Annotated in this window: 91 protein-coding genes and 1 riboswitch (1 of these 92 running past the window's edge); of the genes, 29 read left to right on the top strand and 62 right to left on the bottom strand. The window is 53.3% G+C overall.

Translation table 11 applies throughout. The annotated features are described in order from the left end of the window. Positions 1-153 precede the first annotated feature (153 nt). From AC58P5_RS26085 to AC58P5_RS26075, 3 genes are read right to left on the bottom strand one after another with little or no spacing between them, the layout of a single operon-like run. The gene (locus AC58P5_RS26085; protein WP_497391818.1) at positions 154-1,188 is read right to left on the bottom strand and encodes an S-layer homology domain-containing protein; all 1,035 of its coding nucleotides are present in this window, start codon (positions 1,186-1,188) and stop codon (positions 154-156) included. A gap of 21 nt (positions 1,189-1,209) precedes the next feature. Then, positions 1,210-1,410, bottom strand: a complete 201-nt coding sequence (locus AC58P5_RS26080) for a hypothetical protein (protein ID WP_497391816.1) — start codon at positions 1,408-1,410, stop codon at positions 1,210-1,212. Positions 1,411-1,420: 10 nt separating this feature from the next. Then, positions 1,421-1,630, bottom strand: coding sequence for a hypothetical protein (locus AC58P5_RS26075; protein WP_497391814.1), 210 nt, complete (start codon positions 1,628-1,630; stop codon positions 1,421-1,423). Positions 1,631-1,819: 189 nt separating this feature from the next. Here AC58P5_RS26075 and AC58P5_RS26070 point away from each other — a divergent pair, with 189 nt between their 5' ends. After that, positions 1,820-2,419: a general stress protein gene (locus AC58P5_RS26070; protein WP_497391812.1), complete on the top strand. Its 600-nt coding sequence runs from the start codon at positions 1,820-1,822 to the stop codon at positions 2,417-2,419. A gap of 161 nt (positions 2,420-2,580) precedes the next feature. On the opposite strand, the gene AC58P5_RS26065 is transcribed toward AC58P5_RS26070, so the two are convergent. The 5 genes from AC58P5_RS26065 to AC58P5_RS26045 form a co-directional block, all read right to left on the bottom strand. Next, complete coding sequence (locus AC58P5_RS26065) at positions 2,581-4,356, bottom strand: leucyl aminopeptidase (RefSeq protein WP_497391810.1); 1,776 nt, start codon at positions 4,354-4,356, stop codon at positions 2,581-2,583. 170 nt (positions 4,357-4,526) lie between these two features. Next, entirely contained in the window at positions 4,527-5,885 is a 1,359-nt protein-coding gene (locus AC58P5_RS26060) for an ATP-binding protein (protein WP_497391808.1), read from the bottom strand. A 352-nt stretch (positions 5,886-6,237) separates the two neighbouring features. Further along, positions 6,238-7,548 (bottom strand): anti-sigma factor domain-containing protein, encoded by a 1,311-nt coding sequence (locus AC58P5_RS26055; protein WP_497391806.1) that lies wholly within the window; start codon positions 7,546-7,548, stop codon positions 6,238-6,240. Beyond that, positions 7,541-8,362, bottom strand: coding sequence for an RNA polymerase sigma factor SigI (gene sigI, locus AC58P5_RS26050; RefSeq protein WP_497391804.1), 822 nt, complete (start codon positions 8,360-8,362; stop codon positions 7,541-7,543). Before sigI ends, AC58P5_RS26055 begins: the two co-directional genes overlap by 8 nt. Before the next feature lie 376 nt (positions 8,363-8,738). Next, the gene (locus tag AC58P5_RS26045; RefSeq protein WP_497391802.1) at positions 8,739-9,164 is read right to left on the bottom strand and encodes a hypothetical protein; all 426 of its coding nucleotides are present in this window, start codon (positions 9,162-9,164) and stop codon (positions 8,739-8,741) included. Between the two features lie 318 nt (positions 9,165-9,482). Here AC58P5_RS26045 and AC58P5_RS26040 point away from each other — a divergent pair, with 318 nt between their 5' ends. The 4 genes from AC58P5_RS26040 to AC58P5_RS26025 all read left to right on the top strand — a co-directional run bounded on the left by AC58P5_RS26040 (position 9,483) and on the right by AC58P5_RS26025 (position 16,131). Beyond that, positions 9,483-9,698 carry a hypothetical protein gene (locus AC58P5_RS26040; RefSeq protein ID WP_497391800.1) on the top strand — a complete coding sequence of 72 codons (216 nt, stop codon included), beginning with the start codon at positions 9,483-9,485 and terminating at the stop codon, positions 9,696-9,698. A 247-nt stretch (positions 9,699-9,945) separates the two neighbouring features. After that, on the top strand, positions 9,946-10,401 hold the full coding sequence (locus AC58P5_RS26035; protein ID WP_497391798.1) for a DUF4912 domain-containing protein: 456 nt from the start codon (positions 9,946-9,948) through the stop codon (positions 10,399-10,401). 2 nt (positions 10,402-10,403) lie between these two features. Continuing rightward, positions 10,404-14,093, top strand: coding sequence for a 1,4-alpha-glucan branching protein domain-containing protein (locus tag AC58P5_RS26030; RefSeq protein WP_497391824.1), 3,690 nt, complete (start codon positions 10,404-10,406; stop codon positions 14,091-14,093). Positions 14,094-14,166: 73 nt separating this feature from the next. Beyond that, positions 14,167-16,131 carry a glycoside hydrolase family 15 protein gene (locus AC58P5_RS26025; RefSeq protein WP_497391796.1) on the top strand — a complete coding sequence of 655 codons (1,965 nt, stop codon included), beginning with the start codon at positions 14,167-14,169 and terminating at the stop codon, positions 16,129-16,131. Between the two features lie 293 nt (positions 16,132-16,424). Here the strand turns inward: AC58P5_RS26025 and gcvH are convergent, their stop codons facing one another. From gcvH to AC58P5_RS25960, 13 genes are all read right to left on the bottom strand, one after another. Further along, on the bottom strand, positions 16,425-16,811 hold the full coding sequence (gcvH, locus tag AC58P5_RS26020) for a glycine cleavage system protein GcvH (protein ID WP_497391794.1): 387 nt from the start codon (positions 16,809-16,811) through the stop codon (positions 16,425-16,427). Between the two features lie 236 nt (positions 16,812-17,047). After that, positions 17,048-17,596, bottom strand: a complete 549-nt coding sequence (locus tag AC58P5_RS26015; protein ID WP_497391792.1) for a peroxiredoxin — start codon at positions 17,594-17,596, stop codon at positions 17,048-17,050. A gap of 305 nt (positions 17,597-17,901) precedes the next feature. After that, on the bottom strand, positions 17,902-18,981 hold the full coding sequence (leuB, locus tag AC58P5_RS26010) for a 3-isopropylmalate dehydrogenase (protein ID WP_103994369.1): 1,080 nt from the start codon (positions 18,979-18,981) through the stop codon (positions 17,902-17,904). Between the two features lie 299 nt (positions 18,982-19,280). Then, a complete protein-coding gene (locus AC58P5_RS26005; RefSeq protein ID WP_497391791.1) occupies positions 19,281-20,486 on the bottom strand; it encodes an aminotransferase-like domain-containing protein in 1,206 nt (401 codons plus the stop codon). 67 nt (positions 20,487-20,553) lie between these two features. Beyond that, a complete protein-coding gene (locus tag AC58P5_RS26000) occupies positions 20,554-22,101 on the bottom strand; it encodes a 2-isopropylmalate synthase (protein ID WP_497391790.1) in 1,548 nt (515 codons plus the stop codon). A 48-nt stretch (positions 22,102-22,149) separates the two neighbouring features. Next, complete coding sequence (gene ilvC / locus AC58P5_RS25995; protein WP_413000720.1) at positions 22,150-23,142, bottom strand: ketol-acid reductoisomerase; 993 nt, start codon at positions 23,140-23,142, stop codon at positions 22,150-22,152. Between the two features lie 218 nt (positions 23,143-23,360). Further along, on the bottom strand, positions 23,361-23,849 hold the full coding sequence (gene ilvN, locus AC58P5_RS25990) for an acetolactate synthase small subunit (RefSeq protein WP_009672217.1): 489 nt from the start codon (positions 23,847-23,849) through the stop codon (positions 23,361-23,363). Between the two features lies 1 nt (position 23,850). After that, positions 23,851-25,593, bottom strand: a complete 1,743-nt coding sequence (ilvB, locus tag AC58P5_RS25985; protein WP_497391789.1) for a biosynthetic-type acetolactate synthase large subunit — start codon at positions 25,591-25,593, stop codon at positions 23,851-23,853. A gap of 564 nt (positions 25,594-26,157) precedes the next feature. Continuing rightward, on the bottom strand, positions 26,158-26,517 hold the full coding sequence (gene rplT / locus AC58P5_RS25980) for a 50S ribosomal protein L20 (RefSeq protein ID WP_103994365.1): 360 nt from the start codon (positions 26,515-26,517) through the stop codon (positions 26,158-26,160). Between the two features lie 44 nt (positions 26,518-26,561). After that, entirely contained in the window at positions 26,562-26,762 is a 201-nt protein-coding gene (rpmI, locus tag AC58P5_RS25975; protein WP_009672104.1) for a 50S ribosomal protein L35, read from the bottom strand. Between the two features lie 60 nt (positions 26,763-26,822). Then, positions 26,823-27,323 carry a translation initiation factor IF-3 gene (gene infC / locus AC58P5_RS25970; RefSeq protein WP_497391822.1) on the bottom strand — a complete coding sequence of 167 codons (501 nt, stop codon included), beginning with the start codon at positions 27,321-27,323 and terminating at the stop codon, positions 26,823-26,825. Between the two features lie 279 nt (positions 27,324-27,602). Continuing rightward, the gene (locus AC58P5_RS25965) at positions 27,603-28,832 is read right to left on the bottom strand and encodes a glycosyltransferase family 2 protein (protein ID WP_497391786.1); all 1,230 of its coding nucleotides are present in this window, start codon (positions 28,830-28,832) and stop codon (positions 27,603-27,605) included. A gap of 412 nt (positions 28,833-29,244) precedes the next feature. Further along, on the bottom strand, positions 29,245-30,417 hold the full coding sequence (locus AC58P5_RS25960) for a glycosyltransferase family 4 protein (RefSeq protein ID WP_497391784.1): 1,173 nt from the start codon (positions 30,415-30,417) through the stop codon (positions 29,245-29,247). A 349-nt stretch (positions 30,418-30,766) separates the two neighbouring features. Between AC58P5_RS25960 and AC58P5_RS25955 the strand changes: the two genes are divergently transcribed. Together AC58P5_RS25955 and AC58P5_RS25950 are read left to right on the top strand one after the other, a co-directional pair. Next, a complete protein-coding gene (locus AC58P5_RS25955; RefSeq protein ID WP_497391782.1) occupies positions 30,767-31,294 on the top strand; it encodes a phosphatase PAP2 family protein in 528 nt (175 codons plus the stop codon). A gap of 55 nt (positions 31,295-31,349) precedes the next feature. Next, the gene (locus AC58P5_RS25950) at positions 31,350-32,486 is read left to right on the top strand and encodes an MGDG synthase family glycosyltransferase (RefSeq protein ID WP_497391781.1); all 1,137 of its coding nucleotides are present in this window, start codon (positions 31,350-31,352) and stop codon (positions 32,484-32,486) included. Here AC58P5_RS25950 and trmB read toward each other — a convergent pair. From trmB to AC58P5_RS25935, 3 genes are all read right to left on the bottom strand, one after another. Next, a complete protein-coding gene (trmB, locus tag AC58P5_RS25945; RefSeq protein ID WP_497391780.1) occupies positions 32,483-33,214 on the bottom strand; it encodes a tRNA (guanosine(46)-N7)-methyltransferase TrmB in 732 nt (243 codons plus the stop codon). The genes AC58P5_RS25950 and trmB overlap by 4 nt on opposite strands. Positions 33,215-33,378: 164 nt before the next feature. Further along, positions 33,379-33,564 (bottom strand): hypothetical protein, encoded by a 186-nt coding sequence (locus AC58P5_RS25940; protein ID WP_497391779.1) that lies wholly within the window; start codon positions 33,562-33,564, stop codon positions 33,379-33,381. 116 nt (positions 33,565-33,680) lie between these two features. Next, the gene (locus tag AC58P5_RS25935; protein WP_497391778.1) at positions 33,681-34,241 is read right to left on the bottom strand and encodes a WGxxGxxG family protein; all 561 of its coding nucleotides are present in this window, start codon (positions 34,239-34,241) and stop codon (positions 33,681-33,683) included. 159 nt (positions 34,242-34,400) lie between these two features. Here AC58P5_RS25935 and mnmL point away from each other — a divergent pair, with 159 nt between their 5' ends. Genes mnmL through AC58P5_RS25920 form a run of 3 tightly spaced genes read left to right on the top strand, consistent with a single transcriptional unit; the run spans position 34,401 to position 36,949 of the window. Continuing rightward, positions 34,401-35,369 (top strand): tRNA modification radical SAM protein MnmL/YtqA, encoded by a 969-nt coding sequence (gene mnmL, locus AC58P5_RS25930; protein WP_497391777.1) that lies wholly within the window; start codon positions 34,401-34,403, stop codon positions 35,367-35,369. A gap of 12 nt (positions 35,370-35,381) precedes the next feature. Then, entirely contained in the window at positions 35,382-35,987 is a 606-nt protein-coding gene (mnmM, locus tag AC58P5_RS25925) for a tRNA 5-(aminomethyl)-2-thiouridylate-methyltransferase MnmM (protein WP_497391776.1), read from the top strand. Next, positions 35,984-36,949, top strand: coding sequence for a type I phosphomannose isomerase catalytic subunit (locus AC58P5_RS25920; RefSeq protein WP_497391775.1), 966 nt, complete (start codon positions 35,984-35,986; stop codon positions 36,947-36,949). The genes mnmM and AC58P5_RS25920 overlap by 4 nt, the downstream gene beginning before the upstream one ends. A 129-nt stretch (positions 36,950-37,078) precedes the next feature. On the opposite strand, the gene AC58P5_RS25915 is transcribed toward AC58P5_RS25920, so the two are convergent. After that, positions 37,079-37,888 (bottom strand): Cof-type HAD-IIB family hydrolase, encoded by an 810-nt coding sequence (locus AC58P5_RS25915; RefSeq protein WP_497391774.1) that lies wholly within the window; start codon positions 37,886-37,888, stop codon positions 37,079-37,081. Between the two features lie 237 nt (positions 37,889-38,125). Between AC58P5_RS25915 and AC58P5_RS25910 the strand changes: the two genes are divergently transcribed. Then, positions 38,126-39,103, top strand: a complete 978-nt coding sequence (locus AC58P5_RS25910) for a LacI family DNA-binding transcriptional regulator (protein WP_497391773.1) — start codon at positions 38,126-38,128, stop codon at positions 39,101-39,103. A 352-nt stretch (positions 39,104-39,455) separates the two neighbouring features. Here AC58P5_RS25910 and AC58P5_RS25905 read toward each other — a convergent pair whose 3' ends face one another. After that, entirely contained in the window at positions 39,456-41,237 is a 1,782-nt protein-coding gene (locus AC58P5_RS25905; RefSeq protein ID WP_497391772.1) for a B12-binding domain-containing radical SAM protein, read from the bottom strand. 103 nt (positions 41,238-41,340) lie between these two features. Further along, positions 41,341-41,601, bottom strand: a complete 261-nt coding sequence (locus AC58P5_RS25900; protein ID WP_497391771.1) for a hypothetical protein — start codon at positions 41,599-41,601, stop codon at positions 41,341-41,343. A gap of 214 nt (positions 41,602-41,815) precedes the next feature. Here AC58P5_RS25900 and AC58P5_RS25895 point away from each other — a divergent pair, with 214 nt between their 5' ends. Next, complete coding sequence (locus AC58P5_RS25895; RefSeq protein WP_497391770.1) at positions 41,816-42,529, top strand: stalk domain-containing protein; 714 nt, start codon at positions 41,816-41,818, stop codon at positions 42,527-42,529. 98 nt (positions 42,530-42,627) lie between these two features. Here the strand turns inward: AC58P5_RS25895 and AC58P5_RS25890 are convergent, their stop codons facing one another. Both AC58P5_RS25890 and AC58P5_RS25885 read right to left on the bottom strand, forming a co-directional pair. Next, positions 42,628-43,728: an ABC transporter permease gene (locus AC58P5_RS25890; RefSeq protein WP_497391769.1), complete on the bottom strand. Its 1,101-nt coding sequence runs from the start codon at positions 43,726-43,728 to the stop codon at positions 42,628-42,630. Then, entirely contained in the window at positions 43,725-44,696 is a 972-nt protein-coding gene (locus tag AC58P5_RS25885) for an ABC transporter ATP-binding protein (RefSeq protein WP_497391767.1), read from the bottom strand. The genes AC58P5_RS25890 and AC58P5_RS25885 overlap by 4 nt, the downstream gene beginning before the upstream one ends. Positions 44,697-44,903: 207 nt before the next feature. Here AC58P5_RS25885 and AC58P5_RS25880 point away from each other — a divergent pair, with 207 nt between their 5' ends. From AC58P5_RS25880 to AC58P5_RS25855, 6 genes are all read left to right on the top strand, one after another. Then, positions 44,904-45,857, top strand: a complete 954-nt coding sequence (locus tag AC58P5_RS25880) for an RluA family pseudouridine synthase (RefSeq protein ID WP_497391765.1) — start codon at positions 44,904-44,906, stop codon at positions 45,855-45,857. A 12-nt stretch (positions 45,858-45,869) separates the two neighbouring features. After that, a complete protein-coding gene (locus tag AC58P5_RS25875) occupies positions 45,870-46,070 on the top strand; it encodes a YwbE family protein (RefSeq protein WP_497391763.1) in 201 nt (66 codons plus the stop codon). 66 nt (positions 46,071-46,136) lie between these two features. Next, entirely contained in the window at positions 46,137-46,364 is a 228-nt protein-coding gene (locus tag AC58P5_RS25870) for a hypothetical protein (RefSeq protein ID WP_009672142.1), read from the top strand. Positions 46,365-46,492: 128 nt separating this feature from the next. Further along, the gene (locus AC58P5_RS25865; RefSeq protein ID WP_497391760.1) at positions 46,493-46,813 is read left to right on the top strand and encodes a YnfA family protein; all 321 of its coding nucleotides are present in this window, start codon (positions 46,493-46,495) and stop codon (positions 46,811-46,813) included. 28 nt (positions 46,814-46,841) lie between these two features. Further along, positions 46,842-47,237 (top strand): DnaJ family domain-containing protein, encoded by a 396-nt coding sequence (locus AC58P5_RS25860; protein ID WP_497391758.1) that lies wholly within the window; start codon positions 46,842-46,844, stop codon positions 47,235-47,237. 24 nt (positions 47,238-47,261) lie between these two features. Further along, entirely contained in the window at positions 47,262-47,615 is a 354-nt protein-coding gene (locus AC58P5_RS25855; RefSeq protein WP_497391756.1) for a cupin domain-containing protein, read from the top strand. A gap of 563 nt (positions 47,616-48,178) precedes the next feature. Here AC58P5_RS25855 and AC58P5_RS25850 read toward each other — a convergent pair. Next, entirely contained in the window at positions 48,179-49,000 is an 822-nt protein-coding gene (locus AC58P5_RS25850; RefSeq protein ID WP_497391754.1) for an SDR family oxidoreductase, read from the bottom strand. A gap of 246 nt (positions 49,001-49,246) precedes the next feature. After that, a riboswitch (PreQ1 riboswitch) is annotated at positions 49,247-49,290 on the top strand. A 199-nt stretch (positions 49,291-49,489) separates the two neighbouring features. Between AC58P5_RS25850 and queC the strand changes: the two genes are divergently transcribed. The 5 genes from queC to AC58P5_RS25825 all read left to right on the top strand — a co-directional run bounded on the left by queC (position 49,490) and on the right by AC58P5_RS25825 (position 54,470). After that, on the top strand, positions 49,490-50,155 hold the full coding sequence (queC, locus tag AC58P5_RS25845; protein ID WP_497391752.1) for a 7-cyano-7-deazaguanine synthase QueC: 666 nt from the start codon (positions 49,490-49,492) through the stop codon (positions 50,153-50,155). Continuing rightward, on the top strand, positions 50,152-50,640 hold the full coding sequence (gene queD, locus AC58P5_RS25840) for a 6-carboxytetrahydropterin synthase QueD (RefSeq protein WP_497391750.1): 489 nt from the start codon (positions 50,152-50,154) through the stop codon (positions 50,638-50,640). Before queC ends, queD begins: the two co-directional genes overlap by 4 nt. Further along, positions 50,637-51,464, top strand: coding sequence for a 7-carboxy-7-deazaguanine synthase QueE (gene queE / locus AC58P5_RS25835; RefSeq protein WP_497391748.1), 828 nt, complete (start codon positions 50,637-50,639; stop codon positions 51,462-51,464). Before queD ends, queE begins: the two co-directional genes overlap by 4 nt. A gap of 254 nt (positions 51,465-51,718) precedes the next feature. Further along, positions 51,719-52,213, top strand: coding sequence for a preQ(1) synthase (queF, locus tag AC58P5_RS25830; protein ID WP_042229820.1), 495 nt, complete (start codon positions 51,719-51,721; stop codon positions 52,211-52,213). Positions 52,214-52,433: 220 nt separating this feature from the next. Then, complete coding sequence (locus AC58P5_RS25825; RefSeq protein WP_497391746.1) at positions 52,434-54,470, top strand: ATP-binding response regulator; 2,037 nt, start codon at positions 52,434-52,436, stop codon at positions 54,468-54,470. A gap of 289 nt (positions 54,471-54,759) precedes the next feature. On the opposite strand, the gene AC58P5_RS25820 is transcribed toward AC58P5_RS25825, so the two are convergent. Further along, on the bottom strand, positions 54,760-56,259 hold the full coding sequence (locus tag AC58P5_RS25820; RefSeq protein ID WP_497391744.1) for a catalase: 1,500 nt from the start codon (positions 56,257-56,259) through the stop codon (positions 54,760-54,762). Positions 56,260-56,515: 256 nt separating this feature from the next. Here AC58P5_RS25820 and AC58P5_RS25815 point away from each other — a divergent pair, with 256 nt between their 5' ends. Continuing rightward, positions 56,516-57,532, top strand: a complete 1,017-nt coding sequence (locus AC58P5_RS25815) for a glycosyltransferase family 2 protein (protein WP_497391742.1) — start codon at positions 56,516-56,518, stop codon at positions 57,530-57,532. Positions 57,533-57,833: 301 nt separating this feature from the next. Next, positions 57,834-58,124 carry an alpha/beta-type small acid-soluble spore protein gene (locus tag AC58P5_RS25810; protein WP_497391740.1) on the top strand — a complete coding sequence of 97 codons (291 nt, stop codon included), beginning with the start codon at positions 57,834-57,836 and terminating at the stop codon, positions 58,122-58,124. 134 nt (positions 58,125-58,258) lie between these two features. Here AC58P5_RS25810 and AC58P5_RS25805 read toward each other — a convergent pair whose 3' ends face one another. The 3 genes from AC58P5_RS25805 to AC58P5_RS25795 form a co-directional block, all read right to left on the bottom strand. Then, positions 58,259-58,975 (bottom strand): hypothetical protein, encoded by a 717-nt coding sequence (locus tag AC58P5_RS25805; protein ID WP_497391738.1) that lies wholly within the window; start codon positions 58,973-58,975, stop codon positions 58,259-58,261. Positions 58,976-59,134: 159 nt separating this feature from the next. Next, positions 59,135-59,416 (bottom strand): hypothetical protein, encoded by a 282-nt coding sequence (locus tag AC58P5_RS25800; protein ID WP_497391736.1) that lies wholly within the window; start codon positions 59,414-59,416, stop codon positions 59,135-59,137. Positions 59,417-59,652: 236 nt separating this feature from the next. Further along, on the bottom strand, positions 59,653-59,877 hold the full coding sequence (locus AC58P5_RS25795; protein WP_497391734.1) for a DUF1128 domain-containing protein: 225 nt from the start codon (positions 59,875-59,877) through the stop codon (positions 59,653-59,655). Positions 59,878-60,082: 205 nt separating this feature from the next. Between AC58P5_RS25795 and AC58P5_RS25790 the strand changes: the two genes are divergently transcribed. Beyond that, on the top strand, positions 60,083-60,484 hold the full coding sequence (locus AC58P5_RS25790) for a secondary thiamine-phosphate synthase enzyme YjbQ (RefSeq protein ID WP_497391732.1): 402 nt from the start codon (positions 60,083-60,085) through the stop codon (positions 60,482-60,484). Here the strand turns inward: AC58P5_RS25790 and AC58P5_RS25785 are convergent. From AC58P5_RS25785 to AC58P5_RS25775, 3 genes are all read right to left on the bottom strand, one after another. Continuing rightward, entirely contained in the window at positions 60,465-61,106 is a 642-nt protein-coding gene (locus tag AC58P5_RS25785; RefSeq protein ID WP_497391730.1) for a TetR/AcrR family transcriptional regulator, read from the bottom strand. The genes AC58P5_RS25790 and AC58P5_RS25785 overlap by 20 nt on opposite strands. A 34-nt stretch (positions 61,107-61,140) precedes the next feature. Then, positions 61,141-61,779 carry a YigZ family protein gene (locus AC58P5_RS25780; protein WP_217562308.1) on the bottom strand — a complete coding sequence of 213 codons (639 nt, stop codon included), beginning with the start codon at positions 61,777-61,779 and terminating at the stop codon, positions 61,141-61,143. A 195-nt stretch (positions 61,780-61,974) separates the two neighbouring features. Next, entirely contained in the window at positions 61,975-63,330 is a 1,356-nt protein-coding gene (locus tag AC58P5_RS25775; protein ID WP_497391728.1) for a glucose-6-phosphate isomerase, read from the bottom strand. 361 nt (positions 63,331-63,691) lie between these two features. On the opposite strand from AC58P5_RS25775, the gene AC58P5_RS25770 reads away from it, so the two are divergent. Next, positions 63,692-64,591 carry an NAD(P)-dependent oxidoreductase gene (locus tag AC58P5_RS25770; protein ID WP_497391726.1) on the top strand — a complete coding sequence of 300 codons (900 nt, stop codon included), beginning with the start codon at positions 63,692-63,694 and terminating at the stop codon, positions 64,589-64,591. 527 nt (positions 64,592-65,118) lie between these two features. Here the strand turns inward: AC58P5_RS25770 and ppnP are convergent. Together ppnP and tkt are read right to left on the bottom strand one after the other, a co-directional pair. Beyond that, positions 65,119-65,436 (bottom strand): pyrimidine/purine nucleoside phosphorylase, encoded by a 318-nt coding sequence (gene ppnP / locus AC58P5_RS25765; RefSeq protein WP_497391724.1) that lies wholly within the window; start codon positions 65,434-65,436, stop codon positions 65,119-65,121. 79 nt (positions 65,437-65,515) lie between these two features. Beyond that, positions 65,516-67,537, bottom strand: a complete 2,022-nt coding sequence (gene tkt / locus AC58P5_RS25760; RefSeq protein WP_497391722.1) for a transketolase — start codon at positions 67,535-67,537, stop codon at positions 65,516-65,518. A 151-nt stretch (positions 67,538-67,688) separates the two neighbouring features. Between tkt and AC58P5_RS25755 the strand changes: the two genes are divergently transcribed. Further along, positions 67,689-68,150 (top strand): hypothetical protein, encoded by a 462-nt coding sequence (locus tag AC58P5_RS25755; RefSeq protein WP_497391720.1) that lies wholly within the window; start codon positions 67,689-67,691, stop codon positions 68,148-68,150. 122 nt (positions 68,151-68,272) lie between these two features. Here the strand turns inward: AC58P5_RS25755 and purU are convergent, their stop codons facing one another. Further along, complete coding sequence (gene purU / locus AC58P5_RS25750) at positions 68,273-69,160, bottom strand: formyltetrahydrofolate deformylase (protein WP_497391718.1); 888 nt, start codon at positions 69,158-69,160, stop codon at positions 68,273-68,275. 79 nt (positions 69,161-69,239) lie between these two features. Then, positions 69,240-70,367 (bottom strand): deoxyribonuclease IV, encoded by a 1,128-nt coding sequence (locus AC58P5_RS25745; RefSeq protein WP_497391716.1) that lies wholly within the window; start codon positions 70,365-70,367, stop codon positions 69,240-69,242. A gap of 166 nt (positions 70,368-70,533) precedes the next feature. On the opposite strand from AC58P5_RS25745, the gene AC58P5_RS25740 reads away from it, so the two are divergent. Beyond that, a complete protein-coding gene (locus tag AC58P5_RS25740) occupies positions 70,534-70,947 on the top strand; it encodes a DUF2621 domain-containing protein (RefSeq protein ID WP_042229966.1) in 414 nt (137 codons plus the stop codon). A 302-nt stretch (positions 70,948-71,249) separates the two neighbouring features. Here AC58P5_RS25740 and AC58P5_RS25735 read toward each other — a convergent pair whose 3' ends face one another. The 21 genes from AC58P5_RS25735 to AC58P5_RS25635 form a co-directional block, all read right to left on the bottom strand. Next, entirely contained in the window at positions 71,250-71,468 is a 219-nt protein-coding gene (locus tag AC58P5_RS25735; protein ID WP_497391714.1) for a hypothetical protein, read from the bottom strand. 89 nt (positions 71,469-71,557) lie between these two features. Beyond that, positions 71,558-71,752: a VanZ family protein gene (locus tag AC58P5_RS25730; protein WP_497391820.1), complete on the bottom strand. Its 195-nt coding sequence runs from the start codon at positions 71,750-71,752 to the stop codon at positions 71,558-71,560. A 187-nt stretch (positions 71,753-71,939) separates the two neighbouring features. After that, on the bottom strand, positions 71,940-72,113 hold the full coding sequence (locus AC58P5_RS25725) for a hypothetical protein (protein WP_497391712.1): 174 nt from the start codon (positions 72,111-72,113) through the stop codon (positions 71,940-71,942). A 19-nt stretch (positions 72,114-72,132) separates the two neighbouring features. Next, positions 72,133-73,296 (bottom strand): DegT/DnrJ/EryC1/StrS family aminotransferase, encoded by a 1,164-nt coding sequence (locus AC58P5_RS25720; protein ID WP_497391710.1) that lies wholly within the window; start codon positions 73,294-73,296, stop codon positions 72,133-72,135. A gap of 5 nt (positions 73,297-73,301) precedes the next feature. Continuing rightward, the gene (locus AC58P5_RS25715) at positions 73,302-73,973 is read right to left on the bottom strand and encodes an acetyltransferase (protein WP_497391708.1); all 672 of its coding nucleotides are present in this window, start codon (positions 73,971-73,973) and stop codon (positions 73,302-73,304) included. Then, on the bottom strand, positions 73,970-74,581 hold the full coding sequence (locus AC58P5_RS25710) for a sugar transferase (RefSeq protein WP_497391706.1): 612 nt from the start codon (positions 74,579-74,581) through the stop codon (positions 73,970-73,972). The genes AC58P5_RS25715 and AC58P5_RS25710 overlap by 4 nt, the downstream gene beginning before the upstream one ends. A gap of 15 nt (positions 74,582-74,596) precedes the next feature. Continuing rightward, complete coding sequence (locus AC58P5_RS25705) at positions 74,597-75,907, bottom strand: nucleotide sugar dehydrogenase (RefSeq protein WP_497391704.1); 1,311 nt, start codon at positions 75,905-75,907, stop codon at positions 74,597-74,599. Between the two features lie 60 nt (positions 75,908-75,967). After that, complete coding sequence (locus AC58P5_RS25700; RefSeq protein ID WP_497391702.1) at positions 75,968-77,197, bottom strand: glycosyltransferase family 4 protein; 1,230 nt, start codon at positions 77,195-77,197, stop codon at positions 75,968-75,970. Further along, positions 77,194-79,317: an alginate lyase family protein gene (locus AC58P5_RS25695; protein WP_497391700.1), complete on the bottom strand. Its 2,124-nt coding sequence runs from the start codon at positions 79,315-79,317 to the stop codon at positions 77,194-77,196. The genes AC58P5_RS25700 and AC58P5_RS25695 overlap by 4 nt, the downstream gene beginning before the upstream one ends. After that, positions 79,310-81,481 carry a bi-domain-containing oxidoreductase gene (locus AC58P5_RS25690; protein ID WP_497391698.1) on the bottom strand — a complete coding sequence of 724 codons (2,172 nt, stop codon included), beginning with the start codon at positions 81,479-81,481 and terminating at the stop codon, positions 79,310-79,312. Before AC58P5_RS25690 ends, AC58P5_RS25695 begins: the two co-directional genes overlap by 8 nt. Positions 81,482-81,533: 52 nt before the next feature. Continuing rightward, positions 81,534-82,688 (bottom strand): glycosyltransferase family 4 protein, encoded by a 1,155-nt coding sequence (locus AC58P5_RS25685; RefSeq protein ID WP_497391696.1) that lies wholly within the window; start codon positions 82,686-82,688, stop codon positions 81,534-81,536. A 22-nt stretch (positions 82,689-82,710) separates the two neighbouring features. Then, positions 82,711-83,904, bottom strand: a complete 1,194-nt coding sequence (locus AC58P5_RS25680) for a glycosyltransferase (RefSeq protein ID WP_497391695.1) — start codon at positions 83,902-83,904, stop codon at positions 82,711-82,713. Next, positions 83,894-85,279: an O-antigen ligase family protein gene (locus AC58P5_RS25675; RefSeq protein WP_497391693.1), complete on the bottom strand. Its 1,386-nt coding sequence runs from the start codon at positions 85,277-85,279 to the stop codon at positions 83,894-83,896. The genes AC58P5_RS25680 and AC58P5_RS25675 overlap by 11 nt, the downstream gene beginning before the upstream one ends. After that, a complete protein-coding gene (locus tag AC58P5_RS25670; RefSeq protein WP_497391691.1) occupies positions 85,266-86,456 on the bottom strand; it encodes a glycosyltransferase in 1,191 nt (396 codons plus the stop codon). The genes AC58P5_RS25675 and AC58P5_RS25670 overlap by 14 nt, the downstream gene beginning before the upstream one ends. Before the next feature lie 3 nt (positions 86,457-86,459). Then, positions 86,460-87,926, bottom strand: a complete 1,467-nt coding sequence (locus AC58P5_RS25665; protein ID WP_497391689.1) for an MOP flippase family protein — start codon at positions 87,924-87,926, stop codon at positions 86,460-86,462. A 26-nt stretch (positions 87,927-87,952) separates the two neighbouring features. Continuing rightward, positions 87,953-89,803 (bottom strand): polysaccharide biosynthesis protein, encoded by a 1,851-nt coding sequence (locus AC58P5_RS25660; RefSeq protein WP_497391687.1) that lies wholly within the window; start codon positions 89,801-89,803, stop codon positions 87,953-87,955. A gap of 38 nt (positions 89,804-89,841) precedes the next feature. Continuing rightward, positions 89,842-90,729: a UTP--glucose-1-phosphate uridylyltransferase GalU gene (galU, locus tag AC58P5_RS25655; RefSeq protein ID WP_497391685.1), complete on the bottom strand. Its 888-nt coding sequence runs from the start codon at positions 90,727-90,729 to the stop codon at positions 89,842-89,844. Positions 90,730-90,979: 250 nt separating this feature from the next. After that, positions 90,980-91,672, bottom strand: coding sequence for a CpsD/CapB family tyrosine-protein kinase (locus AC58P5_RS25650; protein ID WP_497391683.1), 693 nt, complete (start codon positions 91,670-91,672; stop codon positions 90,980-90,982). Next, positions 91,653-92,411 carry a YveK family protein gene (locus AC58P5_RS25645; RefSeq protein ID WP_497391681.1) on the bottom strand — a complete coding sequence of 253 codons (759 nt, stop codon included), beginning with the start codon at positions 92,409-92,411 and terminating at the stop codon, positions 91,653-91,655. Before AC58P5_RS25645 ends, AC58P5_RS25650 begins: the two co-directional genes overlap by 20 nt. Before the next feature lie 55 nt (positions 92,412-92,466). After that, complete coding sequence (locus AC58P5_RS25640; RefSeq protein WP_497391679.1) at positions 92,467-92,760, bottom strand: PqqD family protein; 294 nt, start codon at positions 92,758-92,760, stop codon at positions 92,467-92,469. A gap of 15 nt (positions 92,761-92,775) precedes the next feature. After that, a protein-coding gene (locus AC58P5_RS25635) for a nucleotidyltransferase domain-containing protein (RefSeq protein WP_497391678.1) crosses the window boundary here: on the bottom strand, positions 92,776-93,193 show its end. The gene runs 695 nt beyond the window's last position; the window shows 418 of its 1,113 coding nt (coding positions 696-1,113); the start codon falls outside the window, past its right edge; its stop codon occupies positions 92,776-92,778.

The raw sequence follows: 93,193 nt of genomic DNA, 5'->3' as shown, positions 1-93,193 counted from the left end.
ACCAACACCGTCCGTTCTAAAAAGAGATACCTATATTATACAACATTAACGCGGTGTCGCATTAAATGTATTCCATATAAAAATAGCTGTCGAGACTTTCTCGACAGCCTGAAGAGATTCATAAAATGAATCTCTTCGGGTAACGTTTCGCTACTATTTGTTCCCGTACTTTTCGAACAAATCGTTCAACTTGCGCGCCGCCTCGTTATACGGCTGGATGCCGCCGTTATCGACGTGAAAATAGAAATTGCCGTCCGCGAAACCCAGGTAAATGTTCTGATCCTTCACCATCAAGATTTGCTCCGATTGCTCCAAATAATAGTAAGTGGAACCGAAGCCTTTGAAAACGGCCGCACCCGGCAGCTCGACATCGCCGGATTGAAGCTTGTCGTCTATCGCTTTATACATAATTCTCGATGTCTTGCCTTCATAGTAAGCGATGTAGAAGTTTTTATATTCTTCGGAAGCATCCCCGTCCAGCTCATCGGGTCCTTGCAGGAACGGAGTTCCGAGAATGGCGGATACATCCTCCGCCTTCTGCCCGAGACGCAGTCCGTTTAGTACGAATGCACCCGCCTCCACTCCGACAACCGGTTTGTCGAACCGCTTGCCGTACTTGCCCGTTTTCTCCATGACACGGTCGATCAGGACAGCCGCTTCCGCACGGGTAACCGGGGCCTCCAAGGCCAGATTGCCTTCGGCACGGCCCTGCAGGATGCCTTCTTTTACGCAGAGCGCCACGGCGTCTTCATCCGGAACCGATTTAAACCTCCATTCCGGCTGAATGAGCTTGCTCACCACGCGCACGATTTCGAGGCGGGAAGCGGGATCGAGCATCGTTTTCTGGAAAGCTTCGTCCACAAGACCTATCTCCGCTTTCGCTTGGTTCAAGTAAGCTCCGTACCAGGCTGCGTAGCCGCCGAGATCGGGTTCGTAAGACGGATCGCTCGCCATCACTGCCATCTTGACGAACTGGATGCCCGTTACCTTCGCATCGGGATCGAAAATTTTCTCGGATACCCCGTCGATCACGTGCATCTGGGACGTGCTGATTAAACTGTCCTGCGCCCAGGGAACGCCGTCAATATCCTCGTAAAGCCAGTGAGCGCTTGCCGGCAACGCAGCCGTAACAAGCATGAAGGCCGTTCCGGCGGACAGTGCGCCTTTTTTCCAAAAAGACCGTTTCATTCCTTATCTTCCTCCTCCTGATTACGGATATGCAGCATTCACACATGGTATGCAGTACTTTTCGCGATAGAAGAGAAAGAATCCTCCCTTGAACGAGAACACAAAAAAGAAACCGCCGCCAGCCTGCATCTCAACCGGGGTTATAACCCGGCCGCCTCGGCGCGGCAAGTTATCGCGATTTTTTAAGAAATGCGGCGACAACAGGCTGATGATCCATCCCATCTATAATCCCTTACTGCATTTTCCGCCGGTACACCACGCGGGACCACAGAAAAACCGCATTGCCTACAAGCAGAATCGTAAACTCCCAGCCCGTCTTCCCCGTGCTGAAAAAATTATAAAGCCCCCAGGCAAGCAGGGCCGCCGTATAAAAGATAAACGCAGTCTTCGCCGACTTGTCCGTCTGATATCGTTCCGTTTCATCCGCAGAAATCAAAAACACCCCTCCTTAACGGAAAACGTTGTTCGTGCTTTATCCTTTGTTACTCACAAGATGAGTTAATATCTGGTAACGCGTAAGTTGTCCCAAATCCGTTTACCGATGGCGCCTGAGGGGTAAGGATATGCTGTAACCGGAAGAAAGCTAAACGAAATGAAAGAACAGGCACTAAACTTGAGGAGGTAGTTCAAAATGGATAAAAAAATTGTTGGTGTTTTCGATACAGAAAGAGAAGCTATTCAAGCGATCGATGGTCTTAAACAGCAAGGTTTTCATGCCGATGATATCTCCGTTATTGCCAAGGATAAACAAGATTCAGCCGATATTTTAAACGAAACCGGAACGAAAGCGCCGGAAGGCGTAGCCACGGGCGCAGCTACAGGCGGTGTTCTCGGCGGCGTGACCGGCCTGTTGGCCGGAATCGGCGCGCTGGCCATTCCGGGCGTCGGCCCCTTCATCGCGGCGGGTCCGATCGCCGCTACCTTGACGGGCGCCGCTGTCGGAGCGGGCGCAGGCGGTATCGTGGGCGGCCTGGTAGGCATGGGCATCCCGGAGGATGAAGCCCAGCAGTACGACAACTATGTCAAGGACGGCAAAATTCTCGTCCTCGTCGATTCCGATGCCGAACGCGACGCTCACGTTTACGACACGTTCCGCACGAACCGTTCCCTGAACGCATCCACTTACGACGATCAGGTGTTCCGCGATACGGATACCCCGGCATACGACGTTAATTCGGGTCTGCCCTACAACGGCACGACTGGTGACATCGACCGCTCCCGCCGTCTGTAAGAACACATTAAGTTGATTCGAATATAGCCTTACCTTATGAAAACGGAAAGACCCGGTCCTTGTTGTAAGGATCGGGTCTTTTCGTATGATAAACATCCTGACCGTGTTGTTGCCATGCGGACCACACGGCACGCCGCGCGATGCGGGATGCTGCACGATGCCTACACGACATCACCGGCGCTGCAAATATATTCGGCCAACGTACGCACCATGGCGCCCGTGCCGCCCTTCGGATCGATTCCGCGATCCGCCCAAAGCCACGCCGTACCGCCCGTATCCAGATGAATCCACGGTTTGTCTTCGATGAACGCCTCGATAAACGAGCCGCCCATAATCGCTCCCGCCCACTTATGGGCGGCGGCGTTTTTGATATCGGCGACCGAGCTGCGCAGCATTTCCCGGTATTCGGGAAAATTGGGGAGCTGCCACACCTTTTCACCCGCTTGTATCGAAGCTTGGAGAACGGAAGCGAGGAAAGCATCGTCGTTCGTCTGGGCGCTTGTGGCGACATCGGCGAAAGAGACGAGAACCGCGCCCGTCAGCGTCGCGATGTCGATCAGCCGGGTCGCCCCTTTCTCTATCGCATACGTGACGCCGTCCGCAAGAATGAGCCGCCCTTCGGCATCCGTATTCAGCACTTCGACCGTCCGTCCGCTTAAGGTCGTAATAATATCTCCGGGGCGCATCGCCGTTCCGGACGGCATATTCTCGGCGGCCGGTATGACAATCCGCAGGTTAATGCGCGGCTTCAGGCGGCCCACCACAATCAGCAGCCCGAGCAGCACCGCGGCTCCGCCCATGTCGCTGATCATCTCTTCCATGCCGCCCGCGGGCTTGATGGAAATGCCGCCGGTGTCAAAGGTGACGCCTTTGCCGACAAGACCCAACACCTCGCCCGACGACGGATCTCCGTCGTAGCTCAGCGTAATCATGCGTGGCGGATTCGCGCTGCCGAGGCCCACGGCCGCGAGCGCTCCCATGCCGCGCTCCACAATCGCCTGCTCATCCAGCACCTCGCAGGCGATTCCGAACTGCCCGGCCAGCTTCTCCGCTTCCTCCGCAAGGGCGGAAGGAAGCAGCATATTGCCGGGCAGGTTCGTCAGGTCGCGCGCATAGTTCGTCGCGACCGCATACGCTTCGGCGGCGTCGACCGCCGCCTGCAGCGCTTCCCCGTTCAGCGCGTCCCGCTGAACGAACAGCTCCGCCGCGGCCAGTTCCTGCCGCGGCTTCGCCTCCCGCGCGTACGTCGCGATGCGGTACGTGCCGAGCAGCAGCCCTTCCGCCACGGTGAACACCGTCGTGGCGGAAGGAGCAGCGCCCGCAGGCCGGGCGCCTGCCGCGCTCGCGCTCTGCGGGGCAGCCGATGTCTGTACATCCGCTCCGCTCAAGCTTTGGAGCTCCGCTTGCGCACCTGCCGCTGTCCGTGCATCCGCTCCGCTCACGCCCTGCGGCTCCGCTTGCACACCGCCGTCAGCGCTTACGGCCTTCGCCGAAGCGCCTCCCGCCGCACCGGCTCCTCCAGCGGCCTGCGGAGCCGCGTACGTCCCCCCGCGCGGAGGCTCGGCCGGGAAGGCCCCCTCCGGCAGCAGCACGGCCAGGCGGCCCAGCCCGAGCCGCTGAGCCTCGCGGACCGCTTGCACCGCGGCAAGCCGCAGCGTGCCGCGTTCCGCCGGCGCCGCGCCGAGACCGGCTGTGATCACGTACGGCGCGGCCAGGCGCCCGTATGCCGGAAGCACGGTCACTTCGCCGGCGCTTCCTTTGAAACGTCCGGCCTGTTTCAGCCGGTCCAGCTCAGCCAGGAGCTCTGCCGGCAGATCCGGCAGGTTTCCCTGCCCCCCCTCATTCGTGAAGAACAACAGAGCATCGGCCTCCGCCGAAGCCCATCCGCCGCTTTCCGCAAGGGAAAATTTCGTATTCGTTGCATAGTCCACTCTCATCTAAGAATTCAGCCCCTCTCGTGCCTCTGGCAGCAAGTCTTTCCCATCGGTCCGCGTTTGCAGTATTCCCGTACTATATAGGCAAAACTCCCTCAGGCCGGCGAGTTCATCAGCAACGTCGTCAGCGGGGAGCACATTGGTATTCTTTTCTATTGTAATACACGGGGACGTCAGTTTAAAGGGAGCTGGATCCGGAAGCTTGTCCCCTCTCCCACCTCGCTTTCCACATGAACGACCCCGCCATGGTTTTTGATGATGCGGTAGCAGACGGATAGCCCCAGGCCGGTCCCGTCTTCTTTCGTCGTAAAAAACGGGTCGAACAATTTTGAAAGCGTTTTCTGATCCATGCCTCTGCCGTTGTCTTCTATGTAAATCCATACCTGATGATCCACTTTAATCGTCCGGATACGAATAAGCCCATGCTCTTTCTTCCCGTCGGACAGCACTTCTATGGCATTTTTAACAATGTTGAGCAGCACCTGTTTAATCTGTTTCACATCCACCCATACGTATAAATTCGGGTCGGATTCGCTTAACTGGATATCGCAGCCTTTTAACAAGGCCTCGCTCTCGAACAGCAGCACGACTTCCTTAATAAGCGAAGCGATCTGGGTCTTCTGCTTCACCGGAGCCGTTGGCTTGGACGAATTTAAAAATTCAAAAATGATATCGTTGGCACGGTCGATTTCGCTTAAAATAATATCGGCGTAATCCTGTTTGCCCAGGCGAAGCAGTTCAGGCTGCAAAAGCTGAATAAACCCGCGGATCGAGGTAAGCGGATTACGGATTTCGTGAGCGATGGAAGCCGCGATTTTCCCCAGCATGGCCAGCTTGTCGTTATAATAGACGGATTGCTCGATCCGCTTGAAGTCGGTCACGTCCTTGACGGAAATGAGAATGTCCCCGTCCAGCTCCTCATCGTACTTAGCCGTCACCAGAAAGTGCTGGCCCTTCTCGTCAAGAACTTCCTGAAAGGGCAGCCGGTACACGAACATCTCGCGGTGGAGCTTGATCAGAAGTTTACGCATTCCTCTCGAAAGCTTCCGCAGCCTGACCAGCTCGTAGAACGTGCGTCCGATCATGCTTTTGCGGGGCAGTCCCAGGAACTGGCCGAGCTTTACGTTGGCAAACGAAAGAAAGCCTTCCTGGTCGAACAACGCTATTCCGCTGTCCATATGCTGGAGCACATTCTCATACTTGCTGTGGGCCGACTGGTAGGAAGAGTCCTGCATCAATCTGCCGGTAAAGTGTCTTGTCGGTTCTTTAACGGCCTGATCAGATTGAGACGTACAAAAGGATATCGCTTCGTTAAGAATTTGGAACGACTGCTGATAATACAGCACAGCATCCTCAGAACTGGCAGGGCGGATTAACTCCCGCATGCACTTATCATGCAGAAGAGTCACCTCTTCCGGCAGCATAGAGGAGATAAACGGCTTGAGGGTGCTGGAATATGAGCGGGCTTCCTCCGGTCCGCTTTGCATCAATACTTGCAAAACTTGCAGATACATCGTTCGGATGTCCGGCATGTGACTCCTCCTAGATTATGCGTGGGGTTGTGTACCCGGCACGACGACACTTTTCGTCAAAAATCAAGGTTTTTTCGTCATTATCTTACATTTTCTCGCGTTTTTGCTAATTATCGGAATCTCACTCATTGTAACATAGGAAGTTTAAAATTACGATACGATTTGGAGCGTAGAAAGAGGAAAATGTAAGATCACGCCTTAAAAACGGCAACCCATGCCTGCGGCCGAATTTCACTGCCCTGTCCGGGTGACGTGCTAAAATAACCCCGCGGTCAGCGGGGTTATCTTTTTGCTATTCGGGCCTGTCTGCAGAAGGCCTGCTTATGCGTTCAAGCACGGAACGGGCACCCGTTCAGCCGAGGTTATAATAAACCGAACCATCCTTGAATGGGAACCGGAAAGAATGTCCGCCCTTCCAGGAATCGCGGTCATCCCTGTCGTCGTCTTTCTCATGATCCTTGTTTTTCTTCTCTTTTTCTTTCTGCTTCTCGCGTTCTTTCTCCCGTGCATTTCTTTCTTTTTCTTCTTTTTCCTTCTGTTCTTCCTGTTTCCTCTTCATCTCATCCTGAGCCCGCTTGTATTCACGCTCCACCTTTTTACGAAGCCATTCTTCCCGTGCGTTGTCCGCGTTGCCGCTGCCGGTGTAGGTATTCTCTTTCTTCGGGGTAGGTGTAGGAACCGGCGTCGTTTTGGTTCCGGAGGTATTGCCGGCCGTATTCGAGGTGTTTCCTGCCGAATTATTCGAAGGTGTCGGCGTCGGTGTAGGGACCGGCGAATTAGAGGGATCCGGCTGATTCTTTTCTTCTTCACCTGGAAGAGCCACGTTGTCCTTGTTCCAGGAACCTTCTTTTTCCATCGCCAGCCAGTTTGTTAGGTTGTCTTTGTTGATAGGCTGCGTGCGGTTATACAGCTTACCCATTCCGCCCATCTGCTTGGCCAGTGTGTAAATGGACATGTCGCGCAGCTGATCGAGGCTGATCTCGGTTCCCATACTCTTGGCGTTCAAATAAATCGCGTACTTGCCCGTAGACAGCTGATGCGTACCCGCTTCCTGCCGCAGTTCCGGCGGCGCCGCGAAAGCCGCGACCGCATATTTACTCATGTCGGCGTGGCTCGCGAGCAGATGGTCCGTTACCTGCTTCTCCATTTTGTCGGCCAGCAGAATGTCGCTCACCTTGCGCTCGTTGCCTACAACCGTACTCGAAATGATAATATCCCCTTCGCCTTTAGCGAGCGGACCCTGATCGAGCCAATCCAGAATAACGGATGCGGCCTGGGTCAGAGGCTTACCCTCCACATGGAGCGCCTTGGCCATCTGAACGCCGTCCTGATTGAGCCCCCTGACCTCCCGTACAATCTCCGCATCGTCGAGCGCAAGCTCAATGCTCGGGTTAACGTCCATCGTCACATAAGCCGCCACTTTTACCTGGCTGCCCATGTTTAACAAACCGCCGATGAAGACAAAACAAATAATCGCGGCAGCGGTAAGCCCGGATGTCAGAACCAAAACCTGAGAACGCCCGAATCCCCATGTCGATTTGTAATGAATTTCTTGTCCGACTTGGCAGCTGCGCCCTTTCTTGGAAATGCGCTCGAAACGCCCCTCCTCCGTCATGACGATAATGCTGTTTCCCTTCAGCTCCATGACGATGCCTTTACTCATATGCCTCTCTTCTTTCCTGGAAAGTTTGCTTTGATTGCTCTTTAATATGCAGATATTCTTTGAGATATGGATAGGAGCCGGTGTGTATGAGCGCTATGGCAATCAAATACTTTCGGTTTCGTTCCAGCGTTTTGCGGGAGACGGTAACCTTACCCAGAAGTTCCTTAATAGGAAGCTGCTTTTTGCTAAGCAGAAGACGCATCAGTTCAGGGTCTTCGGAGAGGAGCTTGCCGATCCCGAATAGCATGATACGAGAGTCTTCGTGCTTGGGAGAGGCATCGACCAAATCGGTAAATTGAATGGAGAAAGCGGCAAGGTTGCGGTTAAATTCCACAATTTCTCCGCGGCGTTCTTCTATTCCCTTCTGTTTCTCATACTGTTCCAGCGCTTGATGAATCTCGATGGGATTCACGTAATGATCTTCTTCGTCCTCCTGGTCAAACGCACTGTACGGAATCTGTCCCTTGAACCGCTGCTCCTTTCTCAAATAGTCGATCAGTCTGCGGCGCATCACCGTCTCGGCAAAACCGAGAAACGAACGCCCCATTTCATGGGAGAACTGATTAATGGCTTCGTTAAACGCGGCTAAAGCAATGCTAAATTCGTCGTCTCTGGCAGGATCAATATATCTTTTGCAAAAGCGGCTTGCCACCTTGATGACAAACGGCTGGTAATCCGAGATAAACTGATTGCGCAGACGCAGGTCTCCCTGCTGTATTTTCTTCACAACCTCTTCAGGCTGCGGTGCGTTTTTTTGGTGGTGGCTGGACTGACGTTTGCTGCCGAATAACTTCTTAAACAGTACCAGAATCACTGTTCCACCTCACTTATACAATTCGATTTCCAACAATTTCTTCGGGGGGTCAATCTTTGCTATTATATCACAAGCTTTAATATCGGCGAAAAAGTTAAGTAATTTCACAGAGTTTTCTCAGAAAAAAGAGCGGAATACCCCTCATCTTCTCAAAAAACGCGGAAGAAAGACAATTACATTCCAGAATAAGGGTATTAGTGGTATTATCAGTATTTTTTATGTTCCATAATCCCAGCCTGTACCTATTAAAATAAGCTCAACAAATTTGATTTCTTCAAACCGATTTGCACCAAACAAAAAAACGGCCAGAGCACCCTCTGACCGTTTTTTTCATATGAGAATACCTTCTATAATAAGTGCGGTGTTTTGCAGCGGTTTACGGACTTTGAGGCGTACGGCCTTTAACAAGCTTGCTCCGGCGGCGGCTGAGCACCTGGAGACGTTTTTTGAGCTGGTCCTCCCACGCGCTGTCCCCGAGAGACTTGGCGACCGAAAGCAAATCGAGTCCCATATCGATCTGATTCTGGACAATTTCCATCGGTTCCTCATCCTCGTGGTTCACGCAGTTCTCGTAAATAGCCGATCCCTGCTTGCCTTCCACATAATCGATGAAATCAACCTCGGCGGCACCGTCTCCGTGCGCATATTCGGCCAGTAACTCGTACTCGTTTTCTATCAGATGATGAACCTCGATCCGGTGACAAACCGGACAGAAAAGAATCGGGACATTGTGAATGCTTGTTCGTATATGTTTAAGGGTCCCCTTCGACCCGATCATACTTGCACCGCAGCAAAAACTCATAATACTTCCCTCCCAAGGATCGTCCTACAGACCTTCCCGGCCTGCGGAAGTGAATTTACGCATGTCGTTTGCATGTGATGCTTTATTTTACAACATTCCTATTCACCGGCACAAAGGAAAATTCCTCTTTTTCTAGCAAAATAGGCCTCGCTCCACTCGGATTTTTTAGGCGGAACCACGAGCTTATCCTTTACAGGACCAAGCTTTGCCGTGCTTCTAACTCTAACAAAGCCCACATAAAATCAAAGGAACGGGACTTTCCGGAAACTGCGTAACCAAGCCGGAATCCTTTTTACCACCAGATCGGAGGGACGTGCAATGACGATTATTCCCATCATTTCTCGGCAGATTGCTTTTGTCAAATTCGAGGGGCAGACCGGTGAGTTTTCGGTCTATTACCACACGGGAAAGGTGGAGAATTACACCGGTTTCAACCTGGAAGACATTCAAGCCCTTTGGGACTCCGCGAACCGTTACGATACGCTGATGCGCTTGACGGAATCGCGACGGCTCCCCCAGACCACCCCTACATGAAGAAGGCGGACCGGAGGTAAAATAAGCGGCAGTCACCGGGCAACGGGAACCGGGAGCAACCTGACATCCCCTGTATTCCCCGGCTTCCTCTCCTCAAAGATTGGGGAGCTTCTTTCCGCTGTGCTACAATAGAACTATTCAAAACGATACGGCGTACGCCCGGCAAGGAAGAGAGGAATTTACTCTGAACGGTACCCGCCCATCCCATTCCCCAGTGCCGCAGCCCAAGCTCGGCAATGTTCATCTTATGATTCAGCGGCAGACGGTTCTGTTTGTTTACTGGTCGGTTTCATCCCGGCTGGCTTCCATAATCGCCGAGTACGGAACCGAAGCCGACAAAGAAGGTCTGCTATCCGTCCGCATAAGCGGATATTGTGAAGGCTCTGGCGAGTCTGTCGTTTATGAGGTCCGAACCATGCCGCCCGCGGAAAATGCCGGTTCCGCCTATATCGGCACGCAAGGCCGGAAGGGCCTGTGGCAGGCGGAAGTGGGAATGCTGAACGCCAATCGCAGCTTTCTTCCTTTATTGAGGTCCGCTCCCGTTCGGACGGGCGACAGTTCCGGGGAAAGTCCGTCCCCGGAAGAAGAAGAGCGGCACAGTGGGAATAAGCAGCCCCTTTTTCCTCTTCTGCCGGTTGATTTTGGCTTCTATTCTACTTACACGATCTATCCGCCGCCCAAACAGGAAGGAGAAAAGCCGTGAGCATGTCCCCGCCCATTCCCTCTCTGCTCGTTCTTCACGCGCATCTGCCTTACGTGTACCGGCCCGAAGACGGTCTCACTTTAGAAGAATATTGGTTCCATGAAGCGATGTGCGATGTCTATCTGCCCTTCGTCGATTGTATGGACCGTCTGCTAAGCGGCCAGGTCCACTCCCCGGTGACCTTGTCCGTAAGCCCCGTGCTCTTGTCTATGTGGGAGAACCCCGAGCTGCAGAAACGTACACGGGAAATATTGAAACGGCGTATAGAGCTGGGCCGCAAAGAAAAAGAACGGCTTGCAGACAAGCCCGGGCCGGTCTCCCTTGCCTCCCGTTATGCCGGAAGGTATGCGGACATGCTTGCTTTATTCGACGAGATGGACGGCAAAATGATCCCGCGGCTGCGTTTTTACGCCGACCGGGGCTTGATACAGCTAATTCCCACGGCCGCTACCCACCCTTTCCTCCCTTTAATCAAAACGGAGGAAGCCGCATTCGCGCAAGTGTATACCGCCGTGACGGAGTTCCGGCGGCATTTCGGCTTCGCCCCATCCGGGATCTGGCTGCCGGAATGCGGGTACACGGCCCGGCTGGAGCCTATCCTGCGTAAGCTGGGGCTTCGCTTTACGATCCTGGAGGCCCCGGACGACAAAACCGGGGGCCCGGGACAGGGACCGGCCGCTCCGTACGTCACACCGGGCGGCCTTCAGGTTTTCACCCGGGATGCGGCCGCCTCGGCTCTGGTGTGGAGCCGGGAAAGCGGCTATCCCGGCCACCCCGATTATCGCGAATATTACCGCGATATCGGGTACGAGCTCGGCCGCGGCGCTCCGGCCGAGCAGGCTTACATCCGGCCGTACGTCCTGCCGGATGGCACTCCCGCTGCGACAGGCTACAAGTACTGTCGCATAACGGGCGCCGCCCGCGGCGGAGACGGAGCCTGCGGCAAAGCCCCGTACGACGCCGACCGCGCCGCGGAGCTGGCCGCCGGGCATGCGAGGCATTTCCTCGCATCCCTCGGCGCCGCGGAACTGCAAGGCCGCGCCCCGCAAACGCGCGGGGCGGCGGCCGGACTTACAGCGGCCGATCCGGCGGTCGGCTCCTCTGCCGTTGCAGACGCTTCTAAAGCCCTTGCAGCTGCGCCCAGGCCTGCATCCGCCTCTGCAGTCAACCGCGAGCCTGCCGCTGCCGTTCCGGCTTCGAACCGTGCGGCCGATGCGGCGGTTGATTCCGCTGCCGTTGCGGATGCCTCCGCGCTGACCGACCATGCGGGGACCGGGCCAGACCCTTTCGCCTGCGCAGCTGCCGTCCGCGGCCTTGCCGAATCCGTCTCGGCTTCGGACCCGGCGGCCGACCCTGCGCGGCAAAAGCCAGCTTCCTGCACAGCGCCGCCGGAAGCCGAGCATACCCGCTCCTCCGGTTATTATGCTGGAGAGGGCGGGACCACCCGACCGGCTGCTTCCGCTTCGGAGGCTCGTTTGCTGCCGCCTCGGCCGGTTTCCGTCTGCGCCTTCGATCTCGAGCTGTTCGGACACTGGTGGCATGAAGGCCCTGTCTGGCTGGAAACCCTGCTGCGCGAAGGGGATCGCGAACAGCGGCGGCGCTATTCCGCCAACGGTTCGAGCAGCGACTCTTCACTCCGCGATTCGGAGCTGAATCCTGTGTTTCTTACGCCCTCTCTATATGAGGAGCGCTGCGCTTTCGAGGAAGGCACAGCCCCCGTTCTATCCAGTTGGGGACTGGGAAGCGATGCGAGCGTCTGGCTGAATCCGTCTACAGACTGGATGTATCCGCTTCTGCATGCCGCAGAAGAAGCCATGGCGCTGGCCGCCGCAAGAACCGCCCGGTCAGACTCCGCAGCGAGGAAAGCTCGCCAAGCCCATGTTGTGGCACATGACATGATCTCGGATACGATCTCGAACACGACCTCGGAGTCTTGTTCCTGCGAGCCCCCCGCCCCCTGTCGGGGCCCGCAACAAAACGAAAACCTTTCGCACAACACAATCGCCGGCAGAATACTGCGCCAAGCTGCGCGGGAGCTTCTGCTCGCACAAAGCAGCGATTGGGCGTTTATGATCGAATCGGGGGAAATGGCGGGCTTTGCCGCCGAAAGATTTCACGAACATCTGAATAACTTCTATCAATTGGTACCGATAATGGATGATATAGATGCGAGACAACCCGCAATTCTCTCGCCCAGGGAGCTAGAATTGCTTCATAGAATGGAAAGAAACGCTTCTCTCTTTCCCGATGTGGATTGGAGAGCTTACCTTCCGGGGTATCTTACCGAAGCTCTACCGGACAAAAAACGTTCCGAAGCATCGGCCTCGATTCCAAAGGGCCCACCGTCTGAAGGACAAACGGCCGCCGAAAAGCGTACAAACGGTAAGCAACCGGCAGGAAGTCCGCAGGAAAAGCCGCTTGCCCTAAACCGCCGCACCTCTGCTCCGGATTCCGGAAAAAAAGCCCGCCTCCGCGTTCTTGTGCTGGCCTGGGAATTCCCGCCTCATCTTATAGGAGGGCTGGGGCGTGCGGTGGGAGATCTGACGGCACAACTGGCCCGTGACGGGCATACTGTGCATGTGATAACATGCCGCCGGGAGGGTGAAGCCTCCGACAGTCTTTGGAACGGAGTGTACGTTCATCGCGTGGAAGTGCTGCAAAGCTCCGAATCCCCGGATTTTTTGGACTGGGTGTTCAGGTTGAACATCGCCATGATTTTACGGATCGAACACCTAATGGAGGAAAATCAGAAGTTTCGGTTCGATGTCATCCACGCGCATGACTGGCTGGTTTATTACGCCGCCCGCGACAGCAAGCAGGCTCTCGGCCTGCCGCTTGTCGCTACCCTGCACGCAACCGAACACGGCCGGAAGCTGGGTCGGCTGAACGATCCCCTCTCTCGTAAAATTCACGATACAGAAAGCAGCCTGGCGGAGCTAGCCGATGAACTTATCGTTTGCAGCGATTCCATGGCGGAAGAAGTGACGTCGCTTTTCAACCGGAAAAAATCCGCCGTAGCGGTCATTCCAAACGGCCTTCCCTCCCCTTCCGAGGATGAGAAGCACGGGAATCCGCATGCGGCTGCGGCACGTGCCGAAGATTCCGGACATCCGAAGCACTCGCCGGTGTCAAAACGCCGGATTCTATATCTCGGACGCCTCGTGCCCGAGAAGAACGTTTCGCTGCTTCTGGCAGCGCTCCCTCATGTCCTGGAGCTGTTCCCGGAGACGGAACTGGTCATTGCCGGAACGGGACCGGAGGATGCTTCCATCCGCGAGCTGGCCCTTCCCTTCGGCGACCGCGTACGGTTTACGGGCTTCGCCGACGAAGCCGCCAAAGCCGGGCTTTTTGCAGAAGCTGATGTCTGCGCCATTCCAAGCCTATACGAGCCCTTCGGGATCGTCGCGCTTGAAGCGATGAGAGCGGGCGTCCCTCTCGTAGCTGCGGATATAGGCGGGCTTGCCGGGCTTATTGAAGACGGCGTAGACGGCTTCCGTATTCCTCCGGCGGATCCCCGGGCGTGGGCCGAGAAGATTTGCCTTCTGCTGGGCGATCCGGAGCTTGCGGCTCTTTTTACGAAACGCGCCTCTACTAAATTACACACGTGCTTTAATATGAAGGAAATCGGAGCCGCCACCACGAACGTTTACCAAAGCGCCATAAATTGCCAAAGATCGACAAAAACTTGTTGACCTCTTCTTCTGAAAACGGTAACCTTATGGCGAATAACCTGGATTTACCAGTAACCAGTAAGGAAGTGATTTTTTGCCCAGACATTTCGTTGTCGGTAACGGGAAGTTTCTCATCAATCTGGATGAACACTCTTACATGCGGGATTTGTACTATCCCTATGTAGGGCAGCTGAATCATATCGGCGGGTATCATTGTCGTGTCGGAATTTGGGTGGACGGTGCTTTTTCGTGGTTGGACGCGCCTGAATGGCAGTTTCAGCGTGCTTATGTGGAAGACTCCTTAGTGACCGACGTGAAGGCGACGCACCCCGGCCTCGGGATTACGCTTCGCATTCAAGACGGCGTGCATCAGCGGGAGGATATTTTTCTGAAGCGGATTCAGATCACCAACCATCACTCGGCGGTGAAGGAAGTCCGGGTATTTTTTAACCAGGATCTCGTGATCAACGAGACGGAGGTCGGCGACACTGCCGCCTATTACCCGGCCAATCATACCGTTTTTCATTATAAAAAAGATAAATACTTCATGTTCAACGGAAGTACGGGTACGGACGGCATTTTTCAGTATACGACCGGGGTCAAGCGCTTTTACAATGCCGAAGGCACGTGGCGGGACGCCGAGGACGGCCATTTGATGGGCAATCCTATCTCGCAGGGCTCGGTCGACAGCACCATTTCGTTCCGGATGTATGTGCCGCCTTCCGGCGATCATACCCTATACTACTGGCTGAGTGCGGGCCACACGCTAGAAGACGTGAAAAAGCTCGACAAGTATGTCAAGGAAAGCCATCCCGGCAAGCTGCTCGACCGCGTTCAGATATACTGGCAGCGCTGGGTCAACAAGACGGAGCGGTCGTTCGGCGATTTGAGCGGGGAAGTGATCCGCCTGTTCAAGCAGAGCCTGCTCATCGTGCGCACCCAGACCGACGTGAACGGCGCGATTATCGCGGCCAACGATTCGGACATCATGCAGAGCAACCGCGACCATTACAGCTACATGTGGCCGCGCGACGGCGCTCTTGTCGCCTACTCCATGTCCATGGCCGGCCATCAGGCGATGATGGAGCCGTTCTACCGCTTCTGCGCCAACGTGATTTCTCCCGAGGGGTATTTGCATCACAAATACAACCCGGACGGAACCGTCGGATCGAGCTGGCATCCGTATGTACACAACGGCGGCGAGCAGCTGCCGATTCAGGAAGACGAGACGGCGCTCGTGCTGTTCGCTCTCTGGCAGGACTATAAGAAACACGGCAATCTGGAGCTGGTACAGTCCCTTTACCGCGATCTGATCCGTAAGGCCGCACGTTTCATGTCCACCTATATCGACCAGGAGCTGAGCCTGCCGAAGCCGAGCTACGACCTGTGGGAAGAACGGTACGGCATCTATACGTTCACCGCTTCCGCGGTTTACGGAGGACTGATCGCCGCGGCCAACTTCTGCAACCTGTTCGGCGATGAGGAACGCAGCAGCCGCTACCGCCATACGGCCGAGAAAATCAAAAACGGCATCCTCACTCATCTCTGGGATGAGAAAGAAGGCCGTTTCGCCCGCGGTTTGTACCAAAAAGACGGAGCCTGGGTGCGCGATATGACGCTTGAAAGCTCGGTGTACGGAATTTTCGAGTTCGGCGTCCTGCCGGCGGACGACGACCGCGTGGTACGCACCATGCAGGCCAACAAGAACGGCCTGTCCATCAAGACCCCTGTCGGCGGCGTGGCCCGCTATCATCATGATTATTATTTCCAGCGGTCGCAGGATGTGGACCAGGTCCCGGGCAATCCCTGGATCATCTGTACGCTGTGGATCGCCGAATGGGAAATCGAATGCGCCAAAACGCTGGCCGATCTGGAGACACCGCGGCAGACGCTGGAATGGGTCGTGAACCATCAGATGGAGAGCGGGATTCTTCCCGAGCAGCTCGATCCGTATAACGGCGATCCGGTGTCCGTGGCCCCTCTCACCTGGTCGCACGCCACCTTTGTTCTCGCCGTCGTCAAATACTTGAGCAAATATGAGCAGCTTGCAGGAAAATAACCCTGCCTGCTCCTGAAAAGACCGCAAGCCGTTCGAATCGGCCTGCGGTTTTTTCAGCGCTCTTCGCCTTTAACAGGCGGTCATCCCGGTCCCTTGCTGCACAGCAAGGCCACTCTCCACCTAAAAGAGCTTCCCAGCCGCTTTACGGCCGCTTATAAGAGCTTTTACGGCCCTTACGGGCTGGCATCATCGCTGTTTCCCCCACCACCGCTATACGCTTTGGACGCCGAGCCGCAGCATTAGAATCGCGAAAGGTCCTAAGACCATAAACAGCCCCTCATGACCAGCGGCGTTTAAAACCGCTCTCCAAACACTTCGGCATATTTCTCTGCGCTCCACAAAGCTTCAAGCTCTTCCGGCTTGTGCATCTCAATCTGAACAAGCCATCCTGAGCCATAGGGAAAACGGTTGATATAATGGGAGTTCTTGCGCAGCTCCCGGTTTATGGATACAACCGTCCCGGACAACGGCATAAACACATCCGCTTCCGCCGTGACGGACTCCATCGTTCCCAGAAGATCGCCGGCCTGCAGCTCCTCTCCTTCCTCCGGAAGCTCTGCAAACACAACCATTCCGATTTCCATTTGGGCATAATCCGTCAATCCGATCGTAGCCCGGCTTCCGTCTATCCGGACCCACTCGTGATTCGGGGTATACAACAATTCCTGCTGGATATCCATCCTGTTCCTCCTTTCTTGCCTGAAAGGTCAAGACTTTCTCACTAGCATACACCAATCCGGGCGTGAATCGTACTGCTTCAAATCGGCAGCCGGCCTTCCATGCATACCTGTCCCGCAAAACGGCTTCCTCCGCTCACTTCATACGCCCGCCTTTTACAGTGCCTCTACATAACAAAAGCTCCCCGCCCGCCGCCGTTAAGCGGAAAGTGAGGAGCTCCTATAATCAGTCCGTCAACTTACTTTACGGACAGGTTTTTGTCGCCAGGCTTCCAGTTCATCGGGCACAGGCCACCGGACTGAAGAGCTTGCAGTACGCGGAGAGTTTCTTCTACGCTGCGTCCTACATCGTTGTGGTTAACAACTTGGTATTTCAGTTCGCCTTCCGGATCGATGATGAACAGGCCGCGCAGAGCTACGCCTTCTTCTTCGATCAGGACGCCGTAGTCGCGAGCTACGGATTTCGTCAGGTCAGCCGCAAGCGGGAAGTTCAACTTGCCCAGGCCGTTATCCTCACGAGCGGTATTGATCCATGCACGGTGAGAGTGCTTGCTGTCCACGGAAACACCGAGGATTTCGGTTTTCAGATCCTTGAAAGTGGAAGCAGCCTCACTAAGTGCCGTAATTTCAGTCGGGCATACAAAAGTGAAATCAAGAGGATAGAAGAAAAGTACCAACCATTTGCCCTTGTAATCGGAAAGAGCAGCTGTTCCAAAATCCGTTCCGTCTCCAAGTGCAGTTTCCATCGTGAAATCCGGAGCCGGTCTGCCTACCAAACGTTCTGCCATGTCAAAAATTCCTCCTTTGATCTTTTCCTTATCGAATAATAAAATGGTATCATCCGCCCAAAAGAAAGTCAAGATTATAGAGTCTATTAAATAATAATTATTATAAAAATATGACCAATGTGCGAACGTTTGCTGCCATTACGGCCTTCGGCTTTACATTTTTGTTCGCTGACGCGAAGCTTCTGAACGGATCTCTACCTATTATAATAGTGCTCATTTTGTATCCCTCGGACTTCATCTTTTCTTTACAAAAGAAAACACGCAGAAAGCGAATTCTCTTCTGCGTGTCGGTGTCAGGCATTCTTTTATTTACGAATGGCCGCGACGATCAGGTCGCCCATTTCTTTCGTACCGATCGCTTTCGATTTATCGACCGCGATATCGCCCGTGCGGTGGCCCGCATCGAGCACTTCCTTCACGGCCCGCTCGATCGCGTCCGCGGCTTCGTGGTAGCCGAACGTCAGGCGGAACATCAGCGCCACCGAAAGGATCGTCGCGATCGGGTTGGAGATCCCTTGACCGGCGATATCCGGGGCGGAGCCGTGTACAGGCTCGTACAGGCCGAAGCTTCCTTCGCCCAGCGAAGCGGACGACAGCATACCGATCGATCCGGTCAGCATGGCCGCTTCGTCGCTCAGGATGTCTCCGAACATGTTCTCGGTGACGATAACGTCGAAGCTGGAAGGGCGGCGCAGAAGCTGCATCGCGCAGTTGTCGACGAGCACGTGCTCAAGTTCGACATCCGGGTAATCCGCGGAAATGCGGATGACCGTCTCTCTCCACAAGCGGGAAGTCTCCAGCACGTTCGCCTTATCGACCGAAGCCAGCTTCTTGCTGCGCGTGCGGGCGATTTCGAACGCCTGGCGTGCGATGCGTTCCACTTCGCTTACGTTGTAAGCGCAGGTATCGACCGCTTCTTGTCCGTTCTCTGTCTCGCGGCGGAATTTCTCGCCGAAGTAAATGCCTCCTGTCAGCTCGCGGACCACGATAAGATCCGTTCCGTCAAGCACTTCCGGCTTGAGAGTGGACGCGTCCTTCAGGCAGTCGAACACGACAGCCGGGCGGATGTTCGAGAACAAGCCGAGCGCTTTGCGGATACCGAGGAGGCCCGTTTCCGGACGAAGCTCCTTCGGATTGTTGTCCCACTTCGGACCGCCTACGGCTCCGAGCAGTACCGCATCCGCGCGCTGGCACAGCTCCAGCGTTTCCTGCGGCAGCGGCGTGCCTTTCTCGTCGATGGCAATGCCGCCGAACAAACCGTGCTCCGTCTCAAAGCGATGACCGAAGAGCTCCTCGGTTTTCTTGAGTACTTTCTCCGCTTCCGCAACGACTTCCGGGCCGATTCCATCCCCCGCGATGACGGCGATTTTTTTCACGTCTGACATGTTCGTTCACTCCTTTGGATTGTCCGTAGCTGACAGGGCCGTGCTAATCCGATCCCTACTGCATCTCTACTTTCAGTTTTAACACATTTGGAAACGGATGACTAAGATATAAAAGCTATCAGTTTCATAGGAAAAACCTATAAACGACTTTTTAAGATGCCCACTATCTCTTTTTCACATCAAAATGCCGCGCCCCATTCAACTTTCTCCGTAAGCAAAAAGACCCTGCCGGTCTTATCCGAGTTTTGAGCGTTCTCAGACAAAACCATGCAGGATCTTTTACAAAACGTTAAAAAACGTCACACCCTCGGCGCAGCCGCCAGCAAAGGCTGCAGAACAGCGTCCAGGCGGTCGAGGCCCACCCTGATATCCGCTTCTCCGGCATGCGTGTAATTGAGGCGCATGGTGTTGCGCTCAGGCTCGTCGGCGAAGAAAGAAACGCCGGGCACGAAGGCCACTCCCTGCTGGACGGCGGCGGCCAGCAGCACCTGCGTGTCAATGTGCGCAGGAAGCTCCAGCCACAGGAACATGCCGCCCTGCGGATCGTTCCAGTGGACGCCCGGCCAGTTCTTCTCCTGAAGCACTTGTACCATGGTGCGCATCCGCTTTTCGTACTCGACCGAGATCAGCCCGATATGAGCATCCATGTCGAACTGCTCCATCAGTTGATACAGCGTCATCTGGTCGAGGGTGCTCGAGTGCAGATCCGCCGCCTGCTTGGCTTGAGCCATGCTGCGGATAACGGCGCGGTCGCCCATTACCCAACCGGTGCGCAGTGCGGGCGCCACGATTTTGGAGAACGTGCTCGTGTACACGACGCAGCTTCCTTCGGGATGCTGATCGAGCGAGAAGATGGACGGCATGATTTCGGTCGTGCCGAATTTCAGTTCGCCGTAGGGATCATCCTCAAGGATAAGCACATCGTTCTGACGGCAGGCCGCCAGGAGGCCTTTGCGGCGCTCCAGACTCCACACGCGGCCGGCCGGGTTGGAGAAGCTCGGATTCACATACACCATCTTCGGACGGTGCTGCTTGATTTGGACCTCGAGATCCTCCAGGTCCATTCCGTGGCGGTCGCTCCGGACCGACACGATTTTGGCGCCGCGCGCCTGGAACACCTGAATGGCCGCGAGGTAGGTCGGACGCTCTACGAGAATGACGTCGCCCTCGTCGATATAGATGCGGGTCAGCAGGTCAATCGACTGCTGGGAGCCCGTCGTCAGCAGCATGTCGTCCGGCGTAACCTGCATGCCCTTCGTTGCCATGCGGTTGCAGATGCTCTGGCGCAGCGGAGTGTAGCCTTCCGTCAGCCCGTACTGCAGGGCAGACTTGCCGCCCTCCATGACTCTTCCGATCGCTTCTTTGACGGCTTCTACCGGGAAAAATTCCTCAGCCGGAAGGCCCCCGGCAAATGAAATGATGGACTTGCCCTGCGTAAGCTTGAGAATTTCACGTACAGCGGAGGAGGAAAAAGCCTCCAAAGTTTTTGAGAACCGATAATTCATGATGCCGCCCCTTTCGTGTTAACAAAACACCTCACTTCCGCGCCCGGCGGGAGTGAGGTGCTGCGTATTAAATCAACGTGACATTGCTGCGCTTGGCAGTCGGTGTTTTGCGCTTTTCGATCAAACGGTTCAAGGCATCGATATAGGCTTTGGCACTTGCCTCCAGAATATCCGTGGAAATTCCGCGGCCCTGTACGGAAACGCCTTTTTGGCCCAAAATGACATGAACTTCGCCGAGCGCGTCCTTGCCGTAGGAAACCGATTTGATCGTGTAATCCTCCAGCTCGACTTCCTCGCCGGTCGTTTTATCGATTGCGTTGTAGATGGCATCTACGGAACCGTTGCCGTCTGCCGATTCTTCCAGCACTTTGCCGTCCTCGGCATGGATACGCACCGTAGCGTTGGGAACGGCTTGGTTGCTGTAGGATACCTGCAGGGAATCCAGCACATATACTTCCGGCGTGCTGACAAGCTTCTCTTCGAGAAGAGCGCGGATGTCATCATCCAGCACGTTCTTCTTCTTATCGGCCAGATCCTTGAATTTAGCGAACGCCGCGTTTACCTGTTCGTCGCTGAGGTCGTACCCCATATCGACAAGCTTTTCGCGGAACGCGTGGCGGCCGGAATGCTTACCGAGTACGAGCTTGCTCTCCTTGAGACCGATCGTCTCCGGGGACATGATCTCGTACGTCGTCTTCTCTTTCAGCATGCCATCCTGGTGGATACCCGATTCATGCGCGAAGGCATTAGCGCCGACGATCGCTTTGTTGCCCGGCACATCCATTCCTGTCAATTTGCTGACCAGGCGGCTTGTGCGGTAAATTTCGGAGAGCACCAGGGATGTCTTCGCCTGGAAAAACTCCTGGCGGGTTTCCAGCGCCATGGCGACTTCCTCGATCGACGTATTGCCGGCACGCTCGCCGATTCCGTTGAGGGTACCCTCGATTTGATCGGCACCGTTCAGAATCGCCGCCAGCGCATTGGCCGTAGCCATCCCGAGATCATCGTGGCAGTGGGCGCTGAGCTGGATTTTCTCGATGCCCGGTACGTTTTCTTTCAGCGTTTTGAAAATGTTCCCGAATTCGCTCGGATACAGAAATCCGACCGTATCCGGAATATTCACCACGGTAGCGCCTGCGCGGATCGCCATCTCGGTTACTTCGCAGAGGAAGTCGAGTTCGGTCCGTCCGGCGTCTTCCGGCGAAAATTCGATTTTATCGAAATATTTCTTCGCATAGCGGATAGCGGCTTCGGCCGTCTCCAGCACCTGCTGCTTCTCCATCCGCAGCTTGTGCTTGCGGTGAATCGGCGAAGTGGCCAGGAACAAATGCAGGCAAGGATCCTGAGCATGCCTCAGCGCTTCGCGCGCCGCATCGATATCCTGTTCCCGCGAGCGGGAAAGACCGATAATCGTTGCATTTCTCACAGCGCGGGCTACGGAAGCGACTCCTTCCAGATCTCCCGGAGAAGCGGCCGGGAACCCGGCCTCGATCCGGTCAACGCCCAGCTTCTCAAGCTGAAGCGCAATTTCGACCTTCTCCTGCATGTTGAGATTGACCCCCGGTGACTGCTCTCCGTCCCGGAGCGTCGTATCAAACACATAGATTTTTCTCACTTGCGTTCACCTCCCGAAGCTTGGTTTTGGCTATCTATTCGGCTTTGCTTACTTCTTGATCCAGTGCATCAGTTCACGAAGCTGGGAACCTACTTGCTCCAGCGGGTGCTCGGCTTCGTTTCTGCGTGTCGCGTTCATGAACGCGTTGTTGGATTGGTTCTCAAGGATGAAGTCGCGTGCGAATTTACCTTGTTGAATATCCGTCAGCACATCTTTCATCGCTTTTTTCGTTTCAGCCGTGATGATGCGAGGGCCCGTTACATAGTCGCCGTACTCCGCCGTGTTGGAGATGGAGCTGCGCATGGAAGACAGACCGCCTTCATACATCATGTCAACGATCAGCTTCAGTTCGTGCAGACACTCGAAGTAAGCCATTTCAGGCGCATAGCCCGCTTCAACCAGTGTTTCGAAACCGGCTTTAACGAGCTCGCTTGCACCGCCGCAAAGAACGGCTTGCTCACCGAACAGATCCGTTTCGGTTTCTTCTTTGAAGGTTGTTTCGATAACTCCCGCGCGTGTACAGCCGATACCTTTGGCATAAGCGAGACCGATTTGCTTCGCGTTGCCGGTTGCGTCCTGCTCGATCGCGATCAGGCCGGGAACGCCGAAACCTTCCACATACGTACGGCGAACCATGTGGCCCGGGGATTTTGGCGCTACGAGGAATACGTCTGCATCGGCAGGCGCTTTAATTTGGCCGAAGTGAATGTTGAAGCCGTGGGAGAACATGAGCGCTACGCCTTTTTTCATGTTCGGCTCGATCGCTTCTTTGTATACGCGTGCTTGCGTTTCGTCCGGCATAAGGATTTGGATCACGTCTGCGCGTGCAGCCGCTTCTTCAACCGTGAACACTTCAAATCCGTCGTTTTGTGCGGTGTTCCAGGATTTACCCGGGCGAAGACCGATGATTACATTCAGTCCGCTGTCGCGAAGGTTTTGCGCTTGAGCGTGACCTTGGGAACCGTAACCTACGATTGCGATCGTTTTACCTTGAAGGGATGCGAAGTCTGCGTCTTTTTCATAGTACATAGTAGCTGCCATTGGATAATATCCTCCTTAAAATAAATAACCGTGTATGATTTCCCCATTGAATGGGCCTTTCAGCTTTCAACCGTCAATGAATTACTGATTTGCAGCAGCAAAGAGTTAAGAGCTGAAAGTCCCATTCAAGGGGACTTAGCTGACGAATCGACCTATCTGATTTCTGCAAAGAACGAATGAATATATAAGGTTAAAAAGTCCGGCAAAATCCGACCGCTTTACTTGATAGCGCCCCGGATCATCGCCGTAACGCCCGTTCTGGAAAGCTCGCGGATTCCGTAAGGACGGAGCAGTTCAATCATCGCGTCGATTTTCTCGGAATCGCCGATTGTCTGGACAATCAGGGAGCTTGGACCGATATCGACTACAGCGGCCCGGAACGTGTCCACGATGCCGAGAATCTCAGGGCGCTGGGCGGGCTCCGAATTGACCTTGATCAAAGCGAGCTCCCGGGCGACCATCGGATTTTTACTGAGATCGATCACTTTGATCACATCGATCAATTTGTACAACTGCTTCGAAATCTGTTCCAGCGTGTTGTCGTCGCCTTCGGTGACGATCACCATCCGGGAGAGTCCGGCTTCTTCGGACTCTCCCACGGTGATACTTTCGATGTTGTACCCTCTGCGGCCGAACAAGCCGGATACCCGCTGGAGGACGCCGGGCTGATTGTTAACCAGAATGGAAATGGTATGTTTCGTGATCATATTAGTCGTCCTCCCCCATCAGCATCTCGCTAATCGTGCTGCCTTGCGTTACCATCGGGAACACATTCTCGTGCTTGGCAACCACAAAATCGATTAGAACCGGCCCCGGAGTATCCAAAGCCTCCTGCCAAGCCCGCTGAGCTTCCTCTTTGTTCGTGGCCCGAAGACCCTTAACGCCGTAAGCTTCCGCCAGTTTGACAAAATCCGGGCTTCCCGCCAGGTCAATATGGCTGTACCGGTTGTCGTAAATAATTTCCTGCCACTGCCGGACCATACCAAGCACCTGGTTGTTGATGACAACGATTTTTACCGGGATGTTGTTGATAGCGCAAATGGCAAGTTCCTGGGAACACATCTGCATGCCGCCGTCCCCGTTGATCGAAACGACCAGCTTATCCGGGTTGCCCATCTGCGCCCCGATGGCGGAAGGGAAACCGAAGCCCATCGTACCCAGACCGCCCGAGGAGATCCAGGAGCGCGGATGCTGGAATTTATAATACTGGGCTACCCACATCTGGTGCTGGCCGACATCCGTCGTCACGATTGCTTCGCCTTTGGTCGTTTCGTTGATCATCTCGATCACGTACTGCGGCTTCAAAACCGTATCGGAGTCTTTATACTTCAGCGGGAAGTTCCGCTTGTTCTCCTGAAGCCGTGCGATCCAGTTTTCCGATTTGGCCGGCTTCGCTTTCGTGTTGGCGTATTCCAGCACGGAGCGGATATCGCCGACAACCGGAATGTCCGTCTTCACGTTCTTGCCGATCTCGGCGGGGTCGATGTCGATGTGGGCGATTTTCTTCGCTTTCGGCGCGAAGCCGTCCAGCTTCATCGTCACCCGGTCATCGAAGCGGGAGCCGATCGAGATCAGCAGATCCGCATTCTGGATCGCCTGGTTCGCCGTGTACGTGCCGTGCATGCCCGGCATCCCTACCCACAATTCGTGAGCGCTCGGGAATCCGCCAAGACCGAGAAGCGTCGTCGTGACCGGAATCCGTGTCTTGTTGATAAACTCCAGCAGTTCTTTGGATGCGTTGGAGTAGACGACTCCGCCGCCGGCGATGATAAGCGGCTGCTCCGCTTCTTCGATCGCCTTGATCAGCTTCTCCACCTGCAGCTTGTTCGGATGAACCGTCGGGTTGTATCCGCGGATGTTAACCTCGCTTACCGGGTGGAACATGGCCGTCTGTGCCGATACGTCCTTCGGAATATCGATCAGTACCGGGCCTTTGCGTCCCGTATTTGCAATGAAGAAGGCCTCGTGAATGATCCGCGGCAGGTCGTTCACATCGCGTACCAGGTAGCTGTGCTTCGTAATCGGCATCGTGATTCCCGTGATATCCGCTTCCTGGAAAGCATCCGTACCAATCGCCGTCGTCGCTACGTTCCCGGTGATGACGACCAGCGGTACGGAGTCCATGAACGCCGTTGCGATTCCGGTTACCAGGTTCGTCGCCCCCGGACCCGACGTCGCGATGCAAACCCCCACGTTGCCAGTCGATCTCGCATAACCGTCCGCCGCGTGAATCGCGCCTTGCTCGTGCCGCGTCAGCAGGTGGTTAAAATCGGAGAATCCATGCATGGCGTCGTAAATATAAAGTACCGAGCCTCCGGGATAACCGAAGACGCATTCCACACCTTCGAGCACCAGGCTTCGCAGCAAGATTTCCGAACCGTTAATCAGTTCCGGCTTGCGCATCGCTTCCATCAATTCCTCTTTAGACCTTTTGGCTGTCCCCACATTCATGAGAATCCTCCTCTCGTTTCGTTTCCATTTTTTTAAAATCAACGCATGGCAGCATGCAAAAAACCCCAATCCTCCCGGCGCCGGATTTCCGGCGTCATCGGGACGAAAGGGGTTTGAATTCTTCCGTGGTACCACCCTAGTTTGTCGTGCGCCTCGCGGCACAGGACCTTAACAGGTTACATTATGTCAGACATAATGCACACTTGGCACGGTAACGTGTGCCGTTCCGATTCTCCCTAATCACCAAGCGTTAAGGCTTAACCAGCCCGCTTGCTTTTCAGGAAAACAGCTCCGAGGTGAGCTCGTACAAAGGGATTATGGCGATGGTTTCAGCGTTTCCGATCGCTCTCTGAGCATAAGGGCCCTTATAACTTCGTCCTCTTCATAGCCGATTTCTGATGAGTCTTACAATTTAGAATATTGATTTAGAGATAATTATATGCACGCCGCTCTCTATAGTCAACAACTTTTCTTTAAAATAATTGTAAGCCCGCTTTACAAGCTCTGACAAAAAAAGAATCGCCATGCGCAGTTATCACGCATGACGATTCGGAAAACGCCGGTTTAGGCATTCACTTTTTGCTTTGCAGCTGTTGCCAGATCAGCGAAGCCTTTAGCATCGTTGACAGCCAGTTCAGCCAGGATTTTACGGTTAACTTCGATGCCGGCCAGTTTCAGACCATGCATCAGTTTGCTGTAGCTAAGACCGTTTACGCGTGCAGCCGCGTTAATACGCACGATCCACAGTCTGCGGAAATCGCGTTTTTTCGTACGACGGTCACGGTATGCGTAAAGCAGGGATTTCATTACCTGCTCATTGGCTGTTTTAAACAGACGGTGTTTGGAACCGAAATAACCTTTTGCGAGTTTCAGAACTTTTTTATGACGACGACGGGATGTGAATCCGCCCTTGACTCTTGCCATAATGATGACCTCCTAAACGATTTTGGGTAATGGAAACGAAGTGATTACTTAATTTGTGCAAGGCCTTGCTTCAGGCGTCTAACGTCGCCAGGAGCCATAACCGGGTTTGTAGCGAGTACGCGCTTTTGACGGCCGGATTTGCCGCTGAGCAGGTGGTTTCTGTAAGCTTTGTATCTTTTCACTTTACCGGTACCGGTAATTTTAAAACGGCCTTTCAAGCTGCTGTGGGTTTTCATCTTAGGCATCTGGAAGTCCTCCTCAAATAAAATTCATAGGCAGGGCGCGTATACACGCGCCCGTAAATGTTAGACTGTTGCTTTCGGTGTCAAGATCATGATCATGCTGCGGCCTTCAAGCTTAGGAGCGCGCTCCATGCTGGAGATCTCCTCGGTTTCGGCAGCCAGACGCTGCAGCACTTTTCTTCCGTTCTCGGCGTGAGCGATCTCACGACCGCGGAAACGAACGGAAGCTTTCACTTTGTCACCGTCACTCAAAAATTTAACCGCATTGCGCAGCTTAGTTTGGAAATCATGTTCGTCGATCGTAGCGCTCAGGCGAATTTCTTTGATGTCCACGATTTTCTGGTTCTTGCGGGCTTCTTTTTCTTTCTTCTGCATCTCGTAACGGTATTTCCCATAGTCCATGATGCGGCATACCGGCGGTTTAGCCGTTGGCGCTACGTTCACCAGATCCAAGTTGGCGTCAACCGCCATTTGGAGCGCTTCACGAATCGGTTTAATGCCGAGCTGTTCGCTCTCGGGCCCGATCAAACGGACTTCTTTCGCGCGAATCTCATCGTTAACCATGTGATCTTTACTAATATTCTCCACCTCCAACCATTGTTTCCAAGCTTGTTGCAAGGATATAAAAAAGGGATGCGGGCTAACAGCCCACATCCCCACGGTTCGTTTGTTCACACAAAAACAAATCGTTGACGTTATTTCATCGTAACCAGCCGACGGAATCGGTCAGGTGAGAAGCGGGCGCCTCTTCTTTCAAAATATGCAGTTATGCAATCACTCGTACTACTATACCACTCCGGAGAAGACAAGTCAACTTTATTCTGCTCGAATTTCCGGTAAACGTTAACTGACCTGTTTGCTCTGCACTTCTTCTAGGCGGATAACACGGGTATGCTTCGTATGGCTCCACTGCTTGTTGTTCTGCGTGAAGAACGCGTATACGGTAATCGGCCACCAGGACAGCATGAAGATCGGATAAAGGATCAGATACTTGTACGTTTTGCCGGACGCCTTCTCGATGAACAGCGAGATCGGAAGCATCACATAAAGCGAGATGGCCAGGACATTGACAATCGGAGCTAATTCGTACAGATTCATGTCCGTTCCGCCCGGAACGATGGCTTTGATCCAGATCGCCACGCTCAAGATGGAACCGAAGAAATAGTTATATACGTTAGCCGAATAGAAAGCGGCGTCGATTTTGGTCCAGCTGCGCTCTTTAAGTCCCTGCCACAAGAGCGGGAACAGGTAGCGGCGGCAGACGTCGAAGTGTCCCTGCATCCAGCGCAGGCGCTGTTTGACGGACGCTCTGAACGTCAGCGGCTTCTCGTCGTATACTTTCGCATAGTAGTTCATCGTCGGCTTGACGCCGAGCTTGACGCAGCGCATCGAAAACTCAAGGTCTTCGACGAGGCTCGTCGCGCCCCAGCCGATCTGCTTCAGCAGGTTCGACTCAAAGCACATGCCTGTACCGCCAAGATAGTTGGCGAGGCCCAGATTCGTACGCGGAACCTGCCAGAAGCGGTTCGCGAAATAATACGAGATGGCGTAGGAAGCCGTAACCCAGGAATCGTTCGGATTCTTGGTGTCCAGATAAGCCTGGATGACTTGGGAGCCGCTGCACAGGTCGTCGTTCATGTGACGCAGATAATCATGGCCGACGAGGTTGTCGGCGTCGAACATCACGACGGCGTCATACTGGCGCGGACGCTTCCACAGCTCTTTGAGCATCCATTCGATGGCGTACCCTTTGCCGCGCAGATTCGGGTTGTTGCGCTCGCACGCATACAGTCCGTGGCTGCGGACAATATCCGCCGTGCTGTCCGTACAGTTGTCGCAAATGACGAAAACATCGTACAGCTCTTTCGGATAATCAAGCTGCTTCAGGTTTTCGAGCAAGGCCCCTACTACTTCTTCTTCGTTATGCGCCGCTACCAGAACTGCGAATGATTTCTGCGGCGGATGCTGCGTTTTCTTTTTCGGACGCTTCCAGCCAAAGAATGTTAGAAACAACTGATAAGCCCCGAATAACACCAATACAATTTGCAAGACCAGCAAAATTGTATCCAGCATCGTAAACCCCCCTTTTAATGTTCACAACAAAGTCTGTTTTTATATTTATCGCTTTGTATGTAACCCATTTTGTTCCATTTGAAGCCATTGTAATCATTTTTTGTAGAAGCCAATGCAATCGTTCTTGATTGTGACGGGTTTCCATGCTTTTGTCAAAACCCTATTAATGGACTATTTGGTCGGTTCGAACATTTTAGCGCGAAAAGACCCCAGTAAAGTAATCGGCGCTCGTTCTAGTGTGCGATTGCGGCTTCTTCCCCCGGTTTTCTACTCTTTTGTGACTTTGGCCTCTGTAAAACTTCATATTTGCGGGCCCGTTTTTGTATTTATTTTTCGGCGGGCAGGCCGTCTGCTCCATTATAATCGAGCCGCAGGGCCAAAACAACTTGGACGGATTGTCCCGGCGCGGCGCTTATTTCACGATGCCTGCCACTCTTCGGGCTCCGCCGCCGGCGTCTCCCGCAACCTCTCTATAACTTTCGTAGAGAGTTCCGAAAATTGAGTCCCAACTCCTGGTAAGCGCGTGCGACCGGCCCTCGAGCGCCAGTTTTCGACGCAGTTCGGGGGCTTCGTAAAGCCTTTGCACCGCCGCGGACAAAGCGGACGCATCGTCAGGCGGACAAAGCAGGCCCGTATACCCATGCCTGACGTTATCCGCCACTCCACCGGCGTTCACACCGACGACGGCCGTTCCGGACGCCATCGCCTCCAGCACCACGTTGCCGAACGTTTCCGAGGCGGACGGGAACAGGAATACGTCGGCGGCCCCGTAAAGCTCCGCCAGCTCTTTGCCCTCCACGAAGCCGCAAAAACGGACATCCGGGTACGGGGCCAATCGCTTCTCCAGCTCCGCCCGCATGGGACCGTCTCCCGCAAGGATCAGCGCGCACTTCGCGCGGAAAGCTTCGGGCAGATTTGCGAAGGCGCGTACCAGCGCATCCAAACCTTTTTCGGGCGCGAGGCGTCCTACATAAAGTAATACGAATTTGCCTGGCAAAAGGTTGTGCTTATGCAAAACTTTCCTTCTGTCCGTATGAGGGCGGAATTCGTCCGTATCGATGCCCCGCCCCCATAGTTCGGTACCCGTCAGCCCTTTTGTATGGAGTATTTTACCGGTCGAGGGCGAAGGTACATATACTTTTACACAGTTTTGGTGAAACCAAAGCAGATATTTCCAAAGCATCGGTTCCATCCATTGGAGCCGGTAATGCGCCAAATACTGGTCGAAATGCGTGTGGTAGGAGGCGACCAGGGGGATCCGGTGCTTTTTCCCGTAGTGAAGGCCCGTCAGGCCGAGGTTAAACGGCGTAGCCAGATGGATGAGGGTCGGACGGAATTCCTTAAGCATCCTCCCGATTAGCAGGGGATTGGGTATCGCCATTCTGCAATCCGGATACAATGAGAAAGGAATGCTGTAAAATCGTTCCACACTCCGGATGCCCGAGACTCCGGCCTCCCCGGCCGCAGGCGCAAATACCCGGCACACCGCCCCGCGGGATTCCAGATACCGGACCCAGCGTCCCAGCGTTTTGGCGACACCGTTGACATCGGGAAGAAACGTATCCGTAAACAACGCGACTCTCATAAAAACAGCCCTCCGTTTCCACAGCTCGGATGAACCCACCCGGAGCCGCAGACCGATACGCTCCGAGAAGTTTCTCTTCTCGATTGTATAGGGCGTTTGTTAACGAGAGAGCTTTGAAAAGTCATAACCCGGTTAATAACTTGTAAATATCTCGCGGCCGCCTCCGTTGATACTGCGCTAACAAAATGATTTTATACTGAAGGTGCCCGAGGGAATCCCTCGTCAAAATAAGAAACGAAGAAACTCCATGTAAAAATTAAACCTTTCTTAAGAATTAGCACTCGTTCTCGTTAAGAATTAACAGGTACACTAGCACTACCGTTAGCTATCAGGGGAAGGAGGCATCATCATGAGCAAAGTCGTTCATTGGATGCACCGGCACGAAACACGCATGTTTCTCTATGTCAACCAGCGTTTCCGGCACACCATACTGGACGGAATCCTCGGGACGCTTACTCATCTCGGCGGAGCTACGGCGACCATTGCGGTCACACTGCTCCTGTCCCTATTCGGAAAAGGAATCTGGCAGATTGCCGGCATTCAGGCGCTCGCCGCCCTTGCGGTCAGCCATATTCCGGTAGCCGTCGTCAAGAAGCTGTATCCTCGCAGACGCCCGTATCTGGTTGTGCCCAATACGAGAACCGGCCGAAATCCGCTGCAGGACCACAGCTTTCCGTCCGGCCATACGACCGCCATCTTCTCTGTGATCGTCCCGTTCGTGGCCCACATGCCCGCTCTCGGTTTCGTCCTTATTCCGCTCGCCCTGCTGATCGCCCTGTCGCGCATGTACCTCGGACTTCATTATCCCAGCGACTGCCTGGCCGGAGCGGTAATCGGCTCGGGAGCGGCTGCTGCCTCCGTTGCGCTGTGGCCTTAAATTGAGTATGGTAAGAGGATGGAAATTCATGGATACGAAGGAAAGGTGAATAGACTTGCGCAAAAAAAGAGTACTGCTGTTATCCGAAGGCTTCGGTGCCGGACATACCCAGGCCGCTTACGCCCTTTCCGAAAATATGCGGCAGCTGTATCCAGGCATCCAGACGCGCGTTCTGGAACTCGGCGCTTTCCTTCACCCCACGTTAGCCAGATGGATTTTTTCCGCCTATCGCAAAACACTTCACTCCCAGCCGAAATTATACGGAAAGCTTTATCGCTTCCAATACAAAAAATCATTGAATCCCCTCACGCAAATGGCGCTTCACCGGATCTTCTACGCCCAGACGGCCCAGATCATTACCCAGCTGCGTCCCGACGCTATCGTCTGCACGCACCCGTTCCCGAGCATCGTCGTGTCCCGTCTGAAACGGGCGGGGCTGTCTGTGCCTTTATGCACGGTCATAACGGACTATGACGTGCACGGCACCTGGATTTCGCCGGAAGTCAACAAATATCTCGTGTCTTCCGACAAAGTCAAAACAAAACTGCTCCACCGCGGAGTGACCGGCGACAAGATCGAAATCACCGGCATTCCGGTGCATCCAGGTTTCCGTCAGCCTCACGACAAGGCGGAAATCCGCCGCCGGTTCGGGCTGGCCTCCATTCCTACGGTGCTCGTCATGGGAGGCGGCTGGGGACTCATCGGGGGCGACACCATTCTTGACGAAATGCTCCGCTGGCGCGACCGGGTGCAGCTTATTTTCTGCTTCGGAAGCAATCAGAAGGCATTGGCGAAATGCCAGGAGGACCCCCGCTTCCTTCATCCTCACGTCAAGCTGCTCGGCTTTACGAACGAAGTCGACAAGCTGATGGAAGTCTCGGATCTGCTGGTGACCAAACCCGGCGGAATGACCTGTACGGAAGGACTGGCCAAAGGCATTCCGATGCTTTTCCACAAGCCTATACCGGGGCAGGAAGAAGAAAACCTGCTTTTCTTTACGGAAAACGGCTTCGGGGAATCCATCTTGTCGGAAGAAACCATCCGCTTGTGGTTCAAAGGTTTATCGGAACGCGGAAACGAAATGCGGCGGATGCGGGAAGACATCCGGGAAAGCTGCCGCAGTATGTTCCAAACGGACTATTCCCAGGTCATCATGACGCTTATACACAAAGAAGAACAGCAGTCCGTCTAGGACTGCTGTTCTTCTTTAAGGCGTTCCACATGCTCGGCAAGCGCCCGGGACCCGAGCACCACCTCAACGCGGTGGATGTTCATGCCCTGTTTGGCGAATTTTGTTTCGTACTCCGTCATCACGTGATCCGGATTGAATCCTTCCTCGAAGCCGCCGTGCAGATCGAGGGAGATGTTCCGCATTCTCAAATCCATGTCCGCAAAAGAATTCAGCGAGAATTCGAACAAGGATCTGGAATCGGTTTTGAAATGAATTTCGCCGCGCTCGTTCAGCGCGTGTTTGTATTTATGCACAAAGCCCGCATGAGTCAGGCGGCGTCTGGCGTGTTTCTTCTTAGGCCAAGGATCGCTGAAGTTCAAATAAATCCGCTCCAGTTCGTTCTCGTCGAACACTTCCTCCAGCCTTTCGATGTTGAACAGCGCCAGCCGGATATTGTCCAGCGACACATCCACGGCCGATTCTTCAATGCCGTGAGCGATCCGGACTTTCTCGCTGGCTCTGCGAATCAGTTCATCGTACATATCTACCCCGATAAAGTTGATCCCGGGATTGCGCCGGCTCATTTCGCTGATGAACTGGCCCTTGCCCATTCCGAGCTCCACATGAACCGGATTGCCGTTCCCGAACACTTCCGCCCACTTTCCTTTATATAAAGCCGGTTCCAAAACAATGAGATCGCGCTGCTTCTCGATTGCTTCCCGGATGCCTTTTCTTCCTCTTAAACGCATTTCTTACCTCCCCTAATCCTTATCCGGTCACCTGCAGCCATTCCCTGTGGGACACGGAAACATGCTTCAAATAATAGACGATTCCCCTGGAAAATGCAAAGGAAAATAAGCATCCGGCAAGCACCGGAAACGTTAAAATTCAACGCTCTATCCGGCCGAAAGCGTCAGCGGTTAAACAAAACCGCCTCCAATTCCCGGCGTACTTTGCGGCGCGCTTCGGCCGCGGACCGGGCATCGTAAGCAAAATTTGCGGTTCCGGCCAGGATCATGGCTTCTTTCGGCGTAAGCTCCATCGTGATTCCTGTGGTTTCCTGTCTCTGAAGGTCTCCGCTGCGAGTCAGAGTCAGCATTTCTTTTCACCTCCGGTCTATGAATGACGAATCCATCACTAAAGCATCGGGTTGCCTGAATACCCGAAGACGGGAAAGGACATCTCCGAAAGAGATGTCCTTCTGCTTCCCGTGGATTAACGGTTGTGAATTTCGTTCTCTCTTTTGTTGCGTCCGCCAAGACCGGCCAGACCGACCAGGCCGAGAAGACCGAGCCAGCCCCAGTCCATATCGTTGCGGGTCGTTCCGTACGTACGGTAAGTGGACGTGTCGTAAGCACCGCGGTTGTTAGTACCGGTTGTGCTCATGCGGTCCATCATGCGGTTGCCGTTAGTACCGGTAGTGCCCGTAGTACCGTACGTGCCCGTGTTGCCGTTGGTGCCTGTGCCGTAGGCGTTCACGCCGTTAGCCGCACCGTTGGCCGCACCGCTGACAGCTCCGCCCACACCGCCGGTTACGGCGCCGGCTGCACCGGATACAACACCGCGGCCGGTGTTGTACGCCTGGTTAAGCTGGTTGCCGATCGTACCGTTCGGGTTGGTACCGTTCATGGTTGTCCCCGGAGTCGTCGTGCCGGTCGCCGTCGTGTTGGTCGTTCCTGTTGTAGAACCTGTTCCCATCGTGTTGGCGTGCGCGGCACCCACCGCAAGCATAGAAGTCAGGGCAACAGCAAGCGTAGCATAGCGAAGCTTTTTCATGGACAGTCCCCTTTCAAAGCAGTTGTTTTATTGCTCCCTTAGGATGTCCGGGCCGGGATGCTTTAAACGGGGTACATACTGGCAGAGGAAGGGATGCATTCCCTTTTGTTTTGGGCTACAATAGGAAAAGTCAGATTGAAAAAGGAGTACTGAAAACTCATGAACGCAATTACAACCGAGCCTCTCTTGTGGGGGGATAAACGGTTTCATACATGGAATTACGAGATGCGCAGGCAGTTCGGCGAGAAAGTATTTAAAGTCATGCTGGACGCGGGTTTCACATGCCCGAACAGGGACGGCAAAATCGCTACCGGAGGCTGCACGTTCTGCAGCGCAAGGGGGTCCGGCGACTTTGCGGGGAGACGCCGCGACGACCTGGTGACGCAGTTTAACACGATCCGGGACCGCCAACACCAGAAATGGCCGGATGCGAAATACATTGGCTATTTTCAAGCCTACACCAACACTTACGCGCCCGTGGACGAGCTGCGGGAGTATTATGAAGTCATTCTTCAGCAGCCCGGCGTTGTAGGGCTCTCCATCGCCACGCGGCCGGACTGTCTGCCCGACGATGTCGTGGAATATCTGGCCGAGCTTAATGAGCGCACCTACCTGTGGGTCGAAATGGGCCTTCAGACCATTCACGAAAGCACGTCTACCCTCATTAACCGGGCCCATGATACGGAGTGCTACACGGAAGCGGTCGCGAAGCTGAGAAAACACAACATCCGGACGTGTGCGCATATTATTTACGGACTGCCGCAGGAAACGGATGATATGATGATCGAGACCGGAAAAGCCGTCGCCGCCATGGATGTGCAGGGCATCAAAATCCATCTGCTCCACCTGATGCGCAAAACGCCGATGGTGAAGCAGTACGAAGCGGGCCTGCTGCGCTTCCTGGAGCAGGACGAATACATCAAGCTCATCGTCGATACGCTCGAACTTCTTCCGCCGGAAATGATCGTACACCGGCTGACCGGCGATGCGCCGCGCGATCTGCTCATAGGGCCTATGTGGAGCCTGAAGAAGTGGGAAGTGCTCAACGCGATCGACGCCGAGCTGAAGCGCCGGGATACTTGGCAGGGGAAGCTCTGGACGCCCGTGTCCCCCGCCGGACAGATTTAAGCGGAGGCCGCCATGGGATTTCTCTCCATTCTGAGCTGTGCGCATAAATGGATCGAGGAACGTGTCCGTCCCGGAGATACGGTGATAGACGCCACCGTAGGCAACGGAGTGGACACCCTCTTCCTCGCCAGGCTCGTCGGCAGCCGCGGACGCGTGTACGGCTTCGACGTCCAGCCGCAGGCGCTGGAAACGGCCCGGACGCGGCTGGAACGCGAGCCGGCCAATGCAGGCGGCGCGCAGCGGGTCTCGCTTCTGCTGCGTAGCCACGCCGAAATGGCGGACGCCGTCCCGGACGACTGCCTGGGACGGACGGCCGCCGTCATGTTCAACCTCGGGTATCTGCCCGGCGCAGACCCCGGGGTTATTACCGTGCCGGCTTCCACGCTGCCCGCGCTGGAAGCCGCGCTCCTTCTCCTGCGCGAAGGGGGCATCCTCACTATCGCCCTGTATCCGGGACACGATGGCGGGGCTTCCGAGGCGCAGGCGGTCGAAAGCTGGGCCGCCGGGCTTCCGCAGGAGAAATGGAGCGTGCTCTGCTACCGGTTTATCAACAGTGCGGCACGGTCGCCTTACCTGATTGGTATAGAGAAAAAGAAACCGAGAGGAGTACTGAAATGAAACCTTACCCGATTCATTTTCAACCCGATTTTAAACACCGTGTATGGGGCGGCCGCGCCCTGGAGGAATTCGGCTACGAGATTCCCGAAGGCCATGTCGGCGAAGGCTGGATGATCGCGGATCACGCGAACGGCACCTCTACCGTTACAAATGGAGAACTGAAAGGGCTCGGACTGGACGAAGTCCGGGAAAAGCTGGGTGCCGAATGGTTCGGTACGAAAGGCGCTTCCGCCGGAAACGGACGATTTCCTCTGCTCGTCAAGCTGCTTGACTGCAACGACGATCTGTCCGTTCAGGTACACCCCGGCAATGACTATGAGAACCTCGCACAGGGCGAGCTTGGTAAAACCGAAATGTGGTATGTGCTGGACGCCAAACCGGGAGCCAAGATCATCTACGGGCTGAAGGACGGAATCACGCGTTCCGAATTCGAAGCGGCCGTTCAAGAGGACCGCATTCTGGACACCATGTTGTCCGTAGAAGCCGAGAAGGGCGACAGCTTCTATATTCCTTCGGGTACGGTCCATGCGCTGGGCTCCGGCGTGCTGGTAGCGGAAATCCAGCAAAACTCGGACACGACTTACCGCCTGTACGATTATAACCGCCCCGGACTCGACGGCAAGCCGCGGGAGCTTCATATCGAAGACTCTTTGAACGTCATCGCCTTCGGGAAGGCCGGCGCTACTTTCATGAAAACGATGGACGCTGCGCCGAACGAATGGCTGGAATTGGCCGCTTCGCCTTATTTCGTAGTGGAAAAAGGCGTCGTAAACGCTCCGTGGAACCTGTCCACGACACCGGAAAGCTTTACGCTGCTGATTGCCTGCGAAGGCAGCGGCTCCCTGGAATGGGCGGACGGCTCCCTGGCGATGAAGCCGGGCGACTGCTTCCTGCTGCCGGCCACGCTGGGCAGCTACACGCTCAGCGGCAGCCAGACGGTGCTGCGTTCCTACCTGCCTTAAGCTAAGCCGGGCGTTAAGCTCCCAGCCTACAAGCAAGCCTCTCCGGCTTTGCATAAAAAAGCCTTCTTCCCTCCGTGCCGGTGCACGTGAAGGAAGAAGGCTTTTTAACGTTGTACGAGACAGACGGTCTCAACGGGCATGCTCGCCCAGTCCTTCAAGGACCTCTTCGGGAAGCAGACCAACCCGGACGAGCCCCTTCAGGATGCCGTCTTCGGAGCACGAGTCCGTGACCAGGTCAGCCGCGGCTTTCGCTTCCGGAGCCGCGTTGCCCATCGCGATTCCCGTTCCTACGCTGGTCAGCATCTGAATATCGTTCAGCCCGTCGCCGAAAGCGTAACAATTCTCGTTCGGAATTCCGACGGCTTTGAGCATTTCCTGAATGCCGATCGCTTTGGAGCTTCCGGCAGGCAGAACGTCGAGAGCATGCTCGTGCCAGCGGATGAACTGAAAATGCGGATACCGCTCCGCGTATATTTTCTCGGCTTCGGCGTCGCAGAATAAATGTCCCTGAAATACCGCAGAATGTTTGTAAAACTCCGGATCGGCTTCCGGACACGGCAGCTTCAAGTTATCGTAGCTTTCCTTCACATGCGGATGCGAGCTGCTTACGCGGGTCTCGGGGTGGCCGCAGTAAGCCAGGGGATGGCCCTGCTCGTCCGCCGCTCGGACCAGTTCCGCAAGCTTCGCGGGGTCCATCGGATTCGTATAAATTTCACGGCCTTCGAACAGGACGTACTGTCCGTTAATGGATACGTAGGACGAAATGCCGAGCTCTTCCCTCACGTCTTTGAACATGGACGGTACGCGGCCTGTCGCTATGGCCGTATATACGCCCCGTTCCTGCAGCAGTCTGACGGCTTTGCGGGTGGATGCGGGAATCTCTTTATTTTCATCCAGCAATGTTCCGTCGATATCAAAAAATACGATAGCTCTCTCCATCTCTCTGTACCCCTTCCGGTATAAGTGTGTTCTAAAAATCTGCCGAGGTATCAAGGTCTTGATCGGAAGCCCTCCGCCTCGTCCGTAACGCCCCGGAGGTTACGCCGGACGGGGACATGAAGGCTTGCGAATTAAGCGTAAAGTATGAAATGCTTTTCACGTCAAGTCTCTTGCCCGAAATTTTTGACGCGGATGATCGGGCTGCTTTAAACTGAGGACAGAAAGGAGGCCGGACCAATGCCCAACATCAAGGACATTGCCAGACTGGCCGGAGTCTCCGTAGCGACCGTTTCCCGCGTGCTCAACGACCATCCTTACGTCAGCGAAGCCAAACGCGCGGCTGTACAGGAAGTCGTACACCGCCTTAACTATTCCCGCAATGTAAATGCGGTTCATCTCATCACCGGCAAAACGAACATGGTCGGGGTAGTCATCCCCTACCTTAATCTGCCCTACTTCAACAGCATTATGGAAGGAATCGCGCAGGAGGCGCTTGAAGCCAACGTGCATCTGCTCGTCAGCCAGACGAACTATGCGGCGGATAAAGAGACCGAGCTGCTGAACATGCTGAAAATTAAACAGATCGACGGACTGCTGATCTGTTCCCGGTCCCTGGAGTGGGAAGTCATCGAGGCTTACTCGCAGTTCGGACCGATCATTGCCTGCGAATATATCGAAAGCGACCGGATCTCGTCCGTACATATCGACCATTACGGCAGCTTCCGGCTGGCTATGCAGCTTCTTCTGGAAAAAGGGCATACCCGCATCGGCTACTGCCTGGGGCGGGGACACAGCTTTAACAGCCGGAACCGCAGACGCGCTTTTGCCGACGCCCTCTCTTCGGCGGGTGTTCCCGTCCGGGAGGAGTGGATGTTCTACCAGATCTACTCCATCGAAGACGGAGCGGAGGTAGTCCACAGCATCCTGGACATGGAGGAGCGTCCGACCGCTCTGCTCGTGGCGGGGGACCAGGTTGCCGCCGGCATCATCAGCGAGGCGGTCAAAAACGGCCTCCGCATACCGGAGGATCTGGCGATCGTCTCTTTCGACAACCACCCGATTTCGCAGTTGTTCGATATCACCACCATCGATAACCGGCTCGTTGAAATCGGGCGGACGGCCTTCTCCCTGCTGCTGAAGCGGCTGCAGGACCCCTCCGGCCCCGTGGAACACCGGGAGCTGCCCTTCCGACTCATCGAACGCGCGACCGTGTAGCGGCTTTAAGGAGTCGGTGTTTGGCACGGAGGGGCGGGGGCGTGTCGCTGGCAGCCGTCTTGCGGCGCTTCCGCGCGGCGGGCGTCCCGGCAGCGCCGCAGGTTGCGCAGGCTGCCGCAGGCCGCCCGAGGGCGAAGTTGCCGCGCATCGTGCGGCTTCGTCCCCGGCGGCTGGTCGCGGCCCTGAACCGGCCTCTATCGCCCGGCCGCGTAAGGTCCTCTAACATCGGAGGCACGATGAATCCGGTAAAAGGAACCGAGCGCATCGCCGTCACTGTGAGCACATGCGCAAACAAAAAAAGGCTCCCGCCCCCCTATAACGAGGGGCGGGAGCCTTTCTGCCGTGCGCCTGCTCAGCTCCGGGCAGACGCGGACGCCGCCGATGCGCGGCCGAGCGGCATCGAATACACGGACGGACGGCCGCCCGCTTCCGGCCGGTACACGGCCAGCAGCAGCGATTCCGCCGACGTGTCGAGCGAGCCGTCCTGCATGTAGCGCTGCAGGTCGAACGGAAGCACTTCGATGACGGCATGCTTGTGCAGTTCCTTTTCGCCCATACGCAGCTCGCTGAAATTGCCGGAAACTTCATCCGGACGATCCGCGGCTCTTTTTAAATAATCGCTTTGTCCGGCTTTGTCCAACTTGAAATCCCACCAGATTTTACGCGGCTTGTATTTGTGATTCAGGAAATAATCGAGCTTCATCAGCCCTTCGATGACGTCCATCCGCTTCGTGCCCCGCCAGGTGAGGAAAGCATGCAGCCGGGTGAACAAATCTTCCAGCTGGTGGCCGATTTTCTGCCAGCCTCTTTCCTCCCAGTAATCGCCGAACTCCTGGAAGAAATCGAAAGCCGACGGAAATTCCGAGGCAATCAAGTAGTTCACGGTATGATCGGTACGGTGGGCGTTCCAGTATTTCTCCAGCACGTCTTCCACGCGCTTGATCCGGATCAGATCGGTAAAAGGCAAAATATCATTGCCCAGGATCTCATAAGGCGCCTGATCCATAAAAATGTAGCCGTACTTGGCGGCATCGATACGCAGACCGGTTCCCCGGAGCATTTTCAGGAATCCGAGCTGAAGCTCTTCGGGACCCAGCGCGAACACGTCGTTGAACGTTTTGCGGAAGGAGTCGTAGTTCTCCTCGGGAAGGCCGGCGATCAAATCCAGATGCTGATCGATTTTGCCGCTTTCCTTCACCTTCGTCACCGTGCGGGTAAGCTTGGCGAAATTTTGGCGCCGCTTCACCAGATTGTTCGTCTCGTCATTGGTAGACTGGACGCCGATTTCGAAGCGGAAAATTCCCGGAGGGGCATTTTCGGCTAGGAAATCCAGCACTTCGGGCCTCATAATATCGGCCGTGATCTCGAACTGGAACACGCAACCCTGATGATTGTCAATCAAGAACCGGAAAATTTCCAGGGCATAATCCCGCTTAATGTTAAAAGTCCGGTCGACAAACTTAATGAGTTTGGCTCCGTTCGCAATGAGATACAGGATTTCGGATTTCGTCCGCTCCATATCAAAATACCGAACCCCCACTTCGATAGAGGACAGGCAGAACTGGCACGAAAACGGGCAGCCCCGGCTCGTTTCGAAATAAACGACCCGGTTCCCGAGGTCCTTAAGATCTTCTTCGAAACGGTGCGGAGAAGGAATTTCATTCAAGTCCAGCTTCGGACGGCCGGGGGTCAAAATAATTTCCTCCCCTTTGCGGTAAGCAATGCCGTACACGAAATGAAACTTCCGCGTGGTCGAAAGCTCCTGGAGGAAATGCTTGAACGTCTCCTCCCCTTCGCCCATCACGATGAAATCCACTTCAGGGACGGTTCGCATCCATTCCTCCGTATCGTAGGACACTTCCGGTCCACCGAGTACGATCGTCAGATCGGGACGGATTTTTTTGATCATGCGGATGACGCGGAGCGTTTCTTCAATGTTCCAGATGTAGCAGGAAAACCCGAGCACGTCGGGATTTTTGCCGTATAGGTCCGAAACGATGTTCATCGCCGGATCTTTGATCGTGTATTCCACGATATCAATCGGAAATTCGGGCTCGCTGAATGCCTTCAGGTACCGCAGAGCCAGCGAAGTATGAATGTATTTGGCGTTCAATGTGGCAAGAACGATATTCATGGTCGTTAACAACCTCTTTTATCAATAAAATCAAGGATCGTTCTTATTCTACACGAACCCCGCCGAGTTGACAAAGCGGACGGAAGCGCAAGCGGGCTCCTCCTCAGCGCAGCGTGTCGAATTCCGGCTCTGCGTCCTCCCATTCGGTCCCTGCCCCGGAAGACCAGGAAGGAAACTGATCGGCCGCGGGCAGGGCGGGCACATCGCCATACACGTTTCTCCACCGCTCGGCCTGTTCCATCAACTGCCGCTCCACCTGTTCCTTGCGCTGCATAAGTTCGACGGGGTCCCCCGCCTCCTGCTGAATCGCCTTGCGGATGCTGGTATGCTCCTGCAGCCATTGAGTAAGCTGATACAAAATCACGGGTTTTTCCTCCTTTTAAAGCGCTATCATTTACGTATCAGGTTGCCCTTTTAGGCGTCGGCTCATACCGTTTGGAGAAACTGCAAATCGAGAAGATTACATATTTTTCTTTTATTGAAACATTTCCCCTGTTCATGCAGTCTAAAGTTTCATAGCGGCCGGACCGAGTTCACGGATAAACCAGACGGACCGAAAATTCAGGAGGGATTCGTTTATGAAAAGCAAAAAGCCGGTTCTTTATTTAACGGGAGGCATTCTGATCGGAACGCTCGTCTCCCAGACAGATGTGTGGGCCAAGCCTGTAACCGACTACTTTCTACAAGCGGCGACCTATCCGGTAGTAGTTGACGGGGAGACTTACCAATCTCCCGATCTGCCCCTGCTTAACTACGAGGGAAGCACCTATATCCCCCTCAAAGCACTAGGGGATTTGCTCGGGTCTTCCGTAATCTGGAACGATTCGCTCAAACAGGCGGAGATTATCAAAACCAAGCCATCCTCTACAAAAGGAGATCTCTCCGTCGCGACCAAAGATTATTACGGCGCCGTGGAACGTTGGACGTTTGACACCCTTTATCAGCCGGGTAAAGGAACCTTGGATGAGAAGGGCCGCGGAGAACTGTTGAAACAGCTCGAAACCGTCTACGGACCGAATCTGGCCGCCCGCTTTTTCGACTACGGCTATATGAAAGAAAGCGACGGCAGCTATCTCTCGCGTCCGGGGGACCACCTCCCCCTGTGGAAGCTGGACCGCAACATTACCGCCACCCATGAGATCGCAGGCGGGAAAACCATCGTTACCATTAAGGGGGAAATCGAATATAACCTGGACGGAAAGACATTCACCGACCGGTACAAACAGCAGTATACAATCGATCCCCTTACGTTAAAGATTATCGATATCGCTTATCTGGCTCTTCCGATCTGAATGTTATGATCCCTTTATCAAAACAATAAAAGAACCGTTTCCTGTTACAGAAACGGTTCTTTGCTCTATGTTCAGGCGGTTCCGTTATGACGTCCGCCTTACTCCCATTTGAAGGTAAAGCTCGCAATCGCGAAGGCGACGACCATCCAGCCGCCGAGGATAAGGGCCTGCGGCCACAGCACGGTTAAATCCGCCCCCACGTTCATGACCTGCCGCATAGCCGTCGACAGATGCGTGATCGGGATCAGGTTCACGACCGGCTGTAGGAAGGACGGGATACTGTCCGCCGAGAAGAAGACGCCCCCCAGAAAGAGCATCGGGAACGAGATAAATCCCGCGATCGGTCCGGCGCTCTCCGGTGTCTTCGCCAGCGACGCGACGATAAAGCCGATCGACATAAAAGCCAGCGTGCCGAGAATAACGAATAACAGAAGCACCCCCCACGAGCCGCTCACTTTCGTTCCGAAGATGACGGACGCGATAAGCAGAACGATCACCGCCTGCAGGCCGTTCAGCAAGAGTCTCGCCGTGATTTGCGAGGCGATGAATGTGGACGATTTCAGCGTGGTGCTCTGCATCCGGCGCAGGATGCCCCTCTCCCTCCAGGAGGCGATCTGCCCCGCCACACCGTTGAGGTTGTTGGACATGATCATCATCGACACGATGCCGGGGACGAGAAAGTCGATATAGGACAGCTTCAGCGCCTGAACGCCTTCCGCCTTGACCATGATCGCCGGCTTGTAGGCCGTCTTCTCTTTGGAGATGCCGTCCGCCACCTGGGCCACGACGGTTTTGCCCAGCTCGGCCGTCATCATGTTCGTCTGGTCATAATAAACGTTGACGGAAGAGGCCTCTCCCCCCTTAACGGCGGCATCGAGTTTGTTGCCGTATCCGGCGGGGATGACGACCACCATCTGAAGATCGCCGTCCTTGAGCTTTTGAAGCCCCGGAGCCGTGTGCTCCTCCTGCTTGAGCTTCATGGCAGGCGTCTTCATCAGAGCGCTGGCCAATTGAGCCGACTGGGTCGACCGGTCCTGGTCGATGATGACTCCGTTAATGGACATGCTGCCGCCCCCTCCGAAGAACGTGCCGAACATGACCATGAAGAAAACCGGGAACAGGAATGACCAGAGAAGCACCTGCTTGTTCCGGATAAAAATCCGGAGCTGTGCGAGCGTCAATTGTAGGTACGCTTTCATTCTTCCCTCAGGCTCCTTCCTGTCATGTGAATGAACACATCCTCCAGCGTAGCCGTCCGTGTCAGCAGATCCGTCAGCTTCCAGCCCCGCAGCTCCGCCTCCCGGATCAGGCCGGTGAGCGACTGCTGGAGATGGTCGGTGTACAGCACGAGGGTGTCGCGGGCCAGCTCCACCTGCTTCACGCCCTGGAGCTTGCGCAGCGTGTCCGTCAGCTCCGTCCGCTCCCGCGGGGAAGCCGACTCCACCTGGGGCAGCCGGAATTCAATCGCGTTCTCCGATTGAAGGCTGCGCACCAGGTTGGCCGGCGTATCCAGCGCGACGACCTGCCCCTTGTCGATCAGGCAGATCCGGTCGCACAGCACGTGCGCCTCGTCCATGTAATGCGTGGACAGGACGATGGTCTTGCCCTTCTCCTTCAGGCGCAGGATAATGTCCCAGAGCGTGCGCCGCGCCTGCGGGTCGAGACCCGTGGTAGGCTCGTCCAGGAACAGCACCTGCGGGTCGTTGACCAGCGCGATCGCGATGGCGAGCCGCTGCTTCTGTCCGCCGGACAGGTGCTTCACGCGGTCGCCCGCCTTCTCTTCCAGCGTCATATCCGCGAGCAGAGGGCCGACAGGCACCGACTTCGGATAGAAGCTGGCGTACATCTCCACGATCTCGCGCACCTTCAGCAGATCGAACAGGGAGGTCGATTGCAGCTGGACGCCGATCACTTCTTTGACCTTGCGGAGCTCCCGGATGGTGTCGTAACCCGCAATACGCGCCGTTCCCCCGTCGGGCTTGCGCAGCCCTTCCATCATTTCGATGGTCGTGGTCTTGCCCGCGCCGTTGGGACCGAGCAGCCCGAATACCTCTCCCTTGCGCACCTGGAAGCGCACGCCGTTTACGGCCGTGAAGCTTCCGTACGTTTTGACCAGCCCGTCCACATCAATGAGAATTTCGTCTGATAATCCGTCCGTCTGCGGCATTCCCAGCCTCCTTTTTTCCATTTTTATGTACGTTTTGTTCCGGCGGATGCCGAACCAAGTACGAGTTTCGCGTTCAGTTTCCTCAAAAGGAATTCCAGCTTTTCCATTATATCACTCGATCAGGCACTTATCACGAGCCCGGGCGGGATGAAATTAATTCCCCAATGCGCTATAGTAAATGGATAGAAGATCCGAAGGAGCCTACCTATGCGAAAACAGCGTCCCCCTTATAACCCCAAAACAAAAACGGCCAGGCCGGCCGCCCCGAAAACGGACAAAGAACCGACTCAATTCGAAATCGAGCAGCCGGCCGAGCTGATGAAATTTTTGCTTGAAAAGCTTGCGAATAAAGGAAGAAACACCGTTAAGGGCATTTTATCCAGAGGCCAAGTGTCGGTGAACGGCAAAAAAACGACCCGCCACGACCATCCTCTCCGGCCCGGCGACCGCGTTACGGTTCAGTGGAGTGTCGTTACCGAGGAGGAGAAGCCGATCGGACTGCATATCCTGCATGAAGACGAGGACCTTCTGGTTATCAATAAAGAGGCCGGCCTTCTTTCGATCTCCGGCGGAGACGAGAAGGAATTGACCGCCTATTGGCAGCTGACCGAGCATGTCCGCAGAAAAGACCCGAAAGCCCGTATTTTCGTCGTCCACCGTCTGGACCGGGATACATCGGGCGTCATGCTGTTCGCCAAGAACGAGAAAACCCAGCAGGCGCTTCAAAACGCCTGGCAGGAGGCCGTACAGGAGCGTTCCTATGTGGCGCTCGTCGAACGAAAGGTCAAGAAGCCCGAAGGCACGATCGTCTCCTGGCTGAAAGAAAGCAAAACGCTGCTGATGTATTCCAGCCCCGTGGATAACGGCGGTCAGAAGGCGGTCACGCATTATAAAGTGCTGCAGGCTTCCTCCGACTACTCCCTGCTTGAAGTTCAGCTCGAAACGGGCCGTAAAAACCAGATCCGCGTCCACATGCAGGACATCGGCCATCCGGTTGTCGGCGACAAGAAGTACGGCTCCGTGAAGAATACGATCGGCCGGCTCGGTTTACACGCCCGGGTCATCGCGTTCGAACATCCTTCCACGGGACAGCCGATGCGGTTCGAGACTCAAATTCCCGGCAAGTTTCTGCGGGTTTTCGCCACCAAGCCCACTTCATAAAAGGAGAATCCCATGAACGGACAATCGAGAAAAAATATCCGTGCCGGACTGACCGTCGATATTGTGCTCAAGCAGGATCAGCGTACAGGCAAACGGACGCGCGGAGTCGTGAAAGATATTTTGACGAATTCGCCCAATCATCCCCACGGCATTAAGGTCAGGCTGACGGACGGCCAGGTCGGCCGGGTCCAGGAAATTGTACAAGAGGCCTGAAACCCTATTGTAAAGCGTCCTGAAAACCAATAAACTAAAAGTAATGAACGCAGTGAGGTGATACGAATGTCAGAGAATCAACAGACACCGCAATCCGCAGAAACACAACCGGCCGAAGGGGCCGAGCCGCGCAAAGTTTCGCTCGCGGAAGCCATGAAACAGAAAATGGCCCAGAAGAAAGCGGCGCAAGCCCAGGCCAACTCCCAGCAGAAGCACCAGGTAACCGGCAATCAGATGATGAAAAGCCAGCAGACCAAGAAGCAAAACAATCAAAGAAGACGTATGGGTGTCTAAACTTTGAACGTCATAAGCAGTAGGCAAAAGACATGAGGGATCCGCTTCATGTCTTTATTTTTTGCAGAAACCGGCGGTAAATCCGCCTAAACTCCTGCTTCAACATACTTCCGCCGGAGGTTCCAGAGATGTCCATGCTTTTATTTGTGATCGCCGGGCTCGCGGAAATCGGAGGCGGCTACCTCGTCTGGCTGTGGCTCCGCGAGGGCAAGCCTGTCTGGTACGGAATCACGGGCAGCCTTGTGCTCGTCCTGTACGGAATTATCCCGACTCTCCAGGCCTTTCCTTCTTTCGGACGGGTCTATGCCGCATACGGGGGCGTTTTTGTCGTATTGGCCGTTTTGTGGGGCTGGCTCGTGGACAAAAAAACGCCGGATTTCTACGATTGGCTCGGCGCGGCCGTTTGCATCATCGGCGTGTCCATTATTTTGTGGGCGCCCAGAACCTGATCAAATGTCTTGAAGGAGGAGTCAACCTATGAGTTTTCTCGACAGTCTGGTAGAGCAGCGCATCCAGGAAGCGATTCGCAACGGCGATTTCGACAATTTGCCCGGCAAAGGCAAGCCGCTCGTTCTCGAAGATTGGTCCGCCGTTCCGGAAGACCTTCGCTTGTCGTATAAAATCATGAAAAATTCAGGATTCCTTCCCGAAGAAATGCAGCTCCGCAAAGACATGGTCACGCTGGAGGAGCTCCTTGCATGCTGTCATGACGAAGCGGAACGCGGCAAGCTGAAGAAAACCCTCAACGCCAAGAAGCTCCGCTTCAATATGTTAATGGAAGAGCGGAGCATGAATCTCTCGCCCGCGCTTGCCCAGTACCGGGACCGCATCGAAACGAAGCTTTCCGCGGAGCACGATAAGAAATCCGAATAGAACGCCAGAACAGGAGAAGCCGAGATGAACCTGATTCCTCAAAATTTGCTGGAGCTTACCCGGAACATTCAAGAGCGGCACATCAACTTTGCCGTTTCGGACGTAAACTCGCATGTGCTCCGCATCGCGGTCATGACCGGCAATTACCGCTGGCATTTTCATCCCGATTCGGATGAATTGTTTATGGTGCTGGAAGGAGAACTCTTCATAGACTTCGAGGACGGAACGACCGTCTCGCTGAAGGCGAATGACACGCTCCTGATTCCGGCGGGCACGGTCCACCGGACGAGAGCGGACGTGCGCACCGTCAATCTCTGCTTCGAAGGCAAAGAAGCGGAAACGGTATTCGTGGACGAGCCTGCGGGGCAGGCCAAATAAAACGAGCTCTGCAGAACAGGCTGCAGAGCTCGTTTTATTTCTTCATCCAGCTTGGCCTTGGGCGAGTCGGGGGTTGTGCGGTTCAGGTGAGCCCAGTAAAGAACCAGAACGTTCTGCTGTTCGTAAGGCAGCGGAGTGAGGAACTCCTCCCCCTTTAAGCTTTGTTTGAGCTTGTTAAATTCAGTCATCGCCTTTTGGCGTTCAAGTCCTGATTCATACACGTAAATCGAGATGAACTCCTTGTATACGGCTTTCTCAGTCGGACGGCCGACGGAATAACGGACGGGTCTCCTCCCGTTAAGCGTCCAATCGTGAGGATCCGTTTCTTCGAACAGCTCTATGCCTTCAGCCGCTAATGCTTCTTTTACCTGTTCCAGCGTTACTGGCGTCTCGATTGTACGCTCCTTAGCACATCCTGTAAGCGCGAGAAGAACAGCCAGCAGCAAGCCGCCTAAAAATACCCGTTTCATCGAAATCCCCTCTCGTCCTATCCGTTAGGATTTTAACTTCCTTGACGGGACATCCAAGGGGAATGTTGCACGCCCACAAAAAGCGGGAAATGGTTACCGGAGACGGAAGCCGCCCTCCGAATGAAGGATCTGGCCCGTAATCCACTCCGCTTCTTTGCCCGCAAGAAATGCGATCAGTCTGGCGGCGTCTTCCGGTTTGCCGATCCGGCCGAACGGGAACTGGCCTGCGAGTCCGTTCCAGAGCTCTTCCGTCATCCACCCGGTGTCGGTCGGACCGGGATTGACCGCGTTGACGGTAATCCCTTTGGGAGCCAGCTCGGCTGCCAAGGTGACCGTCATCGCTTCTATGGCGGCTTTCGTAGCCGCGTAGGCGATCTCTCCCCGCATCGGGCCCAAAGACTGGCCGGATGTCAGGTTGATAATCCGGCCGCCCGATCCCCGGGTGAACCGGCGGCCGAATTCCACGCTGAGGAGGGCGGTTCCCCTCATGTTCACGGCATAATGGGCATCGAGCGTCGCCGCATCGAGCTTCTCGTACCCGTCGTTTACCGAATAGGCCGCATTATTGACGAGGACCGACGGAAACCCGAGCCGCTTCTCCGTTTCGTCCACAATGCGTTTTGCCGCTTCCGGATCGGATTGGTCGATCTCCAGTCTTTCGCTGCGTATTCCCGACTCCGCCAACTCCCGCAGAATCGCGTCAGGCCCCTCTTCATCGGCGCCCCACGGCATGGCCTTATCGAATGCGGTCCAGGATGTGAACATCACATCCATGCCTTTGGCCGCGAGCGCCCGGCAGATGGCGGCGCCGATGCCGATCCGGCGGGAAACGCCCGTAACGATGGCAACAGGAGCATGGCCTTCCTTGGTTCGTATAACAGCCTCGTTAGCCGAAGCCGACGTATTTTCGTGCATGAGTATCCTCCGTCCGCCTCCTACTACCGTTGATTAGGGGAGGCTTTTTGTTACCTCCAGTATAGAACGGCATCGCGATTCTCTGCACAGATTGTTCAATTATAAAGGAAATTTCCTCCGCTCCCTTACATCGACGGATCAAATACGTTATAATGAGACGGTTCTGACGCGCGGCACGGCTCGGAACGGAACAATGGAAGTGCCGGACTCAAAACCCTAATAAGAAAATCCATATGCTCCTCGCATATGGGAGAGGTTCGCGAACTCCCTCTATAAAAAACTAAGGAAAAACAATATCCCTGGATATTCGGGCACAGCTGCTTTAAAAAAGCGGGCGTTAGGTGTACGTTTTTTTTGACGTTCACTTCCGGCTCGCTTTATGGATTGCGCTGCGTCCTTCCTTGAGGCATTGTTTTTGTTTTGTTTAAAATGACGGATCAAGAACTCTCTCCATCACCTATTTTTTATTTAAAAGGAGACGGAAGAGCGATGAAACAAGAAAAAGCGGTTGTCGTATTCAGCGGGGGACAAGACAGCACGACGTGCCTGTTCTGGGCCCTGAAGCATTTTGGCGAGGTGGAGACGCTCACGTTCGATTACGGACAGCGCCATAAACTCGAAATCGAATGCGCCGCGCAAATTGCGCGCGAGCTTGGCGTAAAGAACACCGTACTGGACATGAGCCTGCTGAACCAGCTCGCCCCCAATGCGCTGACGCGCAGCGATATCGATATTGAAGAAAAAGAAGGCGAGCTTCCTTCCACGTTCGTGGACGGGCGCAACCTGCTGTTCCTTTCGTTTGCAGGCGTATACGCCAAAGGAGCCGGGGCCAGACACCTCATTACCGGCGTATGCGAAACGGATTTCAGCGGCTACCCGGACTGCCGGGACGCTTTCGTAAAATCCCTTAACGTGACTCTGAACTTATCCATGGATTATCCATTCGTCATCCATACGCCGCTAATGTGGCTGAATAAAGCGGAAACGTGGAAGCTTTCCGACGAGCTGGGAGCTTTTGATTTTGTGCGCGCCAAGACGCTTACATGCTATAACGGCATCGTCGGGGACGGCTGCGGCGAGTGCCCGGCGTGCAAGCTCCGTTCGGCCGGTCTGCAGAACTATCTTCTGGAGCGCGAAGGAGCCGAAGCCCGATGAAGACGCCCGGCGAATTCCGCATCGTAGAGAAACTTCAGCAGTACGGCCAGGACATCCGGCACGAGCAGCTCCGGTACCATACCAAACGCGTCCTCGTTTCCAAAGAATTCACGTTCGATGCGGCGCATCATCTGCACGCTTACGAGGGCAAGTGCAAAAACCTGCACGGCCATACGTACAAAGCCGTTTACGGAATCAGCGGCTATGTCAATGAGATTGGCCTTACGCTTGATTTCGGTGAGATCAAAGACATCTGGAAAATGCGGATCGAGCCTTATCTCGATCACCGCTATTTGAACGAAACGCTCCCGCTCATGAACACCACCGCCGAGAACATGGTCGTCTGGTTGTACGAGCAGATGGAGATGGCTTTGCAGTCGGATGAAATGCAGGCGAAAGCGCAGGGCGGACGGGTCGAATTTGTCCGCTTGTACGAGACCCCGACCAGCTACGCCGAAGCGAGACGGGAGTGGATGTCCAAATGAGCGCAAGTCAAACAAATGCCGCGGTCCCATCCCCTCCCCGGACCTTCCCCGCAGCGGGCAAACCGGCGGATGCTGCCGTGTCCCCTCCGGGCAAAGCAGCCGCGGGTGAAGCGACCATTCCCGTGCTAGAAATCTTCGGCCCGACTGTCCAAGGCGAGGGCATGGTGATCGGGCGCAAGACGATGTTCGTGCGCACCGCGGGCTGCGATTACCGCTGCTCCTGGTGCGATTCCGCGTTTACGTGGGACGGATCGGGCGCAGGCGATATCCGTCCGCTCACCGCGGAAGCGGTCTGGGAGGAGCTCGTCCGCACCGGCGGCAGCCGCTTCTCCCACGTGACCTTGTCGGGCGGAAATCCCGCCCTCCTGCGCAGCCTGGGCCCTCTCGTGAAGCTGCTGCGGGCCAAAGGCATCCGCACCGCCGTCGAGACGCAGGGCTCCCGCTGGCAGGACTGGCTGACCGAGATCGACGAGGTCACGCTCTCTCCCAAGCCGCCAAGCTCCGGCATGGAGACGGACTTCGCCAAGCTGGACGACATCGCCCGGCGGTTGAACCCGGACGGCATCAGCCTTAAGGTGGTCGTATTCGACGAACGCGATTTCGCGTTCGCCCGGGAGATCCACCGCCGCTACCCTGCCGTCCCTTTCTACCTGCAGGCAGGCAACGAGGACGTCCGTCTCGCGGACGACGACCTGCTTCGCGGGCAGCTGCTGCGCAAATACGAGTGGCTCGTCGACCTGACGATGGCGTCCGAGGATCTTAACGACGTGCGCGTGCTGCCTCAGCTTCACGCCCTGCTGTGGGGAAACAAGCGGGGCGTATGATCTTCCGCGTATGACAGCGGACCGCAGCGGACTGCAGAGCCGGACCCCGCATCTGTCTAAGGCGGTCTGACCGTCCGAAAAACAGATGCTGCGACATGCTGCCCGGCAGCCTTGCTTTTTCCGTACCGCGCGAAGCTCCAGCGCGCGGTGCTGGGCACATCCTGCTTCTAGACAGCATAGCAGCATGCTTTCTTGCAGCCTGACTACCATGCGGCCCCCGCAACTTTTACAAAATTAAAACCGGAGGTGCCTTTATGGCCGGAAGAAACCAGGAAGAACTCGATCTCACCCTGCTGGGCAACCAGCAGACTCAATATCCGTTTAATTACGCGCCGCAGGTGCTTGAATCCTTTGACAATAAACACCCTTACCGCGATTATTTCGTCAAATTCAACTGTCCGGAGTTTACAAGCCTGTGCCCGATCACGGGACAGCCCGATTTTGCCACCATCTATATCAGCTATATGCCGGACGCCAAAATGGTCGAAAGCAAATCCCTCAAACTATATCTGTTCAGCTTCCGCAATCACGGCGATTTCCATGAGGACTGCATGAACATTATTATGAACGATCTGATCAAGCTCATGGACCCGAAATATATCGAGGTCTGGGGCAAATTCACTCCGCGGGGCGGGATCTCCATCGATCCTTACTGCAATTACGGACGTCCCGGCACCAAATACGAGCAAATGGCGGAGCACCGCCTGATGAACCACGACCTTTACCCGGAAAAAGTCGATAACCGCTGAGCCGCTGACCGTCTAACCGGCCATAAGCGTATTCGCCCGTATAGTACCTGTCCGGACAAAATCAGTTCCGTCATTTTCGACGTATCGTGCGTCGGTAATGCCTTAAGACCCCCCCGGGGTCTTTTTTTCTGCCAATGGGATGCCGGTAACTTTGGTATACTAGGAAAGAACATCTAATTGAGCTGGGTTGAAGGGCTTTTGGAATGGGAAAGGAAAAGAAATGGATAATTTCGCGGATTATTTCAAGTCGTTTTTTGCCAATATAAGCACCTTGCTCACCTTTACCTATTTAGGCAGCCTGGCTTATAAATATATTTTGTACCGGGTCCCCGTCAATTGGATGAAAATGCTGTACATTCTGCTCTCGATAGCGGCGGGCTGGCTCTCCATGATGTACGGAGCCCGGCTGACCCCTACTGTCATCTTTGATTTAAGATTCGTGCCCATTCTGGTAGCTCCCCTGTTCTTGTCTCGTCCCTCCCACATTATGCTCATCGGGCTCGGGATCGGGCTGGCCCGCTTATCGTTCGGCCTGAATCATGCCGCCTGGGCAGGCTTCGGCAATATGGTCATTCTCGGCGTTGTGACTGCGCTGACCAGCGAACTGCTTAAACGCACTTCTTTGCGTCAGACCACTCGCATATTGCTGCTTATTCTAATCGTGAATCTTTTCAACGTCGCGGATATCGCTATTCTTGGGGTTTATCCGGCCGCAACGTATCTGATCGAGTTGGCTCCGCTGTCCGGCACGGCCGGCCTGTTTTTCAGCTTTTTCTTTACGTTTATTCTGCACGATTTCAAAGCGGATTTTCTCCGTCGGGCAGCACTGAATACGAGCAACAAGGAATTGGCCGAGCAGTTCCGGCTGGCGGAAGAAAGAGCCATGGAGCTCCAGCAGATTCACGACGAACTGGAAGTGAAAAACGAAGAGCTGGTGGCCGCTTCCCGTTACAAATCCGAATTTCTGGCGAACATGTCTCACGAGCTCCGAACCCCGCTGAACAGCATGCTGATTCTGTCTCAGTTTCTGGCCGAAAATCAGAACGGGACGCTCTCGGAAGAAGAGATTGAATTTGCCGGAATTATTCACAGCTCCGGTCAGGATCTGCTAACGCTGATTAACGATATTCTGGATTTGTCCAAAATCGAAGCGGGACATATGTCCATCACGCTGGGGGAAGTGAACGTCAGCGAAGTCGTCGAAGCGATGACCCGCATGTTCGAACCCGTTGCCGCCCAGAAGGGCCTGTACTTCCACATTCGTTCAACCGGCGTTCCCGATATCATTCATACGGATGAACAGCGGCTTCAGCAGATTTTGAAAAACCTGTTGTCCAACGCGTTCAAATTTACCCAGCGGGGCGGCGTAACGCTTACCTTTTACGTCGAAATGGACGCCAAAGGCATTCAGCATCCCGCCGCCGCCATACGGGATACCGGCATCGGAATCCGTGCGGACAAGCGGGAACAGATCTTCGAGGCCTTCTATCAGGCGGACGGCACAACCAGCCGCAAATTCGGCGGAACCGGCCTCGGCCTTTCTATTTCACGCCAGTTTGCCCGGCTGCTGGGCGGAGAAATCCGGCTTACAAGTGAAGAGGGAACGGGGAGCACGTTTACCTTCCTTCTTCCTTCCAGCAGCTTGAGCGGGCAGGAGCAGGAGCTTCAGAAGCTGGCGGACGACGCCAAGCTTCCCCGGCTTACGCCGCTCTCCTCCCCGCTTCCGGAGGAAAGCGCGGACCGTTCCGGCGGCACCTTCGCCGAAACCCGCAGCGCCCCCGCAGGCCGGGAATCCGCGGCTGGCGGCGCAGACACGCCTGCGGTCACCGCTTCGCCGGCGGTCACGGACACGCCTGCGGACGCGGTCCAGCAGCTTTTGCGGGAGGTCACGGTGCTCGTCGTGGACGACGACGACGCCAACGTGCGCAGCCTGACCGCGCTGCTCAAATCCCGCGGGGCCGAAGTGCTGGGAGCGAGCAGCGGCCGGGAAAGCCTGCGCCTGCTCTCCCTCCATCCCGGCATCAGCCTGGTCCTGATGGACATGATGATGCCGGAGATGGACGGCAAAACCGCGATCCGGCAAATCCGCATGAACGTTACCTTCCGGGATTTGCCGATCATCGCTCTGACCGCCCGGGCCCTTCCGAGCGACCGGGAAGCCTGCATCGAAGCCGGCGCATCGGACTATATCACGAAGCCGGTCGATAACCAGGCGCTCATGATGCTTGTGAAGCAATGGAGCGTTAAGCTCGGCTGAGCTCAGCGAAAAAAGACTTCTTTCCTTGTCGGAAAGAAGTCTTTTTGGGTTCCGGCCCTTGAAGAGCACGGCCTACGGCAACTTTGCCGAGCCGATGGACTACAGGGCCATTTATTTTGAAAGCCTCGCGCCGGAAACATTAGGGCAGCCGGTGCCCTTCAACCATCCGTGAAAGCGGGCACCATGCGGGAAGGGGGGAATTCCTCCAGCATGGCGGCGGGCCGCTTAACCTGATGGCGAAGAAAACAGCCTTGCAGCGTTTCCCGTGCTCTTGCCCGTGACAAACGAATTAACGCGGTGGCATTTGTCCCGTTCCGGAACCCGCTCCCTGCGGGATAAAACCGCTGAGATCGATTCCGAGCCCTTCCGCAAGTCGTGAACCGAATTCCACATCGGCACGGAAGAAATTGCAGACGGCGCGAAGCTGGATTTTCAGGTCCGTTTGTTTGAGATCATTCACGAGGTTATCGATCAGATTGGCGCGTTCTTCCGGCGTAATCCGGCGGTAACGCTCCCCTGCCTGCGTGAAATCGTCCGTTTTCTCGATTGTGCGGCGTGTGGTAGAACCCGTCAGCGGCTTCTCGCTTTCCGCATAGACGCTTCCGGCTTCCTTCGGCGCATGGTCATAGGAATTCGGCTCGTAATTGATCGGCGAATGATCCTGCCGAACCGCCATTTGACCGTCCCGCTGATAATTGCGGACCGGCGCATAAGGGCAGTTTACCGGGATCTGCATATAGTTCGCTCCCAGCCGGTGGCGCTGCGTATCCGGATAAGAGAACAGACGGCCCTGCAGAAGTTTGTCTTCGGAAGGTTCAATCCCCGGTACAAGCACGCTTGGAGCAAAAGCGGACTGCTCGACTTCGGCGAAGAAATTTTTAGGATTCTCGTTCAAGGTCATCCGTCCTACTTTAACGAACGGAACGAGGTCTTCCGGCCACTCCTTCGTCGGATCGAGGGGATCGAAACTGAACTGGTCCAAACGCTCCGGCTCCAGCATCTGCACATTCAGCTCCCATTCCGGGTAGCTTCCCGCCTCGATGGCGTCATACAAGTCGCGCGTTGCGTGATTGTGATCGCGCCCCCCCTGCTCTGCCGCTTCTTTGCGGCTTAACGAACGGACACCCTGCAGCGATTTCCAAGTGTATTTGACATAAACGACCTTGCCTTCCGCGTTCACCCATTTGAAGGCATGCACACCGAAACCGTCCATTTCCCGGTAGTTGGCGGGTGTTCCGCGGTCGGAAAAGACCCAGGTCAGCATGTGAGTCGATTCGGGAGAAAGCGACATGAAATCCCACAAATGATTAGGCGTTTGAACATTGGTATGCGGGGCCGGCTTCAAGGAATGCACCATGTCGGGGAATTTGAGCGCATCGCGGATAAAGAATACGGGCAAATTGTTGCCGACGAGGTCATAATTTCCTTCGGACGTGTAGAACTTAACGGCAAAGCCGCGTGGATCCCGGAGCGTCTCCGGCGAACCGCTCGGATGAATAACCGTCGAGAAGCGGACAAGCACTTTCGTTTCAATGGAAGGGTCCTGCAGAAAAGCCGCTCTCGTGTACTCGCTCATACTGGCATAAGGCCGGAATACTCCGAACGCGCCCGCACCCCGCGCATGCACCACACGCTCCGGAATACGTTCACGGTCAAAATGAGCCAGTTTCTCCAAAAGATGATAATCTTCGAGCAGCGTCGGGCCGTGAGTACCGGCTGTCTTCGAATTCTGGTTGTCGGCAACGGGCGCGCCTTGATTCGTTGTGAGAGAAGGACGATGTGGATTCATTCTGCACCTCTTTATAATTATTATTATTTGAAAATGATTATCAATGTCATGACGGTAGTATAGCACCGTCTTCTTGTCTCCGTCAATAGAATGACTATAAAATTGTAATTATTTTAAACAAGAATTAAATCGCCTGTTTTCAACACATTCCGACGAATAGGCAATTGCTTTATCGGACTGTGCTTGTTTACAATAAGGATAATCCGGTGGGAAGCAGTAATGTCCAGTCCAGGATAAGAAAGGAAGATTTGACGGGATGTCGAGCCCTATTTTAACAATCGTGGTACCCTGCTATAACGAAGAAGAAGTTCTCCCGGAAACGGTAAGCCGGTTAAGCGCGGTTCTGGACCGTGTCATTCAAGAAAAGCTTGTAGCCGGCGAAAGTGTGATGCTGCTCGTCGATGACGGCAGTAAAGACCGGACCTGGGAACTCATCGATCAATACAGCCGTTCCCATGACTATGTAACAGGCGTTAAGCTCGCACGGAATGCGGGCCATCAGAACGCCCTGCTAGCGGGTTTAATGACGGCCAGACATACATCGGACATCGTGATTTCCATCGATGCGGACCTGCAGGACGATACGGACGCGATACGCGAATTTGTACGGAAGTATCTGGAGGGAGCCGAGATCGTTTACGGAATCCGCAGCGACCGGACGACCGACACCTGGTTCAAAAAAACCACCGCCGAATCCTTCTATAAATTAATGCTACGTCTGGGCGTCCAGATTAAGAACAATCATGCGGATTACCGGCTCATGAGCAAGCGCGCTCTGGATTATTTGTCCCGTTATAAGGAAGTCAATGTGTTTCTGAGGGGGATTGTCCCGCTACTGGGACTGCGCACGGCCGAGGTCATGTACGAGAGGAAAGAACGTTTTGCCGGGGAATCGAAGTATCCATTGCGCAAAATGCTGTCCTTTGCACTGGACGGGATCACTTCCTTCAGCGTCAAACCGATCCGGATGGTAACGGTCACCGGGTTTCTGCTCTCCATCTTCAGCGTGTTCGCCGGCGCTTACGCCATCATTTCTAAATTATGGGGAACGACGGCTTCCGGTTGGACTTCTCTTATTTTATCCGTCTGGTTTATCGGCGGAGTGCAGCTTCTTGCCCTGGGGCTGATCGGAGAATATATCGGCAAAATCTACCGGGAGGTCAAGCAACGTCCCTTGTATCTCATCGAAAAGACAATCCCTGCGCAGCAGGGCTATGAAGACCCGGCTGACTTTGACCGGATTCCCGTAGGGGCGGAACAAGCGGGGCGCTAGCATTTAGGGTAAAATCGGCCATCAGCCAAGTTTATGGGCAGCCGCCCTCTATCGGATTCCGCGACGGGAGATCTTGACGGGCAGCTTCAGTACAAGGCTTGCCTTTCGCTGCCAGGATATACTCCTATGCCTCATTATGTAGGGTCATGTCATCACACCGTGTGCTTACTGCGCACGGTGTTTTTCTAAACGGACAGCCTCAGGCTCCGGGGGCTTGCCGCTCTCTTCACGGACCGGAGACCGCTGGCCGCACGTGATACTCCGGGAACTCCTGGGCATCCTAACCTCAGGAGGTGATAGCATGGCAAAAAGACGAAGCCGCAGAGCCGCGGTTCCCGGTAGCGAAAGCAGTCTGGACAAGTTCAAGGGCCAGGTCATGCGGGACGCGGGCTACAACGTGTCCGGCGATCAGCCGAACCTGGTCAAATACGAAGTCGCGCGCACGCTGGGAGTACCTCTGGAGCCGGGCAACAACGGTCAACTCCGCACCGAGGATGCCGGTAAAATCGGTGGCGAAATCGGCGGTCGCATGGTGCGGGAGCTGGTCCGTATGGCACAAAAGCAGCTGGCGGAGCGCAGCGGACCGAAGTAATCCCACGACAATGAGCTCCTGTCCGGCAGCGCGGCAGGACCTCCGCGCCGCCGCGCTGCGGGCCTGCCGGCCATCGCGTTCTCCTCTCGCCGCGCCGCTTTCCACGGCTTATCAGAGGGCCGCGGTTCCATCCGTCACCGGTGGGCCAAATCGGCCCGGATGACCAGAGAGCCGTCTTCGCTGCTCATCCTGCATGAACCCGGCCGGATAGGCCTGAACAGACGGATGGCCCGCTTCCCCCCGATCCGGCTGCCGCTAAGGCGGATGCTCGACCTGTCCGCCGCCAGTTCAATCTCTCCCGGGCGTATCCCCGAAGGCTGCTGCACGATAACCATCAGCCGGCCCCCGACCTCGGTTATCGAATAGGCAAAAGGCTCCGCCTCTTTAACCTTGGCGGTTGGCCGCTTTTTGCTTCCGGCAGCAAGGCCTTTAACAGGCTTTCTGCCGGAGAAGGGAATGGCCGCGGACGGCTGGGCGGCGGCAGTATGGGAGGCAGCAGGCCGAGCGGCGGCAGGCCGAGCTCCGCTCGTCCGGCGTTTCTCGCCGCTGGGCGGCAGAGTGCTTCCCTGCGTGCTCTGACCCGCGGGTCCCCCGTCCGGCTCGTTGTCCCAATCGGTGCCCATCCACTCCGGAATCCGGTAGTCCGGCATCGCCTGCCGAAGAAGCTTATCCAGCCATTGGTCCAACCACGCCGTGTTTTCCGGGTCCTTCGAAATCCGTTTCGACAGCTCGGTAAACAAAGTCTCCCCGTCTCCGAAGATGGAGGAAAACGAAGGAACCTCACCGGAACGGAAACCGAATTTCCGTTCCCACTCTTTTTCATAGTCGAATTCGCTCTTTCCTTCGCTCATCTTCTTACCTCCTCTCAACCTGTTCCGAGACACGGAACTCGCCGCTTTCTCCACACCAGCCTATTCCGGAGCCGAGCCGATGGTGTTTGTTCAAGCCCGCACGCCAATAAAAAATCAGGTCCCGCAACCGGAACCTGATGTGCTGCCGCGCTTCTTTTTTTACCAGAAAAATCCGGGGCCGCCGAAGCCGCCGCCGTAGCCATAGCCGCCGCCGAAACCGTAAGGTCCGTAAGCATACGGAGCCGTTCCGATGGCAAGCAAATCGAACAACACGAGAGGAATGAACGCTCTTGTCTGAGCGGTTCCCTCTTGGGGCTCAAGAATCAGCTCGTTGCCTTGAATACGGACCAGTTTGCCTCTGACCGTGGAACCGTCTTTACGGACGGCCACGATGTTCTGCCCGACCAGTTTAGACGCGTCATTACGAAGTTTGGAACTCATACCGTCTACCTCCCTTTTCAGCGAATCATGCATGCTACCCTACACCATATGCGGTCGGCTAGCGGCCCGATTGGATAGCTGTCCCTTCACCCTGATTTATTTGGCCAAGGCTGGCTGTTCCACGAGAGAGCCAGGATTGCAGGCAGAAGAAAGACGTCTTTTTCATAGAAAAAAAGCCTCCCGCCCGGAGAGTCAATCTCCATGCAGAAAGGCTTTTCGCAAAGGGCAAGCAGGTTTTAGGCCTTGCGGAGCTTGCCCAGTTCCGTTGTGATCGCGTCAATTTCGCTAATGCTGAAATTGGGCTTGCTCATCACCAGATCGTACAAATCCTTAAGATCTTCATATTGTTCCTGGCTAAAGTTGGACGCTTTAATCGATCCGCCTGTCGCCATTCTCAGTTTGGTTTTGATTTCATCGAACATATACTCTACATTCTGTTCCGACCATGCCGCCAAATCCAATGCGTTTCATCCTCTCGTTATCCGGTTATGCTTTCATTGTAACATGTTTTGACACCGGAAATCGCGTCCGTTACGATAGAATCTGACCGAACCGCCGGGCTTGACCATGCCGCGCATGCAGGAGGATAAGAAGCTTGATCTGCTTCTAAGGCCCCCTATCTCCATTGCCCGCCGGTTATAAAACCCGCAAGGAGGACATTCGCTTATGCTGCATACCTACGATCTTGTCACCCGCAGACGGGACGAAATGGTTGAAATCACGGACATCGTGGCGAGGCTGGTTCAGGAAAGTAGTCTGAAAGACGGCACCGCGATCGTTTACTGCCCTCATACGACTGCAGGAATAACGATTAACGAAAATGCCGATCCCGATGTAAAAAGAGATGTGCTCATGCGCCTGGATGAAGTGTTCCCCTGGGAGCATCCGCGCGACCGTCATGCGGAAGGCAATACGGCCGCTCATCTGAAAGCCATGACGGTTGGAGCCTCGCAAACCGTATTTATCCGCGGAGGCCGCCTTGAGCTAGGCCGCTGGCAGGGAATCTACTTCTGCGAATTTGACGGGCCCCGCAGCCGTACGTTTACCGTTAAGCTGATTCGTGATTGACCAGACTGACTTTGGAAGACTCGGAACGGGCCGCCGTGGAGACCAGGTTGCTGCACAGCAGCTGTACATGCTCTTCGGCGAGCTGTTCGACCAACTCGTACGTTTGTCCGTAATGAATGGAATGCGAGATGAATCCGTGCATGGACATGAACAAGTTCCATGGCAGCCGGTATTCCTGATCTTCTTTGTCCGGCATTCCCGAAATGACCTGGCGCACGACCGTGGCAAACAGATCGAAACATTTCGCCTGCTCGGTCCGCGAGTACTGGCGCAGCTCCTCGTCCCGGATCATAAACATGATTTCGTAATGATGCGGGTTCTCCAGCCCGAACCGGATAAACTCCATCATCAGCTTCTGCAGCAGGGGAACCCCGAGAACAGCAGATTCGACGATGATTTGCCGCTGCCGCTGCAGGAGTATGCCGAAATCCTCCAGAATGAGAGCATTGAACAGCTCTGCTTTTTCTCTAAAATGATAGTATAACGCGCCATGGCTGTAACCCATTGCTTTAGCGATGCTTCGCATCGTTAAAGCGCGATAACCGCGAGTTACGAATAACTCCCTGGCCTCTTCAAGAATCCGCTCTCTGCTAAGTTCCTGAGCGACTGCCTTCCTCGCCATAAGAATCCCTCCGCTTCGGTGGTGTATGAAATTGTTAGGGTAGCTCGCTATGTTCGATATATGTATGTTCGCCGCGTATGATGTTTCCTTGACCTTGGGTCAAATCGGTAAACCAGTCGGCAAAAGAATCCGCCTCGGCAGATAAGGGATAGCACCGGAGAATAACCTTGTCGGTAAATTCCGTATCGCCCATCCGCATGTTGCGGTTCCGCAGCTCATTCTCCACTTTACCCAGCCAAGTATAATCGATTTCAGCGAGCAGTTCCTGATGACTTACTTTGTAAACGGGCACCGCAGCCTGTATTCCCGCGACTGCGCCATCCGTGTAGGCTCTGATCAGTCCGCCGGCTCCCAGCATAATACCGCCGAAATACCGGGTGACGACTACGGCCACGTTCTTGAGATCCATATTCCGGATCACTTCGAGAATCGGTTTGCCGGCTGTGCCGCTCGGCTCCCCGTCATCCGACTGTTTCTGAATCTCATTGCGTTCCCCGATCATGTAAGCGGAGCAGTTGTGGGTCGCCATCGAATGTTCTTTCTTCACGCCGGCAATAAAAGCAAGCGCTTCCTCTTCGGACGAAACCGGCAATGCCTGACCGATAAACCGGGAACGTTTGATGATAATTTCATCGGCTCCATGCTTCTGTACCGTTCTGTAGGATGCTATCATGTCGCTTCTTCATTCCATTTCCTAACTAATGCGCCTTCTGTTTCATATCATTTTACACAAATCAGAATATTAGTACAATAGTTAATTTAGTTCTAACATTATTTCCAATAAAAACAGACCTAATCCCGCAGGAAAAGGTCTGTTTTCGTTCAAAACGCGCTTATAGAGCCCCATACGGGTTCTGTCTGGACGAAACTAGTCGTTCAACCGAGCTTCCAGTTTCGCTTTATCTTCTTCGTAACCGGGCTTGCCCAGCAGCGCAAACATGTTTTTCTTGTAGGCTTCCACACCCGGCTGGTCGAACGGATTCACTCCGAGGAGGTAACCGCTGATACCGCATGCTTTTTCGAAGAAGTAGACCATATAACCGAACGTGTGAGCCGAAGTGTCGGGCAGTGTCACGATCAGGTTAGGTACCCCTCCGTCCGTGTGAGCCAGCATAGTGCCCTGGAACGCTTTTTTATTCACGAAATCCATCGTTTTGCCGCTCAGGAAGTTAAGCCCGTCCAGGTTCTCTTCATCGGTTCCGATGACGATTTCCTCTGCGGACTGGTTTACAAACAGTACCGTTTCAAACAGGTTGCGGTTGCCTTCCTGAATGAATTGGCCCATGGAGTGAAGGTCTGTCGTGAAATCGACGGCAGCCGGGAAGATTCCTTTGTTGTCTTTGCCTTCGCTCTCGCCGTAAAGCTGCTTCCACCACTCCGATACATAATGCAGGGAAGGCTCGTAGTTCACGAGAATCTCGGTAGTCTTGCCTTTGCGGTAGAGCGCGTTGCGGACAGCCGCATACTGGTAGCTCGCATTCTCGCTCAGCTCGGGGTTGGAGAAAGCTTCGCGCGCATCGGCTGCGCCCTGCATCATCTCTTCGATGTTGATGCCGGCCACGGCGATCGGAAGCAGGCCTACGGCCGTCAGAACAGAGTAGCGTCCGCCTACGTCGTCCGGAATAACGAAGGACTCGTAGCCTTCGCCATTGGCAAGCTGCTTGAGAGCGCCTTTCTCGCGGTCGGTCGTAGCGTAGATGCGCTTGCGCGCGGCTTCTTTGCCGTATTTTTTCTCCAGCAGCTCGCGGAAAATACGGAAAGCAATCGCCGGCTCCGTCGTCGTTCCGGATTTGGAAATGACGTTTACGGAGAAGTCTTTGCCTTCCAGCAGCTGCAGAAGGTGCGTTACGTATGTAGAACTGATATTCTGGCCGACGAAGTACACGGCCGGAGTTTTACGCTTATCTTTATCAAGCAGGTTATAGAAAGAATGGGACAGCATTTCAATCGCCGCGCGGGCCCCCAGGTAGGAGCCGCCGATGCCGATCACGACAAGCGCCTCGGAGTCGGATTGAATTTGTTTCGCCGCCTTCTGGATTCTGCCGAACTCTTCTTTGTCGTAAGCGACCGGAAGATCGATCCACCCTAAATAATCACTACCGGCTCCGGTTCCGTTATGCAGTTGGTCATGTGCGGTACGGATCGGCCCGGCCAGGTAATCAATTTCGTGCTGGGCAACAAAGTCAAGCGCCTTGCTGTAATCAAATTGCAGCTTCTGGGTCAACTTTCTCTCCTCCTCGGTTCTTTTACTTGGTTCTTTCCTCTAGCATACCGCTTCTGTGCCGCTGTCCGCAAGTCGCGCGCCCGAGGCGTGCTCCCTCTTTGCAAAACGTGCTACAATAGGAAAAACGCCTAGTGGTGTACCTTCACCGAGCGCTTGCGGGGACGGCTTCATAGAATGGATACGTGCGGGCCGGGCCTGCAGGACAGCCCTCCCGGTAGTATTGCCGGGACGGCGGATTTATTCTCCGAAAACACCCGGCGCATCGGCTTCGCATGCATTGATTCCTTACTATAAAAGCTTTCCTGACAAACTGCAAGTGAAATTATCGTGTCTGGCGTTACTCTTAACGAGGTGATTAGTGATGAAACAAATCGGATTTATCGGATTAGGAACCATGGGCGCTCCAATGGCCCTGAATCTGCTCCGCAAAGGGTACGCGGTCACCGTATACAACCGCAGTGCCGATAAAGCGGCGGAGCTTGTCCAGGCGGGCGCTTCGCTTGCCGCAACCCCTGCGGAAGCCGTCTCCGGGGCCGAGATCCTGTTCACGATGCTGAGTAACGATTCCGCCATCGAGAGCGTTTATTACGGCGAGAACGGAGTTCTAGAAAAGGCCGGTAAAGGCCTAACCGTAATTGATTCGAGCACCGTGTCCCCGGCTCTCAGCCAGCGTCTCCACGCCGACCTGGGTAAACGCGGGTCGTACTTCCTGGACGCGCCCGTAACGGGAAGCAAGCCCGCTGCCGAAGCGGCGACGCTCGTATTCATGGTCGGCGGAGACCGCCCCGTATTCGACGCCCAGTACGCGCTGCTGAGCGATCTCGGCAGCAAAGTGCTCTACATGGGACCGTCCGGTTCCGGCTCCTATACGAAGCTGGCCCACAACACGATTGTGGGCATCAACGCGATCGGCCTGATGGAAGGCTTATCCATTGCGACGAAAGCGGGCCTAGCCCCCGAACAGTTCCTGCAGGTCGTGCAGGCAGGCTCCGCGGGCAGCAAGCAGGCCGAGCTCAAAGGCCCGAAGATTATCGCCCGCGATTTCAGCAACCAGTTCTCACTGAAGCTGATGCTGAAGGACCTGCTGCTGGCGTCCGATCTGACAGGCAAGTTCCAGCTTCCCGCTCCTATGCTGCATGCGGCGACCACCGTCTTCCAGATGGGCCTGAGCAAAGGCCTCGGCGAGGAAGACCTAGCCGCCGCCATCCAGTGCTACGAGGAATGGATGAACGAGAAGGTCGAGCAAAAAGACGGGCAGTAAAGCGAGCCTTGAACACGGCGGGTACTGACGTAACGGCTGACGGGGCTTGCATCTTCACCCCTGCCACGAAAATTATCCGCCGTATAGGGACTCGTAACCGTTAATACGCGTCATTCGTCCAGTTAACAGTATCGGCAACCGCACCTCGGTTTCTATCGGGGCTTTTCGCGATACTGCCTTATAGCGTGGAATACAAGCCGGTATAGCCGGCAGTAGACGGCAATAGCCCGCCGCTGCGCCTGCTAGCGGCCGCAAGCCCCGGATTGCGCACGCGCCCGCTGAAACCGCGGCTCTGATTGACCATAGTCATGCGATACCAAACACTGCGGACTGAGAGCCCCGCAAGGCAAGAAAGGCCCTTCCGAACGAAGAGTTCGGAAGGGCCTTTTCTATTGCAGCTGCGTACTGCCCGCAGTCGAGTACTGCCAGCACTACGTATACCTGCTGCTTATACCGCGGCTGTGTACTGCCCGCACTGCCTATACCTGCCGAGCGTATACCCGCGGCCGCAGCCGAAAACCGGGAGCCTATTCCGCGATGTAGGAGCAGCAGTAATCCGTGACGCTGCGGACTTTCAGCTTGAATTTGGCGTTAGCCGGGATGGTAAACTCCCCTTGTCCCTGAATGTCCGTCCACTCGGATTCGCCCGGAAGGAGGACACTCAGGTCGCCGGCCAGGATTTCCATAATCTCTTTGGAATCCGTGCCGAATTCATACTCCCCCGGAAGCATGATGCCCAGCGTCTTCTTCGAGCCATCCGCGAACAAAACGGCGCGGCTGGTCACTTTCCCCTCAAAATAAACGTTCGCTTTCTTGACTACGGTAACTCCTTCGAAATTCGACAACCTGTTCTCCCCCTCGTGATTGGCGGCTGCACATAAGGACGACCCTGTGGAAGCGGTCGTCCTTATGGCATTCCTATATTTATTTAAGCAGTTCTTTGACGCGCTTGGCGACATTCTCTGCCGTAAATCCGAATTCCTTGATAAGCAGATCGCCCGGAGCGGAAGCACCGAACGTGCTGATTCCGAGGATAGAGCCCTCATCGCCTACATAACGTTCCCATCCGAGCGGATAAGCCATTTCTACGCCGAGGCGCTTTTTGACGTCCGGAAGCAGGACGGAATCCTTGTACTCCTGGGACTGCTTCTCAAACAGCTCCCAGCTCGGCATGCTGACGACGCGGACTTGGATGCCTTCTTCGGCGAGCAGCTTCTGAGCGGCCACACCGTGCTGAACTTCCGAGCCTGTCGCAAGGATAAGCGCGTCCGGCTTGCCGTTAGGCGCGTCGGCTACGACATAAGCGCCTTTGGAGAAGTTCTCGCGCGCATATTTGGCTGAGCCTTCGAGCTGCGGCAGGTTTTGGCGGGTCAAAATAAGCGCGTACGGTCCGTCGTTGTGCTCTATCACGTAACGCCAAGCTTCGCTCGTTTCGTTGCCGTCCGCTGGACGGAGAACGGTCATGCCCGGAATGACGCGGAGGGCGGCAAGCTGTTCAACCGGCTCGTGAGTCGGGCCGTCTTCGCCTACGCCGATGCTGTCGTGCGTGAAGACGTAGATCACCGGCTGCTTCATCAGGGCGGCCAGACGGATCGACGGACGCAGGTAGTCGGAGAACACGAAGAACGTGGCGCCGTATACGCGGAGACCGCCGTGCAGGGAAATTCCGTTCAGGGCGGCGCCCATCCCGAATTCGCGTACGCCGAACCAGATGTTGCGGCCCGCGTAATTTTCCGCGTTGAAGATCGGAGCGTTCTTGATCTCCGTATTGTTGGAGCTTGCCAGGTCGGCGGAACCCCCGAAGAAGTACGGAACGTTCTTCGCTACGGCGTTCAGCGCGTTACCGGAAGCGGCGCGCGTAGCCAGAGCTTTGTCTTCCGGCGTGTAAACCGGAAGATCGCGGTCCCAGCCTTCCGGAAGCTTGCCGCTTTCGCCCAGTTCAAACTGCACGGCGAGTTCCGGGTAAGCTTTGCGGTAATCGTCGAACAGCTTCTTCCATGCCTGTTCGGCCTGGATGCCTTTTTCTTTGACCGCCGCATAATGCTCGCGGACTTCTTCAGGAACATAGAAATCTTCTTCGTAGTTCCACTTGTAGAATTCCTTGGTCAGTTTGGTTTCTTCCAGACCGAGCGGGGAACCGTGCGGTCCGGCATGTCCGCCTTTGCCGCCTTTGTTCGGGCTGCCGTAGCCGATCGTCGTTTTCACTTCGATCAGAGTCGGACGGGTCGTGTCGGCTTTCGCCTCTTCAACCGCGCGGTTGAGGGCTTCCAGGTCGTTCTGCTCTTCTACGCGGAGCACCTGCCAGCCGTAGGCTTCGAAACGTTTTTGAACATTTTCGGTAAAGGAAACGTGCAGATCGCCGTCCAGCGAAATGTCGTTGGAATCGTACATCATGATCAGCTTGCCCAGCTTAAGGGTAGCGGCCAGAGAGACAGCCTCGGACGATACGCCTTCCATCATGTCACCGTCTCCGCAGATGGCATATGTATAGTGATCGATAACCGGGAAGTCTTCACGGTTGTACAGACCGGCCAGATGCGCTTCGGCCATCGCCATACCTACGGCCATGCCGATACCTTGTCCGAGCGGACCGGTTGTCGCGTCAACGCCCGCCGTGTGACCGAACTCGGGATGTCCCGGAGTCAGGCTGCCCCACTGGCGGAAATTTTTGATTTCTTCCATCGGAAGATCATAGCCCGTCAGGTGCAGAATCGCGTAAAGCAGCATGGAGCCGTGGCCTGCGGACAGGACAAAGCGGTCGCGGTTGATCCATGTCGGGTTGGCCGGATTATGGGTCATTTGATGCGCAAACAGCGTATAAGCCATAGGCGCGGCCCCCATAACGATGCCGGGGTGGCCGGACTTGGCTTTCTCGATAGCGTCGATTCCAAGTGTACGGATCGTGTTAACGGCTAGTTGCTGAATAGGCGTATTGCTTGCAGACATGGTGTATCCTCCTATGAATGGTGTCGTGTTATACTGTTGTTATTCTCGCCAACATTGAAGCATTAGTTCCATTATAAAGCTAAAATCCGAAACCGCAATGTCAGGCCCGCGGTATAAGCGCCCGCATTCGGACAAGGAGAGTGAAGAGCGGATGAGCCGCCCTTTTTTTGAAAACGGAAACACGCTTGTCCTGCGGGGCTTTGCTTTCGGGCTGGTGCCCGGGGCCGCACTCGCTCTGCTTTTTAAAGCCGTGGAATTCTTTGCAGGTTCCCGCGTCTATACACTGCTGCTCAATGTCGACTTTATCCCAGGTCTTGGGAGCGGTCTGCCTGAATGGTTCGAACTGACCCTACATCTGGCCGTTTCGGTCCTTATCGGTTTCCTGTACGCGATTCTGCTCGGACGTACGGGAAAACCGTGGCTGCCGGGGATCCTGCTCGGCATCTCGCCTATCCCCTTGTTCGTACCTCTTACCCAGTTGGCCTTATCGGCGGTTACACCCGTCCTTTCGGATGTAACCGCCATGATCTGGTGGATCGCAGGACACCTTCTTTACGGTTTTATACTCGCCGCTTTGGGCAGAAAAGCCCTGCAAACCCGCGACAAAGAATGAACCGCTTTAAAGCGGCATAGCCCCGGGGAATGCTCCTTTCATAAAATCCGAAGCGGCATAGAAGCCTCTTCGGATTTATTGCTGAATCAGCCTCGGTACGCTATCGCTCCACGACTATGACTCTAGCTGAATGCGACCGTTTTGTTCTGATGAACGAGGATGCGGTCTTCCGTATGCCAGGAAACGGCCCTTGCCAGGACGATCCGCTCGATATGGCGGCCGATGCGCTTCAAATCGTCGACATTGTCGCGGTGGCTGACGCGCTGCACGTCCTGCTCGATAATCGGTCCCCCGTCCAGCTCTTCGGTCACGTAATGGGCGGTTGCCCCGATTAGTTTAACTCCCCGTCCGTGAGCCTGTGCGTAAGGTTTGCCCCCGACGAAAGCCGGAAGGAAGGAATGATGAATATTAATGATCCGGTTCTGGTAATGCTTGATAAAAGAAGCCGGAATAATCTGCATGTACCGGGCGAGGATGATCAGATCCACCTGGCCTTCGAGCAGCTCCAGGTGGTGCTTCTCCACTTCCGCTTTCGTATCCGGAGTTACCGGAATATGGTGGTACGGAATACCGAACGGCTCGACGAGCGGCGCCATATCCGGGTGGTTGCTGACGACCATGGCGATATCCGCGTCGAGATCCCCGGCACGCCAGTGCCACAGCAGCTCCATTAGACAGTGATCTTCTTTGGACACGAAGATCGCCAGGCGTTTTCTCTGACTGGCCAGCGAAAGGCTCCAGTCCATGGAGAACTCGGCCGCCACTCCGGCAAAATCGTCCTCAAGCTGCGGCTTGCGCTGCTCCAGGCCGGTTAAGTCGAATTCGATCCGGATAAAGAACATTCCGCCTTCCGGATCCATGGTGTACTGGTCCGACTGGACGATATTCGCTCCGTATTCGGACAAAAATTTGGATACCGCGGCCACGATTCCAGGCCGGTCCGGGCAGGAAATGAGCATTCTGCCGCGGTTCTGTTTGCCGGCTGCGCCGGACGTTTTTGCTGCTGCCATCTCTACTGGATTCTCCTTTTGTACACGCAAAATAGGAATCTATTCCGGTCCGAGCCGGTGATGAAAACACAGAGTTACCTTACAAAGACTTCAGCAGATCCTTACCGGCAAACCATGCCGTCAGACGCTGATTGATCTGCTCTTCGGACAGTTCCGGGAACAGACGCTCTTCCGCGATCATGTCGTACAGGCGCTCCATCGGTTCACGTCCGTCCGCTTTTTTGGCTTTCGCGTCGGTTTTGAGCAGCTCCCAGGTTTGCAGGACGAAGCCGCGCGAATCGACCTCTTTCTTCTCGAAAAAGAAAGCCAGCCGCTCCACGTCTTCCGCAAAGGATTCGCCGAACCGTTCCAGGACGGTCCCGCTGAGCAGCGCGATTTCCGCTTCGTACATCGGACGCTGGGTTTTCGGGTCCTTCCCGATCCACGGAGTCTCCAGAATCATCGGCAGGCCGATCAGTTTCTCGTGATGAACGACGCGGTTTATCGCTTCGAAGCCGATCCAGCCCGCTCCGACCGGAGCATGACGGTCTTTGGACGCGCCGCGCGGGTTCTTGCTGTCGTTAAGGTGGACGACCCCGATGCGGTCCAGACCGACCACGCGGTCGAACTGATCCAATACGCCGTCCAGGTCGCCTACGACGTCATACCCTGCATCGTGGATGTGGCAGGTATCCAGACATACCGTCAGTCGGCCGTTGTCTTCGACCTTGTCGATAATCTGCGCCAGCTCCTCGAAGCTGCGGCCCATCTCGGTGCCCTTGCCCGCCATGGTTTCCAAGGCGATATTCACGCCCGTGTCCTTGACGCCGGCGAGGACTTCGTTCAGCCCTTCCGAAATGCGGGCCAGGCCGTACTCGGCATCCTTGTCCGTAAACGCGCCGGGATGAAGCACGATATTCTTCACGCCCAGATAGTCCGTGCGGCGGATTTCGTCCTGCAGGAATTGGACGGCCAGCTCGTACGTATTTTCTTTGTAGGAACCGAGGTTGATGATGTAGGGAGCGTGAACGACGATTTCGCCGATCCCGTGCTCCTGCATGACTTCCCGGCCCTCTTCGATATATTGTGTTTCAATAGGCTTGCGCCGTGTATTCTGAGGTGCACCTGTATAAATCATGAATGTGCCGGAGCCGTACGAAACAGCTTCCCGGGCCGCATTCAGCAAACCTTTGTCGGAAAATGAAACGTGTGAACCGATTTTAATCATAGGAATAGGCTCCTTGCTTTGTAAAATCTTTTCTCCCTATTTTACAGGCAATGTCGCAAGAAAGCCAGAAATAAGGTATAATTTCAAGAGAGATCCAGGGCTTAAACCTGGCCCCGTGCGGGAATAACAGATTCCGAGGTGACGAGTTTTGAACAACTCCCTGTTTATGTGGTTTATTACTTTCTGGCCCCTTGTCCTCATTGGTCTGATGGCGATCGGCGGTTATTTTATGTTCCGTAAATTCCTGAAGGTGCTTCCGAAGGCCGACGGAAAATCCAAGCTCGACTGGCAGAACTACTACGTGGAAAAATCCCGTCATATGTGGACGGACGATTCCAAAGCTTTTCTAAACAAACTTGTCGCCCCTGTACCCGGTCCGTTCCGTGACATCGCCAAGCACTCCATCGCAGCCAAAATCGGGCAGATCGCCTTGGAAGAAGAGGCCGCGGAAGTTACACGCGAGCACTGCATCAAAGGCTACATCATCGCCACTCCCAAGCGGGATTACCGGAGCCTGATGAATTTCCTCGAACGCGAGAAGATCGATTACACGCCTTACAAACACCTGATCAATTCCTGATTCTTCTATATGAATAGAAAGATTTCAGGAGGATACACGTCAAAAAAACCGCTCGGCCCTATAGGGACAGGAGCGGTTATTTTTTTACGGTAAAGACAAAGCGGCGTACAACGCAGCGGGTCCGGCTAGAGCAGCCAGAGGCCCAGCGCCAACGAAACGATCCCCAGAAGCAAATAAAGCGAGCTGACCAGCCAGCGGAGCCAAGGCTTCCATGCTTTATCCCCCTCAACCACCATTCTTCTCATCCTACTTTCCCTGACCTGAACGTTACCGACTTGGGGAGCATGTAACCCGGTTCTGCTTTACGCCATCAACGGAAGACGAGTCTCGTACTCGTTCAAACGTCCGTGGTGCGGCAGATCTTGACAGCTCTTGGTGTTCGAATTCGGGGCCGCACAGCTGTTGCAGCTTGCCAGCGGTATCGACACCCGGTAAAATCCGGTTTTGAAAATATGATCCGCCTGAGTCCGGGACACAATCGAACCGCAGTGAATGCAGTAGACCAAATCCAAAGCTTTCATTCTCACACACCTCTTCATTTTGCTTCTTGTTGTCGCAACTTGTTACATTCTGTATTTGTAAATTATTATAAGATACGTTTTGTAACAAATCAAGAAGTTTTTGGGTGATTCGGTGCGTTTTTACTAGATTTTTGTAGAATTTTTAGAAAAAAATAATACATCGCTGTACCCAGATGGGCACCGCAGGTGTCCAGGATAACGTCTTCTGCCATAGAAGTCCTTTGATGCGTAAATTTCTGATGCCATTCATCCGTCACCGCGAAAAGGACACAGACCGCCAGCATGGCTGGGAAGAGAGATAGAACATGAACGACATCCACGCCAGCACTAGCGGAAAGCGGAACATTTTATTGCGGACGAGAGCCTTCATGAGCGCATTCGCCTGTTTCCGGCTTCATTTTTCCCGGTTAACAAAATAAAGCCCCCCAATATCGGAACCGATATCAGAGGGCTTTGAATCTATCTTTTCTCTTATTTATAAGTAGTAAGCAAGGACATTTCCGTCCGGTTCACATGCTTAAGCATAATTTGCTTTAAATCGTCCACGTAGGGCTTGACCGCAGGTACCGGTTCACTCTGCTCTTCCACCCTATGTACAAATTGCTCCAACTCCAGCAGCAGCTGACGCATGTCCGGGTTCTGCATAATAACCGCCTCTACCGGATTAGCGGTTCGGGATAGCTATGGTACGCAGCACCATATCCGTCACCCTGTTTTGATCGGCCGGAGTCAAGCTGGAGCCGGAAGGCAGACACAGCCCCGTCGAGAAAAGCCGATCAGAGACGCTGATCTCCTCTTCATGGGGATAATAAGCGCATCCCTCGAAAAGCGGCTGGAGATGCAGCGGTTTCCATACGGGGCGTGCCTCGATATTCTGAGCCGCCAGGCGGTCAACGATTTCCGTCGAGGAAACGCCCGTTACCCGTTCATCGACCGTGATCGCCGTCAGCCACCGGGTCGAGTGCCCGTAATCGGCCTCCGGCATAAAGGAAATTCCTTCTATAGACTCGAAGGCCCTGCGGTACTGCCCGAAGACCTCTCTCCGTGCCTGTATCCGGTCGTTTAAAACCCGGAGCTGGCCTCTTCCGATACCGGCCAAAACATTACTCATCCGGAAATTATAGCCTACTTCCGAGTGCTGGTAATGCCGGGCGGTATCCCGGGCCTGCGTAGCCCAGAATCTGGCCTTCTCCAATGCTTCCAGGTCGTCGGAAACGAGCATGCCGCCCCCGGAAGTCGAAATGATTTTATTTCCGTTAAACGAATAGATGCCGTATCTGCCAAACGTCCCGCTTTGTTTTCCTTTATAAGTGGCTCCCAAAGATTCGGCCGCATCCTCGATTACCGGAATGTCGTACTTCCCGCACAGAGTCAGGATCGGATTCATATCGGCGCTTTGTCCGTAAAGATTAACGAGGATAACGGCCTTCGGCAGCTTTCCTTCCCGGTCCGCTTCTTCAAGCGCTCTCCGGAGAGCTCCCGCGGACATGTTCCAAGTATCCGGATCGGAATCGATGAATACGGGAATCCCGCCCTCGTACAGAATCGGATTCGCACTGGCCACGAATGTCAGGGAAGAGCAAAAAATCCGGTCACCCGGGCAGATTCCCACAAGCTTGAGCGCCAGATGAATAGCCGAGGTGCCGGAACTTAATGCGGCGGCCCCGGCAGCTCCCGTATACGCGGCCAGTTCTTCTTCAAAAGCATTGACATTCGGACCGAGAGGAGCGATCCAGTTCGTCTCGAACGCTTCCCGGACATACTGCTGTTCGTATTCTCCCATATGGGGGGGAGATAAATAAATTTTCGGGTTCAAAGGGATAGCCACTCTTTTCACTCCTTCTCTCTCTTAATAGGCCTCGCGGGTACGCCTACAGCCGTGCAGCCGCCCGGCAGAGAACGGGTAACCACGGCTCCTGCCCCGATTACCGTATCGGAGCCGATTCGCAGCCCCGGCAGGATAACCGAGCCTGCGCCTACATCTCCCGCATGGCCGATCTGCACGTGGCCCGACACTCTCGCTCCGGGTAATAGGCTGCCGTAATCGCCGATGGCGGAATCATGACCGACCGTCGCGCCGTAATTAATCAGGACATGGCGTCCGAGACGGACATCGGTCGAAACCACGGTATGAGCCGCGACTATGCACCCTTCCGAAATCTGGGCACTCTCGGAGATAACGGCGGTGGGATGATAAAGCGAGGCGTACCGGACCAGCGGGAACGCCTCTTCGATTTTTCCGGCAACGATCGTCTTAGTCCGCGAACTGCCGATCGCGAAGATCAGCCTGGTTTCTTCCCAATCGGTCTGGGCCAGGGCCGTGTAAGGATGGAGAACCGGAAAACCGCTCACCATCCTTCCCTGTATCTGCTCACTCTCATCCAGAAAACCGAGTATGTCCCAGGAAGAGGAGAGGTGGTTGATATCCCTGACCAGCTGCACGGTTTCGCGCCCCTGTCCGCCGGCTCCGTAAATCCATAACTTCAAGGACCGGAAAGGTTTCATTTCTCGACGGCCCCGTTCGATGCATACCCTTGGAACTCCGGCATCGTTACGTGTCCCGTCCTGCTTACACCCTCGGTTTTGATCACCTTGATCACGGTCATCCATAAAATTTTCATGTCCAGCCGGAAAGACTGATGATCCACATACCAGACATCGAGCTCGAATTTCTGCTCCCAGCTTAAATCATTGCGTCCGTTCACCTGGGCCCAGCCTGTGATACCGGGTCTGACATCGTGCCGGCGCGCCTGCTCGCTCGTATAACGGTTCATATAATCCATGAGCAGAGGCCTGGGTCCGACGAGACTCAATTCGCCGCGCAGCACGTTTAACAGCTGCGGCAGTTCATCGAGACTCAATTTGCGGAGCAGCATCCCGAAGCGGGTCAGCCTTACCTCATCGGGAAGCAGGCGCCCGGTTTCGTCGCGCTGGCTGGTCATCGTCCGGAATTTGAAAATAGCAAAAGGTTTTCCGTGCAGTCCGGGCCGTGTCTGCTTAAACAACACCGGCGATCCCAATTTTATCCGGATCAGTACGGCGACTAGAAAAATAACGGGAAGCAATATAGTTAGACCGATTAGGGCGATAAGAAAATCAAATGTGCGTTTCATGGGAGAACCGACTCCTTATGCCAATTGACTAACTGGAACGGCAACCGTATCCACGCGGCTCAATTCATGCAAATTCCCGTAATTGTAAAGTTTTCCTGCCGATTGTGGCACATGCGAAGACTCCACGCAGTTTTTGGTATCCAGAATAACGGGAGATTTCATCCGGGAAAGCAGACTCAGATCCAGCGATTTGAATTCGTTGTGATCCGCCAGAATCAGCAGGCATTCCGCATCGGCCACAGCCTCTTCCGCCGTGAACATCGGGAACGGGGCAAGCTCTGCCAGCACGTGCGGGTCGTGGACACGGACATCAAATCCGTTCTCGACGAGCATATGCACCACTTCCAATGCCGGTGATTCCCGGATGTCGTCCACATTGCCTTTATAGGTAATCCCGAATACGGCCACTCGTTTTCCGGCATGGGAAGGCGTGATTTTGCCGGTCTGCTCGACGACAAAGGCGGGCATGGAATTGTTAATGACGCGCGAAGCCGTCATAAGCGGAGTCAGCTCAGGCGCTTTTTCGATGATAAAATAAGGGTCGACCGCAATGCAGTGGCCGCCTACGCCGGGCCCCGGCGTATGAAGGTTAACGCGCGGGTGTTTGTTTGCGAGCCCGATCACTTCCAGCGCATCGACCCCGATAGAAGCGGACACCTTCGCCAATTCGTTGGCGAGGGCGATATTCACATCGCGGAAGGTGTTCTCCATCAGCTTTGCCATTTCGGCGGACGTGGCGGAGGTCAAAATGATTTCGCCTTTAACGAAAGCACGGTAGACTTCGGCGGCTTTCTCGGCGGACTGAGGATTGTATCCTCCCACGATCCGGTTATTTTCCACCAGCTCCTGGAAGATACGTCCGGGCAATACCCTCTCCGGGCAGTGTGCCAAGTAAATTTCCTCGCCCACACGCCATCCCGCTTTCGTCAGTACGGGAGCGACAACATCGTCGATCGTTCTCGGAGGAATCGTTGACTCTACAATGACGGTATTGCCTTTGCGGAGATAAGGCAGCACCGCTTCCGTCGCCGATACGACGTAATCGACGTTGGCCGTATGATCCGCGTTGACAGGAGTAGGCACCGCGATAATGTATGTATCCGCAGGCTCCGGGTGACGCTGTGCTTTGAAGGCGTAGTTGGAACGGACATCTTGAAAAATATCTTCCAGCCCGTTCTCTTCAATATGAACTTCGCCCGCGTTCAGGGCCGATACGACTCTTTCGCTAACGTCGACACCGATAACCTCGAAGCCGGCTCTGGCGAATACAAGCGATGTCGGGAAACCGATATATCCCAATCCGATTACACAAATCTTTTTAGTCATAAGTATGTTCCTCCTCATAATCCTATATGTTACATTTTGTATCTAATGCTGCAAAAAAATTTAAATCGCCACGTTCTTCAGCTCGGTCTGATACCGGTCCGCAAGGGACTCTCTCGAAAAGTTCTCCGTCACATACCGGTATCCGCTCTTCCCCAGACTCTCGGCCAGTTCCCGGTTATTCATCAGCAGGCGGATCTTTTCTTTAAAATCTTCCGGATCCTCCGGGTCAACGTAGTAGCCGGACCCGCTTTCTTCCACAAGCGCTCTTGCCACTCCGTCGATTCCGATGAAAATCGGTTTTGCACAGGACATGTAATCGAAAACTTTATTGGGATAAACCGTTTTAAAAGTATCCACCTTTTTCAAAACAGCCGTACACACATCCGACGCTCTGCAAAAATCGGGCACAGCCGACTTCGGCTGCGGAGGAACAAACAATACATTTTTGATACCATTCGTATCAACATAGGCCTGAAGAGACTTCTTTTCCATCCCGTCCCCGACCAGCATAAACAAAAGATCCGGAATGTCCCGGCAAGCTTCCGCAACCTTAAGGATGGACATTAAGTGGTTGGCAACTCCGTGAGCGCCCAGATAAGTAACGACAAATTTGTTTTGAAGCCCGTACTTTTCACGCACCCAGTTCTCCTTAGGGCCCGGCTGGAAAATATCCAGATCCGCGCCGTTGGGAACAAAGATGATTTTGTTCGTGCTGATTCCTTTTTCCTCAATCAACTTGTGGCGGAAAGCCGGAGTCAGCACGTTTATTTTCGAAGCAAACCGGTAAGAAAGCTTTTCAACCAGATAAGCGGCTTTGATCAGCAGGGAGTTTTTGAGCACACCCGTATCGATCGCCGATTCCGGCCATAGGTCCCTGACCTCGAAAACCATGGGCATTCTCTTCAGCCAGCTGACGATAATGCCGGTAATTCCGACAAATAACGGAGGAGAAGTGACGATCATCACGTCGTGTCTTTTAATATAAAACAAACAAACCAGGAGGGAGGAGAAGGTGAACGAGAAATACGCCCACAGCCGGCCGAGAAACGATTTGTTATAAGATTCCGAAACATAAGTCCGGTAAATTTCCGTCCGTTCCGAATACTGCTCCTTCACGACAAACTTTCCCCGGTACTTTTCCTCCTTCTGTCCCGTCGTGTAGTTCACATTTCCGGCAACCACCGTAATATCGTGCCCCATTTTGTTCCAGTGTTTAACAAACTGGTTGAAACGCGAACCGCCCGGGTCGTTATCTCCCAAAAAGTATTGATGAAGAATCAGTATTCTCATAGAGTCACCTTTTCTTGCGATAGAATAGCTCCGGTTCCGACCGGGTTAAGCCGCAAACACCGTTCTTGTATCCTCAGCAGGTTTTGCCCCGGATCGTAGGTGACTTGGCCCGCTGCCGGGGAAAGAACGGTCACCAGACGGACCGGCTTCCCGGACCGAAGGCTACGGACGATCTGATAAGCGGGCTCCTTTTCCCCGTAGTGCAGGGAGCGCCAGCCTCTGCGAGATTTTTCGTCTCCGTGGTAAATCCGGAACGTCCTGCTTTCCGTATCCAGCGTCTCAATAAAATAAGGACCTGACGGGGTTTCCAGCTTAATCAGGCCCTTCTCGTTGATGGCCTCCGCACCTCGGGCGGCGCTAAGCCAGGAAGCGGATATGGCCCTTTCGGTTCCATTAAAGTCCCCGGCAATTTCATCGATGACCGCTACGAACGCACCGGATTGAATGACCGCTCTGAGATGAACAAGCGGACCGTAGCCGTAATGTTCTCCCTCGAACAGCGTCACTCCGTCCGCAGCCGCTTCCACTCGTCTGGTATGGGATCTGGTCCAGTTATACCAGATAAAACGGGACCCCTTCTCCATCTGATCGTCCTCACCGATCATCACCGTATTGTGCGAAGCGGTGCCCATAAAATAAGCGCTCCATTCGGCATCCGTGTTGTAGGAATAGGTTCCGGCATCACAGATAACGTTCGTACCTTCGCGCCATATATCGAGATGAAGCATGTCGGCCTGCGCGGGACGATGCCGGTAGGTTCCGCAGCGGATCATGGCGCTTCCCCCATCCAGCCGGATGGAATAATACCCGCCTTCCGGATAAGCCTTCAGCGCCGCTCTTTGAAGGGCGTCCCGCGAAGCGCCCAAAGCCGTTTCACCGGCCAGCCAAACCAGACTCTCATCATGGGGGCCGTCAGGATAAAGTCTTTTCCCGGTGAGGGTAAAATAGAACGTACCCAGCTGCGGACGGTAATCCAGATATTCGCACTGGGATAAGGGATGAATAAGGGCGCCGTCGTTCATTCCGTAATTGGGCAGCCGGCCGGTTGCCTCGTCCTGGAACTGATACAGGAAATCGAAGGTTTTATATAACCGCTCCTTCAGCTTGCCCGAGAAGGATTCGCCGTTTAACTCGGCCAGCCGTAAGGCCCAGGTATAATCCTGAACGACAAGTCTGTGATAATTCATGGAGTGCTGAAGGTAGGAGCCGTCTTCGTAAATCTGCCACATTCCCTCCGCTTCCAGATGACGGAATCCTTTCTTCTTCCATTTCCCGCTCCGGTCAAAGAAAGGGAAAAGAAGCCCGACCGTGTACAGACCCGCCGCTTCGCTGATCGTATGATTGTTCTTCACCGACTTCAGGGCAAAATCAAAATGTTTATCGATGTGATCGGTATGGCTGTACATCTGTTTAAGAAGGCTGAACACCCTCTGGTCCGTGGAAGAAGAATGGCCGGCAAAAGCATACAAAGCGAAGATCCATGCCATAACGCGCAGCGACATCTCCTGGCAGCATTTATAGTTGACTCCCCGCTCCTCCGGGTTGTTTTTCAGCCAATCCTCAAACAAGTTCCAGAACGTTTCGGGATATAAAGAGGACCGGGTCAAGGCATACGCCCGGACCAGCGTATACGCGAACGAGAACCTGGACAGCTCCCATATATACTTGATATCGCCGAACGTCCCGCTGAGATCGGGAATTTTCGACCAGTGCAGATCTCGCGGAGACTCTTCATTGGTGATCGGATTCCAGTGCCAGTTCGGAGTGCCCTGGTGGACGTTCCATCTGCTGAAATACGTAAACGTTCCCTCGCAGATCCGGTCGGCCTGATTCAGGAGCTCCTGCTCCCGGATTCCCAACGTTTTTTGGAGAGCCGGCCGGAGACTGTTCACATGATCCGGGTGAAAGAAAAAAGGCCGCGCTTGCGCCCTCCACTCCCGGACGACTTGCCCGGATGAGGCGGCACGAGACGACCAGCGTTTCACAAATTCCTCTTCTGTCAAGGATACGGGCGGAAATTCTTTTTCCAGAAAGCCTGCCCTTTTCTTCAGCTCGTACTTGATCCGGAATAACGTCCAGCCCAGCCCCATGTTCTGCATCATCCGGAGTTGGTTACGCATATTCCGCCTGCTTCCGCTGCTGCCGCTCCTGCTCCTGCATCTGCTCCACAATGTCCAGGCAGGCTTCCGTCACTTCGTAAATCTCGCTTAAAGGTATCGGGGAGCCCGAACCGGTCAAAACGGCGTCCACAAATGTTTTCATTTCTTGTTTATGCCCTTTGTCCTGTGACCACAGCTTCAACTTGGTAAACCCGTTCCAGCCATATCCGCGGAGTTCCTTGAAGTTGTTCATCTCCAGGATCTTGCCTGCCGCGAAAACTTCAATGCGTTCTTTCGGAAACGATTTGTGACCATTCGCAAAATAATGAACGGTTCCGAGTGAACCGTCTTCAAAGCGCAAAGTTATGGTCGCTTTGTCTTCTATGATTTTAACGCCCGGCTGCCTTCCGACCGTATGGGAAGTTACTTCCGTTATGGGGTGCCCTACCAGAAATCTCAGCGTATCGACAAAATGACACGCTTCTCCGATGATGCGGCCGCCGCCGACTTCCGGGTCCTGGGTCCAATGTTCGGCGGGAATATCGCCTGCGTTGACGGTCATAATTAGCGTTTTCGGCTCCTTAACCGTATCCAGGAGCTGTTTCATTTTAACGGTAAAAGGAGAGAATCGCCGGTTGAAACCGACCATAAGGATCTGCTTGGGCTGCAGGCGCAAGTTTTGGATATCCTGCAGTTCGTTCCGGTTCAAGCAGAGCGGCTTTTCAACAAACACGTGTTTACCGGCTTTGATCGCTTCTTCAACGTAACGCGCATGCGAGTTGTGCCGCGTCGTCACGAATATGGTGTTGATGGCGGGATCGGCCAGCATGGCATTCGTGTCTGTCGTCGTCTGGACGAATCCGTGTCTCCGGCCCACATGAAGGCCGTTCACTCCCCCGCTGCTGGCGATCGTGTGAAGAGAAGCCTTCGTTTGTTTTAAAGCCGGAAGCAGCACCTGATTCGTGTAATTCCCCGCTCCGATAATCCCGACGGAAGCTTCTCCGGTCCGGGCCTCTTCGGCAGGCGCCAGAGCGAGCTCGACCGTCTTCCGGTTCAGCAGAGCCTGAACGTTCTGCTTCTGATCATAGTGCAGAATGATGCCCAGCGAAGATTTCCCCTGGCCCAGAACCTCATAGGCTTCGACCGCCTGCCCGATCGGAAAACGGTGAGTAATGAGCGACTTCAGATCAAGCTTGCCGTCGGCCAGCATATCCAGAATGGCTTCGAAGTTCCGCTGTTCGGTCCAGCGGACGAAACCGACCGGGTAATCCTGCCCCTTCTCTTCGTACTCCGCATCATAGCGCCCGGGACCGTAAGAGCATGACACTTGGAAGCTCAACTCTTTCTCGTAAAAATCCGCCCGCGAAAGCTCCAGTCCCGTTACGCCGATAAGTACGATACGGCCGCGTTTGCGGCACATATGCGCGGCTTGATGGACAGGCTCGCTGCTTTTGGTGGAGGCGGTTATGAGAACGCCGTCCACTCCGCGGCCTTTGGAGAACGTTCTCGCCGCCGCAAGCGGGTCCTCCCCTTTGGACAGATCCACGATTTCCGCTCCCAGCGACTTCGCAATCTGCAGCTTTCCGGGGTCGAAATCGGCGCCCAGCACCCGGCACCCGTGTGCCCGGAGCAGTTGAACGGTGATCAGACCGATCAAGCCGAGTCCGGTTACGACGAACGTTTCCCCGAGTGTCGGATTGGCCAGCCGGATTCCCTGCAGTCCGATAGAAGCGATAACGGTAAAGGCGGCTTCTTCATCGTCCACTCCGTCAGGAATCTTCGCGCATAAATGCTTGGGGACATGAACGATTTCCGCATGAGGACCGTTGGAGATGACACGGTCACCGACGGCGAAGCCTTCGACTCCCCGTCCTACCTCCAGCACGGTTCCCACGTTGCTGTATCCGAGAGCCAGCGGCTGGTCCAGCTTCGTCCTCACGGCCTCCAGTGTAGGAGCAAGACCATCGGTCTTGATCTTATCCATCACTTGCTTGACCTTATCCGGCTGCTGTTTCGCCTTCTCCAGCAAGTTCGCCTTGCCGAACTCGACAAGCATTCTTTCCGTACCTGCGGAAACGACACTCATTCTCGTTTGAATCAACAAATGCCCTGACCGGACTTGGGGACAAGGAATATCGGCGATCTCCGTCGCCCCGGTTTTTAAATTTTGCAGGATCTGATTCATAATGGTAGGCCATTTGTCTCCACACAAACGGCTGCATTCACCTCGTCTTTTTTTATTGGGCCTGAACTTGAATCCGGGAGGATTTTAGCGATTCGAACACTTTTATATACTGTCTTGCCGCGGTATCCCAGGAAAAATCCCGGGCCCGATCCAACGACAATTTGGAGTAATGCTCCAATTTGTCTTTATCCGAGAGCAGTTCATACACCTGCAGAGCCGTCTTCTCGATATCTTCGATATCGGTCAGCAGAACTCCGTGCCCGTTTATAATCTCGGGCATAACGCTCGCGTCGTTGACCAGTACGGGCACCCCGCACGTCATGGCTTCCACGATGGGCAGTCCAAACGATTCCAGAGAGGAGAGCGTGATAAAAACACTGGCCTGGTGATAATAACGCGGCAGTTCTTCGTTCGGGACAAACCCTTCGAAAACAATGTGGTCCTCCATGTTTCGTTCCCGGATTATGTTCTCCAGCCTTCTCGCTTCTTCGTGATCCTTGTTGCCGACGATTCTTAACTTGTTCCGTATGTGGCGGGTTTCTTTCAGGTGCATGTACAGCTGAACCAGTTTATCGATGTTCTTGTGTTTGGCAAAGCTCGATACACAGAGAATGTCGCCATCCGCTGCCGGGAAGCCGCCGGTTCCGAAAGAATGGTGGACTCCTTCATAAATAATGCTGATTTTGGACTCGCACGCCTCCAGCTTATCCGAGAACGAAACGATATTCCGGGACGTTTCCTCGGAGACCGCTATAACCCGGTCGGCCGCGATGATCGAACGGGGGGTAAGATTTCCGAAATAAATTTGCTTGATACGGCCCAGCACATTCGCCGGACGCTGTCCCTGTTCTTTTTGAAAATATTTAATGTTCTGAATAACGAGCACGGTTTTGGTGAAATTCACCAGCGGCAGCGTGTCCGCCGGGCCCACCAGCACGTCGATATCCAGCGCCTTCAGCCTGAACGGGAGGTAGACACTCTCGTACAAAATGCGGAAATGGGGTTTGCTCGTGATCTCATGAGCTTCCGCAAACAGGACGTGTTCCTCTATTTCTTCGAAAATGGAGCGGTTCCGTTTGTTGACGAGAAGCACGTACGTATTGATCTTGTCGTTTGCAATCAAATGCCGGACCAGGTTTTTGATAAACACTTCTCCGCCGCCGTTTCGATTGGGAAGCACGGAAAGCGTGTTGATTGCGATTCTCATCCCTATCATCCTTTTTTGCCAGTTATCCGATGCGTTGTTCTTTTTCTAGTTTTCTGCGATTAAGATTGAATTTGTTGAACTCGCTGATCAACTTTTCTTTCTCGTTCTCCCAGTTATGTTCCGCAACAAATCTTCCCAGATTGCTCTGGTAGACGGGAAGATTTTCTGCTATTTGTTCGATGGATTCAGCAATTTTTATAGGTATCGCAGTTGTCTGTTCTGCATCTACGGCAACTACCGCACCGAGTTTATACCGTTCAATATAATGTTTAAGCGGGGGCTGATCGGTAGCAATAACGGCGAGCCCCGCTTGAGTGTATTCATACAGCTTGTTCGGCGCACAGTAAATATTGTTCAGTCCTTTATAGGGATAACTGATAATCCCTAAATCAAAGGAGGGCAGCATAGTCTGCAATTTGTCTCTGGTTACTTTACCCAGGATATGAACAGATTCTTGCAAGCCTTCTGTCAGTACCAATTCCTTTATCCGGGGCAAATCCGTACCTCCCCCAATAAGAAACAGTTTGTATCGGGACGGTAGATGCTTAAAAGCAAGCAAAAATTTTAACAAACCTCTCTCCAGACTCATATCCCCTTGATAGACCAGTTTAAAATCGGATTCGGTAGGGTTCGGTTCAAGTTCCTTGTCCGCAAAATCTTCCTTGGCTGCCGTTTGCTCTTTCTTAATAACCTGTTTTGCGGCAGGTGGAATATTTCGCACAACAAGCGGGGAAGTCGTTAATTTGTAAAATTCTTTCATTATACGGGCCCTTTCCTCGTTAGCTGCAATGATTTTATCCGCTCTATGTACGACCCATTTTTCTAAATAAAAAAAGAAGCGCTGCCGCTTCCCCAGCTCTTCTCCTTGATCCGGTATGATAAGCTCATGAGCGTCATACACGTATACACTCCCTGTCAGTTTTGAAGCAATCCAACCTGGAAATGCCATAAAATAGTCGTGTGCATAAATCACCCCAGGTTTACTTCTTATCGAAGTAATAATGAACCAGAGACTGAATAGAACAACATGCAATTTTTTAAAACCGGACGGACGATTCCATAATTTTGTTCTAAATAAAGAGTTATGGTAAGGATGATTCGATTGGATAGAACAGACCGTGACCTCAAAATTGTGTCCTATGGCTTCGGCCGCTCTCTGGACTCTTCCGTCATAATCAATTTCATTAAATACAGGCATTAGCACTTTAGCCGACATAATGCCCTCCTCTGCCGGATGGATCGAATTTGTCCCCATCCGCCGTCTTCATATTTAAAATACAGACCGTTACAGCCGGTAAAAGCCATGTAATTCCCATTCCCGCCACTGAGCTGGATTCGATACATGAAACCGTAAATACCAGAAGAGAGAAGAACAACGGATACATATAATGAGCATTGGGAGCCTTATTCAGCAGACTTTTTCCGATCCAGAATAAAGAAAAGACCATAAATAAAACATAACCGCTGAAAACAAATATTCCATAGTTAGCCAATATCTCTATCCACCAATTATGTACATTCACTATCCTCCCCACATTCGTTCCGAACTGGTCCAGGTAATATTCGATATTTCCGGCTCCGACACCAAAAATATTGTTTTTGGCTATATTCCATGCGTCGGCAGTCAATACTCTTCTTACTTCTACCGAACCGTCGTCGCCTTTTAAAGAGACGATTTGCTGCCAAAAGTCCGTTAACTGCTTTAGAAAAGCTAAACAGAATAAAAGGACACCGGCTATTATGGACAAAACTATTTTTATTTTCCGGTAGAAAACGAGATAGCCCATATAAAGAAAAATCATGCCGATCAGCAGAATATAGATCATTCTGGCTTGAGCCAAGTAGATGAAATAAACCGAGCTTAGCATAATCAGCCAACTAAAAGCTTTCATGCCTAGGTTTTTGTCACTGATACTAAAAAATAAAACAGGTAAACTGACAATCAGGAAAAACGCAAAATCATTCGGATTATAAAAAGCCGCCGTAGCGACTTCATCCATTTGATATTGAAGTGCTCCCGATTTGGGAAGATGATTACCGGTAAGTACTTCCCACCAGCCGATACCAACCATCAGAACAAGGCTGAATAACCAGGCGTTATAAACCGTAATCAGTTTCTTGAACGTTTGGACGTGTAAGCTGAAAAGAATGACAAGCCCGACACCGTAAACTAAGTTTTTTACATATTTCATCGTATTTTCTGTTTTAACGATCCACTCCATCTGAATAACCGCATAAAGCAGCCAACCGATGAAAAAAATCAGGCATAATTTTGCCGCTGTATGAATCCGGGGCTGGTTTTTTGAAGTTACTAGGCGCAAAGCGATGTAATAGCCATAAATAAGAAGAGTGATGAGCCAAGTCCCGTAGAGCGAAAATAAAGCTAAACATACGATCGCATAAATCATAGCCGTATCTATCTTGTTTATCTTTAGCAAAAACACCCCGCCGGTAAAACCGAGGGCTGCTAGCGTCGTCTGTAAAGGAAAATAACTTGCCGCAAAGGATGTGAACGTAAACGCCACTGCAAGCAGGATCCAATATACAGCCCTGGGCCATCCGTTTATACTCATATCCTCACCTGTTTTCATAGGTATGTTTCAGGCTTAAAGAATAATCCCGGTGTTTCTTATTCGTGTCGATTAAACTTGTGTAAATCCCCTGCATTTGTTCCTTATATCTGTCTGCCGAAAAACGCTTCTCTATCGTCTGTCTGATTATACCGGAATCGTAATTTTGATAGCTTTCAGACATTCTCAGCATTCCTTCGCAAAGAGCTTCCACAGAGTCATTCTCTACCAACAACCCCACGCTCTCGTCCACAAAATCTTCCGGCCCGCCCGATCGGGTGGCTACGACAGGCAATCCGCAGCTCATAGCTTCGATCAAAACTACACCAAACGTTTCAATTCGGCTGCTGGAAACAAAGAAATCGGCCTCCCAGTAAAATTCTTGAAGCTTGTCGTTGGCTACACTGCCCGGAAAATCTACCTGCTGCGTTATTCCGTGCTCATCCCTCATCGCCAGAAGTTTGTCCTTGTTGGGGCCTTCCCCGATAATTTTGCAATGAAAAGGAACTCCCTTCTCTTTAAGCTGAGCGAGAGCTTTTATCAAAATCTCATATCCTTTTTTATCGTTTAGTTCAAAGCTGCCGATCGTAAGTATATTCAGAACTTGCTTCGGCTGGTTCGCTTCATGTGGTTGGCTATCCCGTAAACCGAACTTCGCCGTGTTAACTATATTGTGCTTAATATCTATAGGCCGAGATACATACTTCAGCATGGTGTCCCGCAATGAACGGCTCACGGCAAATACCCTATCCGCTTCTTGCAAAGCCATTCTGATTTTTCTGCCGAAATAGAACGTCTTCACCCGATGCTCAAAAAAAGTGGCGTGCTCTGTAATGCAGAAAGGAATAGTGAGTTTACGAACGGTATCTGCGACGATCCAACTGTAATAACTTGAAAAATGCACATGAATTAAATCCGGCTGTTCCTCATGGATCAGTTGCTGAAATACTTTCTTAACAAGCAAGTTATAGAGGAATAAGCGCACTCTTGGCAGATTTGATTTTTTGATCTTCAGAAGAATCATTCTGTACCCGTCTTCCTGAATGATCTCATAAACGTTTCGATTTTTTTCGTTAATATCAACCTTGATAACCGACAGCTCACAAACTCCTTTAATGGCTTCCACTCGGCTTTTAATAAATGAATAATACGTCGGCTTTTCTCGAGAAGGATAGTCGGATAAGACAAAAATTTTCACAAGTCAGGCTCCTTCTTTAATTCTTGAATTCCCTAATTTGCCCTTGAGTTTATGCAGCAAACCCGGATTGTAAGCAAGGATCGCCACTGCATAGATGATTATACCCGTTACTATTTGTATGGCCAGTGCAATTCCGGCGGATAGATAATTGGTCGTTATTAAGCTGGAGACATACACACCTATCCCCATGATGATACTTGCATAAAAAGGATCCCTTAAACTGCGCAGCAGCTCAATGAAGCAAGGTCCTAGCAAGGTCTTGAGCATAACGAGATAATTGGTTATAAAATAAAACAATTTCAAGCTTAGAAAAGCGACGGCGACTCCAATAATTCCTCCTGCGTACGCCCCAACTATGATAACCGGAATTTGCAAAACGGTTTTGAATGAATTATAAACAAACCCGCGGCCTACCTTTCCCGTTGCCATAACCAAGGAGCCTACCGGGTTAGCGATAGACCTCAGTATCCCTACGCCGCATAAAATTTGCGTGATCAAGATGCTCGGGCCCCATTGCGCCCCGAACATGATGGGAATGAACAAGGGTGCGGTTACGATCAGCCCGAAATATAACGGCAGGTTGACAAGACTCAACGTTCTTATGACTTTCATATATCCCTTCTTCATTTGCTCCCGGTTATCTTGAATCTTGGAGAATACAGGAAAGGCAACCCTGTTTACGATAGGATTTATCCGGATCAAGGGAATAATAATTAAGTTAAAGGCGATCGAATAATAGCCTAGGGCCTCTGCTCCCAGAAACCGGCCGATAATAATTTTGTCCAGGTTGTTATTGAAATAAGTTACGGTACGATCACCCATTTGAAACATCCCAAAGGACAGATATCCTTTTAAATCGGATTTGCGAAAATGCATTTGAGGCTTCCATTTTCTCCAGCCCAGAATGATTAAAAGAAGCGAATTCATAGCTGAAGTACTTAATTGACCTAAAACCAAGGCATAAACACCCATACCGTAATAAGCCGCACCAATACTGATTATAGTTCCGGCAAGCATGGATAAAATCGATAGTTGTGAAATCACTTTAAACCGGAGTTCTTTTTGCAATAACACCTGAAACTGCTGACCGCACGCGATAATGGGAAATAAAAAAGAGGACCAAACCAGCAAATCCGCCAGCTCAGGACTCTTATAAAAAAATGCGATAGGTTCTTTAGTCAGCCAGACAACAAGTCCTGCCGTAAATCCGGTTGCTATGTTCAACCAATATAGACTGGACAGCTCATCTCGTTTTGTTTCTTTCCTTTGAATGATGGCACTTGAAATGCCCATATCCGTAAAAGATTGAGCAAATCCGACAATGACCATGATCATTCCCATCAAGCCAAATGCTTTTGCGTCCAGAAATCTGGATATAACCGCTATTTGAGCCATTTGGAGCAAGACGACGGTTAAAGTCGATATAGCTGTCCATTTCCCTCCGTTTAATGCTTGTTGTCTTAAAGACATGGTTTGCACCTGATTTCTAAACAAAATTAAACCAAGGTCAGCTCTTTTGCTTCCTGATTTGATGGACGGTTATAGGTAGGCACAATGAGCTGAAGAACAGAACGAATATCGTCCACAGAGTCTCCGAGCAGTTTTTCCAATTTCTTGACTTCGAATTGAATATGCTCCCGATTTAAATTAGCCGGACGTCCAATAAATATCCGATTATGCAGCGTCGAGGTAAGCCCTTCTTCACTAGTTAAGAGTTCTTCGTACAATTTTTCCCCCGGACGCATACCTGTATATTGAATCGCAATATCTTCGTTGGGAACGAACCCGGATAATCGGATTAAATCTTTGGCCAAATTCAAAATTTTTACGGGCTCTCCCATATCGAGAATAAAAACCTCTCCACCTTGGGCGATCGCCCCTGCTTGAATGACAAGCTGGACCGCTTCGGGAATGGTCATAAAGTAACGGATCATTTCGGGATGAGTAACCGTTACGGGTCCGCCATGTGCGATTTGTTGTTTAAACTGGGGGATCACACTCCCCCTGCTTCCCAGAACATTTCCGAAACGCACAGCGGCAAATATGGTTTGGCTCGTCGTATTCAGGCTCTGAATATACATTTCCGCAATCCGTTTTGTTGTTCCCATAACGCTGGTCGGATTTACAGCCTTATCCGTTGAAATTAAGACAAATCGCTCGGCTCCGAATTTATCCGCACAATCAGCGACGTTCCGGGTTCCCAATACGTTATTCTTGATCGCTTCCGTCGGGTTCTTCTCCATAAGAGGTACGTGTTTATGAGCGGCGGCATGAAAAACGACTTGAGGTGAAAACTCTTTAAATATGCCTTCTAGTCTTTTTTGATCCTGAATATCTGCAATAATCGTTCCCAATTTAATTTTAGGAAACAGCCGGTTCAGTTCCATTTCGATCGCGTAAATGCTGTTTTCTCCATGTCCGAGCAATAAAAGTTTAGCCGGATTGAAGCTGGCAATCTGTCTGCATAGCTCAGAACCGATTGACCCCCCCGCACCGGTTACCAATACATTCTTATCGGATAAATAATCCGCAATACCGTGCAAATCAACCTTAACCGGGTCTCTTCCCAGCAAATCCTCCACATCTACGTCCCGAATCTCTTGAATACTGACTTTCCCATGAATTAAGTCACTCAGCTTAGGGATAATTTTTAATTTAGCTTTGGTTTTTTTACAAATATCAATAATTTCTGTAATTTGTTTTTTGGTCGCAGATGGAATCGCAATAACAATATCACTGATATCGTGGGCTTCCGTTACATCCATAATAGCCTCCCTGTTTCCAAGCACAGGCAGCCCGTATATTTGGTGTTTATGCTTTAATAAATCATCGTCAATAAAAGCAATCGGATACATCTGAGACGCGGGATTATGTTTAAGCTCTCTGGCGATGATTGTTCCGCAGTCACCCGCCCCGATAATCAACGCTTTATGCTGTCCCTGCTTCTGTTTATAGTAGTTATCTCTGAACAGGCGCCACGCGAAACGCGATCCTCCCATCAAGAAAAGCATGGATTGGAAAGTACCGAGAAATATAGAAATGGGGACACCTATACCCGAAACATAATAGGAAACGATATAAGCCAGAGAACTGCTGACGACCACCGCTCTGAAGATGGATAACATTTCACCCACACTTGCATACTGCCAAATCCGGTTATACAGCTTGAAGAAGGACATGCTGATTACACTAAAAAAGACCGTCACGGTCATATAAATGATCATTTGGTTTATGTAAATAACAGGCAAGCTGCCATCAAACCGAAGCATATACGCCACGTATACACTACCAAGCGCTATCAGAAAATCCATACTCAGCAAAGAAATAAATCTTTTACGATAGCTCAAAATTTTCCACTCCCCTGCAACTGTTTTTACATATGAGGCTAGACATTTTGCGGTTTGGCCTCTCTTTGCAGAATTTCTTCCAAAGCGTTTAGAAGCGGAGTTCGCAGCTCATTGTTACGTAAAGCAAAATCCAAGGTCGTTAAAATGTATCCCAGTTTCTCGCCCACATCATATCGAATTCCTTCAAAATGGTAAGCATATACTTGCTGAAACTTATTCAATGCTTGAATGGCATCGGTTAATTGAACTTCCCCGTTTGCCCCCTGTTCCTGATTCTCCAGTAAATCAAAAATTTCCGGGGTTAGGATATAACGCCCCATAATGGCGAAATTGGAAGGGGCCTGTTCTTTTGTCGGCTTTTCTATAAGCTGATTCACCTCTAGCAAGCGTCCCTCGGTTTCTTTGGAACCTATGACGCCATACCGATGAATATCTTCAGACGGTACAGGCTGCACGCCGATTATAGAGCGTCCCGTTCGTTCGAATTGGCCGATCAATTGCTTAAGACAAGGAACCTCCCCTTCTACGATGTCGTCGCCCAGCAGCACGGCAAAAGGCTCATTCCCGATAAATTTTCTTGCACACCATACGGCATGGCCAAGACCTTTGGGGAATTTTTGACGAATATAATGAATTTCCACTTTAGCTGACAGCTGAACTTCTTTTAAAAGTTCAAATTTACCTTTCTCCATTAAATTTTGCTCCAAGTCAAAAGCGTTATCGAAGTGGTCTTCGATTGAACGTTTGTTTTTTCCCGTCACAATTAAAATATCTTCAATACCCGATTTAACGGCCTCTTCTACGATGTATTGAATGGTAGGCTTATCGACAATAGGAAGCATTTCTTTGGGCATAGCTTTCGTAGCCGGTAAAAAACGGGTCCCTAACCCGGCTGCGGGTATGATGGCTTTTCTGACTTTATGCATGACGGTTCCTCCTCGAACTCCCAGTTCAAATCTCTTTTTTTTTAAAAACATAAAAACACGAGGTCTATTGTCTATTTCGAAACAACATAGCTCGTATTTTTATGCAAAATAAGTAAGAAAGCAGGGCATTTAACCCCCCCTCACATCACACCTTTGACAATAAATGTCTAAGGCGACTAGCGCCCACGGCATGATCGAGTGCCTACGGTGATAAAGGTGCGGTAGGCATGACCTTGTTTCGGAAGAACTCTTACTTACTTTCGCCGTAATAGGAATAGTAAGAAGAACTATGTTTAGTATTCGCTTTATTATTGATCACTACGCCGAGTGGTTTGACTCCTACATGTTCCAAACTATCGACCGCTCTCTTGGCTACTTCCCTTTTTACCTTTCCATGATTCAGGACCAGGATGACGCCCTCGCATTTGGTTGCCAATATTTGAGCGTCGGTTACAGCCAGGATAGGAGGAGAATCAATTAATACGATGTCGTACTCCGCTTTTGCCTGTTCTATAAACTGCGTCATGCGTTTGGAACCTAACATTTCAGCCGGATTAGGAGTGGCGGGCCCTGAAGGAATCAAATACAGATTGGGCAGATGAGATGGAATGGCGACTTCACGAATCGGGACTTCACCCAAGAGTAAATTGGTAAGACCGCTGCGATTGGAAATCCCGAATAACTTGTGCATCGTGGGTTTACGTAAATCAGCATCAATCAACAACACTTTTTTCTCTTCCTGAGCGTAAGTTATGGCTAAATTGGAAACCGTGGTAGATTTACCTTCTGCAGGCTGAGCCGAAGTTACCAGAAGGGTTGTAATCTCTCTATCAATGGAAGAATATTGTATATTAGTCCGTAATACCCGATAAGCTTCGGAAATTTGAGATTTGGGATTGATATCCGCAATCATTACCTTGCTATTATTGGTTGACGCCAGCATAAGCCGTTTCACCTGCCATTTTTTTATGAGGCTCCGAAGGAGCATTATTTTTGAGATCCGCTGTTTTAATTTTTGAGATCACTGCAAGAGTGGGGGCTCCCAAATATTTCTCGACATCTTTTTCCGTTTTAATCGTGTCGTCCAAATGCTCGATTAAGAAGACCAGACCTACGGAGAGCAGTAAAGCGACAATAAAAGCAGCCGCGACGTTAAGCTTAATATTTGGAGTGACGGGGCCGACGTTATCTGTGGCTTTGGCTTCGTTTAGTATCGTTACGTTGTCTACTTTCATAATTCCGGAAATTTCCGCTTTGAAAACATCCGATACGGCATTGGCCAACTTAGCCGCCGTTGCATAATCAGCAGCGGTCGCCGTTATGGTCATGACCTGCGTATCCGCTATGGAGGTAACTTTTGTCATACTGGCCAGCATATCCGCGGTTAGACCTCCACCCGTAAAACGGGATGCCACTTTTTCCATAATGGCTGGTGTCTTAATAATTTCCTTGTACGTATTTACAAGCATGATGTTAGTGTTAACCGCGTTATAATCAAGAATGTCATATCCTTGGTAACTGCTGGATTTGTTAACCACAAGCTTCGTACTTGCCGCGTATTGCTTACCGATAAAAAAATAACTGATGATTCCGGACATTAAGGTTACAACGAACACGGTAATTAGGATCAGCCAAATACGCTTGCGGAGAACTTGGATATATTGGTTTAAGCCCGATTCCATCTTTTTGCCTCCATATTCAAATTGTTACATTTTGTATCATAATGCGTACATTTTTTTAGCTTTTAGCAACCTCAAGACTTCCCGTACACGTCGTTATCAAACCATATTGGGATAAATCATGCAAAAATACGTTCACATCGTTAAGTCCTTGATCCATTGTGATTTCATACTCTTTAGTTAACTCCATGACAAGCTCCTCTAAGGTCTTAGGAGCATCAAGCAGGGACCAAATATACCCGCCGACTTCGTTTAGTTTGGTTATGCTTTGATGAAGAGTATGAACAATCAAGAAGTCCCCTTCCGTTACCCAAATCTCTGTGTCTGCATGCCGATGATACCTTTTTTCCATTAGAAGTTCTCCCGCTTATTTTGATGTGAGAAATATTTTCTTTATCGTACTCCTCAATATACGCCAGCGATATCGGTAAATTTGATAGACACCAACCGCCTTGTTTGATACCTCTCTATGAACATTTTCCGAAACACTTGGAATAATCATCTTTTTTAAAAGCAGCCCTATGTAGCTCCAGCGATCAATTGATTTCAATCTGAAAAGAAAAGTTTGGATATAATAACGAGCCCTTTTATTCTCAGTCGCCGCAGCCTTCATCTCCCCGTATTCCCAGCCCGCTGAACCTTTCCTTATAAATCTCTCATCCATACGGCAATTCTTAAAAAGAAATTTAGTTTCCGTACAAGCTAAGATCAATCTATTCCGGGTATGCTCCTCTTGCGCACGCCGGTAAATGTCATCCCAATCGAAAATTTGCGGTTGTATCTGA

The sequence above is a fragment of the Paenibacillus sp. JT31N7 genome (assembly GCF_059692095.1).
Note: the sequence above shows the minus strand (reverse complement) of the source record. Positions and strands in the feature narration are given on the sequence as shown.

Coding starts and splice junctions, on each gene's coding strand:
- AC58P5_RS26085 (WP_497391818.1), bottom strand. CDS start 1,188: ATGAAACGGTCTTTTTGGAAAAAAGGCGCACTGTCCGCCGGAACGGCC.
- AC58P5_RS26080 (WP_497391816.1), bottom strand. CDS start 1,410: ATGGGATGGATCATCAGCCTGTTGTCGCCGCATTTCTTAAAAAATCGC.
- AC58P5_RS26070 (WP_497391812.1), top strand. CDS start 1,820: ATGGATAAAAAAATTGTTGGTGTTTTCGATACAGAAAGAGAAGCTATT.
- AC58P5_RS26065 (WP_497391810.1), bottom strand. CDS start 4,356: ATGAGAGTGGACTATGCAACGAATACGAAATTTTCCCTTGCGGAAAGC.
- AC58P5_RS26060 (WP_497391808.1), bottom strand. CDS start 5,885: ATGCCGGACATCCGAACGATGTATCTGCAAGTTTTGCAAGTATTGATG.
- AC58P5_RS26055 (WP_497391806.1), bottom strand. CDS start 7,548: ATGAGTAAAGGCATCGTCATGGAGCTGAAGGGAAACAGCATTATCGTC.
- AC58P5_RS26045 (WP_497391802.1), bottom strand. CDS start 9,164: ATGAGTTTTTGCTGCGGTGCAAGTATGATCGGGTCGAAGGGGACCCTT.
- AC58P5_RS26040 (WP_497391800.1), top strand. CDS start 9,483: ATGACGATTATTCCCATCATTTCTCGGCAGATTGCTTTTGTCAAATTC.
- AC58P5_RS26035 (WP_497391798.1), top strand. CDS start 9,946: ATGATTCAGCGGCAGACGGTTCTGTTTGTTTACTGGTCGGTTTCATCC.
- AC58P5_RS26030 (WP_497391824.1), top strand. CDS start 10,404: ATGTCCCCGCCCATTCCCTCTCTGCTCGTTCTTCACGCGCATCTGCCT.
- gcvH (WP_497391794.1), bottom strand. CDS start 16,811: ATGGATATCCAGCAGGAATTGTTGTATACCCCGAATCACGAGTGGGTC.
- AC58P5_RS26015 (WP_497391792.1), bottom strand. CDS start 17,596: ATGGCAGAACGTTTGGTAGGCAGACCGGCTCCGGATTTCACGATGGAA.
- leuB (WP_103994369.1), bottom strand. CDS start 18,981: ATGTCAGACGTGAAAAAAATCGCCGTCATCGCGGGGGATGGAATCGGC.
- AC58P5_RS26005 (WP_497391791.1), bottom strand. CDS start 20,486: ATGAATTATCGGTTCTCAAAAACTTTGGAGGCTTTTTCCTCCTCCGCT.
- ilvC (WP_413000720.1), bottom strand. CDS start 23,142: ATGGCAGCTACTATGTACTATGAAAAAGACGCAGACTTCGCATCCCTT.
- ilvN (WP_009672217.1), bottom strand. CDS start 23,849: ATGATCACGAAACATACCATTTCCATTCTGGTTAACAATCAGCCCGGC.
- ilvB (WP_497391789.1), bottom strand. CDS start 25,593: ATGAATGTGGGGACAGCCAAAAGGTCTAAAGAGGAATTGATGGAAGCG.
- rplT (WP_103994365.1), bottom strand. CDS start 26,517: ATGGCAAGAGTCAAGGGCGGATTCACATCCCGTCGTCGTCATAAAAAA.
- rpmI (WP_009672104.1), bottom strand. CDS start 26,762: ATGCCTAAGATGAAAACCCACAGCAGCTTGAAAGGCCGTTTTAAAATT.
- infC (WP_497391822.1), bottom strand. CDS start 27,323: ATGGTTAACGATGAGATTCGCGCGAAAGAAGTCCGTTTGATCGGGCCC.
- AC58P5_RS25965 (WP_497391786.1), bottom strand. CDS start 28,832: ATGCTGGATACAATTTTGCTGGTCTTGCAAATTGTATTGGTGTTATTC.
- AC58P5_RS25960 (WP_497391784.1), bottom strand. CDS start 30,417: ATGAGAGTCGCGTTGTTTACGGATACGTTTCTTCCCGATGTCAACGGT.
- AC58P5_RS25955 (WP_497391782.1), top strand. CDS start 30,767: ATGAGCAAAGTCGTTCATTGGATGCACCGGCACGAAACACGCATGTTT.
- trmB (WP_497391780.1), bottom strand. CDS start 33,214: ATGCGTTTAAGAGGAAGAAAAGGCATCCGGGAAGCAATCGAGAAGCAG.
- AC58P5_RS25940 (WP_497391779.1), bottom strand. CDS start 33,564: ATGCTGACTCTGACTCGCAGCGGAGACCTTCAGAGACAGGAAACCACA.
- AC58P5_RS25935 (WP_497391778.1), bottom strand. CDS start 34,241: ATGAAAAAGCTTCGCTATGCTACGCTTGCTGTTGCCCTGACTTCTATG.
- mnmL (WP_497391777.1), top strand. CDS start 34,401: ATGAACGCAATTACAACCGAGCCTCTCTTGTGGGGGGATAAACGGTTT.
- mnmM (WP_497391776.1), top strand. CDS start 35,382: ATGGGATTTCTCTCCATTCTGAGCTGTGCGCATAAATGGATCGAGGAA.
- AC58P5_RS25920 (WP_497391775.1), top strand. CDS start 35,984: ATGAAACCTTACCCGATTCATTTTCAACCCGATTTTAAACACCGTGTA.
- AC58P5_RS25915 (WP_497391774.1), bottom strand. CDS start 37,888: ATGGAGAGAGCTATCGTATTTTTTGATATCGACGGAACATTGCTGGAT.
- AC58P5_RS25910 (WP_497391773.1), top strand. CDS start 38,126: ATGCCCAACATCAAGGACATTGCCAGACTGGCCGGAGTCTCCGTAGCG.
- AC58P5_RS25905 (WP_497391772.1), bottom strand. CDS start 41,237: ATGAATATCGTTCTTGCCACATTGAACGCCAAATACATTCATACTTCG.
- AC58P5_RS25895 (WP_497391770.1), top strand. CDS start 41,816: ATGAAAAGCAAAAAGCCGGTTCTTTATTTAACGGGAGGCATTCTGATC.
- AC58P5_RS25890 (WP_497391769.1), bottom strand. CDS start 43,728: ATGAAAGCGTACCTACAATTGACGCTCGCACAGCTCCGGATTTTTATC.
- AC58P5_RS25885 (WP_497391767.1), bottom strand. CDS start 44,696: ATGCCGCAGACGGACGGATTATCAGACGAAATTCTCATTGATGTGGAC.
- AC58P5_RS25880 (WP_497391765.1), top strand. CDS start 44,904: ATGCGAAAACAGCGTCCCCCTTATAACCCCAAAACAAAAACGGCCAGG.
- AC58P5_RS25875 (WP_497391763.1), top strand. CDS start 45,870: ATGAACGGACAATCGAGAAAAAATATCCGTGCCGGACTGACCGTCGAT.
- AC58P5_RS25870 (WP_009672142.1), top strand. CDS start 46,137: ATGTCAGAGAATCAACAGACACCGCAATCCGCAGAAACACAACCGGCC.
- AC58P5_RS25865 (WP_497391760.1), top strand. CDS start 46,493: ATGTCCATGCTTTTATTTGTGATCGCCGGGCTCGCGGAAATCGGAGGC.
- AC58P5_RS25860 (WP_497391758.1), top strand. CDS start 46,842: ATGAGTTTTCTCGACAGTCTGGTAGAGCAGCGCATCCAGGAAGCGATT.
- AC58P5_RS25855 (WP_497391756.1), top strand. CDS start 47,262: ATGAACCTGATTCCTCAAAATTTGCTGGAGCTTACCCGGAACATTCAA.
- AC58P5_RS25850 (WP_497391754.1), bottom strand. CDS start 49,000: ATGCACGAAAATACGTCGGCTTCGGCTAACGAGGCTGTTATACGAACC.
- queC (WP_497391752.1), top strand. CDS start 49,490: ATGAAACAAGAAAAAGCGGTTGTCGTATTCAGCGGGGGACAAGACAGC.
- queD (WP_497391750.1), top strand. CDS start 50,152: ATGAAGACGCCCGGCGAATTCCGCATCGTAGAGAAACTTCAGCAGTAC.
- queE (WP_497391748.1), top strand. CDS start 50,637: ATGAGCGCAAGTCAAACAAATGCCGCGGTCCCATCCCCTCCCCGGACC.
- queF (WP_042229820.1), top strand. CDS start 51,719: ATGGCCGGAAGAAACCAGGAAGAACTCGATCTCACCCTGCTGGGCAAC.
- AC58P5_RS25825 (WP_497391746.1), top strand. CDS start 52,434: ATGGATAATTTCGCGGATTATTTCAAGTCGTTTTTTGCCAATATAAGC.
- AC58P5_RS25820 (WP_497391744.1), bottom strand. CDS start 56,259: ATGAATCCACATCGTCCTTCTCTCACAACGAATCAAGGCGCGCCCGTT.
- AC58P5_RS25815 (WP_497391742.1), top strand. CDS start 56,516: ATGTCGAGCCCTATTTTAACAATCGTGGTACCCTGCTATAACGAAGAA.
- AC58P5_RS25810 (WP_497391740.1), top strand. CDS start 57,834: ATGGCAAAAAGACGAAGCCGCAGAGCCGCGGTTCCCGGTAGCGAAAGC.
- AC58P5_RS25805 (WP_497391738.1), bottom strand. CDS start 58,975: ATGAGCGAAGGAAAGAGCGAATTCGACTATGAAAAAGAGTGGGAACGG.
- AC58P5_RS25800 (WP_497391736.1), bottom strand. CDS start 59,416: ATGAGTTCCAAACTTCGTAATGACGCGTCTAAACTGGTCGGGCAGAAC.
- AC58P5_RS25790 (WP_497391732.1), top strand. CDS start 60,083: ATGCTGCATACCTACGATCTTGTCACCCGCAGACGGGACGAAATGGTT.
- AC58P5_RS25785 (WP_497391730.1), bottom strand. CDS start 61,106: ATGGCGAGGAAGGCAGTCGCTCAGGAACTTAGCAGAGAGCGGATTCTT.
- AC58P5_RS25780 (WP_217562308.1), bottom strand. CDS start 61,779: ATGATAGCATCCTACAGAACGGTACAGAAGCATGGAGCCGATGAAATT.
- AC58P5_RS25770 (WP_497391726.1), top strand. CDS start 63,692: ATGAAACAAATCGGATTTATCGGATTAGGAACCATGGGCGCTCCAATG.
- tkt (WP_497391722.1), bottom strand. CDS start 67,537: ATGTCTGCAAGCAATACGCCTATTCAGCAACTAGCCGTTAACACGATC.
- AC58P5_RS25755 (WP_497391720.1), top strand. CDS start 67,689: ATGAGCCGCCCTTTTTTTGAAAACGGAAACACGCTTGTCCTGCGGGGC.
- purU (WP_497391718.1), bottom strand. CDS start 69,160: ATGGCAGCAGCAAAAACGTCCGGCGCAGCCGGCAAACAGAACCGCGGC.
- AC58P5_RS25745 (WP_497391716.1), bottom strand. CDS start 70,367: ATGATTAAAATCGGTTCACACGTTTCATTTTCCGACAAAGGTTTGCTG.
- AC58P5_RS25740 (WP_042229966.1), top strand. CDS start 70,534: ATGTGGTTTATTACTTTCTGGCCCCTTGTCCTCATTGGTCTGATGGCG.
- AC58P5_RS25735 (WP_497391714.1), bottom strand. CDS start 71,468: ATGAAAGCTTTGGATTTGGTCTACTGCATTCACTGCGGTTCGATTGTG.
- AC58P5_RS25730 (WP_497391820.1), bottom strand. CDS start 71,752: ATGCTGGCGGTCTGTGTCCTTTTCGCGGTGACGGATGAATGGCATCAG.
- AC58P5_RS25725 (WP_497391712.1), bottom strand. CDS start 72,113: ATGCAGAACCCGGACATGCGTCAGCTGCTGCTGGAGTTGGAGCAATTT.
- AC58P5_RS25715 (WP_497391708.1), bottom strand. CDS start 73,973: ATGAAACCTTTCCGGTCCTTGAAGTTATGGATTTACGGAGCCGGCGGA.
- AC58P5_RS25710 (WP_497391706.1), bottom strand. CDS start 74,581: ATGAAACGCACATTTGATTTTCTTATCGCCCTAATCGGTCTAACTATA.
- AC58P5_RS25705 (WP_497391704.1), bottom strand. CDS start 75,907: ATGACTAAAAAGATTTGTGTAATCGGATTGGGATATATCGGTTTCCCG.
- AC58P5_RS25700 (WP_497391702.1), bottom strand. CDS start 77,197: ATGAGAATACTGATTCTTCATCAATACTTTTTGGGAGATAACGACCCG.
- AC58P5_RS25695 (WP_497391700.1), bottom strand. CDS start 79,317: ATGCGTAACCAACTCCGGATGATGCAGAACATGGGGCTGGGCTGGACG.
- AC58P5_RS25690 (WP_497391698.1), bottom strand. CDS start 81,481: ATGAATCAGATCCTGCAAAATTTAAAAACCGGGGCGACGGAGATCGCC.
- AC58P5_RS25685 (WP_497391696.1), bottom strand. CDS start 82,688: ATGAGAATCGCAATCAACACGCTTTCCGTGCTTCCCAATCGAAACGGC.
- AC58P5_RS25680 (WP_497391695.1), bottom strand. CDS start 83,904: ATGTCGGCTAAAGTGCTAATGCCTGTATTTAATGAAATTGATTATGAC.
- AC58P5_RS25675 (WP_497391693.1), bottom strand. CDS start 85,279: ATGAAAACAGGTGAGGATATGAGTATAAACGGATGGCCCAGGGCTGTA.
- AC58P5_RS25665 (WP_497391689.1), bottom strand. CDS start 87,926: ATGTCTTTAAGACAACAAGCATTAAACGGAGGGAAATGGACAGCTATA.
- galU (WP_497391685.1), bottom strand. CDS start 90,729: ATGCATAAAGTCAGAAAAGCCATCATACCCGCAGCCGGGTTAGGGACC.
- AC58P5_RS25650 (WP_497391683.1), bottom strand. CDS start 91,672: ATGCTGGCGTCAACCAATAATAGCAAGGTAATGATTGCGGATATCAAT.
- AC58P5_RS25645 (WP_497391681.1), bottom strand. CDS start 92,411: ATGGAATCGGGCTTAAACCAATATATCCAAGTTCTCCGCAAGCGTATT.
- AC58P5_RS25640 (WP_497391679.1), bottom strand. CDS start 92,760: ATGGAAAAAAGGTATCATCGGCATGCAGACACAGAGATTTGGGTAACG.